Here is an 81,819-nt window from a genome sequence, read left to right on the forward strand (position 1 = left end):
TCGGCGACATCTGCGATCTCTTCGAACCCGACGAATGCTGGAACTACTTCAAGGCCGCAGGATATGCCCACGATTAAACGCACGAAGCTCTAGCGCGGAAATCGCCTCCTGAGACTTTCCGCGAAATCCTGGGGATTTAGGGGCGAATTTCCGTCTGGGGTGAATTGGCACACCTGTATCGGCCGGATAGTACGGCGAGAATCCGAATATTATCCAGTGATATCAGGTGGTTGGCTATGCTGGCTGGGGTGGTAGGATTCGAACCTACGGTACACGGTACCAAAAACCGCTGCCTTACCACTTGGCTACACCCCAGCAGCGAAGCGTGTCTTACGGATTCGGGCGGGGCTTCGCAAGTCCCGAATGCGCAAAAACCGCCCGGGCCGGCGGGGTCTGCCGGCCGCCGGCGGCGATGCGCGCCGGCGACCCGGGGTCAGCTCGAAACCTGTTCCCGCAGGATCGCCGCCGTCAGCGAGATCATCAGGTAGACGCCGCCGAAGATCAGGAAGGCGAGGACCGTGTTCTCGAACGATCGGGGATAGGTGGCCTCGTCCGGCGCGATGGGCGCAACCGCCATCGACAGGTAGCGGGTCTGGCGGTTCGCCTCGATCCGCGCGGTCTCCAGTTGCTGCAGCGCCTGGGTCACCATCAGCTCGCGGGTCTGCAACTCGCGCTCGGCCAGCCGCAATTCGCCGGTGATCCGCGCCAGCGACTGGCCGTCCTCGGTCGTCTCGGTCAGCTGCGAGCGCAGCTCGGAGATCATCGCCTCCAGCCGCCGCACGTCGCCGCGGGCGCCCTCGACCCGCGCCTCGTTCGGGCGTTCGTTGTCCAGCAGTTGCTGCAACTGCAGCCGCTTCTCGGACAGCTGCGTCTCCAGGTTGGTGATCCGCGTCATCAGCGCGTTGGACTCGGTCATCGGGTCCAGCACGCCCAGCTTCTCCTGCAGCGAGAGCACCCGCTGCTGGGCGTCCAGCATCGCGTTCTCGGCCTTCTCGTAGCTTTGCCGCGCGCCCTCCATCTGGTCCTCGCGCAGGCGCAGCGACAGGGCGTCGACCTGCTCCTCGGCGTACTGGATCAGGCGTTCCGAGAACAGCTGGCTCAGCTCCGGATCGGCGGCGACGACATCCATCTTGATGATGCCCTCGGTCGGATCGTAGCTGATCTTCACGTTCTTCTTGTAGATCTTGTACGCCTCTTCCTTCGTCGCGTCGACGTCGAGGCGTTGCAGCGGGTCGATGTCGGGATCCGAGAAATGCTCGCGGAAGCCCAGATCCTCGTCGAGCCGCAGCATCGCGTCGATCGACTGCAGATAGCCCTGCACCGCGATCGAATCCTGGCTGGTGGCGAAGGACGTGCCCGAGAACATGCCGGCCAGGCCGGAGGCGCCGGCGGCGGCCGGGTTCTGCGCCTGCTGGATGACGAATTCGGAATGCGTGGCGTACATCGGCGTGGCGATGCGGAAATAGTACCAGCCCGCGAGGAAGGTCGGCAGCAGCACGAAGAAGGCCAGCCGCGCGGCCAGCTGCATCAGCTTGCGGCGGCGGCGGCGCGCGATCTCGCGCTGCATCCGCACGATCTCGCGGGCGCGGTTGTCCTCGTCCAGCACCTCGGTGGAGGGCAGCTGCGGCTTGTCCACCGTCTTCGGCAGCTGGATGTCGGAGCCGGCCTTCCGCTCCTGCCCCGGCACCACGAGTTCCAGCATGTTCGACCGCTGGAACGGGTCGATCCCCTGCTTGCGCAGCAGCCGCACCGCGTCGAAGTCGCTGGTCGGTGCCAGCCCGTGCTTCTGCGCGACCCGGCGGGCCATGCGCAGCTGCCGGCCGGTCAGCCCCTCTTTGCGGATGGCGGCGATCTCGTTCTCCGCCGAGGCGTCCGACGGCGCGCTGACCTCGGTGCGCTTGGGGGCGGTCGGATAGGGCGCGTCGCCGAAGCCGTCGTCGTGGTCGTCGGCAAAGGGCATCTCTTCCGCCGTCGCGGCGGCGCCGGCCCGCGGCCCGGAGCGCGCCGCGGCCGCCATGGCCCCGGCCGCCGAGGCGGGCCGCGGCGCCGCGTTGGCGGCGGCGGGGCTGCGGCGGATGCGGAATTTCTTAGCCTTGGGTTTGGTAGTCATAAAGCGCTTTCGCCTCTTCCAAGGTATCGAACATATGAAGCCGCCCGTCGCGCAGAACGGCGGCGGTGCGGCAGAATTTCTCCAGCGTCTGGGCCTTGTGGCTGACCACCACGATGGTTCGGTCCTTCAGACGTTCGCGCAGGATCTGCCCGGCGCGCTTGTTGAAGGCGACGTCGGTCGTCGACGGCATGCCCTCGTCGATCAGGTAGATGTCGAAATCGAGCGCCAGCAGCAGCGAGAAGTTCAGCCGCGCGCGCATGCCCTGGCTGAAGGTGCCGACGGGCATGTCGAAATACTCTTCCAGGTTGCAGATCCAGCGGCAGAACGCCTCGATGTAATCGGGATCCAGCCCGTAGAGCCGGGCGATGTAGCGCACGTTCTCGCGCGCCGTATGGCGGTTGACGACGCCGCCCATGAAGCCCAGCGGGAACGAGATGCGGCAGTTGCGGCGGATCGCGCCCTCGTCGGGCTTTTCCAGCCCCGCCATCATGTTGACGATGGTGGTCTTGCCGGTGCCGTTCGGCGCGAGAATGCCCAGCGAATTGCCCAGCTCGACGCGAAACGACGCACGATCCAGGATGACCTTGCGCTGCGCCCCGGTCCAGAAGGACTTGCTGACATTTTCGAATTCGAGCATTCGCGTTCCGAAGGTCTGCCTGATCTGCCTGGTCTGTCGTGTCTTGCCCTATCGGGTCTTCGTTAAGGATGACCGTATAGCCCGGCTTTTAGGCTCAATTATGTCTGTGTGAACCCCTGTTTTTCAACGCCGAAGGAGGGTTTGCGGCAGTTTTGGGGCAAAAATTGGGGTAAATTCGCGCGATGCGGTCGACAATCCCCTGCAAATCCAGGGGATTATCCGCGAACCTGTCGCCTGATGCGCAACACTCTCCCCGCAATCAGCGCCATTGGTGCCGCGGCGAAACTGAACAACGCGCCCATCTTGGCCGCGTCCTGCACCGCGCCCGGGGCGAAGGCGACCGAGGTGACGAAGAGCGCGACGGTAAATCCGATCGCCGCGGCACAGCCGATCACGAACAGATCCGCCGCGCCCATGCCCGCGGGCAGGCCCAGGCGCAGCGGCCGGGCGGCGAGCCAGCCGAAGGCGAGAATCCCCAGCGGCTTGCCCAGCAGGAGCCCGGCAAGCACCGGCCAGGTCGGCGCGCCGACGGCCGTGACCTCGACCCCCGCATTCATCAGGCCGAACAGGAACAGGACCGCCTCGACGGGGTATCGCAGGGCCTGCTGCATCCGGTTCAAGAGGTCGGTCAGGTATTGCTCGGCCTCGGCGAACAGGCCGAAGGCGCGCTCCTCGTGCGGGATCGCCGGGATGATCGGCAGAAGCCCCAGCGCCGGATGCACCCCGCTCTGCTGGAACCCGTACCAGCTGACGGCGCCGGCGATGACATAGGGCCACGCCCCCAGCCGCCGCCGCGTCCAGGTGGAGCACGGGCGCAACGGGTGGCCCCTGTCCAGCCGCCGGGGCAGCCAGTTGGCCAGCCCGAACACGCCGAGCGCGGCGCCGAGGGACAGCAAGAGCCACGCCGGCGCCAGCGTGCCCGTGGGGTAGAACAGCGCCAGCACGATCAGCCCGCCCGCGTCGTCGGCGATGGCCAGAAGCAGCAGGAACCGCACCGCCGGGTGGCCCGCGCCGAAGACGAGCCGGCCGACCAGGTAGGAAAACGCGATATCGGTCGCGGTGGGGATCGCCCAGCCATGCGCGACCGCGTCGTACAGGTCGGAGCCCAGGATCGCGGCAAGCCCCAGATACACGGCCACCGGGCCCAGCATGCCGCCCGCGGTCGCCACCAGCGGCGTCGCCGCCTTGCGCCCGCGCAGCGCGCCGTTCTTCAGGATCACCGCCTCCCAGACCTCCTTGCCGGCGCTGGCGAAGAACAGCGCCATCAGCACATCGTTCACCAGGACATGCGGGGTCAGCACGCGGCGGACGTCGCCGATCGCCTCGATGCCGTGGGCGGCCCCGTGGGCCGTCATCCAGCGATACGCATCGGTGCCGACGAAATCGTTGAACCACAGCGGATAGTCGACCAAGGCGTGATAGGACTGCGGCGCGACATTCGCCCAGATCAGCGCGACGGCGGCTCCTGCGATCAGCAGGATCGAGTAGCGTTCGACGAAATTCCAGACCCGGTACATGCGCCCGCCCGTTGCCTCGGTTCTTGCCCTGACGGGCAGGTAACCAAAGCGCGCGGCGGGGGCAATGGGCGCGTCAGGGGCCGGTCAGGCCACGACGCCCCAGACCAGCCCGGCGATGACGGCGCCGGCGACGGCGATGCCGATATAGGCAGCGAAGACACGCGGCTTGACCAGCGCCCAGACCGCCACCGCCGCGGGAATGCAGCTGACGCCGCCGGCCAGCACGAAGGACATCGCCGCGCCCTGCGCCATCCCCTGATCCAGCAGCGCGTCAACCATCGGCACCGCGGCATAGCCGTTCAGATAGGCCGGCATCCCGACGAAGGCGCCCAGCAGCACCGGCATCACGCCCGCGCCGCCCAGGACATGTGCCACGAGATCGGCGGGAATGTAGCGCAGCATCAGCGCCTCGATCATATAGGCCAGCAGCAGCCACTTGCCGAGGAACAGCGCGTTCTCGACCACCGTGTCGCGGAATGTCGCGCGGCGGTCGGCCTCGCCCCAGAAGCGCCAGACCGGCCGCGCCTCGAACGGTGCCGCCGGGCCGGCGCTGCCGCAGGTCGTGCCGCAGCAGCTTGTCTTCGGCGCGGTCTTCAGCGGGTCGGCGAAGACGGCGCTCTGCGCGAAGGCCTTCACGGTGAACCCGCCGGCCAGCCCCAGCCCCACGGCGGCCAGGCCCTTGCCGATGGCGAACTCCCAGCCCAGGGTTCCGCTGGTGATCAGGAACATCGCCGGGTCCATCAGCGGCGAGGCCAGCCAGAACGCCATGACCGCCGACAGCGGCGCCCCCATCGCCAGCAGCGCCGCAATGAACGGGATGACCTCGCAGGAGCAGAACGGGGACAGCCCGCCCAGCAGCGCCGCCAGCAGGATCATCCGCACCTCGCGCCCCTCGAACGCCCGCGCGAGGAGCGCCTCGGCCCCGGTCGCCTTCATGTAGGCCACCGCCAGCACGGCGAAGACGATGAACACCCCGGTATGCGCGATGGCGCCGCCCGCAAAGCGGATCGTCGGCCAGACCTGCCCGGGGTCCAGCACTGCCAGCACCAGCGGGATCGCCAGGATCAGCAGCACCGCCTTGTCGGCCCGCCTCCAGAGGGCGGGGATATCCGGCAGCTTCTGGCTGAGATCAGTCATGGCCCGTCTCCAGATGGCAGGCGCCGGACACGTCGGCGCAGCACTCGGACAGCAGGAAATCCGTCAGTGCCTGCAATTCCTCGGTCGCGGCCGCGGCGCAGATGATCTGCCGCCCCTTGCGTTCCTGCCGGACCAGCCCGGCCTGCGCGAGGATCCTGAGGTGATGCGTGAGGGTCGAGCCGGTGATCCCGGACCGATCCCCCAACTCGCCCATCGACAGGCCCTCCGGCCCGGCCCGGACCAGCGTGTTCAGAACACCCAGCCGCTGCTCGGAGCCGAGCGCAGCGAAGGTGGAGGCCGCCTGCACGACGGACAAGGACGAGTCGCGATCTGCTTTCATGCTTCGAAGTTTCTAGAAGCATCGAAACGAAGTCAACCCGCGTCCGGCCGGCCCGCCGTTGCAGCCGGCCCGAACGTTTCCGCAAGGGCCGACGAACCCATAGGCGCTTACCTAGGCCGCCGCCTCCGCCGCCCCGGCGACGCGGCGATAGGCGTCCAGCGCCTCGATCCGGCCGACCCAGCGCAGAATGTTGTCATAGCCCGCGATCGGGTAGTGACAGGCCTCGCGCAACCCCACGACCATGGCGACGCTGATATCGGCCACACTCATCGCCTCGCCCACAAGCCAGTCGCGGCCGGCGAGGTGGTCGTCCAGCACCCTGGCGAAGGGATGGAACACGGCCGCCGCCGCCTCCAGGTCGGCGGTCTCGTTGCCGAACAGGTACTTGTCCGCGAAACGCGCGCAGGCCGGCGTCCAGTGGCACCCTTCCCAGAACTGCCAGCGCAGGACATCGAACTGCGCGTCGCCGCCGGGCCAGAGCGGGCTGTCGGCCAACGCGGCCAGCCGGTTGGCGATGGCGTTGGATTCCCACAGGGTCGTGCCGTCGTCCAGTTCCAGCACCGGCACCCGCCCGTTCGGGTTCAGCGCCAGGAAGGCCGGCGCCTTCTGAACGCCCGCAGTGATGTCCACCACCTCCTCCGGCACGGCCAGCCCGGTGATCGCGTTCACCAGCATGACCTTTTTCGAGTTCGGCGACGGCGGAAAGACATGCAGTTTCATTTTGCCGCTCCCTTAATTAACCACAAGGCAAAATACATCGCAACCTTCCCTTGGGTCAATACCGCAAACGATGAGGGGCCGCAGCGCACCGCCGCGGCCCCTCGCGTCAGGTCGGGTCCGGTCGAGAGCCGGGGCCGCCTTACTTCACGATCTCGATCCGCCCGTCGGTATAGGGCTGATAGGGCGCGTTCTCTGCCAGGTACTCGGCGGTCACGTCCGCCAGGTCGGGCCCGAAGTCATAGGCGTTCTCGGCATCGACGAACATCGAATAGCCGTCGCCGCCGTTGCGCACGAAGTTGTTCGACACGACGCCGTAGGTCGCCTCGGGGTCGATCGGCGCGCCGTCGACCATCACGTTCGAGATGCGGTTGCCCGGCTCTTTCGTCAGGTCGGCGGTGAAGGACATGCCGGCCACCTGCGGGAACCGCCCGCCGCCATCCTCGACCTGGCTCACGCCGTTCTCCAGCGCCTCGATGATCGTGGCGCCCGTCACCTCGAAGGTCGACAGCGTGTTCTGGAACGGCAGCACCGTCAGAACCTCGCCCATGGTGATCGGTCCCGCGTCGATCGAGGCGCGCAGGCCCCCGCCGTTGGCGAGTGCGATGTCGATGCCCTGGTCCTGCACCCGGTCGAGCATCGCGTCGGCGACGAGGTTGCCCATCGGGCATTCCATCGCGCGGCAGACGCTGCGGTCGCCCTCGATGGCCTCGCTCGCCTCGGCCACGACCTCGTTGCGGATCTCGTCCAGCGGTTCGGCCAGTTCCCCGATCCGGTCCTTCGTTACCGCGTCCTCGGTGACGGAGGCGTCGAGCAGCACCGGCTCGCCCACGGCTTCCACGATGTTGCCCTCGTCGTCGAAGGTCACGTTCAGCTCGCCCAGGAACTTGCCGTAGGCATAGGCCTGCACGATGGCGGTGTTGCCGACCATCACCGGGTACGGCCCCTTGGCGCCCTCGATCTCGTTCGACAGCAGGCTGTTGTCGTGCCCGCCGACGATCACGTCGACATCCGGCACCGCCGCGGCGACGGCCTTGTCGACGTTCAGGCCCGAATGCGACAGGACGATGATCTTGTTGATCCCCTCGGCCTGCAGCCGCTCCACCTCGGCGGCCACGGCATCGGCGGGCTGGGTGAAGATGACGTTGGGCCCCGGGCTCGACAGCTCGTCGGTGTCCACCGGCGTCAGCCCGATCAGGCCCAGCCGCTCGCCGTCCTTCTCGATGATCACCGACTTCTCGATGGCGTCGGTCAGCAGCGGCTCGCCCGAGATGTCCGCGTTCGACATCAGGATCGGGAACTCCACCGCCTCGGTGAAGCCCTTCAGGACCTCGGGGCCGTCGTCGAATTCGTGGTTGCCCACGGTCATCGCGTCGTAGCCCATCTTGTTCATCATCTCGGCCGCGGCCTTGCCCTTGTAATAGGTGTAGAACAAGGTGCCCTGGAACTGGTCGCCGCCGTCGACGAGCAGCCAGTTGTCGTTGCGCGCCTTCGCGGCCTCGACGGCGGTGACGAGCCGGGCCGAGCCGCCGAAGCATTCGCCGGCCTCGTTGTCCTCCGCCGCGCAGGTCGAGTCGTATTTCGAAATCGGCTCGAAGCGGGCGTGGAAGTCGTTGGTGTGAAGAATGGTGATCTTGTACTCGGCGGCCGCCATTCCGGCGGACAGGCCCAGCACCGCGGTCGCGGTCAGGAAACGAGCGAGCATGAATGGTCTCCCAGTTGGTTGATGACCTCACAGTGACCCCGCATCGCGGCGGTGTCAAAGCGCGATCGCGCCCGGTCTAACGTGCCGAGGTGACAGATTTCCGACGGCGCCGCCGGATTGAACCACCCGCCGCGCGGCCCATATCTCCGGGATGGTCGCATTCCGCATGATCGGCGCCATCCTGCGCGCTGTCACGATGGCCGCGCTGGTCGGCGGCGCGCTGGCCTTTGCCGCGGTGCCCAGCCCCTACCGCGCCTTCACGCCCGAGAGCTACGGCCTGACCGAGATCTCGCCCACGCTCTATATCGACGCCCCCGAAGCCGCGGACCGCGTGGCGGCGCTGATCGCGCGCGCCGAGGCCAACACGCGCGCCTTCTTCGGCCCGCTGGAGACCGACCCGGTCTGGGTCGTCTGCACCGCCGCCGCCTGCGCGGATCGGCTCGGGATGCGCGCCAACGGGCTGACCTACGGCTTTCACCTGATCGTCGTCGGCCCAGGCGGCGTGAACGAGACGATCCTGACGCACGAGCGGGTTCATGCCGAGCTTCACCGCCACCTCGACGTCTCGGACATTCTCTCGCCGCGGTTTCCCGCCTGGTTCGACGAGGGTCTCGCGGCCTATCTCTCCGGCGACCCCCGCCTGCGCCAGCCCGCCGACCCGCGCGACGCCGACTGGATCCGCGCGGCGGACGACTGGTTGGGCTGGAACGACCTGCGCGACAGCGCCGACTGGCGCGACCGCTACGGCGCCGCCGCCCGCCTCGTGGCCGAAATCGAGGAACGCGCCGGCCGCGACGGCCTGCGCGCCCTGGTCGCCCGCGTCGGCGAAGACGGCGCCGACTTCGAGACCGAGTGGCACCGTCTCACCGGACGATAGCCCCGGCCCAGGCTATTTCGGTCAAACCCGTTGACTTATCTCGCGCCAGGCGCCATGTCCTGCCCCAGACGTTCTCTGCCGCGTGAGCAGTTTGCGGCTCTCCGGCTGACGGATGACGCGGAACGTCGCCTTTCCCATGGTTCCCAGATCACGCGGGGGTCCGGCGCGGTGACGGCCGACGGGCAATCCGGCCCCCGGTCCGCACATCGCGCAACCCGACCGCGCCCGCTGTCCCCAAGGGACGGCGGCGTGTCATCATTCAGGCCGCGGTCCCGGACCGCCGCCATACAGGAGACGTCCACGGATGACCTTCGAAACGCTCGGGCTTCAGGCCCGGCTCGTCCGCAAACTCGCCGATCAGGGCATCACCCAGCCGACCGCGATCCAGACCCAGGCGATTCCGCCGGCGCTGGCCGGGCGGGACGTGATGGGCATTGCCCAGACCGGCACCGGCAAGACGGCCGCCTACGGCCTGCCGATCGCCCACCGCCTGCTGACCGCCGGCGACACGCCCGCCCCCAAGACGGTGCGCAGCCTGATCCTGGCGCCGACCCGCGAGTTGGCCAAGCAGATCGCCGACACCCTCGGCGCCTATGTCGAGGGCACCCATCTCAAGGTCGCACTCGTCGTCGGCGGCGCCTCGATCAATGCCCAGGTGAACCGGCTGCATCGGGGGGCCGACCTGCTGGTGGCCACGCCCGGCCGGCTGCTCGACCTGATCGACCGCAAGGCGGTGCGGCTCGACGCGACCCGCTACCTCGTGCTGGACGAGGCCGACCAGATGCTCGATCTGGGCTTCATCCACGCCCTGCGCCGGATCGCGCCGCTGTTGTCGAAGGACCGGCAGACGATGCTGTTCTCGGCGACGATGCCGAAGCTGATGGACGACCTGTCGCGGACCTACCTGACCGACCCGGTCCGCGTCGAGGCGAGCCCGCCGGGCCAGCCCGCCGACAAGGTCGCGCAGGCGCTGTATTTCGTCGAGCAGACCGACAAGGCGCAGCTGCTGATCGACCATCTCGACGCGCATCGCGAGGATCTGGCGCTGGTCTTCACCCGCACCAAGCACGGCGCCGACCGGCTGATGAAGGCGCTGGACCGCGCGGGCTTTGCCGCGGGCGCGATCCACGGCAACAAGTCCCAGGGACAGCGCGAGCGGGCGATCAAGGCGTTCCGAAGCGGCGAGATGCGGGTGCTGGTGGCCACCGACGTCGCGGCCCGCGGGCTGGACATTCCCGGCGTGCGCCACGTCTACAACTACGACCTGCCCAACGTGCCCGACACCTATGTGCACCGGATCGGCCGGACGGCCCGCGCGGGGCGCGACGGCCGGGCGGTCGCCTATTGCGCGCCGGCCGAAATCTCCGACCTGAAGGCGATCCACAAGACCATCGGGCGCGAGATACCGGTGCTCGGCGGCACGCCCTGGAGCGACGGCCGCGCCGCCGGCGGCAGGCGGTCCGGCCCCGCGAAGGCCGGCGCCGCGAAGCCCCGGGCGGCGAACGGCAAACGGCGCCGGCCGCGCAACCGGCGCGCCGCGTAAGGCAGGCCGCGCGGGCCGGGCACCCAGCCCGGCCCGGTGCCCCCGCGCCCGGTTGCGGCTCCTCGCCGTCAGGCCCGTTCGCCCCAACCGGGGCGCGCAGGCCGTCCGCCCACCTTGACCTCCCGGCCCGGTCGCGGCATCCCCTCCTCCATGTTCGTCTACAAGATCTTCCGCACCGAGGAATGGCAGGCGCTGCAGGCCGACGGCGCGACCCTGGGCGCCCCGATCGACCGCAGCGACGGCTTCATCCATTTCTCCACCGCCGACCAGGCCCCGGAGACGGCGGCGAAGCACTTCCTCGGCGAGGGCGACCTCTGGATCGCCGCCGTAGACGCCGACGCGCTCGGCGACGCCCTGAAATGGGAGCCCTCCCGCGGCGGCGCCCTGTTCCCCCATCTCTACCGGCCGCTGATGCTGGAAGACGTGGTCTGGGCCTGGCCGCTGCCCTTCGAGGACGGCATCCACAAGTTCCCGGCCGACATGACATGAGCGCGCTGGAACGGATCGGCCTGCCCGTCCTGCGCCGCCTCGATCCCGAGACGGCCCACGGTCTGGCCCTCGCCGCCGTCCGCGCCGGCCTCGCCCCCCGCCCCGGCCCCGTCACCTCGCCGCGCCTTGCGACCACCCTCGCCGGCCTGTCGTTGCCCAACCCGGTGGGCCTCGCCGCCGGTTTCGACAAGAACGCCACCGCACTGGCCGGCATCTCCCAAGCCGGCTTCGGCTTTCTCGAGCTCGGCGCCGCCACGCCGCGCCCCCAGCCCGGCAACCCGCGCCCGCGCCTCTTCCGCCTGGCCGAGGACCGCGCCGCCATCAACCGCTTCGGCTTCAACAACGACGGCGCCGAAGCCATCGCCGCCCGCCTCGCGGCCACGCCGACGGCGATCCCCCGCGGGCTGAACCTCGGTGCCAACAAGGACAGCCCGGATCGCGCCGCCGATTTCGCGAAGGTTCTGGAGGTTGCGGGCCCCCATATCGACTTCGCCACCGTTAACGTCTCCTCGCCCAACACCGAGAAGCTGCGCGACCTGCAGGGCGCGTCGGCCCTGTCGGCCCTCCTTGCCGACGTCCTCGAGACCCGCGACCGCCTTGATCGCCCTATCCCGGTCTTCCTGAAGATCGCCCCCGACCTCACGGACGCCGAGATCGCCGCCATCGCCCGCGTCGCGCTCGACACCAGGGTCGATGCCGTCATCGCCACCAACACCACCCTCTCCCGCGACGGCCTGAAAAGCCCGGCACGGGATCAGCAGGGCGGCCTCTCCGGCGCCCCGCTGTTCGACAGATCCACCCGCGTGCTCGCTCGCCTGTCGGCCGAGACCGACGGCCAGCTTCCCCTGATCGGCGTCGGCGGCATCGCGACCCCCGAACAGGCCTACGCCAAGATCACCGCCGGCGCCGCGGCCGTGCAGTTCTATACCGCGATGGTCTTTCACGGCCTCTCGCTGGCCGCCGAGATCGCCCGCGGTCTCGACACGCTCCTCGCCCGCGACGGCCACGATACCGTCGCCTCCGCCATCGGCACCAACCGGAAGGACTGGCTATGACCAAGGTCACCATCTGGCACAACCCGCGCTGCACGAAGTCGCGCCAGACCCTTGCGCTCCTGCAGGAAAAGGGCTGCGACATCACCGAGCGCCGCTACCTCGACAACGCACCCAGCGAGGCGGAGATCCGCGACGCGCTCGGCCTGCTGGACCTTCGCCCCATCGCGCTGATGCGCACCAAGGAGACGGAATTCAAAGAGCAGGGGCTGACCAAGGACAGCGACGACGCCACCCTGATCGCCGCGATGGCCGCCACCCCGAAGCTCATCGAACGCCCGGTGGTCTTCGCCAACGGTCGCGCCGCGCTCGGCCGCCCGCCTGAAGCCGTGCTGGAGATCCTGTAGATGGACGCCCGCGACCTCCGCGGCGTGGTCCCCTACCTGCCCTCGCCGCTGACGCCCGAGGGCGAGGTCGACCGCCCCGCCCTCGCCCGCCTCTGCCACCACCTGATCGAGCAGGGCGTCCACGGCCTGACACCGCTCGGCTCCACCGGCGAGTTCGCCTACCTGACCTTCCACCAGAAGAAGGCCGTCGTGGAAACCGTGGTCGAGGCCGCCGCCGGCCGCATCCCCGTCATCGCCGGCGTCGCCGCGACCACCACGGCCGGCGCAGTCCACCAGGCCCGCCGCTGGGCCGACCTCGGCGCCGACGGCATCCTCGCCATCCTCGAAGCCTATTTCCCCGTCCCCGACCAGGGGGTGATCGACTACTTCACCGCCATCGCCGACGCCACCGACCTGCCCGTCACGCTCTACACCAACCCGAATTTCCAGCGCGCCGACCTGACGCTTCCGGCGATCGCGACGCTGGCCGACCACCCCAACATCGCCTTCCTCAAGGACGCTTCGACCAATACCGGCCGCCTGCTGACGGTGCTCAACACGGTCGGCGACCGCATCGGCGTCTTCGCCGCCTCCTCGCATATCACCGCCGCGGTCATGCTGATCGGCGGGCGCGGCTGGCTCGCCGGGCCGTCCTGCCTGATCCCGCGCCAGTCGGTCGAACTCTACGACCTCTGCCGCACCGGCGACTGGGACGCGGCGATGGCGCTGCAGCGCGATCTCTGGCACATCAACCAGGCCTTCGCGAAATACAACCTCGCCGCGGCGATCAAGGCGGGACTCCAGCTGCAGGGCTTCGACTGCGGCGACCCGGCGCCGCCGCAGGCCGGCCTGACCGAACCGCAGCGCGACGACCTGAAACAGGCGCTGGAGGCCGTCGGCGCGCTGTGAGTCTTCATGCCTCCGGCGGGCGTATTTTCAACGAGAAGAACCAGGGGCGCGCGCTTGCAGCTTCTTCTCGTTCCAAATACGCATGACCGCCGGCGCAGCCCGCGCGCGGTCCGGCAGGCGCGTCGCCTCTCCGCTGGCAGAAAAGATCTTTCGCGGTCGCGCTCAACTTGGCAGCGGCCCGCGCACCCCGGCTTCCATGCGCGGGTATTTGACCCAGAGGGTCAGGCCGCGGGCGACGTTCAGGATCATCAGCGACAGCCACAGCCCGTGGTTGCCCAGCCAGGGAAGCAGCACCACGAGCGCGGCGATGTAGACCCCGGTGGACTGCAGCGCGGCGATGCGCATCTCGCGGGTCCAGGTGGCGCCGATATAGATCCCGTCGAGCATCCAGGCGGCGATGCCCAGCAGCGGCCCGGCCACGAGCCACGGCAGGTAGATCCGCGCCTCGGCCCGGACCGCCTCCGATGTGGTCATCAGGTCGATGATCGTGCCGCCGAAGACCCAGAAGACGACGCCCAGCGCCACCGCACCCGCGACGCCCAGCTGCGAGCTGACGATGCCGGCCCGGCGCAGCGCGCCGCGGTCGCGCGCGCCCACCGCCGCGCCGACCAGCGCTTCGGCCGAGAAGGCGAAGCCGTCCAGCGCGAAGGCGGTGATCTCCAGGAACTGCAGCAGCACCTGGTTCGCCGCCAGCGTCACGTCGCCCAGATCCGAGGCCAGGAACAGGAAGGTGGTGAAGGACGCCGTCAGCAGCACCGAGCGGATCATGATGTCGGCGTTTACCGCCAGCATCCGCTTCAGTCGCGCCGGATCGAACACCCGCACCCAGTCGCGCCACTGCTCGCCCCGGAACGCCGCGCGGCACAGCCACAGCCCCATCGCCAGCCCCGACCACTCGGCGATCAGCGTGGCCACCGCCACGCCCTGCACGCCCCAGCCCAGCCCCAGCACGAACCAGACGTCGAGCGCGATGTTGATCCCGTTCATCCAGAACTGCAGGACCAGCACGCCGCGCGTCCGCTCCATCCCGATCAGCCAGCCGGTCACCGCATAGATGCCGATGGCCGCCGGCGCGCCCCAGATCCGGATCGCCATGTAGTCGCGCGCCAGCCCTTCGACCTCGTCCGAGGCGGGCGCCAGCGCGAAGGCGCCCCAGAACAGCGCCGCCTGCAGGACCACCAGCGCCAGCCCCCCGGTCGCGCCGAACAGCAGCGCCCGGGTCAGCAGGGCCCCGGTCTCGGCCGTGTCGCCCGCGCCCTTGGCCTGCGCCACCAGCCCGGTCGTGCCCATGCGAAGGAAACTGAATATCCAGTAGACCGAGGTCAGGATCACCGCGCCGATCCCGACCGCGCCGATCGGGGCGGCCAGGCCCATCTGCCCGACCACGCCGGTATCCACCGCCCCCAGGATCGGCACCGTCGCGTTCGACAGCACGATGGGCAGGGCGATCTTCAAAACCCGGCCGTGCGTCAGCGGTCCGACTTCCGGCGTGGCGCTCATTCCGGCCGTTTCGAGGGCATCAGGAAATGCCCCATCGCCTGGGCGAAGGGGCGGGTGCGGTTGTCCTGCCACGCCTCGACCTGGACCGAGGCATAGCGCCGGCCCGACCGCGTCACCCGCGCCCGGGCATAGGCGTCGCGCGGCAAGCCGGTGCGCAGGTAGTCGACGGTGAAGTCGATGGTCTTGGGCAGGCGCGGCAGGTTCTCGGCCCGGATCGTATCCGGGTCGATGCGGCCCGATTCGATATCCTGCCAGAGCCAGGACCACGACAGCTCGATGATCGCGGCCACCTCCAGGAAGGCCGCCGTGGCCCCGCCATGCAGGGCCGGCAGCATCGGGTTGCCGATCAGCTTGTCGTCATAGGCCATCAGCGCGGTCAGCTCGTCGCCGTGCCGCTCGAAACTAATCCCGAGGAACCCGACATAGGGCACGCCGCCCACCAGCGCGCGCAGGGCGGCGTCGCGGCGCTGCTTGACGACCTGGACGGGTTCGGGAGGGGGACGCTCGCTCATTCGGGCCGCTCCACGGTGAAGGCGCCGGTGGCCGCCGCGACCGGGTCGTCCGCGTCGCCGTCCGAGGCCGAGGCACGCACGAAGGCGACCGAGCGCGTGACGTGATAGCAGGTCGCCCGCGCGGTGATCGTCCGCCCCGGCACCGCCGGGCGCATGTAGTCGATCCGCAAGTCCAGCGTCGCGGTCATCTCGCCGGTTTCGGGATGACACATCACCGAAGCCCCGCCGCAGGTATCCATCAGCGCCGAGACGGCGCCGCCGTGGATCACCCCCGTGGCCGGATCGCCGACGAGATGGTCGGCATAGGGCATCTCGATCACCGCCTCGCCATCGCCGATCGACACCAGCCGCATCCCCAGGGCCCGCGAATGCGGCAGCGCCTCGATGAATTCGGACGCGATCCGAAGCTGTTCCTGGTCGATTTCGGTCATTCCATCCCGCCTGCCTGGCCCCCGTATCAATCAAGCCTTGCAATCGGCGCCGCAAGTGCTAACTTCCGCAATTGAGAATTATTCGCAATCGCAGAACTTCGAGAAGGTCTCCCATGTCCGGCACTGCCGAAGCGTCCATCCCGTCATCTGTCGCCCTGCGTCACGGGCCGTTTCGTCCGAAACGGCTCCTGGTGGCGCTCTTGTTCGTGGCGCTGGCGCTGGCGCCCGGCGAATTCGGCGCGCTGACGCGCACGCTGATGATGGACGCCTATGTGCAGGTCAGCGTCTTCGTCGCGGCCACGCTCATGCTGTTCTACGGGGCCGAGCGCGTGTTCAACTTCGACATCGGCCAGGCGCTGAAGAACGCGCGCGGGTTCCAGGTGCCGCTGGCGGCGCTGATGGGCGCCACGCCGGGCTGCGGCGGTGCGGTGGTCGTCGTGGCGGCCTATACCTCGGGCAATGTCGGCTTCGGCGCGGTGGTCGCCACGCTGACGGCCACGATGGGCGACGCCGCATTCCTGCTGCTGGCCACGCGGCCCGACGCGGCGGCGGTCGTGCTGCCGCTGTCCTTCGCCGTGGGCATCGTGTCGGGCTGGGTCGTCGACCGGATCAACACCACCGAGTTCCGCAGCGCCAGCTCCGCGCATTGCCAGCTTGCCCCGCTGATCGGCCGCACCCGTCCGCAGGACATCGCCTATCTGCTGCTGGCCGCCCCGGGCCTGGTGGTCGGCGCGGCGCAGCTCGGGCAGGTGGAGATCGCCACCATCTTCGGGGTTCCGGTCCTGTGGCTGGCGCTCGCGGGCACCGCGCTGGGCCTGTTCATCTGGGCCACGTCGCCGCTGAAGGCGATGACCAATTCCGAGGATACGCCGGTCACGCGCATGGCCGAGGAGACCAGCTTCATCTCGGTCTGGGTGATCACCGCCTATCTCGCCTACGACTATCTGGCCGCCTATGCCGGTCTCGATCTCGAAGCGATGTTCCAGGCCGTCGCCCCCGTGCTGCCGCTGATCGCCATCCTCGTGGGGTTCATCCCCGGCTGCGGGCCGCAGGTGCTGGTCACGACGCTCTACATCAACGGGCTGATTCCCTTCGCCGCGCTGATCGGCAACGCGATCTCCAACGACGGCGACGCGCTGTTCCCGGCCATCGCGCTGAACCCCAAGGCCGCGGTCATCGCGACGGCCTATTCCGCGGTGCCGGCGCTGATCGTGGCCTACGGCTTCTACCTTCTGGTGCCCGGATTCATGAACTGACGGCAGCCTGCCGCCGGCGGCACGCGGCAAAGCGACAGAGGCAATTGATCCCCCTTGCGGCAGTGCTTACCGTAAGGTCAGAAGGGGATCACCGATGTCCGACACCCGCCTGAGCTTCAAGGCAATGTGCGCGAAGTTCGATGTGACTCCGCGCACCTTGCGCTATTACGAGTACATCGAACTGCTCGCCCCCGAAAAGGAAGGCCGCACGCGCTATTACGGCCCGCGCGAGGTGGCGCGGATGACCCTGATCATGCGCGGCCGCCGCTGGGGCTTCTCGCTGGAGGAGATCCGCCAGTGGCTGGAAATCTACGAAAACGAAGGCACCCGCGCGCAGATGGAAGTCCTGGTCGAGCATGCCGACCGGCAGCTGAAGGTGCTGACGGCCCAGCGCGACGAGCTGGACGCCGCTATCGCGGAACTGCAACAGATGCGCGACGATGCGGCGGCGGATCTGGGTTGACCGCAGACACCGCCCCGAAATGACGCAACGTTACAATGACGCTAAGGTCAAGCTGGCTTGAAGCGCTTTGGAAACCCGTCCATCTGGTCGGTCTGTTTGACACAAGGTTAGAGGGAGACATGGCAGAAGACGTCATGACCATCCGCGAGATGTGCGACACGTTCGAAGTCACGCCGCGCACGCTTCGCTTCTATGAATCCAAGGAGTTGCTGTCCCCGATTCGTCAGGGCAACAAGCGGCTCTTCACCCGTCGCGACCGCGCGCGGCTGAAGCTGATCCTGCGCGGCAAGCGCTTTGGCTTCTCTTTGGAAGAAATCCGCCAGATTCTCGATCTTTACGATACCGAGCAGGGTGAGAAGGCCCAGCTGCAGCGCGCCTACGCGGCCGCCAAGGAGCGTCTGGCCGACATGGAACGCCAGCGCGACGAGCTGGAAGAGACGATCGGCGAGTTGAAGGATCAGCTCGAATGGGGCGAGAAGGTGCTCGCGTCGTTCGACGACAAGACCGCCGCCGCCTGACGAACCCGACGGCCCCTCGGGAGGAACGCGCATGCCCAGCTACACGCCGCCGCTGAAGGACCAGCAATTCCTTCTGCACGACGTGCTGAAGGTGTCCGAGGCAGACATCGACGGCTATTCCGAACTCGACCGGCAATTCACCGGCGCGGTCCTGGAAGAGGCCGGCAAGCTCGCCGCCGAAGTCCTTCAGCCGCTGAACGCGGTGGGCGACCGGCAGGGCTGCACGCTGGAAAACGGCGTTGTCCGCACGCCCGAGGGGTTCAAGGCGGCCTACGACCAGCTGCGCGACGGCGGCTGGATGGGGCTGGACGCCGACCCGGACTATGGCGGGCAGGGCATGCCCTACCTGCTGTCCTCGGCGGTGGGCGAGATGTTCGTCTCGGCCAACATGGCGTTCAACATGTACCAGGGCCTGACCCACGGCGCCTATTCGGCGATTCACGAACACGGCTCGGATCAGCAGAAGGCGACCTATCTGCCCAACATGGTCGAGGGGAAATGGTCCGGCACCATGAACCTGACCGAGCCGCATTGCGGCACCGATCTCGGCCTGATCCGCACCAAGGCCGAGCCGCAGGACGACGGCACCTACCGCATCACCGGCCAGAAGATCTGGATCTCGGCCGGCGAGCACGACCTGTCGGAGAACATCATCCACCTGGTGCTGGCCAAGGCCCCCGGCGGCGGCGAAGGCACCAAGGGCATCTCGCTGTTCATCGTGCCGAAATTCCTTGTGGGCGACGACGGCAGCCTCGGCGACCGCAACGCCGTCACCTGCGGCGGGCTCGAGGACAAGATGGGCATCCACGGCAACGCCACCTGCGTGATGAACTACGACGGCGCGACCGGGTATCTCGTGGGCGAGCTGCACAAGGGCATGCGGGCGATGTTCACCATGATGAACGAGGCCCGCATCGGCGTCGGCATCCAGGGGCTGTCGCAGGGCGCGGTGGCCTACCAGAACGCACTCGCCTTCGCGCAGGACCGGCTGCAGGGCCGCGACGTGACCGGCCCCAAGAACCCCGACGGCCCCGCCGACCCGATCATCGTGCACCCCGACGTGCGCCGGAACCTCATGGACCAGAAGGCCTTCGTCGAGGGCGGCCGCGCCTTCATCTACTGGGGCGCGATGATGATCGACCGCGCCCGCCGCAACGGCGACGAAGAGGCCGAGGCGATGATCTCGCTGCTGACCCCCGTCATCAAGGGCTTCCTGACCGACAAGGGGTTCCAGACGACGGTGCTGGCACAGCAGACGCTGGGCGGCTCGGGCTTCACCCGCGAATGGGGGATCGAGCAATTCGTCCGCGACGCCCGCATCACCATGATCTACGAGGGCACCAACGGCATCCAGTCGTTGGACCTCGTGGGCCGCAAGCTGGCGGCGAACCACGGCAAGACGGCGATGGCCTTCTTCGACATGGTCAAGGGCTACATCAAGGAGAACGAGGACCGCGTCGACCTCAAGGCCGACTTCCTCGACCCGCTGAAGGAGGCATCCAAGGCGCTGCAGGCCGCGGCGATGTACTTCATGCAGAACGGCGTGAAACAGCCCAACAACGCGCTCGCCGGCGCCTACGACTTCATGCACCTCTTCGGCCATGTCTGCCTGGGCCTGATGTGGACCCGCATGGCCCGTGCCGCGCAGGATGCTCTGGACGCCGGCACCGGTGACGCAACGTTTCACGAGGCAAAGCTCGCCACCGGCCGCTACTACATGGCAAGACAGCTCCCAGCCGCGGCCATGCACCTGGCGCGCATCCAGTCCGGCGCCGAAACCGTGATGGCGCTCGACGCGGAGGCGTTCTAGGCTCCGGCAAGAGCGGCGGCACGACGACGGAGGAGAGATGCCGAAACGCTTTCGCCTGACCCGCCGCTTCACCGTCGGCATGACGGAAGACGCCTACCGCCGCCTGCGCCGCTTCGCGTCCGAGGCCGGGCTGGAGGAAGGCGAGGCGCTGTCCTTCCTGTTCGAGAATTTCGACAGCGTGACACGGTCCGACAACCTGACCGCCCGGCTCCGCCTGTTCACCGCGGAGCTGGACGAGCGCAAGAAATGACCGGGGGGACATCGGCCATGGCCGGATGGATGACCGACGAGCACCGGATGCTCGCCGAGATGACGCGCAAGTTCATCGCGGAGGAATGGAAGCCGCGCTTCGGCAAGTGGCGCGACCAGGGCGAGATGGACCGTTCGACCTGGACCGAGGCGGGCGCGCTGGGCCTGCTCTGCCCCTCGATCCCGGAGGAGTACGGCGGCGCCGGCGGCGATTTCGGCCACGAGGCGGTGATCCTGATGGAAGGCACCCGCGCCAACCTTGCCTCCTGGGGCCACGGCATCCACTCGGGTATCGTGGCGCATTACCTGCTGGCCTACGGGACCGAGGACCAGAAGAGCCACTGGCTGCCCAAGATGGTCTCGGGCGAGCTGGTCGGCGCGCTGGCGATGACGGAACCGGCCGCCGGATCGGACGTGCAGGCGATCAAGACCAAGGCCGTGCGCGAGGGCAACGCCTACAGGCTCTCGGGCCAGAAGGTGTTCATCACCAACGGCCAGCACGCCAACCTGGTCGTCGTGGCCGCCAAGACCGACCCGTCGCAGGGCGCCAAGGGCATCTCGCTGGTTGTGGTGGAAACCGACGGCGCCGAGGGCTTCTCGCGCGGCCGCAACCTCGACAAGATCGGCTGCCACGCGGCGGACACGTCGGAGCTTTTCTTCGACAACGTGGAGGTGCCGCCCGAGAACATCCTGGGCCAGGAGGAAGGCCGCGGCTTCTACCAGATGATGGAGCAGCTGCCGCAGGAGCGCCTGATCATCGGCTGCACCGCGATGGGCGCGATCGACGGCGCGCTGGAGCGCACCATGGCCTACTGCCGCGACCGCCAGGCCTTCGGCGGCCCGATCATGCAATTCCAGAACACGCGCTTCAAGCTGGCCGAATGCACCACCAAGGCGGCCGTCTCCCGCGCCTTCCTCGACGACTGCATCGCCGAGCACCTCGAGGGCCGGCTGACGGTGGAAAAGGCCGCGATGGCCAAGCTTTGGCTTTCCGAGGCCCAGGGCGCGATCCTCGACGAATGCGTCCAGCTTTTCGGCGGCTACGGCTACATGACCGAATACGAGATCGGCGAGATGTGGGCCGACGCCCGCATCCAGCGCATCTACGGCGGCACCAACGAGATCATGAAGGAACTGATCGCCCGTGGCTTCGCCGAGGCAAGATCATGAGCGATGCGCGGGTTGCCGGACCGGGATTTGCGTATTTGGAACGAGAAGAAACCTGCACTGGGACTCCGTACCACCGCCCCAAGCTGTTGAGGCGGCTGGAATACTCTTGCGGTCAACGGATCGCCAGCCTGTACGGCATCTCCCGAATTGACGTGTTAACGTTAATCACCCGTTACAGACATCACGTCTTCTTCTCGTTCCAAATACGCAACTCCGGCGCCCGACAGAGGCGCGACACAGGAAGGTTGAGCGCATGACCATCAAACTCCACTGCTTCGGCGAATCCGGCAACGCCTACAAGGCGGCGCTGGCGCTGGACCTCTCCGGACTCGACTGGGAGCCGGTCTTCGTCGACTTCTTCAACGGCGAAACCCGGACGACCGAGTACCGCACCGAGATCAACCCGATGGGCGAGGCGCCGGTCATGGTCGACGGCGACCTGAAGATCACCCAGTCCGGCGCGATCCAGCAATACGTCACCGACAGGACCGGAAAGCATGGCGGCGCAGGCGACGCCAAGTACGAGGTGCTGCGCTGGGTGCTGTGGGACAACCACAAGTTGTCCAGCATGGCCGGCATGACCCGCTTCCTGATGAACTTCCTGCCCGAGGAGAAGCGCCCGACCGAGGTGATCCCGTTCCTGCAGGGCCGCCTGAAGACCGCCTACCAGGTGCTCGACGGGCATCTGAAGGGCCGCGACTGGATCGTCGGCGACGGCCCGACCAACGCCGATTTCTCCTGCTGCGGCTACCTGTTCTATCCCGAGCCCTTCGGCTTCGACCGCGCCGACTGGCCGGAGATCGACCGCTGGCTGTCGAACGTCCAGGCGCTCGACGGCTGGAAGCACCCCTATGACCTGATGCCCGGCAACCCCTCGGACCGGGCCTGACACGAAAGACGCGACATGCAAGACGCCTATATCTACGACGCCGTCCGCTCGCCGCGCGGCAAGGGCCGCCAGGACGGCGCGCTGCACGAGGTGACGGCGGTGAAGCTGTCGGCCGACGTGCTGAACGCGGTGAAGACCCGCAACCACCTGGAGACCGGCATCGAGGACGTGATCTGGGGCAATGTCACCCAGGTCGGCGAGCAGGGCGGCTGCCTGGCGCGCACCGCCGTGCTGGCCTCCGACCTGGACCAGTCGATCCCCGGCCTGGCCGTCAACCGCTTCTGCGCCTCCGGGCTGGAGGCGGTGAACCTCGCCGCCAACCAGGTGAAGGGCGGCGCCGGCCAGGGCTACATCGCGGGCGGGGTCGAGATGATGGGCCGCGTGCCGATGGGCTCGGACGGCGCGGCGGTGGCCGTCGACCCCTCGGTCGCCATGGCGCATTACTTCGTGCCGCAGGGCATCTCGGCCGACATCATCGCCACCGAATACGGCTTCACCCGCGACCAGGCCGACGAGCTCGCCGTGCGTTCGCAACAGCGCGCCAAGGCCGCCTGGGACGACGGCCGGTTCGACCGGTCCGTCATCGAGATCAAGGACGTCAACGGCCTGCCCATCCTCGCCCGCGACGAGCACATGCGCCCCGAGACCGACATGCAGAGCCTTGGTGCGCTCAAGCCCTCGTTCAAGGAGATGGGCGAGACGATGCCCGGCTTCGACCAGCTGGCGCTGATGAAATACCCGCATCTCGAGCGGATCGAGCACATCCACCACGCCGGCAATTCCTCGGGTATCGTAGACGGCGCCGCGGCCGTGCTGATCGGCACGAAGGAATTCGGCGCGGCCAACGGCCTGAAACCCCGCGCCCGTATCCGCGCGACCGCCAAGATCGGCACCGACCCGACCATCATGCTGACCGGCCCGGTCCCGGTGACCCAGAAGATCCTCGCCGAGACCGGCCTGCAGATCGGCGACATCGACCTGTTCGAGGTGAACGAGGCGTTCTCGTCGGTTGTCCTGCGCTTCCTGCAGGCCTTCGAGGTCGATCCCGACATCCTGAACGTCAACGGCGGCGCCATCGCCATGGGCCACCCGCTGGGCGCCACCGGCGCGATCATCCTCGGCACCCTGCTGGACGAGCTGGAACGCGCCGACAAGGAGGTGGGCCTCGCCACGCTCTGCGTCGCCTCCGGCATGGGCGCGGCCACGATCATCGAGCGCGTCTGAGACACTGGAAGGAGCGACCGCATGCCCCTGATCGACCCCGACAGCCTGCCCGTCCGCACCGGCACGATCTATCCGCCGCCGCTCGACCGCGAAGTCGCCGGGCGCAGCTCCATCCGGCTGGGCCAGGCCGGCGGGCTGACCCAGTTCGGCGTCAACATCGTGATCCTGGCGCCGGGTGCGAAGTCCTCGATCCGCCACTGGCACGAGAACGAGGACGAGTTCGTCATGGCCCTGGAGGGTGAGCTGACGCTGGTGACCGATGCCGGCGAGACGCCCCTGCCCCCGGGCCAGTGCGCCGCCTTCCCCGCCGGCGACCCGGACGCGCACCACCTCATCAACCGCTCGGACGCCGAGGCGCGGTTCCTCGTCATCGGCAGCAAGGCCGCGCGCGAGGTCGCGCATTATCCCGATTACGGGCTGAAGGTCGCCATCGCGGACGGCAGCGTCGCCTTCACCCACGCGGACGGACGCCCCTATGACGGAGAGCCGCCCGAAACACCCCGGACAAAGGGCTGAGACATGGCCGATTTCCACTACACCACCGAGGACGGCGTCGCCGTCATCACCTGGGACCAGCCGGGCAAGTCGATGAACGTGCTGACCTTCGAGGCGCTGCGCGAGCTGGACGCCCATATCGACACCGCGCTGGCCGACGACGCCGTGAAGGGCATCGTCATCACCTCCGGCAAACAGGGCAGCTTCGCGGGCGGCATGGACCTCAACGTGCTGGCCCAGCTCAAGGGCAGCGCCGGCGACGACCCCGCCCGCGGCATCTTCGAGGGGCTGATGCAGATGCACGGCGTCCTCCGCAAGATTGAGCGCGCCGGCATGGACCCGAAGACGCTGAAGGGCGCGAAGCCCACGGCCTGCGCCCTGCCCGGGACGACCATGGGCATCGGCTTCGAGATCGCGCTGTCCTGTCACCGCATCTTCGCCGCCGAAGCGCCCAAGGCGAAGATCGGCCTGCCCGAAATCCTGGTGGGCCTGTTCCCCGGCGCCGGCGGCACCACGCGGCTGGTGCGCAAGCTGGGCGCGATGGGCGCCTCGCCCTACCTGCTCGAAGGCAAGACGCTGGAGCCGAAAAAGGCCAAGGGCGCCGGGCTGGTCGACGAGGTGACGGACACCGACGAGCTGATGCAGAAGGCGAAGGCGTGGGTGCTGAGCGCCAGCGACGCCGACTGCGTCAAGCCGTGGGATCAGAAGGGCTACAAGATGCCCGGCGGCGCGCCCTATCACCCGGCGGGCTTCATGACGTATGTCGGCGCCTCCGCCATGGTCAATGGCCGGACCAAGGGCGTCTACCCCGCCGCCAAGGCGCTGCTCTCGGCCGTCTACGAGGGCGCGCTGGTGCCCTTCGACACCGCGCTGAAGATCGAGGCGCGCTGGTTCACCCATGTGATGATGAACCCGGTGGCCGAGGCGATGATCCGCTCGCTCTTCATCAACAAGGGCGCGCTCGAAAAGGGCGCGAACCGGCCCGATCAGCCCGACCAGCGGGTGAAGAAGCTCGGCGTCCTGGGCGCCGGGATGATGGGCGCGGGGATCACGCTGGTCTCGGCCCAGGCGGGCATCGAGGTGGTGCTGATCGACCAGAGCCAGGAGGCCGCCGACAAAGGCAAGGCCCATACCGCCGGCTTCATGGACAAGGGCATCCAGCGCAAGAAGACCACGCCGGAGCAGAAAGAGGCCGCGCTGGACCGCATCACCGCCACCACCGACTATGCCGCGCTGGAGGGCTGCGACCTGGTCATCGAGGCCGTCTTCGAGGATCCCAAGATCAAGGCCGAGGTGACGAAGCAGGCCGAGGCCGCCATCGGCCCCGACTGCATTTTCGCGACCAACACCTCCACCCTGCCGATCACCGATCTCGCGAAGGCGTCCGAACGGCCCGAGCAGTTCATCGGCATCCACTTCTTCTCGCCGGTCGAGAAGATGAACCTGGTGGAGATCATCAAGGGCAAGGCCACCGGCGACCGGGCCGTGGCCAAGGCGCTCGACTTCGTGCGGCAAATCCGCAAGACGCCCATCGTCGTCAACGACGCCCGCTTCTTCTACGCCAACCGCTGCATCATCCCCTATATCAACGAAGGCATCCGCATGGTCGCCGAAGGGGTCGAACCGGCGCTGGTGGAGAACGCGGCCAAGCTCGTCGGCATGCCGCTGGGGCCGCTGCAGCTGGTGGACGAGACCTCCATCGACCTCGGCGCCAAGATCGCCCGCGCGACCAAGGCGGCGATCGGCAGCGACTATCCCGACGAGGCCGTCGACGCGGTGCTGTTCTGGATGGAGGGCGAGGGCCGGCTGGGCCGCAAGGCCAACGCCGGGTTCTACGACTACGACGACAAGGGCAAGCGCACCGGCCTGTCCGGCACGGTCAGGGCGCAGTACCCCGCCAAAGCGGATCAGCCCGAGGTGACGGAGGTACAGCACCGCCTGCTGATGGCCCAGGTGCTGGAGGCCGTGCGCGCGCTGGAAGACGGCGTGCTGATGGACATCCGCGAGGGCGACGTGGGCGCGATCCTCGGCTGGGGCTTCGCGCCGTGGTCCGGCGGGCCGTTCTCGTGGCTGGACATGATCGGTGCCGCCCGAGCCGTCGATATCTGCGAGGGGCTGGAGGCAGATCACGGCACCCGGTTCAGGGCACCGGACCTTCTACGCGACATCGCGGCCCGGGACGACAGCTTTTACGCCCGCTTCGGCCCTCAGGCGAAAGCGGCAGCGTAAGCCTCTGTGCCGTGGGCGGCGGTCCATCCGCCGCCGTCCACCGAATCTTCGTCTTCGAGGCACTCGATCAGGAAGGCCGCCTCGCCCGCATCCAGGCAGCGGTAGCCTTCGCGCATGTCGCCGGCCAGCAGCGCCTCGATCGACATCATCCGGTCGGCGGCGCAATGGGCCAGCGCGCCCTCGCCGGCAAACACCACCTCGTCCTGTTCGAAATGCAGCATCACCGCCTCGACGGCGCCGCGCGGCGGCACCCGCGCGATCCCGCGGAACCCGTCCAGATCGGCCCCGGTCACCAGCGCGAACGGATCGCCATAGAGAACCTCGGCCGTGTCGGATTCCAGCATCACCGCCTGATCCGGCAGGAGCGTCATCGGCGCCGCATTGCCCAGCGCACCGGCCGGAACGTGAAGCGGCCAGGCCGCGCGCGGGATCTGCCTCGCCTCCGACACCGCCTCCGACACCGCCTCCGACCAGGCGATCGCCTTGGTGATGCGGGTCACCTTCTGCATCCCGCGGTCGAAGGTCAGCACCAGATCGCCCCGTGCGATCGCCTCGACCGGGCGCCAGCCCATCGCCGTCGCCACCAGCGTGCCGGCCTGAAGCCCCGAGGCCAGCTCCGGCGTCACCGCCCGTCCGGCCGCGCCCCGTCCGCCGCCGGTCTCCTGCCGGTGTGCGCGGGTCTCGTCGCCGAACAACAGACTTCCCAGTCCAAACATCTACCGCTCTCCAGTCCATGCTCTGGCCTATGCGTTGGCCTTGTCATTTGGACCGCTCGATGTCTCCGAGTCCGCGCGACGGGCGTGCCGTAATTTCGGCCCGATTGAGTTAACTTTGTGGCGCTTTTTCGCCCGAACCATGAATGGGTCGGATTCGGCCCGATCTTCTCCGACCCGGAAACGGACCTATCCAAAACGATAGCCGAACCGCGCGATATCCCGGGCGCAGAGCTCCGCCACGAGCTCTGCGAGCGAGTCGTCGTAGTAGATCCGGTAATCCTCGGCCCGCCGCGATTCGTTCAGACGCGGGATTCGGTCCAGCCGGAACCCCAAATGCGACTCGACCGCGGCAAGATCGTGGTCGAGACGCTCCAGCCGGACGAAGGCCCTGCACCGCTCGCGCCCCGCCGCGTCGGTCACGTAGGCGCCATAGTCCTGCGCGCCCACGGCCGCCCGCGTCTGCGGATGCCGCAGGAAATCCGCGAAGTCGGTCCGCCGCGCCAGCGCCACCGCCGGGTGGTCGAAGCCCTGAACCCGCAGCCAGTGGTAATAGCTCACCATCCGGTCCCAGGGGTTGCGCACCAGCGTGAAGACGAACATCCCGTCCAGCTCGTCGCCCGAGACCAGCCCGTCGATATCCGCCAGCGTCGAATGCTTCCACAGCCGCCCGCGCGTCTCCACCCCGCGCAGCCGCCGCCGTCGCCGCTTGGCCTTGGGCGTGTCGCCGATCAGGATGTCGTCCTTCATCGCCCGCGCCTCCAGCGCCAGGGACAACGCCGTGCCGCCGGTCTTGGGAACATGAACGTAGATATAGCGCCGCCCGCGCGAGATGATCATGGACCGCCCATAGCAGATTACCCGCGCCCCCGGAACGGGCGCTTTGCCCCTTCAAGCCGGCGCCCCGGCCCCCTATCCTCGCCGCAAGGACATCACCGGGGAGGAGCAACCGATGGGCTGGCTGGCCGACGAGACGGGGCTGGAGAAATGCGCGGCGAACCATGCGCCGCTCACGCCGCTGTCGCACCTGAACAGGGCGGCGCGGCTGTTCCCCGAGCGCGAGGCGCTGGTCTACGGCACCACCCGCCACAGCTATGCCGACTATCACGCCCGCGTCTCCCGCCTCGCCTCGGCGCTGGCGCAGGCCGGCATCCGCCCCGGCGACGTGGTCGCCACGCTCCTGCCCAACATCCCCGCCGCCGCCGAGACCCATTTCGGCGTCCCCGCGGCCGGCGCGGTCCTGAACGCCATCAACGTCCGGCTGGACACCCACACCGTCGCCTACATCTTCGCCCATGGCGGCGCGAGGCTGGTGCTGGTCGACAGCCAGTTCCTGCCGCTCGCCGAAGCCGCGGCAGAGGCGATGGACGGCCCCGCCCCGCACATCGTCGAGGTGCCCGACGACCAGGCCGGCCACCCCTCCACCGGCCGCTACACGACCTACGAGGCGTTCCTCGCGACCGGCGACCCAGCCTTCGACTGGATCCTGCCGCAGGACGAATGGGAAAGCCTGGCGCTGAACTACACCTCGGGCACCACCGGCCATCCCAAGGGCGTCGTCTATCACCACCGCGGCGCCTACCTGTCGACGATGTCCCAGGTCGTCTCCTGGCGCATGGTGATGCACCCGGTCTACCTGACCATCGTGCCGCTGTTCCACTGCAACGGCTGGTGCCACACCTGGATGATGCCGCTTTTGGGCGGCACCGTCGTCTGCTGCCGCCATGTCGACGCGAAATCCATCTACGACGCCATCGCGGACGAGGGCGTGACCCATTTCGGCGGCGCGCCCATCGTGCTGAACACCCTGATCCACGCCGACGACGCCGACCGCCGCGCCTTCGACCAGACCGTCGAGGTGTTCACCGCCGGCGCCCCGCCGCCGGCCGCCACGCTCCGCGCGATCGAGCCTCTAGGCTTCAACGTCACCCAGGTCTACGGCCTGACCGAGGTCTACGGGCCCGGCACCGAATGCCTGTGGAAAGAGGACTGGGACGCCCTGCCGGACAAGGAGCGCTACGCGATCAAGGCCCGCACCGGCGTGATGATGCCCTTCATGGAGGACTGCACCGTCCTCGACCCCGAGACGCTGCAGCAGGTGTCGATGGACGGCGCGACGCAGGGCGAGATCATGTTCCGCGGCAACGGGGTGATGAAGGGCTATTACCGCAACCCCGAGGAGACCGCGAGATCCTTCCGCGGCGGCTGGTTCCATTCCGGCGACATCGCGATCCAGCATCCCGACGGCTACATGAAGATCGTCGACCGCTCGAAGGACGTGATCATCTCGGGCGGCGAGAACGTGTCGTCGGTCGAGGTCGAGGACATCCTGATGCACCACCCGGCCGTGCTGCTCTGCGCCGTCGTGGCCAAGCCGGACGAGACATGGGGCGAGGTTCCCTGCGCCTTCGTCGAGCTGAAGCCCGGTCAGGACGTCGCCGAAGACGAGCTGATCGCCTTCGCCCGCACCGAGCTTGCCGGCTTCAAGACACCCAAGGCGGTGGTCTTCGGCGAGCTGCCCAAGACCTCCACCGGCAAGATCCAGAAATTCGAACTCCGCAACAGGGTGAAGCAGGCGTGATCCGAAGGCGCGCCTGCGGCGCAAGAGATACGTGCGTCCGGCACCCGGACCGACCCGCCGGCCCGGCCCCGGACGGCCGGCGCGGCCACAAACCGAAAGGACACCGCTGATGATCGACCTCTATACCTGGACCACGCCGAATGGCCGCAAGGCCTCCATCATGCTGGAGGAGCTGGGGGTTCCCTACACGGTCCACGAGGTGAATATCGGCAAGGACGAGCAGTTCGCCGCCGACTTCCTCGCCGTCTCGCCGAACAACAAGATCCCCGCCATCGTCGACTGCGACACCGGCCTGTCACTGATGGAATCCGGCGCGATCCTGCTCTACCTCGCGGAGACGCACGGCCGGTTGCTGGAGGATGGCGGCGAGAAATGGCGCGTGATCGAATGGCTGATGTGGCAGATGGGCGGGCTCGGCCCGATGGTCGGCCAGGCGCACCATTTCCTGTTCAACAATCCCGGCAAGGCGCCCTATGCCGAGGAACGCTACCGCAAGGAGACCCGCCGGCTCTACGAGGTGATGAACACGCGGCTGGGCGGGCGCGACTATCTCGCGGGCATCGGGCGCGGGAGCTATTCCATCGCCGACATCGCCAGCTGGCCCTGGGTATCGCGGTTCGAGCGTCACCAGGTCGACCTCGCCGACTTTCCCGCCGTGCGCGACTGGTATCTCAGGATCGCCGAGCGCCCCGCCGTCCAGCGCGGCTATGACGTGCCGTCCCGGGGCGAGGCCGTGCCGATGCCCTGACCCCGTCATGACCGCCGCGCCGACCCGGCCCGTCTTGGCCGCCGTGCCGACCCGGTCCCGTCATGACCCGCGCGCCGCGCCGGCCCCGTGCCCCGACACTGCGGGAGGCCCAAAGCCACGGCAGGCGCGACACGACTGGAGGCCCAACGCCACGGCAGGCTCGACGCCAGGGCAGGCCCGACGCTATGGCCGGCCCGACGCCACGCGAGACCCGACGCCACCGCAGGACCCGGCCGTCGCCTCGCAGCTCTTCATCTTGGTCCAAATACTCCGGGGGGTCCGGGGGGCAGCGGGGAGTCCGGGGCAGCGCCCCCGGCGGATCGGATCGCGCAGCGGTCCGAGACGAACCACCCAACGCGCCGCCGCCCGTCAGCCCCGAGACCTCAATAGATATACCGGATCTGATCGCTCCAGTACCGCTCCACCCGCCGCAGCGCCGAATTGATCTCCTCGATCCCGTTCAGGTCCAGCACGGCGCGCGACTCGAGCCCGTCGGCATGGCGCACGAACAGCTCTTCGACGATCTGCTGCACGCGGCGGCCCTTCTCGGTCAGCCGGACCCGCACCGACCGGCGGTCGATCTCGCAACGCTGGTGGTGCATGTAGCCCGCATCGACCAGCTTCTTGAGATTGTAGCTGACATTCGAGCCCTGGTAGTAGCCGCGGGTCTTCAGCTCCCCGGCGGTCACCTCGTTTTCGCCGACGTTGAACAGAAGCAGCGCCTGGACCGCGTTGATCTCCAGGATGCCGAGCCGCTCGAACTCGTCCTTGATGACGTCCAGAAGCAGCCGATGCAGGCGTTCGACGAGGGACAGCGCCTCAAGGTACTGCGCCATGAAGTTCCTGTTTGCGGCGCTCGCGATCCGGGATTGAATGCTCATCATGCTCTCCGCCATGCACTGCTCGTGGCACCGGCATAACGGGCGAATCGCAAATTTTCGGTTAAGCGGACAGCGGGCGCGGCGCTCGCCAGTTAGAGGCCCGGTCAGCGGGCCCCCGCATGGCGGGCGATCTCGGCGATCAGGGGCGCATGCGCGGCCGGCGCCGGCACCTGCCCTGTGACCCAGGCATAGAGATCCTGGTCGTTCTCGTGCAGCAGCGCATCGAACCGGTCGAGCGCGGGGGCGTCCATCGCCGCCAGCCGGTCGGCGGCGTAGGCGCCCAGGATCAGGTCCATCTCCTTGATCCCGCGCCGCATCGCCCGCATGTGCAGGCGCTTCAGCCGGTCCGCATGCGCCTCGGCCATCACCCCTGCTCCCGGATCGCGCGCTGCAGCCGCTTTTCCACGCTGCCCAGCCGCTCGGCCGTCCGGCTCAGCGAGGCGCGCAGCTGGCGCAGCTCGGTCAGCAGGGCGCCGTATTCTTCCGGGATCGGGTCGGCCTCGGGCTCGGCCAGCCCCTCGCCCTCGCCGTTCAGCAGCCACACGAGCGAGACGTTCAGCACGCCGGCCAGCATCGACAGCTTGTTCGCCCGGGGCTCCGACAGATCGTTCTCCCAGGAATTCATCGTCTTCAGCTTGACGCCGATTCGGCGGGCGAGATCCGCCTGGCTCAGCCCGAGCGCCTCGCGCGCGGCCACCAGCCGGTCGCCGAAGGTCGCCGCGTCGTTGGAATACCAGCCGCCGGTCGCGGCCGCGCCGTTGTCGTCCATGCTCTCCTCCGGTGTCGCGCCCGGGATCCCCGGGGGCCTTGTGCGCGTATCGGCGCCAATCTACACGTTGACCCCGGCGCAATCCAACCGGAGACGACCATGTCCTTCCTGTCCGCGACACTGGCGCGGGTCAAGCCCTCGCCCACGATCGCGATGAACACCCGCTCGCAGGAACTCAAGGCCGAAGGCCGCGACATCATCGGCCTGGCGGCGGGCGAGCCGGACTTCGACACGCCCGACACCATCAAGGAGGCCGGCATCGCCGCGATCCGGGCGGGCAAGACGAAATACACCGCCCCCGACGGCATCCCCGAGCTGAAGCGCGCCGCCTGCGACAAGTTCGCCCGCGAGAACGGGCTGAGCTACGCGCCGTCGCAGATCAGCGTCTCCTCGGGCGGCAAGCAGATCCTCTACAACGCGCTGATGGCCACGCTGAACCCCGGCGACGAGGTGGTGATCCCGGCGCCCTACTGGGTCAGCTACCCCGACATGGTGCTGCTGGCCGGCGGCACCCCGGTGACGGTGGAGGCCGGGATCGAGACGGGCTTCAAGCTCACGCCGCAGGCGCTCGAGGCCGCGATCACGCCGAAGACCAAGTGGTTCATCTTCAACTCGCCGTCGAACCCCACCGGCGCGGGATACACCCGCGACGAGCTGAAAGCGCTCACCGACGTGCTGATGCGCCACCCCCATGTCTGGGTGATGACCGACGACATGTACGAACACCTCGTGTTCGACGATTTCGCCTTCACCACGCCGGCGCAGGTCGAGCCCGGCCTCTACGACCGCACGCTCACCTGCAACGGCGTCTCCAAGGCCTATGCGATGACCGGCTGGCGCATCGGCTACGCGGGCGGGCCGGAAGAGCTGATCGCGGCGATGCGCAAGATCCAGTCGCAGTCGACCACCAACCCCTGCACCATCTCGCAATGGGCCGCGGTGGAGGCACTGACCGGCCCGCAGGACTTCCTCGCGCCGAACCGCGCGCTGTTCCAACAGCGCCGTGACCTCGTCGTCGCCGGCCTCAACGCCTGCCCCGGCATCGACTGCCCGGTGCCCGAAGGCGCGTTCTACGTCTATCCCTCGATCGCCGGCTGCCTCGGCAAGACCTCCGCCGGCGGCGCGACGATCGACAGCGACGAGGCGTTCTGCCTGGCACTCCTGGAGGAAACCGGCGTCGCGGTCGTCTTCGGCGCGGCCTTCGGCCTTTCCCCCCACTTCCGCGTGAGTTACGCTACGTCGAATACCGCTCTGGAAGAAGCCTGCCGCCGCATCCGCAGCTTCTGCGACGGGCTGAAATAAGGAACCAGAATGGCCGCCGACCTTCCGGAATACTACTTCCGCACCCGCGAGAACGGGGCCTTCGTCTACCGCGTCGACACCGAGAACCGCCAGCGCCGGATCGAGATGGAACAGATCGCGGTGGTCAACATCCGCAACGGCCAGATCAAGCCGCACGGCCCGCGCGAGCTGTCCGAGGCCGACATGGCGGCGATCCGCGAGTGGATGGCAGAGCGCGAGGAGGTGCTGGAACGGCGCCGCCTCGACGATATCCACCGCGCCGTCGATCACCTGAACCAGACGGCCCACTGGGCGCAGTCCGACGCCACCGACGCCCAGCTCGAAGAGATCACCGACACGCTGCTGATGGCGATGCACGATCTGCGCGCGGTGCTGGTCCGGAAGAAGGCCGACCGCCTGATGAAGGGCATGAAGGACAACGCGGAGAGCTGACGATCGGACGCGGCCCCGACCCGTCCGTCCGTCCGCCGCCCTCCGACGCAGCGGCCAGGGACGCTCGGGCACCGGTCTTGCCCGCGCCCCAGGAAGCGTCTACCCCGAACGCGCCCAAAGGTGGGGTAGGATGCTCCTGTTCACGATCTGGCCGCTCTTCGCGCTGATCCTGCTCGGCTACGTGCTGAGACGCGCCGGCTTTCCCAGCGCGGGCTTCTGGCCGGCGGCCGAACAGCTGACCTATTTCGTCCTGTTCCCGGCGCTGCTGGTCGCGACCCTCGCCGACGCCCCGGTGCGCGACCCCGGGCTGCTGCGGCTCGGCGGGGCGGCGATCGCGACGATCTGCCTGGCCGCCGCGGCGCTCGCCCTCGCCCGCCGCGGCCTCCCGGTGCCGGCGGCGCGGTTCGGGCCGGCGCTGCAGGGGGTGGTGCGGTTCAACACCTATCTCGGCCTCGCCGTCGTCGCGAGCCTCGCCGGCACGCCCGGCCTGGAACGGGCGGCGGTGTATCTCGCCGTGGCAGTGCCGCTGGTGAACGTCCTGTCGATCCTGGCCCTGACCGATGCGCACCCGGCGCGCGGGCCGCTGACCCTGCTGCGCACCGTCCTGCGCAACCCGCTGATCCTGGCCTGCGCGGCCGGCTTCGCGCTCGCCCTGACCGGCATCGGCCTGCCCTATGGCACCGGGCGCTTCCTCGACCTGCTGGGCCAGGGCAGCCTGCCGCTGGGCCTGCTCTGCGTCGGCGCGGCGTTGCGCCCCGCGGCGATCCGGCGCGACATCGGCGTGCTCGCCGGGCTCGGCGCGCTGCGCCTGCTGGCGATGCCGGTGCTGGCGGCGCTGACCGGCCGGCTCCTGGGGCTGGGCGAGGCCGAGCTTCTGGTGCTCGTCGTGTTCTCGGCGATCCCGACCGCACCGACCTCCTATGTGCTGACCCGCCAGCTGAAGGGCGACGGCACACTGATGGCCGGGCTGGTCACGGCGCAGACCCTGGCCGCCGTGGTGACGATCCCGCTGGTCCTGACCGGTCTCGGCATCGGCTGAGGCACCGCGCGGTCAGGCCGGCGCCGCCCCCAGCCGCGCGACCCAATGCGCCGCCCGCTCCTTCAGCATCCGCTCCCGCGTCATCGGCCGCATCTCCGGGTCGAACGCTTCCAGCACCTCGAACGTCATCTCGCCGGCATAGGCCGCCTGCAGCGCCGCCGGCCGCGCGCTGCCCATCCGCAGCGTGAACCGCAGCCGCCGCTCCGCCGCGCCCAGCCGCATCGCCGCGCCGACCCACACCCGCTCGCCGATCCGCACGGCATAGACGCCGGCATCCGGTGTCGCCTCCTTCCACGCCGCCTTCGCCGCCCGCCGGTCCATCAATGTCTCCGATTCTTTTTACCCGGGCGTTATTGACATAATTTTACCCGGGTGTAAAAGACCCCACATGCAACTGACCGTGTTCGACAACCACCGGCGCATCGCCGCCGGCCCCGTGGACGAGGTGGCCGCCGCCGCCCAGGCGGCGCAGGCGCGCGGCGGCGCCGTGCTGGCCTTCGACGATGCCACCGGCCGCGTGGTCGACCTCGACCTGCGCGGCACGCCGGCCGAGATCGCCGCGCGCCACGCCGCGCCGCCGCGCCGCGGCCGCCCCAAGCTGGGGGTCAAGGCGCGCGAGGTGACGCTGCTGCCGCGCCACTGGGACTGGCTGAAGACCCAGCGCGGCGGCGCCTCCGCGGCGCTGCGCCGGCTGGTCGAGGAGGCGATGCGCGCCGAGGGGCCCGGCCCGCGCCAGGCGCAGGACGCGGCCTATGCGGCGGCCACGGCGCTCGCCGGCGACCTGCCCGGCTACGAGGAGGCGATGCGCGCGCTTTTCGCCGGCCGGCTCGCGGAGATGGAAGCCCACGCCGCCCCCTGGCCCGAGGACGTCCGCGCTTACGTGCTGAAACTCGCCGGGGGCCCAGCCCCCTGACACCAGGATTTTCTAGAAAATCCTGCCCAACGAAATCTTCTAGAAGATTTCGCCAAGCGGATTTTTCTAGAAAAATCCGCCCCTTACCCGAAAGGAACCCGAGTGATGCCCACGCTGGCGCCCTCCGACACCGCCGCCCGCGCCCTGTTCGCGCGCGAGCAAGCGGGCCCGGTCGTCATGGTCAACCTGCTACGCTTCCGCGAGATGGCCGACTATTCCGCCGCGCCGGACCGCGCCCCGCCCGCGCCGGTCTCCGGCGCCGCGGCCTATGCCCGTTATGTCGCCGAGACGCTGCCGCTCCTGGAGGCGTCGGGCGGCGCCGTGATCTTCGAGGGCCGCGCCGAACGCTGGTTCATCGGCCCGGAGGAGGAGCGCTGGGACCACGTGCTGATCGTCCGGCAGGCGAGCCTTTCGGCCTTCCGCGCCTTCGCCGACGCCCCGGCGGCGCAGGCGGCCCTGGTCCACCGCACCGCCGCACTGGCCGATTCCCGCCTGCTGCCGGCCTATCCCGGACCGGCAGCCTGACGGGCGCGTCGCCCTCGGACAGCCCGGACGTCCGCGGCTGAAGTTAGCGCTATCTCCATAAAAATCAGAACCTTACACCCCTGTCCAACCTTGGACACTCCGCGCGCGCGGCCCGGACACCCCTCTCCCATTGCCCCGCCCCGACCCCTCGCCTAAACCTGAGCGGCAATCGTTTTCCAGGGAGGCCCCCATGACCGACACCCCCAGCTACGGCTTCGACACGCTCCAGATCCACGCCGGCAGCCGGCCCGACCCCGCCACCGGCGCCCGCCAGACGCCGATCTACCAGACCACCGCCTATGTCTTCCGCGACGCCGACCACGCCGCCGCCCTGTTCAACCTGCAGGAGGTCGGCTACATCTATTCCCGCCTGACGAACCCCACGGTCTCGGCCCTCCAGGAACGCATGGCCACCCTCGAAGGCGGCGCCGGCGCGGTCTGCTGCTCCTCCGGCCACGGCGCCCAGATCATGGCGCTGTTCCCGCTGATGGGCCCGGGCAAGAACGTGGTCTCCTCCACCCGGCTCTACGGCGGCACCGTCACCCAGTTCAGCCAGACCATCAAACGCTTCGGCTGGTCGGCCAAGTTCGTCGACACCGACGACCTCGACGCCGTGAAGGCCGCCATCGACGACGACACCCGCGCGCTGTTCTGCGAGTCCATCGCCAACCCGGGCGGCTACATCACCGATCTGGAGGCGATGGCGAAGATCGCCGACGACGCCGGCATCCCGCTGATCGTCGACAACACCTCGGCCACCCCCTTTCTCTGCCGCCCGATCGAGCACGGCGCGACGCTGGTCGTCCACTCGATGACCAAGTTCCTGACCGGCAACGGCACCGTCACCGGCGGCGCGATCGTCGACTCCGGCACGTTCGACTGGTCCGCCTCGGGCAAGTTCCCCTCGCTGTCGGAGCCCGAGCCCGCCTATCACGGCCTGAAGTTCCACGAGACCTTCGGCCCACTCGCCTTCACCTTCCACGGCATCGCCGTCGGCCTGCGCGACCTCGGGATGACGCTGAACCCGCAGGCGGCGCACTACACGATGCTGGGCATCGAGACCCTGTCGCTGCGGATGGAAAAGCACGTCGCCAACGCGGAGAAGATCGCCCAGTGGCTGGAGGGGCACGATGCGGTGGAGAAGGTCACCTATGCCGGGCTGAAATCCTCGCCCTATTACGACCGCGTCGCCAAGGTCTGCCCGAAGGGCGCCGGCAGCCTGTTCACCGTCACCCTGAAAGGCGGCTACGAAAGCTGCGTGAAATTCGTCGACGCGCTGAACCTGTTCAGCCACGTCGCCAACCTGGGCGACACCCGGTCGCTGGTGATCCATTCGGCCTCGACGACCCACCGGCAGCTGACGCCCGAGCAGCAGAAGGCCGCCGGGGCCGAGCCCAACGTGGTGCGGCTGTCGATCGGGATCGAGGATGCCGACGACCTGATCGCCGACCTCGACCAGGCGCTGAAGGCGTCGGCCTGACGCTTCGGACGGCTGGCGCCGTCCGACCCGCCGGGGGGACGCTGTCCCCCCGGACCTCCAGCCGACTGTCCCACCGGATCCGCCTTTTGCGTATTTTCAACGAGAAGAAGATGCGGGGGGCGTCGCCCTGGACCGACGCCGGGAACCATTTCTCAATCTTCTCCGCATAAGGCTGCGCGCAGAGGATGCGTGCCATGGCGGAACAGACCAGCGCGGCGATCCGGCTTCCGGTCGCCTTCATCGAGGACCTGTCGCGCGCCGCCAGTATCGAGGCAGTGCTGGCGACGGCCGCCGCCTGGCTGCCGGACCTGAACGACGCCGACCGCGCGAAGCTGACCTTTCGCGACGATACCCGGCTGATCGCGCGCGGCGCGCGGCGCGACGGCATGCACGATATCGACGAGGATCTGGCGCCGATCCGCCCAGGCGACCCGCGCGACCGCGTGCTGCAGAGCGGCCTGCCGCTGCAGATGGACGCCGCCGCCCTGGGGCGCGACCCCGACCCGGCGATCCAGGCGCTCTACGACCAGGGCATGCGCACCGCGCTGTTCGTGCCGATGCGCACCGCCGGCGCCACGGTGGGAATCATCGGGCTGCAGCGCCGGGCGGCCACGCCGTTCGGCGACCTGCAGATCCGTCAGCTCGGCGCCGCCGGGAGCTGGATCGCGGCGCAGGCGCGGCTGATGCAGCAGCTTCGCTCCAACGCCCGGCTGGCCGAGACCGATCCGCTGACCGGGCTGGCCAACCGCGCCCGGCTGATGCGCGTGCTCGACGGGCCCGGCGCGCTGCACCAGGCGGACGGGCATGGCCGCATCGTCGGCGTGCTGCACGTGGATCTCGACCGCTTCAAGGAGATCAACGACCGGCTGGGCCATGCCACCGGCGACGCGGTGCTGACCCAGGCGGCCGAGATCATGCGGCAGACCGCCGGTCCCACCGACCTGGTCGCCCGGGTCGGCGGCGACGAGTTCGTGATCGCGACGCGCACCGACCGCCAGGGCCGGCACCTCGCCCGGCTCGCCGCGGCGCTGGCCGGCCGGCTGGCCGCGCCGATGCGGGTCGGCGGCGTCGACATCCGCTGCCCCGCCTCGATCGGCACGGCAATGGCCAACTCCGGGGCCAGTACGGGATCCAATAAGGGGGCCGGTTCAGGGACCAGCGCCGGCGAGGCCGGTACCGGGGCGGAGCGGCTGATCGCGAATGCCGATCTCGCCCTTTACGAGGTCAAGCGTCAGGGCCGCGGCGGCGTGCGCGCCTTCGCCACGGAGATGCGCGACCGGTTCGAAGCCCGCCGCAGCCTGCACGCCGAACTGCGCGCCGCCGTCGAGGAGGAGGCGTTCGAGCCGCATTTCCAGCCAATCGTGACCCTGGCGGACGGGGCGCTCGCCGGGGTCGCGGTACTGGCGCGCTGGCCGCATCCCGACCGCGGCCTGCTGGCACCGGAGGGCTTCCTCGACGCGGCCGCCGAGGTCGGCCTCGCGGCGCGGATCGACACCATCGTGCGCGCCAAGGGGCTTTGCGCGCTGGCCCGGCTGCGCGCCGCCGGCTGGACCGCGCCGGTGATGTCGGTCAACATTTCCGCCGACACGCTTTCGGACCCGGAGCTGCCCGAGACGCTGCTGTGGGACGTCCTGGGCCAGGGGCTGCAGCCCGCCGACCTGCGGCTCGACGTGGCGGAATCGCTGCTGATCGCCGATGCCGAGGGCCGGGTCCGCGACCGGATCGCCGCGCTGTGCGCCAAGGGCTTCGCGGTGGAGATCGACGAATTCGGGACGGGCCACGCCGCCATGCCCCGGATGCGGCAGCTGCAGCTCCGCGGCCTGAAGCTCGCGCCGGCGCTGACCGAACACCTGCCCGACACCTGCGCCGAGGCGATCCTGGGTGCGATCCTCGCCATGGGCGCCGAGCTGGGCCTCTCCGTCACCGCCAAGGGCGTGGAAACGGCCGAGGAGCTGGCGCGGCTCCACGCGCTCGGCTGCGACCGGGCGCAGGGCCGTGCGGTCTCCGCGCCGCTGGACGAGGCCGCGCTGACCGACTACCTGCGCCGCCACGGCAACCCCCGTCTCCCGCTGGCCGCCGGCTGACAGCGACCGGTCAGGCCGCGTCGCGCAGGCCGAAAAAGCCGGCCGTCTCCGCCATGACGCGGTCCCGCACCTCCGGCCGTTCCATCAGCACCTCGTGCTCGGCCCGGTCGACGAGCTCCAGCCGCCCGCCCGGCCAGCCGGCCATCCGCGCGTGGATCGGGTCGGTGTCGACCACCCGCTCGTTGCCGCCGAGCCAGGTGAGGCAGGGCACCTCCGGCGCCGGCCGCCGCGCCAGCGCGCGCGTCTCCATCAGCGCCTCGAACAGCCAGTGCAGACTGGGCCCGCCCAGCGCCAGATCGGGATGCTCGGAGACCTGCCGTAGCATATAGTCGAACATCTCCCGGTCCGTCGTCAGCACGTTGTCTTCGAACGGCGCGCCCTCGACGTAGGTCTCCGGCGCCGTGCCCGGCACATAGCGGTGCCCGAAGCCCATCCGCTGCGACGCCCAGGACAGCGACCAGGCCACCGGCCGCAACAGCCCGCTGATCGGGATGCCCCACATCGGCGCGGTAAACGCGGCCGCCCGCACCGGCAGATCCTCCATCAGGCTGCGCAGCCCGATGCAGCCGCCCATCGAATGGGCGATCAGGAAATAGGGCTCCGCCAGCCCCTCGGCCCGCGCCAGCCGCAGCATCTCGGCCACGTCGAGCTGATAGTCGGGAAATTCGATCACATGGCCCGTGGCGCGGTCGTCGAGATGCCGCTCGGCCAGCCCCTGCCCGCGCCAGTCGATGGCGATGACCGACAGCCCGAGCGCCCGGAACTCCCCGGCGGTCCGGCCGTATTTCTCGACATATTCGGTGCGCCCCGGGAACAGCAAGACGGTCCCCCGCGTCCCGCCCGGCCAAACCGCCAGCCGCAGCCGCACCCCGTCCTCGGCCCGCACCCAGACGGCGCGGGCGTCTTCCGGCCCCTCGGCGACCGCGTGGTGGAACGGCGCCGGCTCGGGCATGTCAGTTGAGAACGGCGCCCAGCTGCATCGCCATGCCCATGTCGCCGTCGACCGACAGCTTGCCGGTCATGAAGGCCGAGGTCGGGTCGAGGTCGCCTTCGAGGATCGCGCGGAAGGTCTCGGCATCCGAGGTGAGCGTCACGTCGGCCTCTTCGTCGGCGGCGCGTACACCGGCCGAATCGAGCATGATGGACCCCTCGTTCTCGATCACGAACTTGGCCCGGCCGTCGAACTCGCTGGTGTCCTTCTCGCTCAGCGCCGCGACGGCGCCGTTGATGACGTCGCTCATGGAAGAGGCTCCTCGATTTGTGACCCGCGCGGGGCTCGCATTTCGCTTCCGCAGCAGTATGCTCCGGTTATGGGAAAGATGAAACGGTTCTGCAAATCTGTCGTTGCGACATATCTCCTGACCGCCGGCGCCGTGCTGGCGCAGGAGGCGGATATGGACGCGCTGCTCGCCGAACTGGCCGACCCGGACACCGGGAACTGGGAGCAGGTGGAGCGCAAGATCCGCCTGGAATGGTCGAAATCCGGCTCGCCCGCGATGGACCTTCTGCTGATGCGCGGCCGCGACGCGATCGAGGACGGCGACCTGGACCTCGCGCTCGACCACTTCACGGCGCTGACCGATCACGCGCCCGATTTCGCCGAGGGCTGGACCAGCCGGGCCAGCGTCTACTTCCAGAAGGAGCTCTACGGCCCCGCGCTGCACGACCTGGGCCGCGCGCTGACGCTGAACCCGAACCATTTCGAGGCGCTGTCGGGCCTTGCGGTGATTCTCGAGGAGACCGGCAATCGCGAGGACGCGCTGGAGGCGTGGCGGATGGTGGCCGACCTGCACCCGCACCGCCCCGAGACCCAGGCGGCGATCGAGCGGCTGGAGAAGGAATTCGGCGGCTCGTCGCTCTGAGCCGCCCGCTCCTATACATCGCCCTCCGGCTGCATTACATCCAATTTGAGTGAAACGGACAGGACCGGGACGCAAAGGCCCCCGAGGGGTCGGCGCAGAGGCCCCGCGGCGGGGCCCGACCCGGTAAGCAGAGGCAGTACGATGGGCGAACAGGCGCGGATCACGGCGGTTCTGGGGCCCACCAATACCGGCAAGACCCATTACGCGATCGAACGGATGCTGGCGCATCGCACCGGCGTCATCGGTCTGCCGCTCCGGCTCCTGGCGCGCGAGGTCTACGACCGGATCGTGAAGCTGCGCGGACCGTCGGTGGTGGCGCTGGTCACCGGCGAGGAGCGTATCGTGCCGGAGCGGACGCAATACTGGGTCTGCACGACCGAGGCGATGCCGCAGGGCCTGTTGCCCGACTTCCTGGCCATCGACGAGGTTCAGCTCTGCGCCGACCCCGAGCGCGGCCACGTCTTCACCGACCGCCTTCTCCGCGCCCGCGGCACCCACGAGACGCTGCTTCTGGGCGCCGACACGATGCGCGGCGCCATCGCGGCGCTGGTGCCGAAGGTCCAGTTCGCCCGCCGCGACCGGTTCTCCGAGCTGCTCTACATCGGCCCCAAGAAGATCAGCCGGATGCCCCGCCGTTCGGCCATCGTCGGCTTCTCGGTCGACCAGGTCTATGCCATCGCCGAGCTGATCCGCCGGCAGAAGGGCGGCGCCGCGGTGGTGATGGGCGCGCTCAGCCCGCGCACCCGGAACGCGCAGGTCGATCTCTACCAAAACGGCGACGTGGACTACCTGGTGGCGACCGACGCCATCGGCATGGGGCTGAACCTCGACATCGACCACGTCGCGTTTTCGTCGCTCGCCAAGTTCGACGGCCGCCGGATGCGCCCCTTGCAGCCCAACGAGCTGGCCCAGATCGCCGGCCGCGCCGGCCGTTACACCCGCGACGGCACCTTCGGCACCACCGGCGAGGCGCCGGGGCTGGACGAGGGCGTGGCCGAGGCGATCCAGGACCACCGCTTCGCGCCCATCCGCAAGCTGCAATGGCGCAATCCCGATCTCGACTTCGGCTCGATCCCGGGCCTGATCGACTCGCTGGAGGCGAAGCCCGACGACGAGCGCCTGACCCGCGGCCGCGAGGCCGACGACCTGATGGCGCTGAAGCTTCTGGGCGACGTCGACGCGGTGCGCCAGCGCGCCACCGGCCCCAAGGACATCCAGCTTCTCTGGGACGTCTGCCGCATCCCCGATTTCCGCGGCATCAGCCATGCCGAACACGCGGGGTTGCTGGAGACGATTTTCCGCTATCTTCAGGAATACGGCCGCGTCCCCGACGACTGGCTGGCGCGGCAGGTGAAGCGGATCGACCGCACCGACGGGGAAATCGACACCCTGTCGAAACGGTTGGCATATATCCGCACATGGACCTATGTGGCGCAGCGCTCGGGCTGGCTGGATGACGAAACTCATTGGCGCGGCGCGACCCGCGCTGTAGAAGACCGTTTGTCGGACGCCCTGCACGAGCGGCTGACGCAAAGATTTGTGGACCGGCGCACCAGCGTGCTGATGCGCCGGCTCAAGCAGAAGGAGAGCCTTGTGGCCGAGGTGAACGACAAGGGCGAGGTGACCGTCGAGGGCCAGTATGTGGGCCGGCTGGAAGGGTTCCGCTTCAGCCAGGACAAGGCGGGGTCGCCCGACGAGGCCAAGACGCTGCGCCAGGCGTCGCTGCAGGCGCTGAAGCCGGAGTTCCACCTGCGCGCCGACCGGTTCTACAACGCCCCCGACACGGAAATCGACTTCACCGACCAGGGCGGGCTGATGTGGGGCGAGCTGGCGATCGGCAAGCTGGTCGCGGGCCCCGAGCCGCTGAAGCCGCAGGCCGAGGCCTTCGTCGACGAAGAGGCCGGGCCGGACGTGCAGCAGAAGGTGCAGCGCCGGCTGCAGCATTTCATCGACCGCAAGGTCGCCACGCTGTTCGAGCCTCTGATGAACATGCAGCGGGACGAGACGCTGACCGGCCTCGCCCGCGGCTTCGCCTTCCGCATGGTCGAGGCGATGGGCGTGATCCCGCGCGACCAGGTCGCCGGAGAGGTGAAGGATCTCGACCAGGACGCCCGCTCGATGCTGCGCAAGCATGGCATCCGCTTCGGCCAGTTCACCGTGTTCATGCCGCTCCTGCTGAAGCCCGCGCCGACCCGGCTGCGCCTGGTGCTCTGGGGTCTGTCGCAAGGGCTGGACGAGTTCCCCGACAGCCCGCCGCCGGGCCTGGTGACGATCCCGACCCACGGCGACGCGCCCGACAGCTATCATACCATGGCCGGCTATCGCCGCGCCGGCGACCGGGCGATCCGCATCGACATGCTGGAACGCCTCGCCGACATGCTGCGCGCCGAGGACAGCCGCGGCGGTTTCGAGGCGACGGCCGACATGCTGTCGATCACCGGCATGACGCTGGAGCAGTTCGCCGGCCTGATGGAGGGCCTCGGCTACAAGGCCGAGAAGGGCGAGCGCGAGAAGGTGAAGCCGGTGGCCGAGGTCGTCCCCGGCGACGCCGAGCCCAGCGCCCCCGCCGACGCGCCCGAACCGGGGCCCGACGCGGCCGACGCCCCCACCCCCGACACCCCGGTGATGGACGCGGGCGAAGAACCGCAGGGCGGCATCACCGGCCAGCCGGAGGCGCCCGCGCCCGCCGAGGAACCGGCCCCCGAGGCCGAGGTCGAGGCGGTTCCGGCCGAGGGCACCGCGCCCGTCGACGAGGTCGCCGACAACGTCGAGAAGGTCGACGACCAGATCGCCGAGACGCCGGAGGAAGAGATCCTGCCCGGCACCGCGCCCGACGCCGATGCGGGCCCCGAGATCGAGGTCTACTACACCTTCACCTGGGCCGGTTTCGGCCGTAAGCGCGAGGGCAATCGCCCGCCCAAGGGCAAGGGCAAGCCGAAGGGCAAGGGCAAGCGCCCGCCGCAGGCCAAGGGCAAGGGCGGCGACGGCCAGAAGGGCCGCAATTACGAAAGCCGCCCGCCCAAGAAGGACAAGATCGACCCCGACAACCCCTTCGCGGCCGCGCTGATGGGGCTGAAGGACAAGACTTGAACGCGCGCCCCTGATGGGCCGTCGGTTTCAGGAGGCGACGATGAGTATTGCAGCCGCCCAGACCTTTTCCGCCCAGCAAGCGGTGGATGCTGCGTTCGCCGAATTTCACCGGTTCTTTGCCGCCGCGGACGTCAAGAATGCCCTTCTGGAAGAGCTCGACTACGACGAGCAGGCAGACGAATGGCTTGTCAGAATCGGGTTCGATGTGGGGCGCACTGCGATCCTGAAACCGGGCACAAACGCCTTGGCCGCGTTGGTTCACCAAGAAGAGGTTCGGCCGGTAAGAGAGACCCGGACGTTTGTACTGCAAGGCTCCGATGGCGCGCTCAAAAGGATCGCTTCCTGATTGGCCGAAGTACTGATCGACACGAACCTCGTACTTCTCTTCGTCGTGGGAGAGGCGAACCCGGGCGCGATCAGCACACACAGGCGACTCGGTGCGTTTGATGCCACTGACCTTGCATTACTCAAGAACCGACTGGCCCGGTACTCCGGCCATGTGACCCTACCGAACATCCTCACGGAAACATCCAACCTGTTGCGGATCGGAAAAGACCCGAGGAGTGCGGAACCCGCCAAGCTTCTTGTGCGCTATGCTCAGACCGCGCGCGAGCTGTACGTACCAAGCCATGACGTCGGCAGTCGTGACGAGTTCTTCAAGTTCGGACTTACCGACACCGCTATCGCCTCGCTGTTCCATGAAGGGATTTCCGTCATCACTGTGGATTTCGACTTTTACGGGTTCCTGACATATCTCGGTATGGACGCGATAAACCTGCGTCACGACCGGTCGCCGAGCCAGTAGATAACCCGATGCCGGAAGCTCCCTCATCACCCAAAACCCGCCTCGACAAGTGGCTGTGGTACGCGCGCTTCTTCAAGACCCGCGGGCTGGCGGCCAAGACGGTCTCGGCCGGTCACGTCCGGGTGAACGCGACGCGGGTGTCGAAACCGGCGCACGCCGTCGGCCCGGGCGACACGCTGACCTTCGCGCAGGGCAAGCGCATCCGCGTGGTCCGCATCCTCGCCCCCGGCACACGGCGCGGCCCGGCGCCCGAGGCGCAGGCGCTCTACGACGATCTCACGCCGGCGCCCGATCCGACGCCGCCCGCGCCGAAATACGACCGCGGCGGCCGGCCGACCAAGAAAGATCGCCGCAAGGCCGACGCGGCCCGCCGAACCGACCTTGAATGATCCGCGCCGCTGGAATAGCTGTGGCCCAAGCCAAAGGCCGGAACCACCCATGACCTATATCGTCAACGACAACTGCATCGCCTGCAAATACACCGACTGCGTCGAGGTCTGCCCCGTGGACTGCTTCTACGAGGGCGAGAACATGCTGGTGATCCATCCCGACGAATGCATCGACTGCGGCGTCTGCGAGCCCGAATGCCCCGCCGAGGCGATCCTGCCCGACACCGAGCCCGACACCGAGAAATGGGTCGAGTTCAACCGCAAGTACTCCGAGATGTGGCCGGTCATCATCACCAAGAAGGATCCGCTGCCCGATGCCGAGGAGCGCGACGGCGAATCCGGCAAGCTGGAGAAGTACTTCTCGGAAAATCCCGGCGAGGGCGGCTGAAGCCCCGATTCGGCACGTCAGCATCGTTGACGTAACGTTTCGCCGGCCGGGATCCAAAATTCGGCATTGTCAAGCCGCTGAAAACGCATGTTTTTGGCCGGCGCCGGCTGTGTGGTGCTTTGAATCTGAGCGTTTTTCTGCTATATTCTCGTCATATCGACGCTGGTAACCCGATGCCACCCGCAGGGGCTCTGTTCCTGAGGATGGTTTTTTTGGCGCCACTGTCCGGATTTCTCTGGGGGAAAGCCGGGCGCCGGGGAGCTTCGTCACGGGCCCTGACGGGCCTTCCGAGGAAGGACGCTGCATGACTAAGACGAAGAAGATGGAATTCCGCCCGAACGATTACGTGGTCTACCCGGCGCATGGCGTCGGCCAGATCGTGTCGATCGAAGAGCAGGAGATCGCCGGCATCAAGCTGGAACTGTTCGTGATCTCGTTCGAGAAGGACAAGATGACCCTGCGCGTGCCCACGCACAAGGCGACCGAGGCCGGGCTGCGCTCGCTGTCGACGCCCGACATCGTCAGCCAGGCGATGAAGACGCTGAAGGGCAAGGCGAAGGTGAAGCGCGCCATGTGGTCGCGCCGGGCGCAGGAATACGAACAGAAGATCAACTCGGGCGACCTGATCGCGATCGCCGAGGTCGTGCGCGACCTGCACCGCACCGACGACCAGCGCGAGCAGTCCTATTCCGAGCGGCAGCTTTACGAGGCCGCGCTGGAGCGTCTGACGCGCGAGGTCGCGGCCGTCTCCGGCTCCGACGAGATCGCCGCGCAGAAGCAGGTGGACGACGTGCTGATCACCCGCGCCGCCTGAGCCGCAAGGTTTCCTGTCGTGGGGCCGTCGCCTTCGGGCGGCGGCCTTTTTTTGGCCTTTTTCTCGGGCTCACACGGCCGCGGCGCAGAGCGCCAGGACCGCGATCTCGCAGATCTGCTGGGTGGCGCCCAGCACGTCGCCGGTCTGCCCGCCGAGCTTCGCCCGCGCGATCGCGGCGCAGCCCAGCGCCAGCATCGCCGTCACCGCGCAGACCGCCAGCCCGTAGGCCCCCAGCAGCACAAGCGCCGCCGCCAGCGCCAGCAGGAGGCCCAACGCGACCGTGGCGCGCGCCGGCCGGCCCACATGCCGCGACAGCCCGTCCGCCCGCGCCGGCGGCAGCTCGGCCATCAGCACCGCCATCGGCGCCCGCGACAGCATCGCCGCCGCCAGCACTGACGCCGCCAGGCCGCCCGTGCCCACGATCTCGGCCAGCGCCGCCCAGCGCAGGCCGAGGGACAGCACCAGCGCGATCACGCCGTAGCTGCCAATGCGGCTGTCCTTCATGATCTCCAGCCGCCGCGCCGGCTCGGCTCCGCCCCAGAGCCCGTCCGCCACATCCGCCAGCCCGTCCTCGTGCAGCGCGCCCGTCACGACGACCGACGCGGCCAGAACCAGCCCGGCGGTCACGCCGTCGGGCAAGCCCAGCCATGCCGCCATGCCGCCCGCAACGGCGGCGATCAGCCCCACCGCGAGCCCCGCGAGCGGCCACGCCCAGGCCGCGGCCGCGCCCCGGTCGCCCCCAAGCGCCGGCAGCGGCAACCGTGTCAGCAGTGCCAGCGCCGTCCCGATATCGCCGGGGACCGCCAGCGCCGGATTTCGCCCTGTTCTCTCCATGCACGACCCGATAGACCGAAAGCCCGACCGCACGCAACGAGAGACCCGCATGGCCCCGACGACTCCCGCCGACCTCGCCTCGATCCGCGCCGCCCTCGCCAGCCTGCCCGGCCCGGACCGGGACGCACAGGTCGCCGCGGCCGACCGCAATGCGCAGCTGACCAAGCCCCCCGCGGCGCTCGGCCGGCTGGAGGAGCTGGCGCAGTGGTACGCGGGTTGGCGCGGCGAGGCCCGGCCGCGGCTGCGGGCGCCGCAGATCGTCGTCTTCGCGGCCAATCACGGCATCGCGGCGCGCGGCGTCTCTGCCTTTCCAGCCGAGGTGACCACCCAGATGGTTGCCAACTTCCGCGCCGGCGGGGCGGCGATCAACCAGCTGGGCCGGGCGTTCGGCGCCCGTGTCGATGTCCACGAGCTGTCGCTCGACACGCCGACCGCCGATTTCACCGCGGCGCCCGCGATGGACGAGGCCGGCTTCCTCGCCGCGCTGCGCACCGGATGGGACGCGGTCGATCCCGCCGCCGACCTGCTGGTCGCGGGCGAGATGGGCATCGGCAACACCACCGCCGCCGCCGCCGTCGCCGCCGGGCTGTTCGGCGGCGCGGCCGAGGACTGGGTCGGCCGCGGCACCGGGGTGGACGCCGAGGGGCTCGCCCTCAAGGCGCGCGTCGTCGCCGAGGGGCTCGACCGCCACCGCGACGCCCTGCCCGACCCGCTGGAGGTTCTGCGCCGCCTCGGCGGCCGCGAACTGGCGGCGATGACGGGCGCGATCCTCGCCGCGCGGCACCTGCGGGTGCCCGTCATCCTCGACGGTTTCATCTGCTGCGCCGCCGCCGCCACGTTGGACCGCGCCGCGCCGGGCGCGCTCGATCATTGCGTCGCCGGGCATCTTTCGGCCGAGACCGCGCATGCCCGCCTGCTCGACGCGCTCGGCAAACAGCCGCTCCTGTCGCTCGGCATGCGGCTCGGCGAAGGCTCGGGCGCGGCGCTCGCCATCGGCGTGGTCAAGGGGGCGCTGGCCTGCCATTCCGGCATGGCCACCTTCGCCGAGGCCGGCGTCTCCGGCGGCTGACGCCGGAGACGGAAAAATCTTCCAAAGATTTTTCCCGGCAGGATTTTCCCAAAATCCTGCCCCACGATCTTTCCAAGATCGTGCCCCCGCTCAGCTGGCTTCCTTCGAATCCTCCGCCGACTGCCGTAGCAGCGCCGCCTCCAGTTCGGCGTTCAGCTCCCGCGTCCGTTCGATGTATTCGGGGTTCTGGTCGATCGGAACGCCCGGTTTCCACACCTCCGCCAGCGAACGCACCGCCTGCCGGTCGTACTTGAAGTACGTCCGTTCCAGCTCGGCCGCCTCGTAATCGGTGAGCCCCATATTCTCCAGCACGTAGCGTCCGGCGCGCAGGGACGAATCGAACAGCTCGCGCACGATGTCGTTCGCCCCGGCGCGGTAGAGCTGGTAGACATGCACCCGGTCGCGCGCCCGCGCCACGATATGCAGGTCCGGTCGCTCGCGCCGCGCATAGGCCACCAGCCGTGTGACCGCCTCGCGTCCGTCCAGCGCCACGACCAGCACTTTCGCCTCCATCAGCCCGGCCGCGCGCAGCACATCCGGCCGCGTCGGGTCGCCGAAATAGCCCTTGAAGCCGAATTTCCGCATCAGCTGGATCGTCTGCAGGTTGTTGTCCAGCACCGTCGTCCGGAAGCCCGACATCTGTACCATCCGGTTCACGGCCTGTCCGAACCGCCCCATCCCGGCGATGATGATCGGCCCCTCGGCGCCGATGTCGTCCTCGCGCGGGCCGTCCTCGGGCTCGGCCCCCCAGCGGCTCAGGAACTCCTGCGCCAGGAACATCAGCGGCGTCAGCAGCATCGACAGAGCCACGATCAGAAGCAGGTTCTGCGACATCGTCGCCGACAAGACCCCCTGCTGCTGCGAGAACGACAGCAGGACAAAGCCGAATTCCCCCGCCTGCGCCAGCCCCAGCGTGAACAGCCACTGGTCGCGGCGCCGGAGCTTGAACATCCGGCCCAGCCCGAACAGGACCACGCCCTTGATCACCATGATCGCCAGCGTCAGGCCGATCAGCAGGAACGGCTGCGCAAAGAAGATCTGCACGTTGATGCCCGCGCCCACGGTGATGAAGAACAGGCCCAGCAGCAGGCCCTTGAACGGCTCGATGTTCGATTCCAGCTCGTGGCGAAGCTCGGAATTGGCCAGCACCACCCCCGCGAGGAAGGTCCCCAGCGCCGGCGACAGGCCGACCAGCGTCATCACGAAGGCGACGCCGATCACGATTAGAAGCGCGAAGGCGGTGTAGAGTTCGCGCAGGCGCGCAGTGTGGATGAAGTGAAACAGCGGCCGGATCAGGTAGATGCCGCCCAGGATCACGGCCGCGACCACCGCCATCGTCACCAGCGTCGCGCCCCAGCCCGGCAGTCCCTCGACCAGCGACATCGCCGCCGCGTGGCCGTCGCCGCCGGCCCCCTCCCCGTGCGGGACCGCGGGGCTCGCCGGCCGGTTCATCGAGCCGTCGGGATTGAAGAACGGCCGCGGCGCGGCGGCCAGGAGCGGCAGCAGGATCAGCATCGGGATCACCGCGATATCCTGCGTCAGCAGGACCGAGAAGGCCGACCGCCCGCCGCTGGTCTGGATCAGCCCCTTCTCCGACAGCGTCTGCAGCACGATCGCGGTCGAGGACAGGGCGAAGATCATGCCTATGGCGAGGCCCGTGGCCAATGGCTGGCCCAGCGCCACCGCGCCCGCGGCGATCAGCGCCACGGTGATCAGGATCTGCATCACCCCCAGCCCCAGCAGCCGGTCGCGCATGTCCCACAGCGCGCGGGGGTCCATCTCCAGCCCGATCAGGAACAGCATCATGACGACGCCGAATTCGGCGAAATGCTGAAGGTCCCCGGTCTCGCCCACCAGATGAAAGACCGGGCCGATCAGCAGCCCTGCCACGAGATAGCCCAGCACCGACCCAAGCCCCAGCCGCGCCGCGATGGGCACGGCGATGACCGTGGTGGCAAGGTAGATCGTGGCCTGGAACAGGAATCCTTCCATCGGGGCGGCGCTTTCACGTTGGGCAGATCGCGGGGTCTCTGCGCGCGGTTATAGCATCCGCCGGGCGGCCCGATAGCCTTGTCGGGCCCAGAATTGCGCCCGCGGCCGCATTTTGCGCAACAAGGCCGCGCGGCCGGCACGCCGCGCCCATGGGCACGGCGCCCTGCGGGCCGGCCGCCGCCGACGGTCAGGTCAGCAGGCCGCGGATCGTGCCGCTCAGATCCTCGATCCGGGCGAGGCTCGCGCGGATTCGCTGCTGGATACCGTTGAGCTCGCCGATGATGTCGTTGAGGCTTTCGCGCCCCTCGTAGAGGCGCGCGCCCTCGATCTTGCACATCACCCGCGTGGTGGACAGGCCCAGGATATGCCGGTTCATCTTCTTGCAGGCGTCCAGGATGCGGCGCGTCTCCTCGGCCAGCTGATCCTGCCGCGCCCGCGCCTTCGCGCGGTAATCGGTGGCCAGCCCGTCGAGGTAGCCCCGCTCCGCCTTCAGGTCGACCGGCCCCAGCGCGTGCCGCTCGGTGTCGAGCTGCCGGGCGCATTCGTTCAGCAACCGGACCATGCATTCGATGAACATGCTCTCGCTGACCGTGCCCTCGATCGAGCCGAAATTGCTGCTCTCGCCCACAACGTTGGTCTGGAACCAGCGCGACATCTCGCGCGACATGCCGCCGTAATTGGTCGACAGGGTCGAGATCGGCCCGCCGTTCGGCTCCAGCCGCGAGGCGATCACGCGCATGTTGTGCGGGATGATCTCGGTCATCGCGAATTCGCGTACCAGCATGTCGGTTTCCGACTTCAGCGATTCGGCGCAGTCCAGCATCGTCCGGAAGCCGCCGATGCACTGGTCCTGGCCGAGCCCCAGCCCGGCGTCGCGCGCCATCAGTTCCTCGCTCAGCGCATGGGCGGCAAAGCGGGGATAGTCGGGAAACCCCATCGCCGCGATGCGCTCCTGCATCCAGGCGGCGCTGTCCTGCGGGCTCAGGCCCTGGTCGCGCTCCTGCCGGACCTGTTCGGCATAGAGCTCTTCCACCTGGTCGCGAAGCTCGCTCGTGGGCTTGATCCGGGCCGAAAGATAGCCGTCGCCGCAGGGCATCGCCACGGCGAAGACCCAATAGGACAACCCGTCGCGGGCGCGATTCCTGACATAGGCGCCGATCGTCTCGCCGCGCTTGATCCTGTCCCAGAACAGCCAGAACAGCCCCTTGGGCATGTCGGGATGGCGGATGACCTTGTGCGGCGCGCCCAGCATCGCGTCCCAGTCGTAATCCGCGACCCGGCGGAAGACGTTGTTGCCGGCCCGGATCACGCCGCGCGCGTCGGTGCGCGAGAAGAACACCTCGTCCAATTGGAACGGCGCCTCGCCATGCTGCGGGCGCGCCGCGCGCGCGCGGTCGTCGCCGGACCGCGCGCCGGACGTGTCGCCATCGGGCGGCCCGTCGCCGGCGGCCTCCTCCGCCGTGTCGGGGCCGTCCCCGGCCTCTGCGCCCGCCGGCGCGACCGACTCGGCGATGTCGTTGTCCCAGCTTTCGACCGTATCCATGAAAACAAGCTCCGCACCTGACGCGACCACGCATAACGGTAATCCCTTGCCAGGGTCTTAAGGCGTCAGGTCGGAAGCGGCGCGTCCGCCTTGATCTGGTCCATCACGATCTGGCTCTGCACCCGGGCCACGGCCGGATGCGGCAACAACACGTGGTGGATCAACTCGTTCAGCCCCGTCAGGTCGGCGCAATAGACCCGCAGCAGGTAATCGGCCTCGCCGGTCAGCGTCCAGGCGCTGACGATCTCGGGCCGGAACGCGACGATTCGCGTAAAGCCCTTCACCTTCTCCGGCTCGTGCGTCGCCATCTGCACCTGCACGAAGGCCTGGACGGTCAGGCCCAGCCGCTTCGGGTTCAGCCGCGCCGCGTAGCGCTCGATGAACCCCGCCTGCTCCAGCCGCTGGCGCCGGCGGCCCGCCTGGCTGGGGCTGAGGTTGAGCACCGCGCCCAGCTGTTCCGCCGTCGCCTGCGCGTCCGCCTGCAGCGCCGCCAGAAGGCGTTTGTCGGTGTCGTCCAGATCCATGCGGGAATGATGCACCCTCCGGGCCAATTCCGTCAAACCCGCGCATCCCGTGCGCAAACTGTGAACCAGAATGCGCAGAAATCCTGCATCCGCGCCGCTACATTTCCCGGTGAATCATGAAGGAGAGGAGGAACACCCATGGGCCCCTTCCCGCACGACCGCCCGAAATCCGAGATCACGGCCGAGAACCCGGCCGGCACCGACGGCTTTGAATTCGTCGAATTCGCCCATCCCGAACCGGAAAAACTGCGCGAGCTGTTCGCCCGCATGGGCTATGAACATGTCGCCAACCACAAGAGCAAGGCGATCGAGCTCTGGCAGCAGGGCGACATCACCTATGTGATCAACGACGAGCCGGGCAGCCACGCCCGCGCCTTCGTCGAGGAACACGGCCCCTGCGCCCCGTCGATGGCCTGGCGCGTGGTGGACGCGCGGCACGCCTTCGACCACGCGGTCGCCAAGGGCGCCGAGCCCTACGAGGACGACGGCAAGACGATGGACGTCCCCGCGATCCGCGGCATCGGCGGCTCGCTGATCTACTTCATCGAGGACTATTACGAGACCTCGCCCTATAACGGCGAGTTCGACTGGATCCGGCAGTCCAAGCCCGAGGGCGTCGGCTTCTACTACCTCGACCACCTGACCCACAACGTCCACAAGGGCAACATGGACAAGTGGTTCGGCTTCTACGGCGACCTGTTCAACTTCCGCGAGATCCGCTTCTTCGACATCTCGGGCAAGTATACCGGGCTGACCAGCCGCGCGCTGACCTCGCCCTGCGGCCGCATCCGCATCCCGATCAACGAGGACCGCGGCGAGACCGGGCAGATCGTCGAATACCTCAAGCGCTACAACGGCGAGGGCATCCAGCACATCGCCGTGGGCACCGACGGGATCTACGACTCGGTCGACGCCATCGCCGAGAAGGGGCTGAAATTCATGCCCACCCCGCCGCGGACCTATTACGAGATGAGCTACGACCGCGTGCAGGGGCACGAGGAACCGCTCGACCGGATGCAGAAGCATGGCATCCTGATCGACGGCGAGGGCGTCGTGGATGGCGGCGAGACCAAGATCCTCCTGCAGATCTTCTCGAAGACCGTGATCGGCCCGATCTTCTTCGAGTTCATCCAGCGCAAGGGCGACGACGGCTTCGGCGAGGGCAACTTCAAGGCGCTCTTCGAATCCATCGAACAGGACCAGATCGAACGCGGCGTGCTGAAAGAGGACACCGCCGCGGAATAGCTTCCACTCGCGGAAGACCACCCGGGACGGGGCCCGCCACGCGCGCGCCCCGTCCCGGCGTGCGTTCGCGAGAGCCTTCGAACAGGGGCGACACGGCGCCGTTCGCAGAAAATATCTTGCGCGGCAGCGCGCCTTTCGGCAGCGGCCCGCCCGCGGATCAGCCGCTCGTGGGCAGGGTCAGCGTGATCGTCCGGCCCCGCTTGACATAGCTCAGCCGGTCGTCGCCGATGGCCGCCACCTGGCCGCCATCCACCTCGTCGCCCACCTGCACCTTCACGTAGCGGCCGGAGGCCAGCCGCACCAGCGCCCGGCGGTTGCTGGCCGAGCCGTAGATGCCGATCAGGTTCACCCGGTTCAGCCGCAGCGCGTTCTCGTCCGTCGCCGTGGCGGCGACCGAGGCGCTGGTGGGGATCTCGGGCGCCCGGACCGGGACCGAGACGTCGGGCGTCGGATCGTTCGCCGCCGTCTCCTCCTGCGGTGGGGCCGGCGCGGTGGCCGCCTCGTCCAGCGCCGCCTGCACCACCGAGGCAAAGCCCGCCGGGCGGGTGGCCGGCGTCAGCGAGGCGGCCACGGCCAGCTCGGTGGCATCCTCGAACGTCTGCTCTTCGACCGCGGCCTCCGCCTCGCCGTCCAGCGCGGCGGTCTCTTCCTCCAGCAACTCGCCCGCCAGCGACGGGTTGTTGTCCCCCCGCCCCGGCACCTCGGTGCCCGGGCGCAGCGGCGGCACCACATCGGCGTAGTCGATCAGCGGATCGTCCGGATCCGGCTCCGGCACGGCCTCCGTTTCCGCCTCCGTTTCCGCCGCGGGACCGTCGCCCGCCGTGCCGGCCGTGTCCGCGGGCGTCGCCGCGGCCAGCTCGACGGTCGCCTCCCCCGGCCGTTCCGTCGGCCGGATCGCGGCCAGTTCCTCGCGCGTCAGGCCGCCGAAGCGGGCCCGCTCCTCGGCCTCGGCCAGGTCGCTCTCGTCCAGGATCGGCGCCAGGTCGGACACCCTCTCGGGATCCAGCGCGGCGGTCTCCTCCGCCGCGGCGGCGGCCGCTTCGCCCTCGGGCGCCGCGCCGGCCTCCTCCGCCGGCGGCGCCGCGGCCTCGACGATCTCTTCCGGCCGCAGCGGCGGCGCTTCGGCCGGCGTCTCGACCGCCAGCTCGGTCTCTTCGGCCGGCGTCTCCAGACCCGGCGCCTCGCGCAGCTGGCTATCGTCCACCGGCGGCTCGGTGCCCGGACGCGGCGGCGGCACCACCGAGGGCTCGCCCCGATAGACCATCACGCCCTTGGGCGACAGCGCGCCCTCCTCGGTCGCCCGCACCAGCCCGCGCGCGTCCAGATCGAACTCGACCAGCGGCAGCGGCGGCCGCCCAGCCGTCGCCGGCGTCGGCGCCTCGGGCACCAGCGCCTCCGCCTCGGGCAGCCCCCGCTCCGCCGGCTCGGCCAGCGCCACGTCGGCCGAGGACAGCACGGTGCCGTCGATCCGGTCGATGCCGGGGCTGTCTATCGCCGGCGGCGCCAGCACTGATACCCCGGTCCGCTCGTAGATCGCCTCGGCCTCCGCCGGCGTCGGCGGCGCCACCTGCGTCGGCGCCGGGGCCGAGACCTCCGCCTGCGGCGCGTCCTCGGAGGCGGGCGGCGCGTCCAGCCGGACGATCTCCAGCTCGTCCGGCGCCGCGCCGCCATCGGCAGGGGCGGTGATGTCGCTGCTCGGCGCGGCGCTGTCGGCCAGTTCCGGCGCGATCGTCGCGATGTCGGAGGGCGGCGTGTCGTCCAGCGACGTGGCGCCGGAAGCCCCCGCCGCAGTATCCTCCGCCGGCGCCTCGGGCACGGCGGGCGGCTCCGCCGCGCTGGTGTCGATCCCGGGCGTCTCGGGAAGCGCCGGGGACGCCGCGGCCAGCTCCGGCGGCGTATCGCCCGCCCCGGTGACCGCCGGCGGCGTCTCCTCGGGCGCGGCGGGCGGCGTCGCGGCGCCCTCCGTCTCGACCCGCGGCGCGTCCGGCGCGACGGGCGGCGTCTCGTCGGGCTCCGGCTGCAGCGCCGTCACCTCGATCCCCGGCAGCGGCACCGACGGCTCGACCGGCGGCGTATCCTCGGCCGGCGCCTCCGTAGCCGCCTCCGACCCCGCACCCGCCGCATCCGGCTCGGCCCCGTCCGGCAGGCCGGCGATCTCCGGCTCCGGCTCGGTCGCCGGGGTCAGCGTGTCGGGCACGATCACCGGCGCCGGCTCTTCCGCTTCGGTCACCGCCGGCTCGTCGCCGAGCCCGAACCAGCCCGAGGCGACGTCGTCCATGAGCCAGGTCGACCACAGCGCCACCGCCGCCAGCGCCAGCAGCACGATGAGCGTCAGCGCCGCGCCCAAGAAGCGCGGACGCGCCCGCGGCGGCACCTGCCCGCGCGCGCCGAACACCGTCATCGCATCGGCCTCGGTCGCCGTGACCGGCCGCGCTTTTTCCGGCTTCGACGGCGGGGCCGAGGGCCGGTCGAAGGTCGTCGCCGGCCCCTTCAGCGCCGTCGCCATCTCCTCGGCGGCCGAGCTCTCGCGCGCCGCCTTGTCCCGGCCGCTCATCCGCCCCAGCGTGTCCGCCAGCCGGCCGCGCCCCTTGCGCTCCGGCACCGCAGCGCCCAACGCGGTGTCGGCGGCCATGTCCATCACCGGGTCGGCCTTCTTCGCCAGTTCCGGCGCCTCCGGATTGACGGCCGCCGCGCGGGCGGCGGGCGAGGCGGGATCGGTCGAGCGCGGCGTGATCTTCACCGGCGGCGGCAGCGGCGCGCCGTTGACCCGCTTCACCGGCGGCACCCGGCGCGGCCCCGGGGCGCTCTCCTCCGGCGCGGCCCCGGCGGAAGGCGCGTCGTCGGCGCCCTCGGGCGCAGCGCTCTCGGGCGACGTGGTCTCGGGCGCAGCGGCCTCGTTCTCCGGCGGCGCAACCCGCACGGCGGGGCGGCTCTCCACCGGCGGCAGATCCTCCACCTTCGGCCCGGCGGGCGGCGCTTCGGGCGCCGGCGCGGCAGCGGCCGGCGGCACGGCATGACCGTTGACATGCGCCGCAGCGCCCCGGCGCGACGCAAAGGACAGCGGCACCTCCGGCTCGGGCTCCGCCGTAGCCTCGCTGTCGTCCGGCGCGGCCTGGGAATGCGAGAAGACCACGCCGCCCTCCGCGGCCTCTGGGGCCTCCGTCGCCGCCTCGTGCTCCGGCCCGGCCCCGCCCGGCACCGGATCGCCAGGCGCGGCCTCCGCCTCTTCGACGGCCGCCACCGCCGCGCCCCCGCGCCCCCGCCGCGGCTTCGGCGCCGACGCCTCCGCCGGCTCCGGCGCGTCGCCCAGCTTGCCCAGAACCTCGATCCGCCGCTTGTCCGGTTCGACCGTCTCGCCGCCCTCCAGCAGCCGCGCCGCATGCCGCGTCGGGCCGAAGAACGGCTCGCCGTCGAACTCCCCCTTCGCCGGCATCGCGACGAAGGAGACCGGGTTGAACCGGTACTGGGTCGCGAAGGTCTCCGCCTCGGCCAGCGTCGCGCGCGTGACCACGGCGACCTGCGCCTTGCCCTTCTTCATCTTCCAGTCGAAGACCAGATCGCTCGGATCGTACGGCGTCAACCCCACCAGCGCGTCGCGAATCTGCGCGATCCGGTCCGCCCGGCTCGGCCCCGGCGCGTCCACCTCGACATAGAGGATCTGCGAGTTCGGGATCACCAGCTTGGTGGTCATACCCTCCGCTTCCAGATCCGCCGCCGTGCGCCGCAGAACCACCAGCTCGTCGACCAGATCGGGCGCATCCAGCGACACGTCGCCCACGCTCAGCCAGCCGGCCTGGGCCCGGTGCAAAAGGCTGATTCCGTCATGCGAGAGGTTCAGGGCGAAACTGGGTTTCATGCGTGCCGTCTATAATATGTCGGGGAGGCGCGTGGGAGTCGCGCTCCCGTGTGGAGGGCTGTTTAAAGCAACAAACCGCCGAGATAAAGCAAAACACCCGCCCGCGACCTTGCGACGCCGCCCGCAACACCCGACAGTTGCCGCAATCGTGAAAGGCCCTCGACCATGCGCGCCCTCGCTCTGCTGCTGACCGTTCTGTTCGTGCTGCCCGCCGCGGCGCAGGAGCCGCCCCACCGCCTCACCGTCACCGGCGAGGGCCAGGTGGCCCAGCCCCCCGACATGGCGGTGCTGACCCTGGGCGTCACGACCGAGGCGAAGGAGCCCGCCCGCGCCATGGATGCGGCCTCCGCCGCCACCGCCGGCATCCTCGACACGCTGGCCGCCGCCGGCCTCGCCGACACCGACGTGCAGACCGGCGAACTGACCCTCTCGCCGATCCGGTCCAGCGCCTCCACCACGGAGGGAGAGCGCATCACCGGCTTCCGCGCCACCAACATCGTCACCGCGAAACTGCGCGATCTCGACCGCCTGGGCGCGGTGCTGGGCGCCGTCCTCGATGCCGGCGCCAACACCTTCCGCGGCCTGCGCTTCGACCTGCAGGATCCGGCCCCCGCCCGCGACGAGGCCCGCCGCCGCGCCGTGGCCGACGCGATGCACAAGGCCGAACTCTTCGCCGACGCCGCCGGCCTCACCCTCGGCCCGGTGCTCGAATTCAACGAATCGCCCGGCTCCGGCCGCCCCGAGATGATGCGCGCCGCGGCCGCCGCCCCGGTCCCCGTCGCCGAAGGCGAGGTCACCATCAGCGCCGAGGTCACCATGGTCTTCCAGATCACCGGCCCCTGACGCCGTCCCCCTGGGCCTCTTCTCGTTCCAAATACGCAATCCGCCCCGCGCCCCACGCGACCACGCCGGCCCCGGCACACCGGCGCCAAGGGCGAAGCCACCACCAGCGCCGAAACCGCCATGGTCCTCGCACTCACCGGCCCGCAACGACCGCCCCCCGGGCTTCTTCTCGTTGAAAAATACGCACGCCCGACAGCGCCACAGGAGACCACCCCCGCCACGGCGCGACACCTCCCCACGGGCGGAAAAAAGCGTCGCGCGGCAGCGCGGCCATATGCCAGCCGCCGCTCAGATCTCGATCCGCTGGAACGAATCCCGCAGCGCCTGGCTCCAGGCCTCGGACATCCGGCGGAAGCCCTCGTCCTGCGCCTCGATCCGTCGCTGATCGGTGACCCGGCAGGCGTCGCGCTCGATCACCGCCAGATCCAGCGGCATCCCCACCGACAGGTTCGACCGCAGCGTCGAATCCATGCTCAGCAGCACCGCCTTCTGCGCATCCGCCAGCGAGGTCTCCGGCCGCACCACGCGGTCCAGGATCGGCTTGCCGTACTTGTGCTCGCCGATCTGCAGGAACGGCGTGTCGCGCGTGGCCTCGATGAAATTCCCCTCGGGATAGATCAGGAACAGCCGCATCGCCCCGCCGCGCCGCTGCCCGGCCACCACCATGCTGGCGCTCGCGCGCTCCGCGCCGGCGGTCATCCGCGAGGCGATGTCGCTGGACACCTCGGCCAGCGTGTCGCCCACGATCTCGGCCACCCGCAGCATCGTCTCGGCCGTCAGGATCGAATCGCCCGCGTCCGGGCTGCGGTCCTTCGCCGCCTCGTCCAGCCGCGCCAGCGCGGTCTGCGTCACGCTCAGCGACCCGGCGGTGAGAATGCCGATCACCCGCTCGCCCGGCTCCTCGAACAGGAACATCTTGCGATAGGTCGAGATGTTGTCGAGCCCGGCATTGGTCCGGGTGTCGGACAGCATCACGATGCCGGCATCCAGAAGAAGCCCCACGCAATAGGTCATGTCCCGGCCCGTGCCCCGTTCCCCGTTCCGCTACTGCTGCTGGACCTGCGCGACGTTCACCTCGACGTCAAGATATTCCGTCGCCACACCCTGCGCCACGCCCCGGATCGGCGCCGCGTCCACCGCGTCGAAGCCCGAGCCCAGCCGGATATAGCGCGCATCCGGGCAGCAGGCATTCGCCGGGTCGAACCCGACCCAGCCCAGCCCCTCCAGGAACAGCTCCGCCCAGGCATGGCTCGCCTCGGCCATCGCGTCGCCGCCTTCCGAGAACAGGTAGCCCGCGACATAGCGCGCCGGGATCCCCAAGGTCAGCGCCGCGGCGATCAGCACATGGGTTTGGTCCTGGCAGACGCCGTAGCCATGCTCCAGCGCCTCCGCCGCGGTGGTCGCGGCATCGGTCTCGCCGGGGCTGTAGACGATCGTCTCCGTCACCGTCCGCGCCAGCGCATGCGCGCGGCCCAGCCCCGTCTCCTCGCCCGCCACCGCCGCCTCCGCCAGGCGCCGCAGGCCGGTGCTGGGCCGGGTGGCCCGGCTGTGGCGCAGATAGACCGGCGGCCGCACCGTCTCGCGATGCCCGCGCAGCACCCCGTTCAGATCGGCCGTCTCGACCTCGCCCGCGACCTCGACGGTCAGCCCGCTGACCCAGCCGCGCATCGACAGCGTCTGCACCCAGTCGCCGGCCCCGTCGCGGAACCCGGCGCCGATCTGGCCGCCCTCGGCGCGGACCGACCAGTCCACCACCCGCTGGTTCTCGCAATCGGCCGGCTGCAGGCGCTGGCTCTGCACCAGGTCGCGCACCGGCTCGGCGAAACGATAGGTGGTCCGGTGCGACACGCTCAGCCTCATGCGATCCGCCCCGTCAGATAGCTCGCCCGGATCGCCTCGGCCAGCCGCCGGGTCCGGTCGATGAACCGCTGCAGGAACTCGTGCAGCCCCTCGCGCAGGATATCGTCCACCCGCGCCTCGGCCAGCTCGCCCAGCATGCCGCGCACCTCGGTCTGCGCGCCGGTCGTCCGGTGATAGGCCCGCGCCAGCACGTCGAGGCTCTCGTTGACCTCGGAGACGCAGGACAGAAGCGACCGGGGGCATTGCGTGTTCAGGATCAGGAACTCGGCGATCTTCCATGCGGTGATCTCGCCGCCATAGGCATGGTTGAACGCCCGGTAGCTGCTCAGCGCCCGAAGCAGCGTGGTCCACTGATAGTTGTCCAGCCCGGTGCCCACATAGGTCACCTCCGGCAGCAGCACGTAGTATTTCACGTCGAGCAGCCGCGCCGTGTTGTCGGCCCGCTCCACCGCATAGCCCAGCCGCAGGAACTGGAACCCGTCGTTGCGCAGCATCGACACCTGCGTCGCGCCGCGCACCAGCGCGGCGGTGCGCATCGTCCAGTCGGTCAGATCGGCCAGCGGCAGCTGGCTGCGCTCGGTCCGCTGCATCTCGCGGATCTCCTGGAAGGCGCCGTTCAGCGCGTCCCAGACCTGCCCGGTGATCGCGGTGCGCACGATGCGCCCGTTCTCGCGGGCCGCGGTGACGCAGGACAGGATCGAAGACGGGTTGTCCTTGTCGAAGAACATGTGGCTTTCGATGTTGCGCTGCACCGCGTCGCCGTATTTCTCGCGGAAGGCGGCATAGGTGCCGCCGGCCACCAGCACGCTCTCCCATTCGTTGCGATAGCCGCCGCCGATATTGGGCAAAAGCGCATTCCGCGCCCCCACTTCCAGAAGCCGCGCATTCGCCTCCGCCCGCTCCAGGTAGCGCCCGATCCAGAACAGGTTCTCCGCCGTCCGGCTCAGCATGGACAGCCCTCCGCCCCGACGCACGCCCCCCGCGGCCAGCGCACCATATCCCCTCCCCCTGCCAGGGGGAGGGCTAGGGAGGGGGTAAGCAGTTGGGTCATGGAGGGCGTCAGGCGGAAGGTCAGCGAGAGACCAAACCCCTCTCCCCCAGACACCACGCCCTCTCCCGATCGCCCCGTCATTCCGCCAGCACCCAGGTATCCTTCACCCCGCCGCCCTGCGACGAGTTCACCACCAGCGACCCTTCCTTCAGCGCCACCCGCGTCAGCCCGCCCGGCACCAGCTCGATCTCCTCGCCCACCAGGCAGAACGGCCGCAGGTCCACATGCCGCGGTGCCACGCCCTCCTCGACAAAGGACGGACAGGTCGACAGCGCCAGCGTCGGCTGCGCGATATAGTTCTCCGGCCGCTCCTCGATCTTCGACCGGAACGCCTCGATCTGGCCCTCGGTCGACTTCGGCCCCACCAGCATCCCGTACCCGCCCGAGCCGTGCACCTCCTTCACCACCAGCTCCGGCAGATGCTCCAGCACGTATTTGCGCTCGTCCGGCCGCGCGCATTGCCAGGTCGGCACGTTCCGCAGGATCGGCTCCTCGCCCAGATAGAACCGCACCATCTCGGGCACATAGGTATAGATCGCCTTGTCGTCGGCCACGCCGGCCCCCGGCGCCGAACAGATCGTGACCCCGCCCGAGCGGTACACGTTCATCAGCCCCGGCACCCCCAGCATCGAGTCCGGCCGGAAGCACAAAGGATCCAGGAAGGCATCGTCGATCCGCCGGTAGATCACGTCCACCTTCTGCGGGCCCTCGGTGGTCTTCATCCAGACGAAATCGCCCTCGACGAACAGGTCCTGCCCCTCCACCAGTTCCAGCCCCATCATGTCGGCCAGGAAAGTGTGCTCGTAATAGGCGCTGTTGAAATGCCCCGGCGTCAGGATCACCGCGCAGGGCTCGCCGTCGCATTTCTTCGGCGCGACCGAGTGCAACGTCCGCTTCAGCGCCCGGGCATAGCCCTCCACCGGCGCGATCCGGTTCTTCTGGAACAGCTGCGGGAACATCCGCATCATGATCTCGCGGTTCTCCAGCATGTAGGACACGCCCGACGGCGTCCGGCAGTTGTCCTCCAGCACATAGAACTCGTCGGGCCCCACCCGCACCAGGTCGATCCCCACGATCTGGCTGTAGACGCCCTTGGGCGGCATGATCCCCACCACCGCCTTCTCGTAGGCCTCGTTGGTGTAGACCAGCTTGTCCGGGATCCGCCCCGCCCGCACGATCTCGCCGCGCCCGTAGACGTCGCAAAGAAAGGCGTTCAGCGCCCGCGCCCGCTGCTTGATGCCGCGCTCCAGCTTGCGCCACTCGTCGGCCGAGAACACGCGCGGGAACATGTCGAACGGGATCAGCCGGTCCGGATCGCCCCCCTCGCCGTAGACGGCGAAGGTGATGCCGATCCGGCGGAACAGCTTTTCCGCCTCGTGCTGCTTCAGCGTGCGCAGCTCGACCGGCATGTCTTGCATCCAGTCCTGCAGACCGGCATAGGGCGCGCGCACCGCACCGCCGTCCTCCATCTCGTTGAAATAGCGGGGGTCTGCGGCCTTGCTCATGCATCTCACTCTTCACCGGCGGCCCGCGAAGTTCAAGCTTTCCCGCACCCCGCCGCGACGGCGCCGGCCCGGCTGCCCAAGGATTAGGCAGCCGCCGCGCCCGTCCCGCCATCATACACGCTTTCCCCCGCCCGGCCATCGCCGCGGCGGGCGTTGGACGCCCCGCCCCGGCCCGCTATCTTCGCCCCATGGCCGTGCTCACCTTCACGCCCGAGGGCATCCACTGCCCCGCAGGCGGCTTTCACATCGACCCCTGGCGCCCCGTCGACCGGGCGCTGATCACCCACGGCCACGCCGATCATGCGCGTCCCGGCCACGCGCACTATCTCGCGACCGAAACGGCCGCCCCGGTCATCCGCCACCGCCTCGGCGACATCGCCCTCGACACCATTCCCTACGGCGAGACCCGCCGGATCGGCGACGCCACGGTCTCCTTCCACCCCGCCGGCCACGTCTCCGGCTCGGCGCAGATCCGGGTGGCGGTCGGCGGCGAGGTCTGGGTCGTCTCCGGCGATTACAAGACCGAGCCCGACGGGCTGTCCGAGCCCTTCGAGCCGGTGAAATGCCACGCCTTCGTCACCGAATGCACCTTCGGCCTGCCGGTCTTCAAATGGGCCCCCCAGGCCGAGATCGCCGCCGAGATCAACGCCTGGTGGGCCGCCACGCTCGCCCAGGGCCGCACCCCGGTCCTCGGCGCCTACGCCCTCGGCAAGGCCCAGCGCCTGCTGGCCTGCCTCGACCCGTCGATCGGCCCGATCCTCACCCATGGTGCCGTCGAGACCGTGAACGAGGTGCTCCGCGCCCAGGGCCTCGCGCTGCCCGACACCATCCGCGTCACGCCCGAGACCGATCCGAAGGACCACCCGAACGCGCTGGTCCTGTCCACGCCGTCCGGCCTCGGCACGACCTGGATGCGCCGCTTCGGCCAGACCTCCGCCGCCTTCGCCAGCGGCTGGATGCGCCTGCGCGGCGTCCGGCGCCGCCGCGCCGCCGACCGCGGCTTCGTGATGTCGGACCATGCCGACTGGGACGGGCTGAACGCCGCGATCCGCGACACCGGCGCCGAACGCGTCTTCGTCACCCACGGCTACACGGCGCAGTTCCGCCGCTGGCTGGAGGATCAGGGCTACGACGCCCAGGTCGTGGACACCGAGTTCGAGGGCGAAAGCCTCGACACCCCCGACGCGGAAGATGCGGCATGACCCCACGCTACATCCACGCCCGGAATTTTGGAAAAATTCCGGCCCGGATCGTTCGAACGATCCGACCAAAATTCTTCCCAAGAATTTTGCCCGCGCAATGAAACGCTTCGCCGCCCTGTTCACCCGGCTCGACCAGACCACCCGCACCACCGCCAAGGTGGCCGCGCTGGCCGACTACTTCTCCGAAGCGCCCGAACCCGACCGTCTCTGGACCATCGCGCTCCTTTCCGGCCGCCGCCCCAAGCGCACGGTGAATGCCACGATTCTGCGCGAATGGGCGTCGGATACCGCAAAAATCCCGCTATGGCTGTTCGAAGAGTCCTATGCCATCGTCGGCGACCTCGCCGAGACCATCGCCCTCGTCCTGCCGCCGAACCGTACCGAATCCGACCACTCGCTGACCCACTGGATCACCGAGATCCGCCGCCTGCCCACGCTGGAAGAGCCCGACCGCCGCGCCCTGATCGACGCCGCCTGGGACCGGCTCGACGCCTCCGAACGTTTCCTGTTCAACAAGCTCCTGACCGGCGGCTTCCGCGTCGGCGTCTCGCGCACGCTGATGACCCGCGCGCTGGCCCGGGCCACCGGCATCGACGAGCCCGACCTCGCGCTGCGCCTGATGGGCGACTGGTCGCCCGACACCACCACCTACCGCCGCCTGGTCCTCGAACCCGACCCGGAAGAGGACCTGTCGCGCCCCTACCCGTTCTTCCTCGCCTACCAGCTCGAAGACGACCCCGAAGACCTCGGCCCCGTCACCGACTGGCTCGCCGAACACAAATGGGACGGCATCCGCGGCCAGCTGATCCTGCGCGGCGGCACGCACCACGTCTGGTCCCGCGGCGAGGAACTGATGACCGACCGCTTCCCGGAACTCGCCGCCGCCCGCGACTTCGTCCCCGACGGCACCGTGATCGACGGCGAGATCCTGGCCTGGACCGACGACGCCCCGCTCCCCTTCGCCGCGCTGCAGAAGCGCATCGGCCGCAAGACCGTCCCGAAGAAGCTCCTCGCCGAGGCGCCGGTGATCCTGAAGGCCTACGACCTCCTGGAATGGCAGGGCGGCGACATCCGCGCCACGCCCCTGAAAGACCGCCGTGCGCTCCTCGACACCCTCGTCGAAAGCCTGCCCGCCGACGCCCCCATCCGCCTCTCGCCCCGCCTCGCCGCCGACACCTGGAAAATCCTCGCCGACACCCGCGCCCGCGCCCGCGACATCGGCGCCGAGGGGCTGATGCTGAAACGCCTCGACAGCCCCTACCGCGTCGGCCGCACCAAGGGCGACTGGTGGAAATGGAAGGTCGACCCGCTGACCGTCGACGCGGTGATGATCTACGCGCAACAGGGCCACGGCCGGCGCGCGAACCTGTTCACCGACTTCACCTTCGCCGTCTGGGACGGCGACACGCTCGTCCCCTTCACCAAGGCCTATTCCGGCCTGACCGACGCCGAGTTCCGCCAGATCACCGCCTGGGTCCGCAAGAACACGCTGGAACGCTACGGCCCGGTCCGCGCGGTGACCCCCGAGCACGTCTTCGAGATCCACTTCGAGGGCATCCAGGCCTCGACCCGTCACAAGTCCGGCCTCGCCCTGCGCTTCCCCCGCATGGCCCGCTGGCGCCACGACAAAAAGGCCGCCGAGGCGAATACCCTCGGCGACCTCAAACAGATGCTCGCGGCCTATGGCTGACCGGCCTACTCCGCCGGCACCGCCCGCGGGCCGCGGTCGAAGGCCAGCGGCCCGGCGCCCAGCGCCACGACCATGCCCAGCCCGCCGGCCAGCGCGACGTTCTTCATGAAGCTGATCATCTCGCCCTGCGCGGCGGCCGCCTCCATCCCGAAGCTCGGGATCAGGTGGAACAGAAGCCCCGACAACAGCGCGAAGCCCGCCAGCAGGAAGGCCGCGATCCGCGCCTGCCAGCCGACCAGCAGCGCCAGGCCGGCCCCGACCTCGACCAGGATGACCAGCGGCAACAGCGCGCCGGGCACGCCCATCGCCTCCATATAGCCCTGCGTCCCGGCATAGCCGCCGATCTTCTGCAGGCCCGACAGGATGAAGATAGAGGACAGAAGCAGGCGCGACACCGGCGCCGCGTAACTCGCGATGTTCGACATGACGTTCGGATCCTTTCGTTTTCCGGGCGGAGGCTCCCCCCGCGTCAGCGGCCGATATGACGCACCGGCGGCGCCCGGAAAACACCGATGGCGGCGCGGACGATGTGCGCAGGCGCACATGTCGACCCGACCACCGCGCGAACGTGCGGCAGCGCCCGGGCCGCACTGGTCCCCGGCGCCGCCCGCTCAGCCCTCTTCGCGGACCATCGGCTGCGCCACCAGAAGCTGGTCGCCCTTGACCAGCATCGACATGGACCCGTGCGGCTGCCAGCCCTCCGCGATCCGCTGGCGCACCATCGTGGCCAGGCGGTCGTATTCGGCATTCTCCTCGCGCTCGGCACGATAGACCGTCCAGACGACCATGTAGTCGCTGATCTTCGCCATTGGCTCCTCCCGATGTCATCCCCCCGGCACTGTCGTCCATCGCGCAGACCCGTTCAAGCGACGCTAACGTCAAGCAGGCGCCCCCGCGCCTTTCCGCCCGGGCCATTCTTGAAACACCCCCCGTCCCCGGCCTATGTCTCGCGGACCAGCCGCGAAGGAGCGCCCATGCAACTGCCCACCCCCGTCTTCGACGCCAACGCCTCCGCCGGCGGCGGCAAGGATCTCGGCGACCTGCCCGAATGGGATCTCACCGACCTCTACGCCAGCCCCGACGCGCCGGAGCTGAAGCGCGACATGGACTGGCTGGAAGAGGCCTGCGAGAAATTCGCCGCCGATTACGAGGGCAAGCTGGCCGATCTGACCGCCGAGGAGATGCTCGACTGCGTCCTGCGGCACGAGACGATCGACATGGTGACCGGCCGCATCATGTCCTTCGCCGGCCTGCGCTACTATCAGCAGACGACCGACCCGGAACGCGCCAAGTTCCTCTCCGACTGCCAGGACAAGATCACCACCTATTCCACGCCGCTGGTGTTCTTCAGCCTGGAGCTCAACCGCATCCCCGACGAGAAACTCGACGCGCTGTTCGAGGCCAACGCCGACCTCGCCCGCTACAAGCCGATCTTCGACCGCCTGCGCCTGATGCGCCCGCACCAGCTGTCGGACGAGCTGGAACGCTTCCTGCACGACCAGTCCGTCGTCGGCGCCACCGCGTGGAACAAGCTGTTCGACGAATGGATCGCCGGGCTCGAATTCACCGTCGACGGCGAGGTCCACGGCATCGAGGGCACGCTCAACTACCTCACCGAACAGGACCGTTCCAAGCGCGAGGCCGCCGCCCGCGAACTCGCCCGCGTCTTCGCCGAGAACCTCGGCCTCTTCGCCCGCGTCCACAACACGCTGGCCAAGGAGAAGGAGATCGAGGACCGCTGGCGCAACATGCCCACCCCGCAATACGGCCGCCACCTCGCCAACCAGGTCGAGCCCGAGGTGGTCGAGGCGCTGCGCGACGCGGTGGTCAAGGCCTATCCCAAGCTGTCGCACCGCTACTACGAGTTGAAGCGCAAGTGGCTCGGCCTCGACACGCTGCAGGTCTGGGATCGCAACGCGCCCCTGCCGATGGAGGAGCAGCGCACCGTCGACTGGCCCACGGCCCGCGGCATGGTGATGGACGCCTATTCCGGCTTCGATCCGAAGATGGCTGAACTGGCGGAGCCGTTCTTCGACAAGGGCTGGATCGACGCCGCCGTGAAACCCGGCAAGGCGCCGGGCGCCTTCGCCCACCCCACCGTGACCGACGTGCATCCTTACGTGATGCTCAACTACCTGGGCAAGCCGCGCGACGTGATGACGCTGGCGCACGAGCTGGGCCACGGCGTCCACCAGCGGCTCGCGGCGGGCCAGGGCGAGCTTCTGTCCTCCACGCCGCTCACCCTGGCCGAAACCGCCTCCGTCTTCGGCGAGATGCTGACCTTCCGCAAGCTCCTGGACGAGGCCAAGGACGACGCCGAGAAGAAGGTGCTGCTGGCCGGCAAGGTCGAGGACATGATCAACACCGTGGTCCGCCAGATCGCCTTCTACGACTTCGAGTGCAAGCTCCACGACGCCCGCGCGCGCGGCGAGCTGACGCCCGACGACATCAACGCGCTGTGGATGTCGGTGCAGGCCGAAAGCCTCGGCCCGGCATTCGAGTTCATGGACGGCTACGAGACGTTCTGGGCCTATATCCCGCATTTCGTCCACTCGCCGTTCTACGTCTATGCCTATGCCTTCGGCGACGGCCTGGTGAACGCGCTCTACGCCGTCTACCAGGAGGGCGACCCGGGCTTTCAGGAGAAATACTTCGAGATGCTCAAGGCAGGCGGATCCAAGCACCACAAGGAGCTGCTGGCCCCGTTCGGCCTCGACGCCACCGACTCGGCCTTCTGGGACAAGGGCCTGTCGATGATCTCCGGCATGATCGACGAGCTTGAGGCGATGGAGGCATAGCCCAACTCGCCTATTGCGCGACTCACACGGCCCGGCCTAGCCTTCCGGTATTGATCGGGAGGCATTTGACATGGGCTTTTCACTGGACGGTGTCATCGAGAAGGTGACGGACGGCGACACGCTGCGCATCACGGCCGAAGACCGGCTGTTCAAGATCCGCGTCCTCGGGCTCGACACCGAGGAGAGCAACCAGAACCAGCACAAGCCGGTGACGGCCTGGGGCAAGGCGGCGTCGGACTATACCAAGAGCCTTCTGCCCGTCGACACGCCGGTGACGATCGAGTTTCCCGGCGACGAGCCGGCCATCGTCGACGACGAGATCAACGTCACCTATCTCGACAACTACCAGCGGCCGCTGGGCTTCGTGCACCTGTCGAACCCGGTGGACGGCATCACCGACTTCACCGAACTGATGATCCGCAAGGGCTATTCGCCCTATTTCGTGAAATACGGCCGCGCCGTCTTCGCCGGGCACGACGCCCGCTACGCGGCGGCCGAACGCGCGGCGCAGATCGACAATATCGGCGTGTGGAACCAGCTCGACGCCAACGGCGCCGCCACGCCCGAGGCCGCGCCGCGCAACTACCCCCGGCTGATGGTCTGGTGGGAGCTGCGCGCCCGCGTCATCGACGTGTTCCGCGCCGCCCGCGCCGAAGCGCCGGACCGGCCGCTGTTCAACACCCGCATTGACTATGCCCGGCTGCTGCAGAAGGCCGCGGCCGAAGAGACCGCGACCGTCTTCATGGAGCTCAAGGAGGGGCGCACCGTCGGCGGCCTGCACTACCTCATCGACTCGGGCTCGCTGGCGCAGCCGTTCCAGCTGTTCCTGCCGAACGAGGACCGCCCCGAGATCGCCGCCCTGAAATCGCTGCTCGCCAACCGCTACATCGCCGACGGCGAGGATTTCCCGCGCCGCAACTACGCCTATGTCACCGGCCCGACCAAGATGTATAACGGCCGGCCCGAGATGGTGGTCGAAAGCATCGACCAGGTCTCCGACACGCCCCCGGACGCCTGAGCCCGGCCCCGCCGCCGCCTACGGCTCCGCCCCGCGCACCGCCTCGGGATGCGCCGACAGGTAATGATGCAGCACCGCGAACAGCTTGCGCGCCTGCGCCAGGTCGTCGGCGCGCAGCGCCGCGCGGATGTCCTCGCAAATGATCTGCTGCACATGCTGCGGCCCGTGCGGCGCGTGCATCATGTACTCCGCCAGCGCGGCGGCATTCACGCCCTCGACATGTTCGTGCGCCCCGACCGCGTCGATCTCCTCGCGCGTCAGGCTGCACATGTCGACGATGTCGTCCAGACTGATCATGGCCTCCTCCGTCCGCTCATGATCGCCCAGTCTACACCATTCCGGGCGCCGCCGCGCCGGCGACATCGCCGCAGCGGCGCCGGGCGGATCGCCGCGCGTCATGAAACCGCCCGGCCCTCCGGCCCGTATATCGAGAAAGCCAGCAGACGGCACAGGAGGACACCATGCTTCGCACCCTCGCGCTGATCGCCCTGATCCTCGCCGCGGCCCCGGCCGCCGCGGGCAACGCTTTCCGCTTCGCCTCCATCGACGGCGGCAGCTTCGACACGGCGGACTGGGCCGGACGCCCCGTCCTGGTGGTCAACACCGCCTCGCTTTGCGGCTTCACCCCGCAATATGACGGCCTCCAGGCCCTGCACGACCGTTACGCGGCCGACGGCCTGGTGGTGCTGGCCGTGCCCTCCGACGATTTCCGGCAGGAGCTGGCCACCGAGGCGGAGGTCAAGGCGTTCTGCGCGCTGACCTTCGGCCTGACCCTGCCGACGACCACGATCACCCCGGTCCGCGGCGCCGACGCGCACCCGTTCTACCGCTGGCTGGCCGAGACCGAAGGCTTCCGGCCGGCCTGGAACTTCAACAAGGTCCTGATCGCCCCCGACGGCAGCGTCGCCGGCACCTGGGGGTCGCTGACGAAACCGCAATCCCCGGCGATCACCGGCCCCATCGAGGCGATGCTCGCCGGCGGCTGACCGCGCCCGTCCGCCGGGTCACTGCACCAGCAGCCCCGACTCCACGGTGCCGCTGACCTCCATGCAGGTGCCGGTATCGGTCTCGGCCGCGATGCTCTCCCTGATGCAGAGCGGCCCGCCGAAGCTGCCGCGCACGGTGCCGCCCTCCAGGTCGATCTCCAGATCGGTCGCGATCGGCTGCGGCGCGCCCTCGTTGGTCCAGATCGGCCCGTTCATGCCGTCGGGCATATGGATCAGCTCGACCGAGTTCGGGGCCTTGCCGGGCGCGAAATCGCCCATCCACATCAGGTCCAGGCTGATCACGTCGGTCGCGGTAAAGCGCGGCGCGGGATGCGCCTGGATATGCAGCGTGGTGAACATGCTCTGCTTGCCGAACTCCGCGGTCGCGGCCGTCTCGCCGCCCGACTCGGCGGTGATCGTATAGAACGTCCGGGCCTCGCCGCCCATATCGACGGTCACGGTGCCGAATTCCTCGGCCAGGGCGGCGGCGGGCAAGGCGGCCAGAAGGCAGGCGACGGTCAGGCGCATGAAAGGTCTCCCTGTTGAAATCCACCCCGTGCCTAGCACGGCGGCGCAGGAAGGCCAAACCGCCCAGGCGTGGTGTCGCAAGGACCGGCATTGCAGCGCGCAGGCGCCTGTGTCGAGCAGCGTGGACGACCGCACGCTACACGACACCGGATCAGTCTTGGACCATTTCCATCCGCGTCGCGCGGCGGAACGCCGTGCAGCGCCGCCCTGCCCCCACCGGGGCGGCGCTTCCGGCGATGACGGTGCCAAGTGTCCGACCCACATGCTTATGTCTCCGGAGGCGCAAAGCTCGACCGCGCCCCGTCGGGTCGGCGCTGCACGGCGTTCCGGTAGAGCGGGGCCGCTATCCGGCAAAGCCGAGAAAATCGTGTCGTGTAGCGCGTCCAACCCCGGACAGTTACCGCTATCTATAATACCATCAAGGACTTACACCCCTGTCCAACCTCGGACACTTCAATCCAGCTCGCTCCAGGGCCAGGGCTTCACCTCGCTCGCCGCCGTCTGGTAGCGCGCCGCCTTCGCCATCCAGATGCCCAGCGATTCCCCGAACTCCGCCAGCCGCTCGTTCGGCTCGCCGCCGCTCACCAGCATCACGATGAACTGCACCACCGTCGCCACGCCCAGCACCGTCTGCGCCACCTGGATCATGATCCAGATCAGCACCATGTAGACCAGCCGCATCGCCAGCCCGTCCTTGCGGTCCGGCTCGAACTGGGGTCCGTTGATCCGCCCCGCGAACTTGTCGTGCTCCTCGGCCATCGCGCCGCTCCCGTCCTTCGTCCGCCCGGAGTGTGGCGCCAGCCGCCCGCCGACGCAAGATCGCAGGCCCTGTCGCGGAACCGTCACACGGCCGCGCTAAGCCTCCCCCGCGACCCATCGGAGAGGCCCCATGCAGGACTACGACCTCGACCGCGCCTACGAGATCCACGGCCCCGACGACGCCCGCACGCTCTACGACGCCTGGGCCGAGACCTACGATGCCAGCTTCGGCGCCGGCTGGGGCTATGTCGCCCCCCGCGAGATCGCCGCCCTGTTCGCCGCCGAGGCGTCCGAGAACCAGCCCGTCCTCGACATCGGCGCCGGCACCGGCCTCGTCGCCGCCCATCTCGACGCCTTCACCGTCGACGGCATCGACATCGCCCCCGAGATGCTGGCCATCGCGGAGCGAAAGGGCCTCTACCGCCGCCGCATCCTCGGCGACCTGACGCGGCCCCTGCAGATGCCCGACGGCGTCTATGGCGGGGTGATCTCCTCGGGCACCTTCACCCACGGCCATGTCGGCCCCGAGGCGCTGCCCGAGCTTCTGCGCGTCACCCGCCCCGGCGCGCTCTTCGTCTGCGGCACGATCCCGTCGGTCTATGACGGCATGGGCTTCGGCAGCGCGCTGGCGCTCCTGGTCGCCCAGGGCCGCATCACCCCGGTCGATTTCCGCGACATCCCCATCTACGAGGGCGCCGACCACCCCCACCGGGCCGACCGCGGCCTGGTCATGCTGTTCCGCCGGCGCTGAGCTAGCGCAGCATCTCGAAGGGCGACGACGCCACCGGCTCCGCCCGCGCGATCGCCGGCGTCCGCCCGACGAAGAGCCCCTGCTCCGCGCAATCCAGCATGAACGCGGCGAGGTCCGGGATCCGCGTGCGCAGAGTCCCCGCCGGGATCGCCCCCTCGCTCACCTCGAAGTCGCCCGCCGCCGGCGCGTCCAGCAGCCAGCCGGGCCGCACCGCCGTCCAGTCGAGCCCGTCGCTCTCCCGCAGCATCCGCTCCATCTCCGCCATCTGCCGCAGCACGGCGCCCAGCGTCACCGCCGCGGCCCCGCGGAACCAGACCGGCCCGCGCTGCAGCGTGGTCACGAAACTGGCCGAGATCACCACCAGCCGCCGCATACCGGCCGCGCGCATCGCCTCGACGATCCGCCGCGTGCCCTCGGTGTAAAGCGGCGGCGGAGCCAGGACGGTCTCCGGCCCCATCGGCAGCCCGATGCAGGACAGGACCGCATCGGCGCCGGCCATCGGCGGCATCGGATCGTCGCCCAGCAGGTCGACGCGATGCCAGTCCGGCCGCGCCCCGCGCGCCGGCCCCTCCGGCGGCCCCGCCCGGTCCGCCGCCACCACGTCATGCCCGCGGCGCAGCGCCTCGTCCGTCGCCGCGCGCCCGACCTTGCCGGCCGCCCCGAAGATCACCAACCGCATGCCCGCCTCCCGGCTCCGATCCCCGGGATATAGCGCCGCCGCGGCGCGCGTCAGGCCCTATTCGGCCGCCAGCACCATGTCGATCATCCGCTGCGTGCCGCGGCTGAACTCCAGCGGACAGGGATAGGCCGCCCCCTCGCGCACCGCGCGGCAGAAATTCTCCACCTGCAGCACATAGTGGTTCACCCCCGGAAACCGCTCGGTCCGCACGGTGAAGCCCGCGGTCTCCACCGACAGCTCGGCCTGGTCGAACACGTTCGCGTTGAACGGGCAGGACAGCCGCATCACGCCCTTTTCGCCGTGGAAGGTCACGTATTGCCGCGGGAACATCCGCATCGAGGTGACCGAGCTGTAGCGGAACGACGGGAAATCCCCTGTCACATGGGCGAACACCTCCACCCCGTTCTCCCGCCGCAGCCGCGCCGACAGCGCCTCAGGCTCCTCGCCGGTCACGAACCGCGCCGCCCCGAACGTGTAAACCCCGATATCGTGCAGCGACCCGCCCCCGGTCTCCACCTTGTTGCGGATATTGCCGGGATCGGCGCGGTTGTCGTAGGAGAAAACCGTGTCCACCAGCACCAGCTTCCCGATGGCACCCTCCTCGTACAGCGCCTTCGCCCGCTGCCACTGCGGATGGTGGACGATCATGTAGGCCTCGGCGGCCAGCTTGCCCGAGGCGTCCCGCGCCGCGACCAGGTCGTCGAACTGCCCCTCGGCCATGGCGATCGGCTTTTCGCAGAGCACGTGCTTGCCCGCCTCCAGCGCCCTGATCGTCCATTCGACATGCAGATGGTTCGGCAACGGGATGTAGACCGCGTCGATCTCCGGATCGGCCAGCAGCGCGTCATAGCTCTCATGCACCCGGATCCCCGGCGCAAAGGCCCGGAACCCCGCCGCCTTCTCCGGCGAAGACGTGGCGAGCGCGGCGAATTCCGCCCCCTCGGCGGCGTGAATCGCCCGCGCCATCTGATCCCGCGCGAATTTAGCGGCGCCCAGCACGCCCCAGCGGATCGGTTCCATCCTGTCCCTCCATAGCGGTTCCGGCCGGACGGTAGCGCGAACGCCGCCCCGCCGAAACACCCCTTCTTCGCGCGGGCAAATACGCCCCCGCCCCGACCACCGACACACCGACCGCCTCGAAGCGCCGCCGCACCACGGAGCCCCCCTCCACGTGCACCGCCCGCACACGACGAGGCTCCGCACCCCCTCTTCTTCTCGTTGACAAATACGCATCCGGCCCAACCACCGACACACCGGCCGCCCGGAGCACCGCCGCACCAACGGCACACTCCGCCAGATGCACAGCCCGCAAGCAACGAGGCCCCGCCGCCCCCCTTCTTCTCGTTGACAAATACGCCTCCGGCCCAGCCACCGGCGCTTCGGCCGCCCCCGGAGCCTCACCGCACCACCGGCACACTCCGCCACAGACGCAGCGAGACTCCGCCGCCCCAGCGCCGCCCGCCCCCTTCTTCTCGTTGAAAAATACGCCTCCGACCCAGCCACCGGCACACCGGCCGCCCCGAAGCGTCACGCCACAACAGGCGGACTCCGGCGCGGGCGCAGCCCGGGACGGAGAGAAAGATCTTGCCGAGCGCAGCGAGGCCCCGCTCGAAACCGCTACACCCAGCGCAGCGCCGCCGCCCGCACGCGCGCCTCCAGCACCGCCAGCCGGTCCCGCAGCTCCGCCCGCACGGCCCCCTCGCGCGGCGCGTCCCGCAGCGTCTCGAACAGCGCCGCCGCCGGGTTCCGCGCCCGGCTGTTCCCGCGCCACTCGACCGCGCGCAGCACCGCCTCCGCCTCCGCCGGCAGCCGGTCGGGCAGTTCCGCGCCCAGCAGCGTCCCCCAGACCCCGGTCCAGCAGCGGCCCACGGCCCAGGGGTTGTAGCCGCCGCCGCCCAGCACCAGGTAGCGCGGCGCCAGCGGCCGCAGCGCCGCCACCACGCCGCAATGCACGTTGTTCGACAGCGCCAACCGCGACAGCGGGTCCTCCTCCAGCGCGTCCGCGCCGCATTGCAGCACCACCGCGTCCGGCGCGAACCCCGCCACCGCCGGCAGGATCAGCGCCTGCAGGACCGCGCGCATCTCGGAATCGTTCAGCCCGCGCGGCACGGGCAGGTTATAGACCTGCCCGGCGCCGGCCTCCTCCAGCGCCCCGGTGAACGGCCAGCGCCGCTCCTCGTGGACCGAGACCAGGAGCGCCTCGGGATCGTCGGCAAAGGCCGCCTCCACCCCGTCGCAGTGATGCGCGTCGATGTCGACATAGGCCACCCGCCGCGCCCCGTGCGCGCGCAGCGACAGGATCGCCAGCACCGGGTCGTTGAGATAGCAGAACCCGGCCGCCCGCCCTGGCAACCCGTGATGCGTCCCGCCCGCCGGGCTGTAGACCACGCCGCCGCGCGCCAGCAGCTCGCCCGCCAGGATCGACGCCCCCGCCGCCGTCGCCGGCCGGCGGTACATCTCGGCAAAGACCGGGTTCGACGGCGTGCCCAGCCCATAGGCCGCCCGCTCCGCCTCGGTCACCGCCTGCGCCGCCTCCGCCCGCTGCAGCGCCGCGAGGTAATCCGGCCGGTGCCACGCCGCCAGCGCCGCGGGTTTCGCCCGCGGACTCGTGCGGAACCGGTCCCGCGGCAGCCAGCCCAGCGCCCGCGACAGATCCATCACCGTGGACACCCGCGGCACCCGCAGCGGATGCCAGCCGCCATAGCTGGAGCGGCGATAGATCTCCGAGCCAAGAAACACCGGCCCCGCATCGGTCATGCCTTGCATCATCCGCCCGAGGATAGCGCCTTCGCCATTGATCGACAGCCCGCCTGATGTATCGTGGGCCGAGGGGAAATCCGCGCCCCGCGCGCGCGATCGGAGACGGCAGCCCATGACCAAGGTCAAGATGCGCCCGCTTCGGTTGGGCGGCGCCCGCAAACGGATGGTCCGCACCCAGGTCGGCGCGCTCTGCTACCGGCTCCGCGAGGGCCGGCTCGAATACCTCCTCGTCACCAGCCGCGGCACCGGCCGCTGGGTGATTCCCAAGGGCTGGCCGATGGACGGCGAGACGCCGGCCGCCGCAGCCTGCCACGAGGCGTGGGAAGAGGCCGGGGTCACCGGCAAGCCCGTCGGCAACGCCATCGGCGTCTATTCCTACGTGAAACCGGCCGACCGCGACGCCCTCCCCCGCATCGTCGTCGTCTTCCCCGTCCGGGTGAAGCGCCTGGCCGAGACCTTCCCCGAATGCCGCGAACGCCGCCGCAAGTGGCTGTCGCCCCGCAAGGCCGCCGGGCGGCTGGCCGAGCCCGAGCTGCGCCAGATCCTGCGCGATTTCGTGCCGCCCGAGCTGCGCGGCTGAGCCGCCGCCGCGACAGCGCCGCGCTTGCAATGTCGCGCGCGAGGAATATGTATTCCTGATCGGCCCTTAGCCACGATGCCCGGATGATCCGCTACACCCTCAGATGCCCCGACGACCATCGGTTCGAAAGCTGGTTCGCCTCTGCCGAGGCGTTCGAGACGCTGCAGGCGTCCGGCATGGTCGCCTGCCCCGACTGCGGCAGCGCGCAGGTCGAGAAATCGCTGATGACCCCGGGCGTCCGCACCGCGCGCAAGGCGGCCGCGCCGCCCGCTCCGGCCGAGGAGAAGACGGCACAGACAGCGCCGGCCGAGCGCCCGCTCGCCGCCCCGTCCAGCGAGCTGGAGGCGAAGCTCGCCGAGCTGCGCCGGCATGTCGAAAAGACGTCGGACTATGTCGGTCTCGGCTTCGCCGCCGAGGCGCGCAGGATGCATGACGGCGAGATCCCCCACCGCTCGATCTATGGCGAGGCGAAGCCGGACGAGGCGCGCAAGCTGATCGAGGACGGCGTGCCGGTCGCGCCCCTGCCCTTCCGCCCCACGCGCAAGTCGAACTGAGCCGCCGGCTTGCCCTCGGCGGGCCGGCCGTTAAGGTCGCCGCATGACCATCCTCATCACCGGCGCAAACCGGGGCATCGGCCGGGCCCTGTTCGACAGCTATTTCGACGCGGGCGCCGAGGTCGTCGGCACCAGCCGCGACGGCGCCTTTCCGGCCGGCCGCTGGCTGACGCTCGACGTCGCCGACCCGGCCAGCCACCGCGTGGTCGCCGAGCGGATGCAGGGCGAGGCGATCGAGCTTCTGGTCTGCAACGCCGGCGTCAAACTCGACAAGGGCCAGACGCTGGGCGCCGGCTATCCGGCCGCGATGTGGGCCGACACCTTCGCGGTCAACGTCACCGGCGTGTTCCTGACGGTGCAGTCGCTCCTGCCCAACCTGCGGCTGGCCGAGGCGGGCCGGATCGCCATCGTCTCCAGCCAGATGGCCAGCAGCGAGAAGGCGGCCGGCGGCTCCTACATCTACCGGGCGTCGAAGGCCGCGGCGCTGAACCTCGGCCGCAACCTCGCCGCCGACCTCCGGTCCGAGGGCATCGCCGTGGGCATCTACCATCCCGGCTGGGTGCAGACCGACATGGGCGGCGCGTCGGCCAGCATCACGACGAGCGAGTCCGCCGCCGGCCTGACGGCGCGCTTCGCGGAGCTCGACATGGACAGCAACGGCGCCTTCCTCACCTGGGACGGCCGCCCGCATCCTTATTGAGCGGCCCTGGTGCGGTCTCCCGCGCGGAACAAGCTGACACCGCCGCCCCGCGCGTCGACGGGAGGTCGGAGTGTGGGGCATGAAAGATAACCCCCTATGAACGATGCCCAGCGCGGAACAAGGCCGAAGGCCGCCGCGCAAGCGCCGACGCGCCCCGGTGCGGCGGCGCTGTGGTGGACGTTTTCGCAGAGCTCCGAGGTCGCTCGGACCTGGCAGCCATAAAGTGCGCCGCTCGGAAGTCGGAGCGCCACCGCGCGCGTCGGCCCTCGCGCGGCTCCTCACGTAACTCGGGGTTACCCAATAGCGCTCGCCTCCACCGGCCACACCCCGACCCCGCCAGCGCACGCCCCTTTAACCATCTGTTAAAAAACCGAAAATGTTTCGCGCGCGAAACATTTCAGACCTCCGGCACCCCGCCCTGCAGCACCGACAGGAACCACCCTGCATCGATATTCCCGCCCGACAGGATGACCCCGGCTTTCCGGCCGGTCATCCGCGCCCGCTCCTGCATCAGCGCCGCCAAAGCCGCCGCCCCGGCGCCCTCGGCCAGGTTGTGGATGTCGCGGTAATAGACCCGGATCGCCTCGGCCACCTCCGCATCCGACACCGACACCACCCGCGCCGCCCCGCGCGAATAGATGTCGAACGCCTCCCTTACCGGCACCCGCACCGCCATCCCGTCGGCAAAGGTCCGGGCGCTGTCGGTCTCGACCAGCGCCCCCGCCGCCACCGACAGTCTCGCGCATTGCGCCCCCTCCGACACCACGGCCACCACCTCGGTGGACAGCCCCAGCGCATCCCGTGCCAGGATCGTCCCGCAGATGCCCGAGCCGCAGCCGATCGGCACATAGACCGTGTCGAGATCCGGCGCCGCGCGGAACAGCTCCCACGCATAGGTGGCGACCCCCCGCACCAGCTCCGCATGGAACGGCGGCACGACCATCAGCCCCTGCTCCTCGGCCACTCGGAACGCCTCGACCCGCGCCGTGTCGAAATCCTCGCCGTATTCGACCAGCTCGGCCCCGTAGGCCCGCATCGCCGCGTTCTTCTCCACCGAGTTGCCGTGCGGCACGTAGACCAGCGCCCTCAGCCCCGCCGCCGTCGCCGCCCGCGCCTGGCTCTGGCCGTGATTGCCGCGGGTCGCGGTGCAGATGCCGGGACAATCGGGATGGGTCCGCTTCAGCCAGTCCATGAAGGTGATCCCGCCGCGCACCTTGAAGGCGCCCGTCGGCGCATGGTTCTCGTGCTTGACCCAGACCTCGCAGCCCAGCCGCTGCGACAGCTGCGGCCAGGGGTATTGCGGGGTCGGCTGCATCTGGGTGTAGACCAGCCCGGCGGCGGCCTGCAGATCCTCGGCAGTGAACTTCATGAAAGCGTCCTCGTCCCTCGGGGCACAGTCAAACGCCCCGCGCCGGAAATGGCCAGCGGGATTCCGTCAATCGCCCGGCACCGCCCAGGGCCCGGCGCAGCGCAACTCGATGGCAAGGCCCAGCGCGGCGTCGCGAAACACCCCCGCGCCGTCGGTCACCTCCAGCCAGCCGGCCTCGCCGGACCAGGCGGCGGTCAGCGTGGCGTCGCGGCGATAGCCGTCCGCCCGCGTGACCCGGTCGGGGCGGCGCTGCCGCAGATCGCGCGCCGCGGCATAGGGCTCCTGCGGCAGATCCGACGGCGCCTCCAGGAAGATCTGCAGGTCGAGCGGCACGACCGTCGGCACCGGCTTGCCGTAATTGGACCCGCCCGGCACGAACCACGAGGCGTCGAGCATCCCCGGCGCCTGCTGCACCACCATCGCGAAGGCGGACCCGCCCGGCCCCGTCCCCTCGCAGAGCATGCGCATCCACAGGCGGGCCTCGGGGGTCTCGTCGGCCCCGGCCGGCCCGGCAAGCAGGACGGCTGCAAAAACCAGGCGGCGAAGCGGCATGGCAATCTCCCTAACGTGCCGGCAGCCTAGCCGACCGGCGGGCCGGGGGGAAAGCCGCCCGCCCGGAAACGCTGCGTTGCGGCCGCGCGCGCCTCCGCCCTTGCCCGCGCCTTCGAGCCTGCTATGAAGCGCGGCGAACCAAAGGGACGGGACGCGATGCCGATCCTCGTGATGAAATTCGGCGGCACCTCGGTCGCCACGCTCGACCGCATCCGCCGCGCCGCCAAGCGCGTCGGCCGCGAGGTCGCCAACGGCTATGACGTGATCGTGATCGTCTCGGCCATGGCGGGCGAGACCAACAAGCTGGTCGGCTATGTCGAGGAGACCTCGCCGCTGTTCGACGCCCGCGAATACGACGCCGTCGTGTCCTCGGGCGAGCAGGTGACGGCCGGCCTGATGGCGCTGACCCTGCAGGAGATGGACGTGCCGGCGCGCAGCTGGCAGGGCTGGCAGGTGCCGCTGAAGACCACCGACGCCCACGCCGCCGCGCGGATCGAGGAGATCCCGCCGGCCAATATCCTGGCCAAGTTCGAACAGGGGATGCGCGTGGCGGTCGTCGCCGGGTTCCAGGGGATCGCGCCGGACAACCGGATCACCACGCTGGGCCGGGGCGGCAGCGACACCACGGCCGTGGCCTTCGCCGCCGCGTTCGGCGCGGAACGGTGCGACATCTACACCGATGTCGACGGGGTCTACACCACCGACCCGCGGATCTCGGAGAACGCGCGCAAGCTCGACCGCATCGCGTTCGAGGAGATGCTGGAGCTGGCCTCGCTGGGCGCCAAGGTGCTGCAGACCCGCTCGGTCGAGCTGGCGATGCGCTACAAGGTGAAGCTGAGGGTCCTGTCGAGCTTCGGGGAAATGGGCGACGATGCGGGCACGCTCGTCTGCGACGAGGAGGATATCGTGGAAAGCAATGTGGTGGCCGGCGTGGCCTACAGCCGCGACGAAGCGAAGATGACCCTGATCTCGGTCGCGGACCGGCCGGGGATCGCGGCGGCGATCTTCGGGCCGCTGGCCGAAGCCGGGGTGAACGTGGACATGATCGTCCAGAACATCTCGGAAGAGGGCCGGACGGACATGACCTTCTCCTGCCCGACGAACCAGGTGGCGCGCGCCGAGGCGGCGATGAAGAAGGCCAAGGAGGCCGGCGAGATCAACTTCCACGATCTGGTGGCCGATACAGGCGTGGCGAAGGTCTCGGTCGTCGGCATCGGGATGCGCAGCCATGCGGGCGTCGCCGCCAAGATGTTCCAGGCGCTGAGGGACGAGGGGATCAACATCAAGGTGATCACGACGTCCGAGATCAAGATCTCCGTGCTGATCGACCGGAAATACATGGAGCTCGCGGTGCAGGCGCTGCACGATGCGTTCGAGCTGGAGAAGGTGGCCTGAGGGATCGGCGCCACAACCGGGCACGTTCGAGCAGGGTGAGAAGCCGCGCAAGGGCCGACGCGCGCGGGGGCGCTCCGGTGTTCGAGCTACGCGCTTTATGGCTGCAAAACGCGGATGACCTCCGAGCTCCGCGATAACGGCTACCACTGCGCCGCCGCACCGGGGCGCGTCTCTCGGGCATTTCGCTGGCGAAATGCCCTGCCGACAGGCGATTGCAGAGCAATCGCCGAGAGGCGGCGCTTGCGCGGCGGCCTTC

At 69.4% G+C, this 81,819-nt stretch carries 82 protein-coding genes and 1 tRNA gene; 45 read left to right on the forward strand and 38 right to left on the reverse strand.

Annotated features, from left to right (window positions below):
- Positions 1–240: 240 nt before the first annotated feature.
- The 8 genes from P1J78_RS06300 to P1J78_RS06335 all read right to left on the reverse strand — a co-directional run bounded on the left by P1J78_RS06300 (position 241) and on the right by P1J78_RS06335 (position 8,163).
- A tRNA-Gln gene (locus P1J78_RS06300) sits at positions 241–315 on the reverse strand.
- Between the two features lie 118 nt (positions 316–433).
- Entirely contained in the window at positions 434–2,110 is a 1,677-nt protein-coding gene (locus P1J78_RS06305) for a KpsE/RkpR family capsule polysaccharide export protein (protein ID WP_275566480.1), read from the reverse strand.
- Positions 2,088–2,747, reverse strand: a complete 660-nt coding sequence (locus P1J78_RS06310; protein ID WP_275566481.1) for an ABC transporter ATP-binding protein — start codon at positions 2,745–2,747, stop codon at positions 2,088–2,090. The genes P1J78_RS06305 and P1J78_RS06310 overlap by 23 nt, the downstream gene beginning before the upstream one ends.
- A 215-nt stretch (positions 2,748–2,962) precedes the next feature.
- Positions 2,963–4,264 (reverse strand): Na+/H+ antiporter NhaA, encoded by a 1,302-nt coding sequence (locus P1J78_RS06315; RefSeq protein ID WP_275566482.1) that lies wholly within the window; start codon positions 4,262–4,264, stop codon positions 2,963–2,965.
- 84 nt (positions 4,265–4,348) lie between these two features.
- The gene (locus P1J78_RS06320; RefSeq protein WP_275566483.1) at positions 4,349–5,401 is read right to left on the reverse strand and encodes a permease; all 1,053 of its coding nucleotides are present in this window, start codon (positions 5,399–5,401) and stop codon (positions 4,349–4,351) included.
- Positions 5,394–5,741: an ArsR/SmtB family transcription factor gene (locus P1J78_RS06325; protein WP_275566484.1), complete on the reverse strand. Its 348-nt coding sequence runs from the start codon at positions 5,739–5,741 to the stop codon at positions 5,394–5,396. The genes P1J78_RS06320 and P1J78_RS06325 overlap by 8 nt, the downstream gene beginning before the upstream one ends.
- Before the next feature lie 111 nt (positions 5,742–5,852).
- Positions 5,853–6,461: a glutathione S-transferase family protein gene (locus P1J78_RS06330; RefSeq protein WP_275566485.1), complete on the reverse strand. Its 609-nt coding sequence runs from the start codon at positions 6,459–6,461 to the stop codon at positions 5,853–5,855.
- Between the two features lie 139 nt (positions 6,462–6,600).
- Complete coding sequence (locus P1J78_RS06335; RefSeq protein ID WP_275566486.1) at positions 6,601–8,163, reverse strand: bifunctional metallophosphatase/5'-nucleotidase; 1,563 nt, start codon at positions 8,161–8,163, stop codon at positions 6,601–6,603.
- A 151-nt stretch (positions 8,164–8,314) separates the two neighbouring features.
- Between P1J78_RS06335 and P1J78_RS06340 the strand changes: the two genes are divergently transcribed.
- From P1J78_RS06340 to P1J78_RS06365, 6 genes are all read left to right on the forward strand, one after another.
- Positions 8,315–9,040: a hypothetical protein gene (locus tag P1J78_RS06340; protein WP_275566487.1), complete on the forward strand. Its 726-nt coding sequence runs from the start codon at positions 8,315–8,317 to the stop codon at positions 9,038–9,040.
- A 304-nt stretch (positions 9,041–9,344) separates the two neighbouring features.
- Entirely contained in the window at positions 9,345–10,583 is a 1,239-nt protein-coding gene (locus P1J78_RS06345; protein ID WP_275566488.1) for a DEAD/DEAH box helicase, read from the forward strand.
- A 150-nt stretch (positions 10,584–10,733) separates the two neighbouring features.
- Complete coding sequence (locus P1J78_RS06350; RefSeq protein ID WP_275566489.1) at positions 10,734–11,072, forward strand: DUF952 domain-containing protein; 339 nt, start codon at positions 10,734–10,736, stop codon at positions 11,070–11,072.
- Positions 11,069–12,127 carry a quinone-dependent dihydroorotate dehydrogenase gene (locus P1J78_RS06355; RefSeq protein WP_275566490.1) on the forward strand — a complete coding sequence of 353 codons (1,059 nt, stop codon included), beginning with the start codon at positions 11,069–11,071 and terminating at the stop codon, positions 12,125–12,127. The genes P1J78_RS06350 and P1J78_RS06355 overlap by 4 nt, the downstream gene beginning before the upstream one ends.
- Complete coding sequence (gene arsC / locus P1J78_RS06360; RefSeq protein WP_275566491.1) at positions 12,124–12,471, forward strand: arsenate reductase (glutaredoxin); 348 nt, start codon at positions 12,124–12,126, stop codon at positions 12,469–12,471. Before P1J78_RS06355 ends, arsC begins: the two co-directional genes overlap by 4 nt.
- Complete coding sequence (locus tag P1J78_RS06365) at positions 12,472–13,359, forward strand: dihydrodipicolinate synthase family protein (protein ID WP_275566492.1); 888 nt, start codon at positions 12,472–12,474, stop codon at positions 13,357–13,359.
- Positions 13,360–13,521: 162 nt separating this feature from the next.
- Here P1J78_RS06365 and P1J78_RS06370 read toward each other — a convergent pair whose 3' ends face one another.
- The 3 genes from P1J78_RS06370 to P1J78_RS06380 are packed head-to-tail and all read right to left on the reverse strand — an operon-like array spanning position 13,522 to position 15,802.
- On the reverse strand, positions 13,522–14,859 hold the full coding sequence (locus P1J78_RS06370) for an MATE family efflux transporter (protein ID WP_275566493.1): 1,338 nt from the start codon (positions 14,857–14,859) through the stop codon (positions 13,522–13,524).
- Complete coding sequence (locus P1J78_RS06375; protein WP_275566494.1) at positions 14,856–15,371, reverse strand: PaaI family thioesterase; 516 nt, start codon at positions 15,369–15,371, stop codon at positions 14,856–14,858. The genes P1J78_RS06370 and P1J78_RS06375 overlap by 4 nt, the downstream gene beginning before the upstream one ends.
- Positions 15,368–15,802, reverse strand: coding sequence for a PaaI family thioesterase (locus P1J78_RS06380; RefSeq protein ID WP_275566495.1), 435 nt, complete (start codon positions 15,800–15,802; stop codon positions 15,368–15,370). Before P1J78_RS06380 ends, P1J78_RS06375 begins: the two co-directional genes overlap by 4 nt.
- Before the next feature lie 113 nt (positions 15,803–15,915).
- Here P1J78_RS06380 and P1J78_RS06385 point away from each other — a divergent pair, with 113 nt between their 5' ends.
- From P1J78_RS06385 to P1J78_RS06430, 10 genes are all read left to right on the forward strand, one after another.
- On the forward strand, positions 15,916–17,058 hold the full coding sequence (locus P1J78_RS06385; protein ID WP_275566496.1) for a putative manganese transporter: 1,143 nt from the start codon (positions 15,916–15,918) through the stop codon (positions 17,056–17,058).
- Positions 17,059–17,152: 94 nt separating this feature from the next.
- A complete protein-coding gene (locus P1J78_RS06390; protein WP_275566497.1) occupies positions 17,153–17,521 on the forward strand; it encodes a MerR family transcriptional regulator in 369 nt (122 codons plus the stop codon).
- Positions 17,522–17,640: 119 nt separating this feature from the next.
- Entirely contained in the window at positions 17,641–18,039 is a 399-nt protein-coding gene (locus tag P1J78_RS06395) for a MerR family transcriptional regulator (RefSeq protein ID WP_275566498.1), read from the forward strand.
- 31 nt (positions 18,040–18,070) lie between these two features.
- The gene (locus P1J78_RS06400) at positions 18,071–19,849 is read left to right on the forward strand and encodes an acyl-CoA dehydrogenase C-terminal domain-containing protein (protein WP_275566499.1); all 1,779 of its coding nucleotides are present in this window, start codon (positions 18,071–18,073) and stop codon (positions 19,847–19,849) included.
- A 37-nt stretch (positions 19,850–19,886) separates the two neighbouring features.
- The gene (locus tag P1J78_RS06405; protein ID WP_275566500.1) at positions 19,887–20,099 is read left to right on the forward strand and encodes a hypothetical protein; all 213 of its coding nucleotides are present in this window, start codon (positions 19,887–19,889) and stop codon (positions 20,097–20,099) included.
- Positions 20,100–20,116: 17 nt separating this feature from the next.
- Positions 20,117–21,268, forward strand: coding sequence for an acyl-CoA dehydrogenase family protein (locus P1J78_RS06410; protein WP_275566501.1), 1,152 nt, complete (start codon positions 20,117–20,119; stop codon positions 21,266–21,268).
- 253 nt (positions 21,269–21,521) lie between these two features.
- Positions 21,522–22,157, forward strand: a complete 636-nt coding sequence (locus P1J78_RS06415; protein WP_275566502.1) for a glutathione S-transferase family protein — start codon at positions 21,522–21,524, stop codon at positions 22,155–22,157.
- Between the two features lie 15 nt (positions 22,158–22,172).
- On the forward strand, positions 22,173–23,381 hold the full coding sequence (locus P1J78_RS06420; RefSeq protein WP_275566503.1) for an acetyl-CoA C-acetyltransferase: 1,209 nt from the start codon (positions 22,173–22,175) through the stop codon (positions 23,379–23,381).
- Positions 23,382–23,402: 21 nt separating this feature from the next.
- Positions 23,403–23,897, forward strand: a complete 495-nt coding sequence (locus tag P1J78_RS06425) for a cupin domain-containing protein (RefSeq protein ID WP_275566504.1) — start codon at positions 23,403–23,405, stop codon at positions 23,895–23,897.
- Between the two features lie 3 nt (positions 23,898–23,900).
- Positions 23,901–26,105: a 3-hydroxyacyl-CoA dehydrogenase NAD-binding domain-containing protein gene (locus tag P1J78_RS06430; RefSeq protein ID WP_275566505.1), complete on the forward strand. Its 2,205-nt coding sequence runs from the start codon at positions 23,901–23,903 to the stop codon at positions 26,103–26,105.
- Here the strand turns inward: P1J78_RS06430 and P1J78_RS06435 are convergent.
- A complete protein-coding gene (locus P1J78_RS06435; RefSeq protein ID WP_275566506.1) occupies positions 26,084–26,821 on the reverse strand; it encodes a Hint domain-containing protein in 738 nt (245 codons plus the stop codon). The two genes, P1J78_RS06430 and P1J78_RS06435, sit on opposite strands and share 22 nt — an antisense overlap.
- 186 nt (positions 26,822–27,007) lie before the next feature.
- Complete coding sequence (locus P1J78_RS06440; RefSeq protein WP_275566507.1) at positions 27,008–27,658, reverse strand: sulfotransferase family 2 domain-containing protein; 651 nt, start codon at positions 27,656–27,658, stop codon at positions 27,008–27,010.
- Positions 27,659–27,770: 112 nt separating this feature from the next.
- Between P1J78_RS06440 and P1J78_RS06445 the strand changes: the two genes are divergently transcribed.
- Together P1J78_RS06445 and P1J78_RS06450 are read left to right on the forward strand one after the other, a co-directional pair.
- On the forward strand, positions 27,771–29,399 hold the full coding sequence (locus P1J78_RS06445) for an AMP-binding protein (protein ID WP_275566508.1): 1,629 nt from the start codon (positions 27,771–27,773) through the stop codon (positions 29,397–29,399).
- A gap of 109 nt (positions 29,400–29,508) precedes the next feature.
- Positions 29,509–30,147 carry a glutathione S-transferase family protein gene (locus tag P1J78_RS06450; protein ID WP_275566509.1) on the forward strand — a complete coding sequence of 213 codons (639 nt, stop codon included), beginning with the start codon at positions 29,509–29,511 and terminating at the stop codon, positions 30,145–30,147.
- Positions 30,148–30,530: 383 nt separating this feature from the next.
- On the opposite strand, the gene P1J78_RS06455 is transcribed toward P1J78_RS06450, so the two are convergent.
- The 3 genes from P1J78_RS06455 to P1J78_RS06465 form a co-directional block, all read right to left on the reverse strand.
- Positions 30,531–31,028 carry a MarR family winged helix-turn-helix transcriptional regulator gene (locus tag P1J78_RS06455; RefSeq protein ID WP_275566510.1) on the reverse strand — a complete coding sequence of 166 codons (498 nt, stop codon included), beginning with the start codon at positions 31,026–31,028 and terminating at the stop codon, positions 30,531–30,533.
- A gap of 104 nt (positions 31,029–31,132) precedes the next feature.
- On the reverse strand, positions 31,133–31,393 hold the full coding sequence (locus tag P1J78_RS06460) for a succinate dehydrogenase assembly factor 2 (RefSeq protein WP_275566511.1): 261 nt from the start codon (positions 31,391–31,393) through the stop codon (positions 31,133–31,135).
- Positions 31,393–31,797 carry a helix-turn-helix domain-containing protein gene (locus P1J78_RS06465; RefSeq protein ID WP_275566512.1) on the reverse strand — a complete coding sequence of 135 codons (405 nt, stop codon included), beginning with the start codon at positions 31,795–31,797 and terminating at the stop codon, positions 31,393–31,395. Before P1J78_RS06465 ends, P1J78_RS06460 begins: the two co-directional genes overlap by 1 nt.
- 99 nt (positions 31,798–31,896) lie before the next feature.
- Here P1J78_RS06465 and P1J78_RS06470 point away from each other — a divergent pair, with 99 nt between their 5' ends.
- The 3 genes from P1J78_RS06470 (at position 31,897) to P1J78_RS06480 (ending at position 34,570) form a co-directional block, all read left to right on the forward strand.
- The gene (locus P1J78_RS06470) at positions 31,897–33,099 is read left to right on the forward strand and encodes a pyridoxal phosphate-dependent aminotransferase (protein ID WP_275566513.1); all 1,203 of its coding nucleotides are present in this window, start codon (positions 31,897–31,899) and stop codon (positions 33,097–33,099) included.
- Between the two features lie 9 nt (positions 33,100–33,108).
- Complete coding sequence (locus tag P1J78_RS06475; protein WP_275566514.1) at positions 33,109–33,531, forward strand: hypothetical protein; 423 nt, start codon at positions 33,109–33,111, stop codon at positions 33,529–33,531.
- A 130-nt stretch (positions 33,532–33,661) separates the two neighbouring features.
- Positions 33,662–34,570 carry an AEC family transporter gene (locus P1J78_RS06480; protein ID WP_275566515.1) on the forward strand — a complete coding sequence of 303 codons (909 nt, stop codon included), beginning with the start codon at positions 33,662–33,664 and terminating at the stop codon, positions 34,568–34,570.
- Positions 34,571–34,582: 12 nt separating this feature from the next.
- Here P1J78_RS06480 and P1J78_RS06485 read toward each other — a convergent pair whose 3' ends face one another.
- Complete coding sequence (locus P1J78_RS06485) at positions 34,583–34,891, reverse strand: GIY-YIG nuclease family protein (protein ID WP_275566516.1); 309 nt, start codon at positions 34,889–34,891, stop codon at positions 34,583–34,585.
- A gap of 67 nt (positions 34,892–34,958) precedes the next feature.
- On the opposite strand from P1J78_RS06485, the gene P1J78_RS06490 reads away from it, so the two are divergent.
- The 4 genes from P1J78_RS06490 to P1J78_RS06505 all read left to right on the forward strand — a co-directional run bounded on the left by P1J78_RS06490 (position 34,959) and on the right by P1J78_RS06505 (position 39,572).
- The gene (locus P1J78_RS06490) at positions 34,959–35,483 is read left to right on the forward strand and encodes a DUF2239 family protein (protein ID WP_275566517.1); all 525 of its coding nucleotides are present in this window, start codon (positions 34,959–34,961) and stop codon (positions 35,481–35,483) included.
- A gap of 105 nt (positions 35,484–35,588) precedes the next feature.
- Positions 35,589–36,008 carry a DUF1330 domain-containing protein gene (locus P1J78_RS06495; RefSeq protein ID WP_275566518.1) on the forward strand — a complete coding sequence of 140 codons (420 nt, stop codon included), beginning with the start codon at positions 35,589–35,591 and terminating at the stop codon, positions 36,006–36,008.
- A gap of 190 nt (positions 36,009–36,198) precedes the next feature.
- The gene (locus P1J78_RS06500; RefSeq protein ID WP_275566519.1) at positions 36,199–37,488 is read left to right on the forward strand and encodes an O-acetylhomoserine aminocarboxypropyltransferase/cysteine synthase family protein; all 1,290 of its coding nucleotides are present in this window, start codon (positions 36,199–36,201) and stop codon (positions 37,486–37,488) included.
- Positions 37,489–37,682: 194 nt separating this feature from the next.
- Entirely contained in the window at positions 37,683–39,572 is a 1,890-nt protein-coding gene (locus P1J78_RS06505) for a putative bifunctional diguanylate cyclase/phosphodiesterase (protein ID WP_275566520.1), read from the forward strand.
- 10 nt (positions 39,573–39,582) lie between these two features.
- Here P1J78_RS06505 and P1J78_RS06510 read toward each other — a convergent pair whose 3' ends face one another.
- The gene (locus tag P1J78_RS06510) at positions 39,583–40,524 is read right to left on the reverse strand and encodes an alpha/beta fold hydrolase (protein WP_275566521.1); all 942 of its coding nucleotides are present in this window, start codon (positions 40,522–40,524) and stop codon (positions 39,583–39,585) included.
- Between the two features lies 1 nt (position 40,525).
- A complete protein-coding gene (locus tag P1J78_RS06515; RefSeq protein WP_275566522.1) occupies positions 40,526–40,813 on the reverse strand; it encodes an SCP2 sterol-binding domain-containing protein in 288 nt (95 codons plus the stop codon).
- 78 nt (positions 40,814–40,891) lie between these two features.
- Between P1J78_RS06515 and P1J78_RS06520 the strand changes: the two genes are divergently transcribed.
- The 7 genes from P1J78_RS06520 (at position 40,892) to P1J78_RS06550 (ending at position 46,920) form a co-directional block, all read left to right on the forward strand.
- On the forward strand, positions 40,892–41,434 hold the full coding sequence (locus tag P1J78_RS06520; RefSeq protein ID WP_275566523.1) for a tetratricopeptide repeat protein: 543 nt from the start codon (positions 40,892–40,894) through the stop codon (positions 41,432–41,434).
- Positions 41,435–41,575: 141 nt separating this feature from the next.
- Entirely contained in the window at positions 41,576–44,524 is a 2,949-nt protein-coding gene (locus P1J78_RS06525; RefSeq protein WP_275566524.1) for a helicase-related protein, read from the forward strand.
- Positions 44,525–44,564: 40 nt separating this feature from the next.
- Complete coding sequence (locus tag P1J78_RS06530) at positions 44,565–44,870, forward strand: hypothetical protein (protein WP_275566525.1); 306 nt, start codon at positions 44,565–44,567, stop codon at positions 44,868–44,870.
- Positions 44,871–45,329 (forward strand): PIN domain-containing protein, encoded by a 459-nt coding sequence (locus P1J78_RS06535; protein WP_275566526.1) that lies wholly within the window; start codon positions 44,871–44,873, stop codon positions 45,327–45,329.
- Between the two features lie 8 nt (positions 45,330–45,337).
- Positions 45,338–45,718 carry an Hsp15 family ribosome-associated heat shock protein gene (locus tag P1J78_RS06540; RefSeq protein WP_275566527.1) on the forward strand — a complete coding sequence of 127 codons (381 nt, stop codon included), beginning with the start codon at positions 45,338–45,340 and terminating at the stop codon, positions 45,716–45,718.
- 49 nt (positions 45,719–45,767) lie between these two features.
- Positions 45,768–46,106, forward strand: a complete 339-nt coding sequence (fdxA, locus tag P1J78_RS06545; protein ID WP_275566528.1) for a ferredoxin FdxA — start codon at positions 45,768–45,770, stop codon at positions 46,104–46,106.
- Between the two features lie 304 nt (positions 46,107–46,410).
- Entirely contained in the window at positions 46,411–46,920 is a 510-nt protein-coding gene (locus tag P1J78_RS06550; RefSeq protein WP_275566529.1) for a CarD family transcriptional regulator, read from the forward strand.
- Between the two features lie 69 nt (positions 46,921–46,989).
- Here the strand turns inward: P1J78_RS06550 and cobS are convergent, their stop codons facing one another.
- The gene (gene cobS / locus P1J78_RS06555; protein WP_275566530.1) at positions 46,990–47,754 is read right to left on the reverse strand and encodes an adenosylcobinamide-GDP ribazoletransferase; all 765 of its coding nucleotides are present in this window, start codon (positions 47,752–47,754) and stop codon (positions 46,990–46,992) included.
- Positions 47,755–47,803: 49 nt separating this feature from the next.
- Here cobS and cobT point away from each other — a divergent pair, with 49 nt between their 5' ends.
- Positions 47,804–48,823, forward strand: coding sequence for a nicotinate-nucleotide--dimethylbenzimidazole phosphoribosyltransferase (gene cobT, locus P1J78_RS06560; RefSeq protein WP_275566531.1), 1,020 nt, complete (start codon positions 47,804–47,806; stop codon positions 48,821–48,823).
- A gap of 90 nt (positions 48,824–48,913) precedes the next feature.
- Here cobT and P1J78_RS06565 read toward each other — a convergent pair whose 3' ends face one another.
- The 3 genes from P1J78_RS06565 to P1J78_RS06575 form a co-directional block, all read right to left on the reverse strand.
- A complete protein-coding gene (locus P1J78_RS06565; protein WP_275566532.1) occupies positions 48,914–50,815 on the reverse strand; it encodes a cation:proton antiporter domain-containing protein in 1,902 nt (633 codons plus the stop codon).
- A gap of 187 nt (positions 50,816–51,002) precedes the next feature.
- A complete protein-coding gene (locus P1J78_RS06570; RefSeq protein WP_275566533.1) occupies positions 51,003–52,358 on the reverse strand; it encodes a PAS domain-containing protein in 1,356 nt (451 codons plus the stop codon).
- Between the two features lie 65 nt (positions 52,359–52,423).
- Entirely contained in the window at positions 52,424–52,882 is a 459-nt protein-coding gene (locus P1J78_RS06575) for an Lrp/AsnC family transcriptional regulator (RefSeq protein WP_275566534.1), read from the reverse strand.
- 138 nt (positions 52,883–53,020) lie between these two features.
- Here P1J78_RS06575 and hppD point away from each other — a divergent pair, with 138 nt between their 5' ends.
- On the forward strand, positions 53,021–54,127 hold the full coding sequence (gene hppD / locus P1J78_RS06580; protein WP_275566535.1) for a 4-hydroxyphenylpyruvate dioxygenase: 1,107 nt from the start codon (positions 53,021–53,023) through the stop codon (positions 54,125–54,127).
- A 157-nt stretch (positions 54,128–54,284) separates the two neighbouring features.
- On the opposite strand, the gene P1J78_RS06585 is transcribed toward hppD, so the two are convergent.
- On the reverse strand, positions 54,285–57,983 hold the full coding sequence (locus tag P1J78_RS06585) for a hypothetical protein (RefSeq protein WP_275566536.1): 3,699 nt from the start codon (positions 57,981–57,983) through the stop codon (positions 54,285–54,287).
- Positions 57,984–58,148: 165 nt separating this feature from the next.
- Here P1J78_RS06585 and P1J78_RS06590 point away from each other — a divergent pair, with 165 nt between their 5' ends.
- Positions 58,149–58,826 carry an SIMPL domain-containing protein gene (locus tag P1J78_RS06590; RefSeq protein ID WP_275566537.1) on the forward strand — a complete coding sequence of 226 codons (678 nt, stop codon included), beginning with the start codon at positions 58,149–58,151 and terminating at the stop codon, positions 58,824–58,826.
- A 288-nt stretch (positions 58,827–59,114) separates the two neighbouring features.
- Here P1J78_RS06590 and P1J78_RS06595 read toward each other — a convergent pair whose 3' ends face one another.
- From P1J78_RS06595 to P1J78_RS06610, 4 genes are all read right to left on the reverse strand, one after another.
- Positions 59,115–59,840 carry a proteasome-type protease gene (locus P1J78_RS06595; RefSeq protein WP_275566538.1) on the reverse strand — a complete coding sequence of 242 codons (726 nt, stop codon included), beginning with the start codon at positions 59,838–59,840 and terminating at the stop codon, positions 59,115–59,117.
- Between the two features lie 30 nt (positions 59,841–59,870).
- On the reverse strand, positions 59,871–60,686 hold the full coding sequence (locus tag P1J78_RS06600; RefSeq protein ID WP_275566539.1) for a transglutaminase family protein: 816 nt from the start codon (positions 60,684–60,686) through the stop codon (positions 59,871–59,873).
- Positions 60,683–61,636 (reverse strand): alpha-E domain-containing protein, encoded by a 954-nt coding sequence (locus P1J78_RS06605; protein WP_275566540.1) that lies wholly within the window; start codon positions 61,634–61,636, stop codon positions 60,683–60,685. The genes P1J78_RS06600 and P1J78_RS06605 overlap by 4 nt, the downstream gene beginning before the upstream one ends.
- Positions 61,637–61,814: 178 nt before the next feature.
- On the reverse strand, positions 61,815–63,242 hold the full coding sequence (locus tag P1J78_RS06610) for a circularly permuted type 2 ATP-grasp protein (protein WP_275566541.1): 1,428 nt from the start codon (positions 63,240–63,242) through the stop codon (positions 61,815–61,817).
- 188 nt (positions 63,243–63,430) lie between these two features.
- On the opposite strand from P1J78_RS06610, the gene P1J78_RS06615 reads away from it, so the two are divergent.
- The gene (locus P1J78_RS06615) at positions 63,431–64,444 is read left to right on the forward strand and encodes a ligase-associated DNA damage response exonuclease (RefSeq protein WP_275566542.1); all 1,014 of its coding nucleotides are present in this window, start codon (positions 63,431–63,433) and stop codon (positions 64,442–64,444) included.
- Positions 64,445–64,541: 97 nt separating this feature from the next.
- Positions 64,542–66,134, forward strand: a complete 1,593-nt coding sequence (locus tag P1J78_RS06620) for an ATP-dependent DNA ligase (RefSeq protein WP_275566543.1) — start codon at positions 64,542–64,544, stop codon at positions 66,132–66,134.
- A gap of 5 nt (positions 66,135–66,139) precedes the next feature.
- On the opposite strand, the gene P1J78_RS06625 is transcribed toward P1J78_RS06620, so the two are convergent.
- Both P1J78_RS06625 and P1J78_RS06630 read right to left on the reverse strand, forming a co-directional pair.
- Positions 66,140–66,559: a DoxX family protein gene (locus P1J78_RS06625; protein WP_275566544.1), complete on the reverse strand. Its 420-nt coding sequence runs from the start codon at positions 66,557–66,559 to the stop codon at positions 66,140–66,142.
- A 186-nt stretch (positions 66,560–66,745) separates the two neighbouring features.
- Entirely contained in the window at positions 66,746–66,943 is a 198-nt protein-coding gene (locus P1J78_RS06630; protein WP_275566545.1) for a DUF1737 domain-containing protein, read from the reverse strand.
- 165 nt (positions 66,944–67,108) lie between these two features.
- On the opposite strand from P1J78_RS06630, the gene P1J78_RS06635 reads away from it, so the two are divergent.
- Both P1J78_RS06635 and P1J78_RS06640 read left to right on the forward strand, forming a co-directional pair.
- Entirely contained in the window at positions 67,109–68,932 is a 1,824-nt protein-coding gene (locus P1J78_RS06635) for a M3 family oligoendopeptidase (protein WP_275566546.1), read from the forward strand.
- Between the two features lie 70 nt (positions 68,933–69,002).
- A complete protein-coding gene (locus tag P1J78_RS06640) occupies positions 69,003–69,950 on the forward strand; it encodes a thermonuclease family protein (RefSeq protein ID WP_275566547.1) in 948 nt (315 codons plus the stop codon).
- Positions 69,951–69,968: 18 nt separating this feature from the next.
- Here P1J78_RS06640 and P1J78_RS06645 read toward each other — a convergent pair whose 3' ends face one another.
- Positions 69,969–70,247, reverse strand: a complete 279-nt coding sequence (locus P1J78_RS06645; RefSeq protein ID WP_275566548.1) for a hypothetical protein — start codon at positions 70,245–70,247, stop codon at positions 69,969–69,971.
- A gap of 164 nt (positions 70,248–70,411) precedes the next feature.
- Between P1J78_RS06645 and P1J78_RS06650 the strand changes: the two genes are divergently transcribed.
- On the forward strand, positions 70,412–70,936 hold the full coding sequence (locus tag P1J78_RS06650) for a glutathione peroxidase (protein WP_275566549.1): 525 nt from the start codon (positions 70,412–70,414) through the stop codon (positions 70,934–70,936).
- 18 nt (positions 70,937–70,954) lie between these two features.
- On the opposite strand, the gene P1J78_RS06655 is transcribed toward P1J78_RS06650, so the two are convergent.
- Positions 70,955–71,464: a hypothetical protein gene (locus P1J78_RS06655; RefSeq protein WP_275566550.1), complete on the reverse strand. Its 510-nt coding sequence runs from the start codon at positions 71,462–71,464 to the stop codon at positions 70,955–70,957.
- A gap of 453 nt (positions 71,465–71,917) precedes the next feature.
- The gene (locus P1J78_RS06660; protein ID WP_275566551.1) at positions 71,918–72,223 is read right to left on the reverse strand and encodes a DUF4389 domain-containing protein; all 306 of its coding nucleotides are present in this window, start codon (positions 72,221–72,223) and stop codon (positions 71,918–71,920) included.
- A 130-nt stretch (positions 72,224–72,353) separates the two neighbouring features.
- On the opposite strand from P1J78_RS06660, the gene P1J78_RS06665 reads away from it, so the two are divergent.
- Positions 72,354–72,974 carry a class I SAM-dependent DNA methyltransferase gene (locus P1J78_RS06665; RefSeq protein WP_275566552.1) on the forward strand — a complete coding sequence of 207 codons (621 nt, stop codon included), beginning with the start codon at positions 72,354–72,356 and terminating at the stop codon, positions 72,972–72,974.
- A gap of 1 nt (position 72,975) precedes the next feature.
- Here the strand turns inward: P1J78_RS06665 and P1J78_RS06670 are convergent, their stop codons facing one another.
- From P1J78_RS06670 to P1J78_RS06680, 3 genes are all read right to left on the reverse strand, one after another.
- Positions 72,976–73,653: an NAD(P)-dependent oxidoreductase gene (locus P1J78_RS06670; RefSeq protein ID WP_275566553.1), complete on the reverse strand. Its 678-nt coding sequence runs from the start codon at positions 73,651–73,653 to the stop codon at positions 72,976–72,978.
- Positions 73,654–73,710: 57 nt separating this feature from the next.
- Positions 73,711–74,673 carry a Gfo/Idh/MocA family protein gene (locus P1J78_RS06675; protein WP_275566554.1) on the reverse strand — a complete coding sequence of 321 codons (963 nt, stop codon included), beginning with the start codon at positions 74,671–74,673 and terminating at the stop codon, positions 73,711–73,713.
- 597 nt (positions 74,674–75,270) lie between these two features.
- Positions 75,271–76,410: an acetoin utilization protein AcuC gene (locus tag P1J78_RS06680; protein ID WP_275566555.1), complete on the reverse strand. Its 1,140-nt coding sequence runs from the start codon at positions 76,408–76,410 to the stop codon at positions 75,271–75,273.
- Positions 76,411–76,525: 115 nt separating this feature from the next.
- Between P1J78_RS06680 and P1J78_RS06685 the strand changes: the two genes are divergently transcribed.
- The 3 genes from P1J78_RS06685 (at position 76,526) to P1J78_RS06695 (ending at position 78,247) form a co-directional block, all read left to right on the forward strand.
- Positions 76,526–76,993, forward strand: coding sequence for an NUDIX hydrolase (locus tag P1J78_RS06685; RefSeq protein WP_275566556.1), 468 nt, complete (start codon positions 76,526–76,528; stop codon positions 76,991–76,993).
- A gap of 83 nt (positions 76,994–77,076) precedes the next feature.
- Positions 77,077–77,547, forward strand: a complete 471-nt coding sequence (locus tag P1J78_RS06690; RefSeq protein ID WP_275566557.1) for a DUF1178 family protein — start codon at positions 77,077–77,079, stop codon at positions 77,545–77,547.
- Between the two features lie 43 nt (positions 77,548–77,590).
- A complete protein-coding gene (locus P1J78_RS06695) occupies positions 77,591–78,247 on the forward strand; it encodes an SDR family NAD(P)-dependent oxidoreductase (protein WP_275566558.1) in 657 nt (218 codons plus the stop codon).
- Between the two features lie 397 nt (positions 78,248–78,644).
- Here P1J78_RS06695 and P1J78_RS06700 read toward each other — a convergent pair whose 3' ends face one another.
- Together P1J78_RS06700 and P1J78_RS06705 are read right to left on the reverse strand one after the other, a co-directional pair.
- Complete coding sequence (locus P1J78_RS06700) at positions 78,645–79,616, reverse strand: threonine dehydratase (protein WP_275566559.1); 972 nt, start codon at positions 79,614–79,616, stop codon at positions 78,645–78,647.
- A 66-nt stretch (positions 79,617–79,682) separates the two neighbouring features.
- Positions 79,683–80,168: a hypothetical protein gene (locus P1J78_RS06705; RefSeq protein ID WP_275566560.1), complete on the reverse strand. Its 486-nt coding sequence runs from the start codon at positions 80,166–80,168 to the stop codon at positions 79,683–79,685.
- Positions 80,169–80,324: 156 nt separating this feature from the next.
- Between P1J78_RS06705 and P1J78_RS06710 the strand changes: the two genes are divergently transcribed.
- Positions 80,325–81,563 carry an aspartate kinase gene (locus P1J78_RS06710; RefSeq protein WP_275566561.1) on the forward strand — a complete coding sequence of 413 codons (1,239 nt, stop codon included), beginning with the start codon at positions 80,325–80,327 and terminating at the stop codon, positions 81,561–81,563.
- The last annotated feature ends 256 nt before the right edge of the window (positions 81,564–81,819 follow it).

Origin of the sequence: Psychromarinibacter sediminicola (assembly GCF_029168335.1) — a bacterium.
In the GTDB taxonomy this organism is placed as follows: Bacteria; Pseudomonadota; Alphaproteobacteria; order Rhodobacterales; family Rhodobacteraceae; genus Psychromarinibacter; species Psychromarinibacter sediminicola.

Bases quoted from the DNA above. Each gene is read 5' to 3' on its own strand.
- P1J78_RS06445 (WP_275566508.1), top strand. From the start codon at position 27,771: ATGGGCTGGCTGGCCGACGAGACGGGGCTGGAGAAATGCGCGGCGAAC.
- P1J78_RS06385 (WP_275566496.1), top strand. From the start codon at position 15,916: ATGTCCGGCACTGCCGAAGCGTCCATCCCGTCATCTGTCGCCCTGCGT.
- P1J78_RS06570 (WP_275566533.1), bottom strand. From the start codon at position 52,358: ATGGATACGGTCGAAAGCTGGGACAACGACATCGCCGAGTCGGTCGCG.
- P1J78_RS06670 (WP_275566553.1), bottom strand. From the start codon at position 73,653: ATGCGGTTGGTGATCTTCGGGGCGGCCGGCAAGGTCGGGCGCGCGGCG.
- P1J78_RS06640 (WP_275566547.1), top strand. From the start codon at position 69,003: ATGGGCTTTTCACTGGACGGTGTCATCGAGAAGGTGACGGACGGCGAC.
- P1J78_RS06480 (WP_275566515.1), top strand. From the start codon at position 33,662: ATGCTCCTGTTCACGATCTGGCCGCTCTTCGCGCTGATCCTGCTCGGC.
- P1J78_RS06645 (WP_275566548.1), bottom strand. From the start codon at position 70,247: ATGATCAGTCTGGACGACATCGTCGACATGTGCAGCCTGACGCGCGAG.
- P1J78_RS06700 (WP_275566559.1), bottom strand. From the start codon at position 79,616: ATGAAGTTCACTGCCGAGGATCTGCAGGCCGCCGCCGGGCTGGTCTAC.
- P1J78_RS06350 (WP_275566489.1), top strand. From the start codon at position 10,734: ATGTTCGTCTACAAGATCTTCCGCACCGAGGAATGGCAGGCGCTGCAG.
- P1J78_RS06605 (WP_275566540.1), bottom strand. From the start codon at position 61,636: ATGCTGAGCCGGACGGCGGAGAACCTGTTCTGGATCGGGCGCTACCTG.
- P1J78_RS06490 (WP_275566517.1), top strand. From the start codon at position 34,959: ATGCAACTGACCGTGTTCGACAACCACCGGCGCATCGCCGCCGGCCCC.
- cobT (WP_275566531.1), top strand. From the start codon at position 47,804: ATGGCCCCGACGACTCCCGCCGACCTCGCCTCGATCCGCGCCGCCCTC.
- P1J78_RS06510 (WP_275566521.1), bottom strand. From the start codon at position 40,524: ATGCCCGAGCCGGCGCCGTTCCACCACGCGGTCGCCGAGGGGCCGGAA.
- P1J78_RS06460 (WP_275566511.1), bottom strand. From the start codon at position 31,393: ATGGCCGAGGCGCATGCGGACCGGCTGAAGCGCCTGCACATGCGGGCG.
- P1J78_RS06485 (WP_275566516.1), bottom strand. From the start codon at position 34,891: ATGGACCGGCGGGCGGCGAAGGCGGCGTGGAAGGAGGCGACACCGGAT.
- P1J78_RS06470 (WP_275566513.1), top strand. From the start codon at position 31,897: ATGTCCTTCCTGTCCGCGACACTGGCGCGGGTCAAGCCCTCGCCCACG.
- P1J78_RS06615 (WP_275566542.1), top strand. From the start codon at position 63,431: ATGGCCGTGCTCACCTTCACGCCCGAGGGCATCCACTGCCCCGCAGGC.
- P1J78_RS06305 (WP_275566480.1), bottom strand. From the start codon at position 2,110: ATGACTACCAAACCCAAGGCTAAGAAATTCCGCATCCGCCGCAGCCCC.
- P1J78_RS06380 (WP_275566495.1), bottom strand. From the start codon at position 15,802: ATGACCGAAATCGACCAGGAACAGCTTCGGATCGCGTCCGAATTCATC.
- P1J78_RS06325 (WP_275566484.1), bottom strand. From the start codon at position 5,741: ATGAAAGCAGATCGCGACTCGTCCTTGTCCGTCGTGCAGGCGGCCTCC.
- P1J78_RS06390 (WP_275566497.1), top strand. From the start codon at position 17,153: ATGTCCGACACCCGCCTGAGCTTCAAGGCAATGTGCGCGAAGTTCGAT.
- P1J78_RS06440 (WP_275566507.1), bottom strand. From the start codon at position 27,658: ATGATCATCTCGCGCGGGCGGCGCTATATCTACGTTCATGTTCCCAAG.
- P1J78_RS06595 (WP_275566538.1), bottom strand. From the start codon at position 59,840: ATGACCTATTGCGTGGGGCTTCTTCTGGATGCCGGCATCGTGATGCTG.
- P1J78_RS06420 (WP_275566503.1), top strand. From the start codon at position 22,173: ATGCAAGACGCCTATATCTACGACGCCGTCCGCTCGCCGCGCGGCAAG.
- P1J78_RS06430 (WP_275566505.1), top strand. From the start codon at position 23,901: ATGGCCGATTTCCACTACACCACCGAGGACGGCGTCGCCGTCATCACC.
- P1J78_RS06505 (WP_275566520.1), top strand. From the start codon at position 37,683: ATGGCGGAACAGACCAGCGCGGCGATCCGGCTTCCGGTCGCCTTCATC.
- P1J78_RS06405 (WP_275566500.1), top strand. From the start codon at position 19,887: ATGCCGAAACGCTTTCGCCTGACCCGCCGCTTCACCGTCGGCATGACG.
- P1J78_RS06310 (WP_275566481.1), bottom strand. From the start codon at position 2,747: ATGCTCGAATTCGAAAATGTCAGCAAGTCCTTCTGGACCGGGGCGCAG.
- P1J78_RS06395 (WP_275566498.1), top strand. From the start codon at position 17,641: ATGGCAGAAGACGTCATGACCATCCGCGAGATGTGCGACACGTTCGAA.
- P1J78_RS06530 (WP_275566525.1), top strand. From the start codon at position 44,565: ATGAGTATTGCAGCCGCCCAGACCTTTTCCGCCCAGCAAGCGGTGGAT.
- P1J78_RS06335 (WP_275566486.1), bottom strand. From the start codon at position 8,163: ATGCTCGCTCGTTTCCTGACCGCGACCGCGGTGCTGGGCCTGTCCGCC.
- P1J78_RS06400 (WP_275566499.1), top strand. From the start codon at position 18,071: ATGCCCAGCTACACGCCGCCGCTGAAGGACCAGCAATTCCTTCTGCAC.
- P1J78_RS06520 (WP_275566523.1), top strand. From the start codon at position 40,892: ATGAAACGGTTCTGCAAATCTGTCGTTGCGACATATCTCCTGACCGCC.
- P1J78_RS06375 (WP_275566494.1), bottom strand. From the start codon at position 15,371: ATGAGCGAGCGTCCCCCTCCCGAACCCGTCCAGGTCGTCAAGCAGCGC.
- P1J78_RS06690 (WP_275566557.1), top strand. From the start codon at position 77,077: ATGATCCGCTACACCCTCAGATGCCCCGACGACCATCGGTTCGAAAGC.
- P1J78_RS06415 (WP_275566502.1), top strand. From the start codon at position 21,522: ATGACCATCAAACTCCACTGCTTCGGCGAATCCGGCAACGCCTACAAG.
- P1J78_RS06450 (WP_275566509.1), top strand. From the start codon at position 29,509: ATGATCGACCTCTATACCTGGACCACGCCGAATGGCCGCAAGGCCTCC.
- P1J78_RS06365 (WP_275566492.1), top strand. From the start codon at position 12,472: ATGGACGCCCGCGACCTCCGCGGCGTGGTCCCCTACCTGCCCTCGCCG.
- P1J78_RS06345 (WP_275566488.1), top strand. From the start codon at position 9,345: ATGACCTTCGAAACGCTCGGGCTTCAGGCCCGGCTCGTCCGCAAACTC.
- P1J78_RS06525 (WP_275566524.1), top strand. From the start codon at position 41,576: ATGGGCGAACAGGCGCGGATCACGGCGGTTCTGGGGCCCACCAATACC.
- cobS (WP_275566530.1), bottom strand. From the start codon at position 47,754: ATGGAGAGAACAGGGCGAAATCCGGCGCTGGCGGTCCCCGGCGATATC.
- P1J78_RS06630 (WP_275566545.1), bottom strand. From the start codon at position 66,943: ATGGCGAAGATCAGCGACTACATGGTCGTCTGGACGGTCTATCGTGCC.
- P1J78_RS06330 (WP_275566485.1), bottom strand. From the start codon at position 6,461: ATGAAACTGCATGTCTTTCCGCCGTCGCCGAACTCGAAAAAGGTCATG.
- P1J78_RS06625 (WP_275566544.1), bottom strand. From the start codon at position 66,559: ATGTCGAACATCGCGAGTTACGCGGCGCCGGTGTCGCGCCTGCTTCTG.
- P1J78_RS06565 (WP_275566532.1), bottom strand. From the start codon at position 50,815: ATGGAAGGATTCCTGTTCCAGGCCACGATCTACCTTGCCACCACGGTC.
- P1J78_RS06620 (WP_275566543.1), top strand. From the start codon at position 64,542: ATGAAACGCTTCGCCGCCCTGTTCACCCGGCTCGACCAGACCACCCGC.
- fdxA (WP_275566528.1), top strand. From the start codon at position 45,768: ATGACCTATATCGTCAACGACAACTGCATCGCCTGCAAATACACCGAC.
- P1J78_RS06465 (WP_275566512.1), bottom strand. From the start codon at position 31,797: ATGGACGACAACGGCGCGGCCGCGACCGGCGGCTGGTATTCCAACGAC.
- P1J78_RS06650 (WP_275566549.1), top strand. From the start codon at position 70,412: ATGCTTCGCACCCTCGCGCTGATCGCCCTGATCCTCGCCGCGGCCCCG.
- P1J78_RS06710 (WP_275566561.1), top strand. From the start codon at position 80,325: ATGCCGATCCTCGTGATGAAATTCGGCGGCACCTCGGTCGCCACGCTC.
- P1J78_RS06635 (WP_275566546.1), top strand. From the start codon at position 67,109: ATGCAACTGCCCACCCCCGTCTTCGACGCCAACGCCTCCGCCGGCGGC.
- P1J78_RS06575 (WP_275566534.1), bottom strand. From the start codon at position 52,882: ATGGATCTGGACGACACCGACAAACGCCTTCTGGCGGCGCTGCAGGCG.
- P1J78_RS06680 (WP_275566555.1), bottom strand. From the start codon at position 76,410: ATGACCGATGCGGGGCCGGTGTTTCTTGGCTCGGAGATCTATCGCCGC.
- P1J78_RS06600 (WP_275566539.1), bottom strand. From the start codon at position 60,686: ATGAGGCTGAGCGTGTCGCACCGGACCACCTATCGTTTCGCCGAGCCG.
- P1J78_RS06320 (WP_275566483.1), bottom strand. From the start codon at position 5,401: ATGACTGATCTCAGCCAGAAGCTGCCGGATATCCCCGCCCTCTGGAGG.
- P1J78_RS06495 (WP_275566518.1), top strand. From the start codon at position 35,589: ATGCCCACGCTGGCGCCCTCCGACACCGCCGCCCGCGCCCTGTTCGCG.
- P1J78_RS06675 (WP_275566554.1), bottom strand. From the start codon at position 74,673: ATGGAACCGATCCGCTGGGGCGTGCTGGGCGCCGCTAAATTCGCGCGG.
- P1J78_RS06660 (WP_275566551.1), bottom strand. From the start codon at position 72,223: ATGGCCGAGGAGCACGACAAGTTCGCGGGGCGGATCAACGGACCCCAG.
- P1J78_RS06655 (WP_275566550.1), bottom strand. From the start codon at position 71,464: ATGCGCCTGACCGTCGCCTGCCTTCTGGCCGCCTTGCCCGCCGCCGCC.
- P1J78_RS06550 (WP_275566529.1), top strand. From the start codon at position 46,411: ATGACTAAGACGAAGAAGATGGAATTCCGCCCGAACGATTACGTGGTC.
- P1J78_RS06695 (WP_275566558.1), top strand. From the start codon at position 77,591: ATGACCATCCTCATCACCGGCGCAAACCGGGGCATCGGCCGGGCCCTG.
- P1J78_RS06585 (WP_275566536.1), bottom strand. From the start codon at position 57,983: ATGAAACCCAGTTTCGCCCTGAACCTCTCGCATGACGGAATCAGCCTT.
- P1J78_RS06685 (WP_275566556.1), top strand. From the start codon at position 76,526: ATGACCAAGGTCAAGATGCGCCCGCTTCGGTTGGGCGGCGCCCGCAAA.
- P1J78_RS06435 (WP_275566506.1), bottom strand. From the start codon at position 26,821: ATGTTTGGACTGGGAAGTCTGTTGTTCGGCGACGAGACCCGCGCACAC.
- P1J78_RS06425 (WP_275566504.1), top strand. From the start codon at position 23,403: ATGCCCCTGATCGACCCCGACAGCCTGCCCGTCCGCACCGGCACGATC.
- P1J78_RS06340 (WP_275566487.1), top strand. From the start codon at position 8,315: ATGGTCGCATTCCGCATGATCGGCGCCATCCTGCGCGCTGTCACGATG.
- P1J78_RS06515 (WP_275566522.1), bottom strand. From the start codon at position 40,813: ATGAGCGACGTCATCAACGGCGCCGTCGCGGCGCTGAGCGAGAAGGAC.
- P1J78_RS06610 (WP_275566541.1), bottom strand. From the start codon at position 63,242: ATGAGCAAGGCCGCAGACCCCCGCTATTTCAACGAGATGGAGGACGGC.
- arsC (WP_275566491.1), top strand. From the start codon at position 12,124: ATGACCAAGGTCACCATCTGGCACAACCCGCGCTGCACGAAGTCGCGC.
- P1J78_RS06315 (WP_275566482.1), bottom strand. From the start codon at position 4,264: ATGTACCGGGTCTGGAATTTCGTCGAACGCTACTCGATCCTGCTGATC.
- P1J78_RS06475 (WP_275566514.1), top strand. From the start codon at position 33,109: ATGGCCGCCGACCTTCCGGAATACTACTTCCGCACCCGCGAGAACGGG.
- P1J78_RS06500 (WP_275566519.1), top strand. From the start codon at position 36,199: ATGACCGACACCCCCAGCTACGGCTTCGACACGCTCCAGATCCACGCC.
- P1J78_RS06705 (WP_275566560.1), bottom strand. From the start codon at position 80,168: ATGCCGCTTCGCCGCCTGGTTTTTGCAGCCGTCCTGCTTGCCGGGCCG.
- P1J78_RS06455 (WP_275566510.1), bottom strand. From the start codon at position 31,028: ATGAGCATTCAATCCCGGATCGCGAGCGCCGCAAACAGGAACTTCATG.
- P1J78_RS06370 (WP_275566493.1), bottom strand. From the start codon at position 14,859: ATGAGCGCCACGCCGGAAGTCGGACCGCTGACGCACGGCCGGGTTTTG.
- P1J78_RS06590 (WP_275566537.1), top strand. From the start codon at position 58,149: ATGCGCGCCCTCGCTCTGCTGCTGACCGTTCTGTTCGTGCTGCCCGCC.
- P1J78_RS06355 (WP_275566490.1), top strand. From the start codon at position 11,069: ATGAGCGCGCTGGAACGGATCGGCCTGCCCGTCCTGCGCCGCCTCGAT.
- P1J78_RS06665 (WP_275566552.1), top strand. From the start codon at position 72,354: ATGCAGGACTACGACCTCGACCGCGCCTACGAGATCCACGGCCCCGAC.
- P1J78_RS06540 (WP_275566527.1), top strand. From the start codon at position 45,338: ATGCCGGAAGCTCCCTCATCACCCAAAACCCGCCTCGACAAGTGGCTG.
- hppD (WP_275566535.1), top strand. From the start codon at position 53,021: ATGGGCCCCTTCCCGCACGACCGCCCGAAATCCGAGATCACGGCCGAG.
- P1J78_RS06410 (WP_275566501.1), top strand. From the start codon at position 20,117: ATGGCCGGATGGATGACCGACGAGCACCGGATGCTCGCCGAGATGACG.